The organism is Methanoculleus sp. UBA303 (assembly GCA_002501655.1).
In the GTDB taxonomy this organism is placed as follows: Archaea; Halobacteriota; Methanomicrobia; order Methanomicrobiales; family Methanoculleaceae; genus Methanoculleus.
Genome location: DANY01000028.1, coordinates 10,191 through 125,533 on the forward strand (window position 1 = coordinate 10,191; position 115,343 = coordinate 125,533).

81 protein-coding genes (1 of these 81 only partly in view) are annotated in these 115,343 nt (G+C 61.1%); 42 read left to right on the forward strand and 39 right to left on the reverse strand.

Annotated elements, in window-relative coordinates:
* The 4 genes from BP846_RS06100 to BP846_RS06115 form a co-directional block, all read right to left on the reverse strand.
* Positions 1–2,025, reverse strand: a 2,025-nt coding sequence (locus BP846_RS06100) for a carbohydrate-binding protein (RefSeq protein WP_292393454.1), incomplete at its 3' end; no start/stop codon positions are given.
* A 617-nt stretch (positions 2,026–2,642) separates the two neighbouring features.
* Complete coding sequence (locus BP846_RS06105) at positions 2,643–4,190, reverse strand: beta-ribofuranosylaminobenzene 5'-phosphate synthase (protein ID WP_292393456.1); 1,548 nt, start codon at positions 4,188–4,190, stop codon at positions 2,643–2,645.
* A 63-nt stretch (positions 4,191–4,253) separates the two neighbouring features.
* Complete coding sequence (locus tag BP846_RS06110) at positions 4,254–5,408, reverse strand: cofactor-independent phosphoglycerate mutase (RefSeq protein WP_292393458.1); 1,155 nt, start codon at positions 5,406–5,408, stop codon at positions 4,254–4,256.
* Positions 5,409–5,578: 170 nt separating this feature from the next.
* A complete protein-coding gene (locus BP846_RS06115; protein WP_292393460.1) occupies positions 5,579–6,508 on the reverse strand; it encodes an NAD-dependent epimerase/dehydratase family protein in 930 nt (309 codons plus the stop codon).
* 498 nt (positions 6,509–7,006) lie between these two features.
* Here BP846_RS06115 and BP846_RS06120 point away from each other — a divergent pair, with 498 nt between their 5' ends.
* The 17 genes from BP846_RS06120 (at position 7,007) to BP846_RS06200 (ending at position 41,113) form a co-directional block, all read left to right on the forward strand.
* Positions 7,007–7,879 carry a DUF368 domain-containing protein gene (locus BP846_RS06120; RefSeq protein WP_292393462.1) on the forward strand — a complete coding sequence of 291 codons (873 nt, stop codon included), beginning with the start codon at positions 7,007–7,009 and terminating at the stop codon, positions 7,877–7,879.
* A gap of 67 nt (positions 7,880–7,946) precedes the next feature.
* On the forward strand, positions 7,947–8,819 hold the full coding sequence (locus tag BP846_RS06125) for a methanogenesis marker 12 protein (RefSeq protein WP_292393464.1): 873 nt from the start codon (positions 7,947–7,949) through the stop codon (positions 8,817–8,819).
* A gap of 108 nt (positions 8,820–8,927) precedes the next feature.
* Positions 8,928–9,545 (forward strand): 6-phospho-3-hexuloisomerase, encoded by a 618-nt coding sequence (gene hxlB, locus BP846_RS06130; protein WP_292393466.1) that lies wholly within the window; start codon positions 8,928–8,930, stop codon positions 9,543–9,545.
* A 438-nt stretch (positions 9,546–9,983) separates the two neighbouring features.
* Entirely contained in the window at positions 9,984–12,053 is a 2,070-nt protein-coding gene (locus BP846_RS06135) for a PKD domain-containing protein (protein WP_292393468.1), read from the forward strand.
* 453 nt (positions 12,054–12,506) lie between these two features.
* Positions 12,507–13,742, forward strand: coding sequence for a hypothetical protein (locus BP846_RS06140; protein ID WP_292393470.1), 1,236 nt, complete (start codon positions 12,507–12,509; stop codon positions 13,740–13,742).
* A 319-nt stretch (positions 13,743–14,061) separates the two neighbouring features.
* Positions 14,062–17,112: a PKD domain-containing protein gene (locus BP846_RS06145; protein ID WP_394339962.1), complete on the forward strand. Its 3,051-nt coding sequence runs from the start codon at positions 14,062–14,064 to the stop codon at positions 17,110–17,112.
* Between the two features lie 727 nt (positions 17,113–17,839).
* A complete protein-coding gene (locus tag BP846_RS06150; protein WP_292393616.1) occupies positions 17,840–20,233 on the forward strand; it encodes a PKD domain-containing protein in 2,394 nt (797 codons plus the stop codon).
* A gap of 10 nt (positions 20,234–20,243) precedes the next feature.
* Positions 20,244–21,320, forward strand: a complete 1,077-nt coding sequence (locus BP846_RS06155) for a hypothetical protein (protein WP_292393472.1) — start codon at positions 20,244–20,246, stop codon at positions 21,318–21,320.
* 139 nt (positions 21,321–21,459) lie between these two features.
* Positions 21,460–24,996, forward strand: a complete 3,537-nt coding sequence (locus BP846_RS06160) for a PKD domain-containing protein (protein ID WP_292393474.1) — start codon at positions 21,460–21,462, stop codon at positions 24,994–24,996.
* 11 nt (positions 24,997–25,007) lie between these two features.
* Complete coding sequence (locus BP846_RS06165) at positions 25,008–30,749, forward strand: PKD domain-containing protein (RefSeq protein WP_292393476.1); 5,742 nt, start codon at positions 25,008–25,010, stop codon at positions 30,747–30,749.
* A 293-nt stretch (positions 30,750–31,042) separates the two neighbouring features.
* Positions 31,043–34,213 (forward strand): PKD domain-containing protein, encoded by a 3,171-nt coding sequence (locus tag BP846_RS06170; protein WP_292393478.1) that lies wholly within the window; start codon positions 31,043–31,045, stop codon positions 34,211–34,213.
* Positions 34,214–34,538: 325 nt separating this feature from the next.
* The gene (locus BP846_RS06175) at positions 34,539–35,453 is read left to right on the forward strand and encodes an argininosuccinate synthase (protein WP_292393480.1); all 915 of its coding nucleotides are present in this window, start codon (positions 34,539–34,541) and stop codon (positions 35,451–35,453) included.
* A gap of 2 nt (positions 35,454–35,455) precedes the next feature.
* The gene (locus BP846_RS06180) at positions 35,456–37,273 is read left to right on the forward strand and encodes an ABC transporter substrate-binding protein (RefSeq protein WP_292393482.1); all 1,818 of its coding nucleotides are present in this window, start codon (positions 35,456–35,458) and stop codon (positions 37,271–37,273) included.
* A gap of 258 nt (positions 37,274–37,531) precedes the next feature.
* On the forward strand, positions 37,532–38,512 hold the full coding sequence (locus tag BP846_RS06185) for an ABC transporter permease (protein ID WP_292393484.1): 981 nt from the start codon (positions 37,532–37,534) through the stop codon (positions 38,510–38,512).
* Positions 38,505–39,326 carry an ABC transporter permease gene (locus tag BP846_RS06190; RefSeq protein WP_292393486.1) on the forward strand — a complete coding sequence of 274 codons (822 nt, stop codon included), beginning with the start codon at positions 38,505–38,507 and terminating at the stop codon, positions 39,324–39,326. The genes BP846_RS06185 and BP846_RS06190 overlap by 8 nt, the downstream gene beginning before the upstream one ends.
* Before the next feature lie 4 nt (positions 39,327–39,330).
* Complete coding sequence (locus tag BP846_RS06195; protein WP_292393488.1) at positions 39,331–40,272, forward strand: ABC transporter ATP-binding protein; 942 nt, start codon at positions 39,331–39,333, stop codon at positions 40,270–40,272.
* On the forward strand, positions 40,259–41,113 hold the full coding sequence (locus tag BP846_RS06200; RefSeq protein ID WP_292393489.1) for an ATP-binding cassette domain-containing protein: 855 nt from the start codon (positions 40,259–40,261) through the stop codon (positions 41,111–41,113). Before BP846_RS06195 ends, BP846_RS06200 begins: the two co-directional genes overlap by 14 nt.
* Positions 41,114–41,140: 27 nt before the next feature.
* Here BP846_RS06200 and BP846_RS06205 read toward each other — a convergent pair whose 3' ends face one another.
* The 4 genes from BP846_RS06205 to BP846_RS06220 form a co-directional block, all read right to left on the reverse strand.
* Positions 41,141–41,341 carry a type II toxin-antitoxin system HicA family toxin gene (locus BP846_RS06205; RefSeq protein WP_292393618.1) on the reverse strand — a complete coding sequence of 67 codons (201 nt, stop codon included), beginning with the start codon at positions 41,339–41,341 and terminating at the stop codon, positions 41,141–41,143.
* A 19-nt stretch (positions 41,342–41,360) separates the two neighbouring features.
* Positions 41,361–41,585, reverse strand: a complete 225-nt coding sequence (locus BP846_RS06210; protein ID WP_292393491.1) for a type II toxin-antitoxin system HicB family antitoxin — start codon at positions 41,583–41,585, stop codon at positions 41,361–41,363.
* 59 nt (positions 41,586–41,644) lie between these two features.
* On the reverse strand, positions 41,645–41,818 hold the full coding sequence (locus BP846_RS06215; RefSeq protein WP_292393493.1) for a hypothetical protein: 174 nt from the start codon (positions 41,816–41,818) through the stop codon (positions 41,645–41,647).
* Between the two features lie 129 nt (positions 41,819–41,947).
* Positions 41,948–42,496 carry a hypothetical protein gene (locus tag BP846_RS06220; RefSeq protein WP_292393495.1) on the reverse strand — a complete coding sequence of 183 codons (549 nt, stop codon included), beginning with the start codon at positions 42,494–42,496 and terminating at the stop codon, positions 41,948–41,950.
* 240 nt (positions 42,497–42,736) lie between these two features.
* Here BP846_RS06220 and BP846_RS06225 point away from each other — a divergent pair, with 240 nt between their 5' ends.
* The 4 genes from BP846_RS06225 to BP846_RS06240 are packed head-to-tail and all read left to right on the forward strand — an operon-like array spanning position 42,737 to position 45,608.
* The gene (locus tag BP846_RS06225; RefSeq protein ID WP_292393497.1) at positions 42,737–43,282 is read left to right on the forward strand and encodes a pyruvate ferredoxin oxidoreductase subunit gamma; all 546 of its coding nucleotides are present in this window, start codon (positions 42,737–42,739) and stop codon (positions 43,280–43,282) included.
* Positions 43,282–43,542 carry a 4Fe-4S binding protein gene (locus tag BP846_RS06230; RefSeq protein ID WP_292393499.1) on the forward strand — a complete coding sequence of 87 codons (261 nt, stop codon included), beginning with the start codon at positions 43,282–43,284 and terminating at the stop codon, positions 43,540–43,542. Before BP846_RS06225 ends, BP846_RS06230 begins: the two co-directional genes overlap by 1 nt.
* Positions 43,542–44,696, forward strand: coding sequence for a pyruvate ferredoxin oxidoreductase (porA, locus tag BP846_RS06235; protein WP_292393500.1), 1,155 nt, complete (start codon positions 43,542–43,544; stop codon positions 44,694–44,696). The genes BP846_RS06230 and porA overlap by 1 nt, the downstream gene beginning before the upstream one ends.
* Positions 44,697–45,608, forward strand: a complete 912-nt coding sequence (locus BP846_RS06240) for a thiamine pyrophosphate-dependent enzyme (protein WP_292393503.1) — start codon at positions 44,697–44,699, stop codon at positions 45,606–45,608.
* Here the strand turns inward: BP846_RS06240 and BP846_RS06245 are convergent.
* The 15 genes from BP846_RS06245 to BP846_RS06315 form a co-directional block, all read right to left on the reverse strand.
* Positions 45,583–46,158 (reverse strand): LysE family translocator, encoded by a 576-nt coding sequence (locus BP846_RS06245; protein WP_292393505.1) that lies wholly within the window; start codon positions 46,156–46,158, stop codon positions 45,583–45,585. The two genes, BP846_RS06240 and BP846_RS06245, sit on opposite strands and share 26 nt — an antisense overlap.
* Complete coding sequence (locus BP846_RS06250; protein WP_292393507.1) at positions 46,155–46,769, reverse strand: DUF5803 family protein; 615 nt, start codon at positions 46,767–46,769, stop codon at positions 46,155–46,157. The genes BP846_RS06245 and BP846_RS06250 overlap by 4 nt, the downstream gene beginning before the upstream one ends.
* The gene (gene thrC, locus BP846_RS06255) at positions 46,709–47,914 is read right to left on the reverse strand and encodes a threonine synthase (protein WP_292393509.1); all 1,206 of its coding nucleotides are present in this window, start codon (positions 47,912–47,914) and stop codon (positions 46,709–46,711) included. Before thrC ends, BP846_RS06250 begins: the two co-directional genes overlap by 61 nt.
* 72 nt (positions 47,915–47,986) lie before the next feature.
* The gene (locus BP846_RS06260; protein WP_292393511.1) at positions 47,987–48,730 is read right to left on the reverse strand and encodes a metal-dependent hydrolase; all 744 of its coding nucleotides are present in this window, start codon (positions 48,728–48,730) and stop codon (positions 47,987–47,989) included.
* A 9-nt stretch (positions 48,731–48,739) separates the two neighbouring features.
* Positions 48,740–49,537 (reverse strand): nitrilase-related carbon-nitrogen hydrolase, encoded by a 798-nt coding sequence (locus BP846_RS06265; protein WP_292393513.1) that lies wholly within the window; start codon positions 49,535–49,537, stop codon positions 48,740–48,742.
* On the reverse strand, positions 49,534–49,740 hold the full coding sequence (locus BP846_RS06270; protein ID WP_292393515.1) for a hypothetical protein: 207 nt from the start codon (positions 49,738–49,740) through the stop codon (positions 49,534–49,536). The genes BP846_RS06265 and BP846_RS06270 overlap by 4 nt, the downstream gene beginning before the upstream one ends.
* A complete protein-coding gene (locus tag BP846_RS06275) occupies positions 49,737–50,390 on the reverse strand; it encodes a MarC family protein (RefSeq protein WP_292393517.1) in 654 nt (217 codons plus the stop codon). Before BP846_RS06275 ends, BP846_RS06270 begins: the two co-directional genes overlap by 4 nt.
* A 296-nt stretch (positions 50,391–50,686) precedes the next feature.
* Positions 50,687–51,136: a nucleoside-diphosphate kinase gene (ndk, locus tag BP846_RS06280; RefSeq protein ID WP_292393520.1), complete on the reverse strand. Its 450-nt coding sequence runs from the start codon at positions 51,134–51,136 to the stop codon at positions 50,687–50,689.
* A 6-nt stretch (positions 51,137–51,142) separates the two neighbouring features.
* Complete coding sequence (locus tag BP846_RS06285) at positions 51,143–51,334, reverse strand: 50S ribosomal protein L24e (RefSeq protein ID WP_292393522.1); 192 nt, start codon at positions 51,332–51,334, stop codon at positions 51,143–51,145.
* 2 nt (positions 51,335–51,336) lie between these two features.
* Positions 51,337–51,546, reverse strand: coding sequence for a 30S ribosomal protein S28e (locus tag BP846_RS06290; protein ID WP_292393524.1), 210 nt, complete (start codon positions 51,544–51,546; stop codon positions 51,337–51,339).
* Between the two features lie 10 nt (positions 51,547–51,556).
* Complete coding sequence (gene rpl7ae / locus BP846_RS06295) at positions 51,557–51,925, reverse strand: 50S ribosomal protein L7Ae (RefSeq protein WP_292393526.1); 369 nt, start codon at positions 51,923–51,925, stop codon at positions 51,557–51,559.
* Positions 51,926–52,108: 183 nt separating this feature from the next.
* Entirely contained in the window at positions 52,109–54,109 is a 2,001-nt protein-coding gene (locus BP846_RS06300; RefSeq protein WP_292393528.1) for a DUF2298 domain-containing protein, read from the reverse strand.
* Positions 54,099–55,079, reverse strand: coding sequence for a lysylphosphatidylglycerol synthase transmembrane domain-containing protein (locus tag BP846_RS06305; protein WP_292393530.1), 981 nt, complete (start codon positions 55,077–55,079; stop codon positions 54,099–54,101). The genes BP846_RS06300 and BP846_RS06305 overlap by 11 nt, the downstream gene beginning before the upstream one ends.
* A complete protein-coding gene (locus BP846_RS06310) occupies positions 55,063–55,782 on the reverse strand; it encodes a dolichyl-phosphate beta-glucosyltransferase (protein ID WP_292393532.1) in 720 nt (239 codons plus the stop codon). Before BP846_RS06310 ends, BP846_RS06305 begins: the two co-directional genes overlap by 17 nt.
* Positions 55,775–57,007 carry an NAD(P)/FAD-dependent oxidoreductase gene (locus BP846_RS06315; RefSeq protein WP_292393534.1) on the reverse strand — a complete coding sequence of 411 codons (1,233 nt, stop codon included), beginning with the start codon at positions 57,005–57,007 and terminating at the stop codon, positions 55,775–55,777. The genes BP846_RS06310 and BP846_RS06315 overlap by 8 nt, the downstream gene beginning before the upstream one ends.
* Positions 57,008–57,122: 115 nt before the next feature.
* On the opposite strand from BP846_RS06315, the gene BP846_RS06320 reads away from it, so the two are divergent.
* Complete coding sequence (locus BP846_RS06320) at positions 57,123–58,289, forward strand: tubulin/FtsZ family protein (RefSeq protein WP_292393536.1); 1,167 nt, start codon at positions 57,123–57,125, stop codon at positions 58,287–58,289.
* Positions 58,290–58,298: 9 nt separating this feature from the next.
* On the forward strand, positions 58,299–59,408 hold the full coding sequence (locus BP846_RS06325) for a hypothetical protein (RefSeq protein WP_292393538.1): 1,110 nt from the start codon (positions 58,299–58,301) through the stop codon (positions 59,406–59,408).
* A gap of 1,122 nt (positions 59,409–60,530) precedes the next feature.
* On the opposite strand, the gene BP846_RS06330 is transcribed toward BP846_RS06325, so the two are convergent.
* From BP846_RS06330 to tuf, 3 genes are read right to left on the reverse strand one after another with little or no spacing between them, the layout of a single operon-like run.
* On the reverse strand, positions 60,531–62,297 hold the full coding sequence (locus BP846_RS06330) for a flippase activity-associated protein Agl23 (RefSeq protein ID WP_292393539.1): 1,767 nt from the start codon (positions 62,295–62,297) through the stop codon (positions 60,531–60,533).
* 12 nt (positions 62,298–62,309) lie between these two features.
* A complete protein-coding gene (gene rpsJ / locus BP846_RS06335; RefSeq protein WP_292393541.1) occupies positions 62,310–62,618 on the reverse strand; it encodes a 30S ribosomal protein S10 in 309 nt (102 codons plus the stop codon).
* A 31-nt stretch (positions 62,619–62,649) separates the two neighbouring features.
* Positions 62,650–63,927 (reverse strand): translation elongation factor EF-1 subunit alpha, encoded by a 1,278-nt coding sequence (gene tuf / locus BP846_RS06340; RefSeq protein WP_292393544.1) that lies wholly within the window; start codon positions 63,925–63,927, stop codon positions 62,650–62,652.
* Positions 63,928–64,105: 178 nt separating this feature from the next.
* Between tuf and BP846_RS06345 the strand changes: the two genes are divergently transcribed.
* On the forward strand, positions 64,106–64,408 hold the full coding sequence (locus BP846_RS06345) for a hypothetical protein (protein WP_292393546.1): 303 nt from the start codon (positions 64,106–64,108) through the stop codon (positions 64,406–64,408).
* 353 nt (positions 64,409–64,761) lie between these two features.
* On the opposite strand, the gene BP846_RS06350 is transcribed toward BP846_RS06345, so the two are convergent.
* From BP846_RS06350 to BP846_RS06365, 4 genes are all read right to left on the reverse strand, one after another.
* Positions 64,762–68,067: a PEGA domain-containing protein gene (locus tag BP846_RS06350; protein ID WP_292393547.1), complete on the reverse strand. Its 3,306-nt coding sequence runs from the start codon at positions 68,065–68,067 to the stop codon at positions 64,762–64,764.
* 111 nt (positions 68,068–68,178) lie between these two features.
* A complete protein-coding gene (locus BP846_RS06355) occupies positions 68,179–75,264 on the reverse strand; it encodes a PQQ-binding-like beta-propeller repeat protein (RefSeq protein ID WP_292393549.1) in 7,086 nt (2,361 codons plus the stop codon).
* Positions 75,265–75,487: 223 nt separating this feature from the next.
* Positions 75,488–76,306: a nitroreductase gene (locus tag BP846_RS06360; RefSeq protein ID WP_292393551.1), complete on the reverse strand. Its 819-nt coding sequence runs from the start codon at positions 76,304–76,306 to the stop codon at positions 75,488–75,490.
* A gap of 444 nt (positions 76,307–76,750) precedes the next feature.
* Positions 76,751–82,414, reverse strand: a complete 5,664-nt coding sequence (locus tag BP846_RS06365) for an Ig-like domain-containing protein (protein ID WP_292393553.1) — start codon at positions 82,412–82,414, stop codon at positions 76,751–76,753.
* A 659-nt stretch (positions 82,415–83,073) separates the two neighbouring features.
* Between BP846_RS06365 and BP846_RS06370 the strand changes: the two genes are divergently transcribed.
* From BP846_RS06370 to BP846_RS06410, 9 genes are all read left to right on the forward strand, one after another.
* Positions 83,074–84,069: an AAA family ATPase gene (locus BP846_RS06370; RefSeq protein ID WP_292393556.1), complete on the forward strand. Its 996-nt coding sequence runs from the start codon at positions 83,074–83,076 to the stop codon at positions 84,067–84,069.
* 2 nt (positions 84,070–84,071) lie between these two features.
* Positions 84,072–84,953, forward strand: a complete 882-nt coding sequence (locus tag BP846_RS06375) for a DUF58 domain-containing protein (protein WP_292393558.1) — start codon at positions 84,072–84,074, stop codon at positions 84,951–84,953.
* Positions 84,954–85,901, forward strand: coding sequence for a vWA domain-containing protein (locus BP846_RS06380; RefSeq protein WP_292393559.1), 948 nt, complete (start codon positions 84,954–84,956; stop codon positions 85,899–85,901).
* Positions 85,898–87,352, forward strand: coding sequence for a hypothetical protein (locus BP846_RS06385; protein ID WP_292393561.1), 1,455 nt, complete (start codon positions 85,898–85,900; stop codon positions 87,350–87,352). Before BP846_RS06380 ends, BP846_RS06385 begins: the two co-directional genes overlap by 4 nt.
* Positions 87,353–87,490: 138 nt before the next feature.
* Entirely contained in the window at positions 87,491–88,195 is a 705-nt protein-coding gene (locus tag BP846_RS06390) for an ABC transporter substrate-binding protein (protein ID WP_292393563.1), read from the forward strand.
* Positions 88,196–88,197: 2 nt separating this feature from the next.
* On the forward strand, positions 88,198–88,992 hold the full coding sequence (locus tag BP846_RS06395; protein WP_292393565.1) for a hypothetical protein: 795 nt from the start codon (positions 88,198–88,200) through the stop codon (positions 88,990–88,992).
* Complete coding sequence (locus BP846_RS06400; protein ID WP_292393567.1) at positions 88,989–89,543, forward strand: ECF transporter S component; 555 nt, start codon at positions 88,989–88,991, stop codon at positions 89,541–89,543. Before BP846_RS06395 ends, BP846_RS06400 begins: the two co-directional genes overlap by 4 nt.
* Positions 89,533–90,975 (forward strand): ABC transporter ATP-binding protein, encoded by a 1,443-nt coding sequence (locus tag BP846_RS06405; protein WP_292393569.1) that lies wholly within the window; start codon positions 89,533–89,535, stop codon positions 90,973–90,975. Before BP846_RS06400 ends, BP846_RS06405 begins: the two co-directional genes overlap by 11 nt.
* A complete protein-coding gene (locus BP846_RS06410) occupies positions 90,972–91,787 on the forward strand; it encodes an energy-coupling factor transporter transmembrane component T family protein (protein WP_292393571.1) in 816 nt (271 codons plus the stop codon). The genes BP846_RS06405 and BP846_RS06410 overlap by 4 nt, the downstream gene beginning before the upstream one ends.
* 873 nt (positions 91,788–92,660) lie before the next feature.
* Here BP846_RS06410 and BP846_RS06415 read toward each other — a convergent pair.
* Both BP846_RS06415 and BP846_RS06420 read right to left on the reverse strand, forming a co-directional pair.
* Positions 92,661–97,748 (reverse strand): NosD domain-containing protein, encoded by a 5,088-nt coding sequence (locus BP846_RS06415; RefSeq protein WP_292393573.1) that lies wholly within the window; start codon positions 97,746–97,748, stop codon positions 92,661–92,663.
* An 862-nt stretch (positions 97,749–98,610) separates the two neighbouring features.
* Entirely contained in the window at positions 98,611–99,324 is a 714-nt protein-coding gene (locus tag BP846_RS06420; RefSeq protein WP_292393574.1) for an ABC transporter substrate-binding protein, read from the reverse strand.
* 399 nt (positions 99,325–99,723) lie between these two features.
* Here BP846_RS06420 and BP846_RS06425 point away from each other — a divergent pair, with 399 nt between their 5' ends.
* From BP846_RS06425 to BP846_RS06445, 5 genes are all read left to right on the forward strand, one after another.
* Positions 99,724–99,873: a hypothetical protein gene (locus tag BP846_RS06425; RefSeq protein ID WP_292393576.1), complete on the forward strand. Its 150-nt coding sequence runs from the start codon at positions 99,724–99,726 to the stop codon at positions 99,871–99,873.
* On the forward strand, positions 99,870–100,652 hold the full coding sequence (locus BP846_RS06430; protein WP_292393578.1) for an ATP-binding cassette domain-containing protein: 783 nt from the start codon (positions 99,870–99,872) through the stop codon (positions 100,650–100,652). Before BP846_RS06425 ends, BP846_RS06430 begins: the two co-directional genes overlap by 4 nt.
* A complete protein-coding gene (locus BP846_RS06435; protein ID WP_292393580.1) occupies positions 100,649–101,356 on the forward strand; it encodes a GTP-binding protein in 708 nt (235 codons plus the stop codon). Before BP846_RS06430 ends, BP846_RS06435 begins: the two co-directional genes overlap by 4 nt.
* A 5-nt stretch (positions 101,357–101,361) precedes the next feature.
* The gene (locus tag BP846_RS06440) at positions 101,362–102,207 is read left to right on the forward strand and encodes a (Fe-S)-binding protein (RefSeq protein ID WP_292393583.1); all 846 of its coding nucleotides are present in this window, start codon (positions 101,362–101,364) and stop codon (positions 102,205–102,207) included.
* A gap of 686 nt (positions 102,208–102,893) precedes the next feature.
* Positions 102,894–103,106 carry a hypothetical protein gene (locus BP846_RS06445; protein WP_292393585.1) on the forward strand — a complete coding sequence of 71 codons (213 nt, stop codon included), beginning with the start codon at positions 102,894–102,896 and terminating at the stop codon, positions 103,104–103,106.
* Between the two features lie 53 nt (positions 103,107–103,159).
* Here BP846_RS06445 and BP846_RS06450 read toward each other — a convergent pair whose 3' ends face one another.
* The 7 genes from BP846_RS06450 to BP846_RS06480 all read right to left on the reverse strand — a co-directional run bounded on the left by BP846_RS06450 (position 103,160) and on the right by BP846_RS06480 (position 110,971).
* Entirely contained in the window at positions 103,160–103,369 is a 210-nt protein-coding gene (locus BP846_RS06450; RefSeq protein ID WP_292393587.1) for a TOBE domain-containing protein, read from the reverse strand.
* Between the two features lie 255 nt (positions 103,370–103,624).
* Positions 103,625–106,258, reverse strand: coding sequence for a PEGA domain-containing protein (locus BP846_RS06455; RefSeq protein ID WP_292393589.1), 2,634 nt, complete (start codon positions 106,256–106,258; stop codon positions 103,625–103,627).
* A 333-nt stretch (positions 106,259–106,591) separates the two neighbouring features.
* Positions 106,592–107,416 carry an energy-coupling factor transporter transmembrane component T family protein gene (locus BP846_RS06460; RefSeq protein ID WP_292393591.1) on the reverse strand — a complete coding sequence of 275 codons (825 nt, stop codon included), beginning with the start codon at positions 107,414–107,416 and terminating at the stop codon, positions 106,592–106,594.
* The gene (locus tag BP846_RS06465; RefSeq protein WP_292393593.1) at positions 107,413–108,915 is read right to left on the reverse strand and encodes an ABC transporter ATP-binding protein; all 1,503 of its coding nucleotides are present in this window, start codon (positions 108,913–108,915) and stop codon (positions 107,413–107,415) included. Before BP846_RS06465 ends, BP846_RS06460 begins: the two co-directional genes overlap by 4 nt.
* Positions 108,884–109,450, reverse strand: a complete 567-nt coding sequence (locus tag BP846_RS06470; protein WP_292393595.1) for an ECF transporter S component — start codon at positions 109,448–109,450, stop codon at positions 108,884–108,886. The genes BP846_RS06465 and BP846_RS06470 overlap by 32 nt, the downstream gene beginning before the upstream one ends.
* Before the next feature lie 5 nt (positions 109,451–109,455).
* The gene (locus BP846_RS06475; protein WP_292393597.1) at positions 109,456–110,259 is read right to left on the reverse strand and encodes a hypothetical protein; all 804 of its coding nucleotides are present in this window, start codon (positions 110,257–110,259) and stop codon (positions 109,456–109,458) included.
* Between the two features lies 1 nt (position 110,260).
* On the reverse strand, positions 110,261–110,971 hold the full coding sequence (locus BP846_RS06480) for an ABC transporter substrate-binding protein (protein ID WP_349680759.1): 711 nt from the start codon (positions 110,969–110,971) through the stop codon (positions 110,261–110,263).
* A gap of 220 nt (positions 110,972–111,191) precedes the next feature.
* Between BP846_RS06480 and BP846_RS06485 the strand changes: the two genes are divergently transcribed.
* The 4 genes in view from BP846_RS06485 to BP846_RS06500 are tightly spaced (each overlapping or abutting the next) and all read left to right on the forward strand, a layout consistent with a single transcriptional unit that may run on beyond the window.
* On the forward strand, positions 111,192–112,169 hold the full coding sequence (locus BP846_RS06485; RefSeq protein ID WP_349680760.1) for a MoxR family ATPase: 978 nt from the start codon (positions 111,192–111,194) through the stop codon (positions 112,167–112,169).
* Positions 112,166–113,077 carry a DUF58 domain-containing protein gene (locus tag BP846_RS06490; RefSeq protein WP_292393601.1) on the forward strand — a complete coding sequence of 304 codons (912 nt, stop codon included), beginning with the start codon at positions 112,166–112,168 and terminating at the stop codon, positions 113,075–113,077. Before BP846_RS06485 ends, BP846_RS06490 begins: the two co-directional genes overlap by 4 nt.
* Positions 113,077–114,030 (forward strand): vWA domain-containing protein, encoded by a 954-nt coding sequence (locus BP846_RS06495; protein WP_292393603.1) that lies wholly within the window; start codon positions 113,077–113,079, stop codon positions 114,028–114,030. Before BP846_RS06490 ends, BP846_RS06495 begins: the two co-directional genes overlap by 1 nt.
* Positions 114,027–115,343, forward strand: the 5' portion of a protein-coding gene (locus BP846_RS06500) for a hypothetical protein (protein ID WP_292393605.1). The gene runs 183 nt beyond the window's last position; only the first 1,317 of its 1,500 coding nucleotides appear in the window; it begins with the start codon at positions 114,027–114,029; the stop codon falls past the right edge of the window. The genes BP846_RS06495 and BP846_RS06500 overlap by 4 nt, the downstream gene beginning before the upstream one ends.

The window sequence follows — 115,343 nt, forward strand, 5'->3', positions numbered from 1 at the left end:
AGTGCTCACGCCGTGCATGTCTACGACATGAGCAGTGTTGCTCATGGGGAAGTTCGGGCCAAAGATGTTATAGCACACCTCATACCCATTGTTGACGTCTCCGGTTCCAGCGATTGCATGTCTGCAATAATCAAACTTGTTCGCCTCGATCAGGCCCACACCACCCTGCCCGACCTCGACGCCGTAGCCAAGACCTCTCCACTGGCAGTGGTGGATATAGTTGTGGTGGATGTACCCGCCGATTTTCATGTCTGAAACTCCTCCAGTCCTGAAGAGAGCAACCCCTGCATAGCCCCAGCCAAAGATCTCACAATTGTCCACCTCCAGATTACGAGCAGTGGAGAAGATTGCAAATCTCTGTGGGCTTGATGTGCTGTTGTCAGGCCCCTGAAGTCGTAAGCCGGTGATCCTCACGTTCTGTCCGGTGACCTTGAACATAGTAGTGTACCAGTCAGTGTCAGGCCCGCTGCCCGTTGTGCTACTCTGGTAGATCCGCCCACCCGGGGAACCGTTTTCGCCCCGGTTACTCGCGATCGTGACTCCGTCTGGCACCAGGACGCTGAAGTGGCCATTCATGTCAATGTTTGCGTTTCCTTCGACGTAGATGACGTCTCCAGACCGTGCGTTCTGCAGGGCTGAGAGGAGTTCACTCTGTGTGTCGACGATGTACTTTACGCGGGGGTCGTCCCGGCTAATGGTATTGCTATACCCGTTCCCTCCCCCGATAGGGTTTCCGGTCGGGTTAGCATCGGCTCCATACACTTCATCGCTGGGAGTTGGTGCCGGGGTTGTCGTTGGGGTAGGCGTCGGCGTCGGTGCTACCGGAGCAAACTCGACATACGCCAAATCTACCGACCCGGTATCCATGTTGATCTGCACAGTGTGCTCACCTGCAGTGAGCGGTATCTGCACAGTGGCCGGGGCGAACGTAAACCAACTTCCAGTATTTGGAGCATTGACGGTCGCGACCTTCTGTCCGTCTACCAGCACCGAGAAGGACTTACCGTTCTCTGTAGTGCTGACATAGAACGTAGCATCATAGGTTCCTGCTGTGCTTACCTGCACCTGGGAGTACTGAAGCCACTCCCCGGCGTAAGTGTAGGCGATGACAGGCACATCTACGGAATCTCGCAAGCCGGTATCCACGTCGGCGTCGTCGGTGCGGTAAGCATAGCCACCCTGGTTGCCAGCCACGGTATCATGGTAGGCGACGCCTTCGCCTCCAAAGTCGAAGTCAACGAAGTTGATCCGACCGGGCACTGAGTGTGCCTTGTAGGGCTTCTGCACATCGGAAGGCTCTTCCGTGGGTGTTGGTTTCGGGGTTACGGTGGGCGTCGGAGTCGGCGTGACCTTCTTGACCTTGATTTGCTCGGTGCGGACGTTGTTGGTCTCGTCGCTCTCGGCGATCCGGTTGACGTCGTCCACATCGGCCTTCACGATGTGGGTGCCCTCAATTGCCTTCCAGGTTGCACCGGTCGAGCCGCCGTTCGCGGTCAGCGTAACCCATGCACCCGGAGCAATCGAACTGGTGTGGGTGTCGGACCAGACACCGGGACCGGCGGCGCCGTCATCGAACGTGAAGAGGACGCCGTGCTCCACGCCGGCAGGCGTGGGAGCGGTCCCCTGGTTCTTGACCGTGGCCCGGAGCGTCACTGCACTGCCCGGGGCCGGGGTTGCCGGGTCCCAGGAGATGTCGGTCACCACAAGGTCCGATTTCCCGGAGGGAATCGGTGTAGGAGTCGGGGTTGGAGTTGGATTGGATACCCTGACTTCGATGGAACTGCTCAGATCATAGACTCCAGCCTGAAGGACTACAGTTCCGTTACCGGCGGCCTTCACCGCGGCCTGGATGACCTTGCTGTCATCTGTTCCAGCTGTTCCGCTGATGATCGCCTGACCATTGCTGTTCTCTGCAATGATCTTCGTACCGTCGGTGTACACGACGATATCGTAGGTACCCGGTGATACTGCTTGACTTTGCGCGGCCTGTGCCGGTGCAGCCATTGCAGCTGTTGCAAATACCATGCACAGTGCCAGTGCAAGAAATAGGGGTTTTTTCATGTCTATTCTCCTAGATACGCTCAGAGAGGACCCCTTTTGGCCTCCCGGCGAGCAGGTGAGGGTGAATTCCCTCAGGATTAATTTATCATTGTAATATATAAATTGGTGTGTTTTGATATCTGGTTAGAATCTGCACAAAATGACTATTATTGTTTAAATGTTCGATTATTTGTATAATATCTTATTTCTAAAGTTTCCAATCGTTGGGTATATATTTATACTCGATACTTATTTGATTGCCGGGGCGATTCTATCCCACATTCTCGCAAAACAGCAGTTGCCAGGGGATCTCCATGCGGGCAGTCCGGGGGTCTTCTCGCTTGCCGGGACGCCGCAGACCTTTCCCGGGGATCATCGATGCAGTAATCTGCCTCTTTTGAGGCGGACAGGGGCTGGGTGGGAGTAACCTGCCGGGCACCGGTGTTGCTCAAGAAGGTTTGAGGGCCGATCAGCAAAGTTTGAGGAATTGTCTATGAAAACAGGGTGACTGAAGATCGTTTCGCTGAAATCTCCGCCCTCCCTAACAACGTCAAAGAAAGTGAATCCCGTGAAGGATGATGCGTGGGAAGGCCCCCTTCCCTTCACCCCGCCCGCATGCTCGCCCCGCAGTTCCTCGCCCGTGTCAGGGTTACCGAACCCCCGCGGTCGCCGAGCACCTCCTTCGCCGCCCGGGTCACGTCCGCCATACCCGTATCCCCGACGGCGTAGACCGTCGGCCCGAAGGAACTCAGGCCCGCGCAGGCAGCGCCGGCCTGCACCATTGCTTCGAGGAGCGAGGGAACAACCGGATGCTGCAGGGCCACTTCCACCTTCTTGAACCCGAGGCACTGGGTCCGGTTAATCGCCGAGCCGAAGAGGTCGAGGTCGTGCTCGACCAGACCCGGGATCATCCGCATCAGCACCTCGTGGCAGACTTCCCGCACCTCATCGAGCGGCACCGGGCAGTGCGCACGGAATATATCGACCTCCCTTCCCCCGTGCGCCCCCGCACCGGTGTCGGGGGTAACGAGCAGGATGCGCCAGTCCTCCGGGAACCGGTGCCGGGCGAGGACCGGCGGCGGCGCGATGCCCCTTGATGCCGCCGAGGGGCGGAAGTCCTGCTTATCTCCCGGAGAGCCGAACCGGTGCCCGCCGTCCAGGATGAACCCGCCCTGCTCGAACGCCGCCGTGCCGATGCCGGACGTCCCGCCGCGGCCGACGATCCGCGCGAGTTCGGGCACCGGGACATCCCGGTCGTAGAGCCGGCAGAGGGCGGCGGCCGTGGCGAGCGCAATCTGTGTCCCGCTCCCGAGCCCGGCATGCTGCCGGGCCACGCCATGCACCGTGATCTCCGTGCCGCCGGGGAGCCCGAGCCCCTCCGTCACCGCACGCGCTGCCTCGATGACCCGGCGGCGGGCAGCCTCGTCGCCGCCGTGCACGTCGATGCCCGGCCCTTTGCGTGCATCGATGACACATCCGGGTTCGTCGAGGGCGACCCCAACCCCGCCATCTACCCTGCCCGAGGCGCCGTTCATATCGAGCAGCGTGATGTGAATCCGGGACGGAGCGTCGACCAGCACCCTGATATCGTCCGCAAACGCCGTGCAGGGGAAGATCTCCTCGATCGCGATCAACGGCTCGTCGCGGTGGATGATCCGGTACTCCCGGGAGAGCATCGATTCGCACCGGTGGACGTTGAACGTCCGGGCGAGGTCCGTCCCGGCCTGGATGACGCGCGCGTCGGTGATCTCTCGGCGTGACTCTATCCGGTGGCGGCAGAGGATCCTCCCTATGGGGATATCCGCCCTCATGAGATCCTGCCTGAACTCCGGAGCAAGCCGGCGCAACGGTGTGCGGGAGACCGCGTAGATGAGGACTTCACCCGTAACACTGTCTTTTAATTCCACGATACGGTGGTTGACCTCGTCGTCTGGCTCGATATCAAGTGCGGCCGCGGCCTCCGGGTCGGCGGCGACAATGTCCTGCACCAGGGTGGTGATGGTGACGGGGTGACCGGTCGCCATCTCAAGGAGGTTGGTCACCGATCCGTCGGTCCCAATAAGGACCTTCTGCATCGGGGAGAGCCGTCCGACACGTTGCTCGATCTCCCGGAGTTTCTCGCTTATCCCGTCCGCTGTCAGAGGATCCATACCTGAATAAGTGTGGTGTGTACAGAGACTACAAAAAGATGGTGCCGGGGACTCCCGGCCGGTTCACCTTGAGAAGAGCAGGGAGAGGAACTCCGGCGCCTGCACGAGCCCGAACGACCCCTTTGCCGCCTCACGTTCGGAGAACGCCTGCACGTCGTCCCTCCCCTTCCCGAGTATCGCAAACGGCACCGGCTCCCGGGTGTGGGTCTTATACCGTATCGGCGTCGGGTGGTCGGGGAGGACTGCGACGGTCGTCTCCGGCCGATCCAGGACGATCCCAATCGCCTCGTCGAGTCGCTCGATCGCCCGCACCTTCTCCTCCACGCTTCCCATGTGCCCGGCCTCGTCGGGGGCCTCGACGTGCATGTAGACGAAGTCGAGGCGGTCGAGGGCATCGACTGCGTAACGGGCCTTCGCCTCGTAATCGGTGTCCAGGAACCCGGTGGCGCCCGGGACACGGATCACCTCCATCTCGGCAAGGCGGGCGATGCCGCTCAAGAGGTCAACCGCGGAGATAACCCCGCCGTGAAGACCGTATTTCTCGTGGAAGGGTGCAAGCGACGGCTTCCTCCCGCCGCTCCACGGCCAGACAACGGTAGCCGGAGTCTTTCCCTCCTTCAGCCTGCGCTGGTTGACCGGGTGGTCGGCAAAGACCTCCCGGGACCGTTCCATGCAGTCAAGGAGGATACCGGCATCCTCCCCGCGCGGGAGGAACTCCGCGACCGGCTGCCCAACGATGTCATGGGGTGCGGTGGTGACGGCGCCGCGTGCCCGGGAAACGACCATCAGGTTCCGGTAGCCAACCCCGGGGTAGACCCGGACATCCCCGAGCGCGGCGTCCAGGTCGCGGAGGAGGCCGGCACCCTCGGCATTGGAGATGTGCCCGGCGTTGAAGTCCTCCATCACCCCATCCCGGACCGTGACCAGGTTGCACCGGTAGGCCATCTCCCCGTCCTCGAGGGTGATACCCATGCTGGCGGCTTCGAGCGGACCCCTGCCGGTATAGGAGGTACGGGGATCATAGCCCAGGATGGAGAGGTTTGCAATGTCGCTCCCCGGCTCAAATTCGTCCGGGACAGTCCGTAGCATCCCGCACCGCCCCTCGCGGGCGATTCTATCCATGTTCGGTATATCTGCGTACTCGAGGGGTGTCCTGCCCCCCAGTTCGGCAAGTGGCTCATCGGCCATGCCGTCCCCGAGGATGATGATGTATTTCATGCGAACCTTTTGTGCAGTTCTGAGAATGCCAGATATTCTGACCTGGTCCCCCGGGGGCCGGCGATGAACGCCCTGCCGCCAGTGTGCCCGGGTGACCCGCTGTACTTCTCTGGAAGTTGTATCGCTTATGACCTTCGGAAGAAGCGCCGGCAGAGGGTCGTGCGGCCCTCCTATCGGAGCATGGCACGGGCCGCCGTGCGCACGCTCTCCTCCGAGGTGGTCCCGCACCGCCAGCCGAGATTCTTGAGTTTACCGACCGAGAGCTGCATCCGGGGCACATCCCCGACCCAGCCGCGCGCGCCGCCGGTGAACCGGTAGCGGACGCCGGAGAGACCCATCTCTGCCGCGACAATATCGGCTATCGTGATGACGTCGATCCAGTCTTCAGAGCCGATATTGAAGGTGTTTACCGGATCGCGCGAGTGGTCGATCCCGAACTGTACGGCACGGACGCACTCTCCAACCTCCAGGTAGGACTTTGTCTGCCTGCCGTCGCCGAGGATCTCGAGTTCCTCCGGGTTCTCGCGGAGTTTCCGGATGAAGTCGGAGATGACGCCGTGACCGCTCCGCTCGCCGATGATGTTTGCGAACCGGTAGACCCACGCCCGCATACCAAACGAGTGGCAGTACGACGATATGAGCGCCTCGCAGGCAAGTTTCGTCGCGCCGTAGACGGATATCGGCTCGAGCGGGGTATAGGTCTCCGGCGTCGGGATGACGGTGGCCTCGCCGTAGACGGTCGACGTCGATGTGAAGACCAGTTCAGGCACGCCGTGCGCCCGCATCGCCTCGAGCACCCGGTGCGTGACGACGATATTATTCCTTATCTGGGAGTCCGGGGTTACGGCGCTCTGCCTGACGTCGGGGTCTGCAGCAATGTGGTAGACCCGGTCTCCCCCCTCCAGGTGCTCCTGCCAGCCGTCGTCGAGCAGGTTCTGCCTGAGGAAGGTGACCTGACCGCTCGCCGTATGCCGCGCGAGGTTCTCTTCGGTGCCCGCGCTCTCGTCGTCGATGACCAGCACGTCATCTCCCGCCGCGACCAGAGCATCGACGACGTGCGAACCGATAAAGCCGGCACCTCCTGTTACGATACAGAACATTATAGAATAATATCCCTCCCATGCTATAGAATTACTGGATGGCGCCGGAGGAGGCCATGGGCCGGCAACCATGGGTTTTTTCATGCGGCACCATACGGGGTGGTGAGGTCTGCCCATGTTCTGGAGAAGAATCAGCAGGATATCGGGATTTCAAAGGAGATCCTTTTCTCTCTATCTCAAAGGAAATCGAGTGTCAGGCAGCACGAGAAAAGTTTATGCCCGCACCAGGCCCAGCTCATGATCTGGCAGTTAATATCCGGGTAAAATATACATAATATCCTCCCGGTTGTGAGAGTCATAAGGAGTTGTCCGATTGAGAGAGTCATGCACCCACAATAGAGACGGCCGATCCCCGGTCACCGCTGCCGAACCGACTGCCGCTAACGCACAGGCGTTCCGACAGTTCAGCGGCGATAGGGATCCCCTGCACACCCGGCCCATGGTCGCCGGCAGAGCCCCGGCGCCCGAGTCTATCGATGATTGCTGCGGGGCCGGACAATGACCCCTCGCCCAGAGATACGGGAACACGCCGGGATTTACCTGCGCGGTCTGATGATGGGGGCCTGCGACATCATCCCAGGTGTCTCGGGGGGGACGATAGCTCTCATCACCGGTATATACGAGCGGCTGGTTGGTGCTATCGGCAGCGTCGACCCTGCCTCGGCAAAACACCTCGTCAAGGGCGACTTCGGGTCTCTCCGGGCAGATCTCGGGAAGATCGATATCCCGTTCCTCGTGGTCCTCCTTGCCGGGATCGGCACCGCCTTTCTTCTGATGTCCGGGGTGATCCTCTCCCTCCTCACCGACCACGCGGTAGCGACTTACTCATTCTTCCTCGGCCTTATCCTCGCCTCTGCGGTCGCTATATTCCTTGAGATCCGCTCCCCGGGCGCGGCTACCCTCGCCTACCTCGTCATCGGCGCCGGCGCCGGTTTCCTCCTTGGAGGGCTCGGGCACCTCGACGTCGGTCACTCTCTGCCGGTCCTCTTCCTCACCGGTATGGTTGCACTCTGCGCCATGATCCTCCCCGGGATCTCTGGAGCCTATATGACCCTCGTCCTCAACCAGTACGAGTTCATGCTTGCGGCGCTCCGGGCCCTCTCCCTTCCCGAGATCTTCGCTTACATCGCCGGCGGCGTCACAGGTCTTCTCCTCTTCACGAGGGCCCTCAAATATCTCCTGAAGACCTACCCGGGAGCGATGCTCGCCTTGCTCACCGGGCTGATGCTCGGCTCGGCGCGGATGCTCTGGGAGAAGGGAGCCGCGGCCGGGGATATGGTGGCCGGCGGCTGGGTCTTCTTCCTTGCCGGTCTCGTCGTCGTCGGCGCGGTAGAGTACCTGAAGAGGCGTTCTCAGGGCAACGGGGCCTGATCCCCGCCCCCTTCCCCGATACGATCTGATAACTTACTTCTGCCAGAGTGCAAAGAGGTACGGTATCATGTTCATCGGCATCGACCACGGCACTACCGCGATGCGTTTCTCCACCGGCATAGAGGAGTTCAAGATCTCCCGCGAAGAGGCCAGACACTTCTCGGCCGGGGACCTCAGCCGTCTCTCTCCTCCCGGCGAGATCGAGGGTATTGCCGTCTGCTACTCTATGGGCGACGGCATATCGGCTATCACCGATATCAGAAAGGTTCAAGGTCGGGGCGTCATATCCCGGGAGGGGGCCGGCAAGCATATTGGCGGCGGCACCCGGGTCTACGACCAGATCAGGGAGAGCGGCCTTCCGGCCTTTGTGATCCCCGGGCTGCACCGCGCATCGCCGACCGATCCGCGGTTCAAGGCCTACTCCCACCAGGCGAGCCCCGAGAAGATCGGGATCCTGTATGAGGTCGCCCACGACCTCGGGGATGATATCGTGGTCTGCGACGCGAGCTCAAACACCGTCACCCTCCTTGTCGCCGGCGGTCGGATCACCGGTGCGTTCGACGCCTGTATCTTCGCGCCCGGCACCCGGCACGGTGCTCTCGACGTGGATGCCATCCGCCGGATCGACCGGGGCGACTCCACGGCGAACGATGCCTTCCTTCACGCGGGCGTGGACCATACGGTGCCTCCTGAACTCAGGGTAGAGACGATGGCTATGTTTGCCGCGATGGAATGCGCCTCCATGCTTCTCATAAACCCCGGCGCAAAGGTCGCCCTCGCCGGTTCCATGGCACCCGCCATCGCGCCGGGGGTGGAGGCGCTCCTCTCCCGGGAGGTCGCGGTCTATGACGAGTGGTGTGCGGCCAGGGGCTTAGCGAGGATCGCCCGCGACGTCTTCTCGGGGGCAACCGGGATCCTCGGGCTCGCGGTGGAGCGGTAGGGTGCCGGTACGGCGGTTCTCCTGCCCCCGGGGGACCGTCTTCCAGTTTCACGCTTCTTTATATGGTGTCGGGTCGTACACTGGACAGGAAAGGGAGGTAATCATAGCGTGCAGCCGGAATGTTCCAGTATCGCCGACCTCATGCTCCAGATGGCGTCAAGCATCGAGGATACGGCACGCGCCATGAACCAGGGAAATGCGGGTCGGTTTCTCAATGAGATTCTCGATGCAAAACGGATCTACCTGGCCGGTGCCGGGCGCTCGGGTCTCGTCGCGAGAGCATTCGCCCAGCGCCTGATGCACCTCGGGTTTGAGAGTTACGTCATCGGCGAGACGATCACGCCCGCGTTCGGGCCGGGGGATGTCCTCGTCGCGTTCTCGGGTTCAGGAGAGACCCGGTCCGTCGTGGACGCGTGCGAGACCGCCCGGGAGATCGGGGGGAAGATCTGTCTCATCACGTCGACTCCGGACTCGCACATCGGGCGCATGGCCGACTGCATCGTCGAGATCGGGAACAACCGGCTCAAGGATACGGATATCCCGAGTGACTTTGAGATTCGCCAGCTCACCGGGCAGTACCGGTCAGTATCCTCGTCCTTCGCCCCTCTCGGGACCCTCTTTGAGACCGCGGCGCTGGTCTTCTCCGATGCTATCATCTCTGCCCTTATGGAAGTGAAACACTGCACCATCGAGGAACTCAAGGGTCGTCTCGCGAACGTCCAGTGAGCGGGGTCCCTCGCTGCAGGGAGCCCGGCATCGGCGGTGCGGGAGGTTTTTGGCGACGATCGCAGGCGTGAGGGTTTTTTTTATCGGGGGTCGCTCTCGGGGGATGCCGTAGTGGACCACTTCATCTAATTTTCCACACCCTCTTCGCGCTTTTCGCGGTTTAGCTGCGGCCGCGTCGTCCTCTGCACATCGTTACCTCACGCGAAGACCGTGTGGTCACCGGCAGCCCGCCCGGGTGCCAAAACCACCAGAATAAGGCGACCCGGCACAGTAGCAGAAGCCGTCGCCCCCGGGTGGGTTTCCGTGAGAACGCTCCGGACGTTTCAGGATCTGTCAAAAGTAAATGAAAAGGTATTTCTTTAGATAAAAGTAAACTGGATTAGTTATACCGGCGGGCGAGCGGCTTTCAGATGCCCGAAACGAACCTGAGATGATTTCATGAAACGACCGGAGATGCTGCTGATCGCCGTCCTGGTGATTGCAGCGATACTGCTGCCTGCAACGGTGACGGCGGCTGCGGGGACCACCGAGATTCGTATCGCGAGGTACGCGAGCGACAACCGGACCGTCCTCGACGAGATGACCGTCGACTATCTCTGGATGAAGGAGAATCTTCCTATCTATGGAGATGGGCGGACTCACTACTATCATCAGGGCCCGGTGCTTGAGGAGCACTGGAACAACGCCCATCCCGACGAGGAATATGACCCCTGGGATCCGGCTGAGGACGTGCTGGGGAGCATCCTCCAGAAAGGTGACCTCGGGGCCGTGATGGGGACCGGGGTTACGGACCTCTGCGACCTTATCGGCGGAGCGAAAACCGGGGATATGATCGCGGTTAAAAGCCGGGACGGATGGAGGAAGACCTACCCCTATGAATATTTCTACCGTCCCGACCCGCGGCAGGGCCCGGCGGTGATCGCCTGGTTCAACGGGGACGAGGCGCCCGGCGACAGGCAGGGGGTCGGGTACCCGGATACCTGCTATACGTCGGGTATGCGCCTGATCTTCTTCGCGGATACTTCCAAGAACCCCTGGGGCTGGCATGTCTTCGGGGTCACCGACATGAAGGAGTGCTGGGCCGAGGAGTACTGGAACTACGGGGCGCAGTACCCGTCGGCTGTCGGGGCTTCGGGGAAGTGGGTCAGCGAGATAGGCATCTACACGAACCAGATGCCCCCGGTGCCTGTTGCAGGCTTTGAGGCGAACGTGACGTCCGATCGGATGCCGCTTGCCGTCAAGTTTAACGATACCTCCACCGCCCACCCGGGCGTCTGGGCATGGGACTTCGGTGACGGGACTTTGTCGGATGAGCAGAACCCGGAGCATGTCTACGCAAAGCCCGGCACTTACACGGTCAGGCTCGCGGTCAAGAACGTTGCCGGGACGGCGAGCGAGACCAGGACCGGTTACATCACCGTCCGGGAGGCGGTGATCCCGGCCGCTGATTTTACCGTAAACGCGACGTCTGGTGAGTCGCCGCTCGCCGTCGGGTTTACTGATACCTCCACGGGAAAGCCGATGGCGTGGGAGTGGGACTTCGGCGACGGGGCGGTCTCGACCGAACCGGACCCGGCCCATGTCTACGAGGTTCCGGGGACCTACACGGTGAAACTCACGGTGGAGAACTCGAAGGGGTCGACGACCGCCGCCCGTGACGTCACCGCGGAGGTGCCGGTGCCTGCGCCGCCGATCGCGTCGTTTGCGGTCGATGCGACGTCCGGGGAGGCGCCGTTTGCGGTTGCGTTCACTGATACCTCGCTGAAGTCGCCGACGGCATGGGCCTGGGATTTTGGGGACGGGAACGCTTCGGACGAGCAGAACCCGACCCACGTCTATGCATCGCCCGGGGTTTACACGGTCGCGCTCACGGCAACGAACGACCTCGGCACCGGCAACGTGACGAAACCCCAGTTCATCGCGGCAACCGAGAACGGGAAGACGATCATCTTCCGCGGGAACGTGCCCCTCGAGAAGGGGACGTTCTCGGTCACGGCGCCGTCGGGGAAGACCTACACCCCGGACAATTGTACCCCGATGGGTGTGCTGGATGTTGCGTCGAAGATGCAGGGGTTCACCTACGTGATCGGGGACAAGAAGTATGCGGAGAGCAAGCTCCTCTTCCTCGACGGGGTGAACGAGTTCCTGATCGAGAAGTCGACCGGGAAGACCTGGCTCTGCTACCATAACGGTGAGTTGCTCGACGATTTCGGCAGGCCCTCAACCGACGCCTTCAACCGGCGGCCGGTCGCGGACGGGGATACGGTGCTCTTCTGCTACGGGGACTTCTTCATCTTCAGCTCGGGGAAGATGGAACCCAAGAAGGGGTTGAGTCCTGACAATGCGTGTGCGATCGTAGAGATGACGATCGGCGCCGCGGGTTCCGCGGCTGCGGCGGCGGCGCCGGCCGGGAACGCAAGCGCGCCGGCCGCGGTGCAGCAGTCGCCCCCGGGGATATGGCTCCCGTTCTTTGCGATCGGGCTCCTGCTGGTGCTGCGAAGGACCTGATTTTCTCTTTTTATCCGGTCTTTGGGGATGCGGCGCATGCCGACCGGATACCGTTCCTTGTTCGCCGGCGGGCGAGACGTCGGCGTTCTCGCGGTAACGCCGCTGCGGAAGGACGTCCCGCGCGCGCCGGGTGTCCCGGCGTCCGGTTTTGCCGTGGGTTCAACCGCCCGGCGTTCTCCGGCGGTGCGGGGCCGCATATGGTCTTGAGCGGATCGCGGGATCGTCGGGGAGTTGCGCAACCACAACGGCGAAAACGGCGATCGGGGAGCATGTGTACCATCCCGGATGTGGCGCCCCGGTTTCTTGTTCCGGGTGCTGTGCAGAACCCTTATTGTATGTCACGTGCCGTAAACGAGAAATATTTAACAAAAGGCTTAAGTTCAGGTAATGTGATTGATCTCTTGTCAAGCCGGCCTGCTGGTATGCTGTATGGATCGGCTTGCGGGAGCAGTCATGAGACGAGATGTATTCCCAAAAGTGAGGGCGATTCCGGCAGCCTGCTGCCTGGTCATCGCCCTGATGCTCCTCGCGGCGCCGGCAATGGCGGCGACGACGCAGGTGAACGTAACGAAGTACTGTGACAACAACTACTCGACTGCCGTGAAGACGGCGAACTTGACCGTTGCCAACCTCATGGCCAATTACACACAGGTCTACAGCAACGGCCCACTGTATATGCAAAAAGGCACCTTCGACCTGAATGATACCTGGGGCGATGCCAACCAGGGTATGGTCTACTATGGTGAGCACAACGGCACCTACGTCAGCAACATCACCGGCGAGGTCGGTGGGATGAGCGACGGCGACGAGCTCTGGGTTCTCGGGATCGATAAGCCGATCACCCGGTACTTCGGGTACGACAACGTCTACACGCCGAACAGCAGGCAGGGCGATATGATTCTTGCCTGGTGGGACAACGAGACCGGCCTTGCGGGCAACACCTGGAACAGTGGCCTCTGTCTCTTCTTCTACACGCCGCCCTCGGTCTACGGCTTTGCAGACTCCCTGAACCTGACCAACCGTGACATGGAGGCCTCGTTCGATTCCTGGTACCAGCGGTTTGTTCCTGATAAATACAACGTCAGCGCTCTCTACCCTGCGGCAAATGGACTCTCGGTGAAGAACGTTACCGACCTGCTGATCTACCCGCCGCACCGATATGACTTCAACACCACTGGTGACACAGACGAGTGGGCGTATGAGGGAGGCGTGAGCGGTGTGCCGACCAGCGCAACCGTGCCGAGCACAGCGTTCAGCAGCACGTCAGAGATTGCTGATAATGACAGCAGTGTTTACTGGACGAACACCACAGATGACGGCAAGTATGCCGCCCAGCGCTTTGTCTTCACATTGAAAGAGAGCGCTGCGAACGTCGAGAGACTCAACGTTACCTGGAAGGGGAGTGGCACTCACGACAACGTATCTGCGACGCAGGGTGCCGACCTCTACATCTGGAACGGCGGCAGCAGCAGCTACGAGAAGCTCGCTGATACGAGCAGCAACAGCACAACGACGCTCACCGGCGGCAACGCCTCGGTAGCCACGAACTATGTTGTCGACGGCAATGTGACGGTGCTTGTGATGCAGAAGAGTGCGCAACAGCCTGTTGGTGAGGATGGAAAGTATTATTCGCATCTTGCAACCGATCACGTGAAACTCGTGGTGACCCATCACCACTCTAACTCTTAACCCTTTTTTCCCTATTTCTGGTGATATGATGAAAACATACCTACCTCTTGCCGTTGTACTTGGCTTGTTCTGTATTATGGTCCCCGTATCGGCGGAGCCAACGATATGGCACGTCGCCGCCGAGGAGGCGGATTTCACTACTATCCAGGCGGCGGTTGATGCCGCTTCGCCGGGCGATACGATCTATGTCCTGCCCGGGACGTATTCGCGGTTCAGTGTGGGAAAACCGCACCTGACCATTCAGGCCCTTACAGGTGATGGACCTGTCATCGTGGATGGTGGAGGCGGCTGTCTCAGAGTATCGTCTGATGCAACGGGAATGATCCTTGACGGATTTACACTCGTCAACACAGAAATTGGTATTGAACTTGGTCCTGCACCGGATTCCATTATCCGGAACTGTAATTTCCTTGGATTAATCTGTGAGGGATTGATTCTCACTCACTCGAACGTCACTATTATTGATAATACTATCACAAATGCAGTAGGAGGGGCGGCATTAACTGTACGGGGTCCATCGTGCAGAATTATCAACAATACATTTGTTGACAATACGAACGAATGGAGTACAGTGTATATCCGGGCTGGAAGCCAGAATGCAACAGTTACAGGTAATCTCTTCGAAAACTGCACCGGAATACGCGTCCTCACTCTTAGTGAAGTAAGCGGATGCACCGTTGCAAATAATACCTTCAAGAATGACATCGATCCCATCAGAATCCGGAAAACAACGGCAACCGACAACACCATCGTCGGGAACCTGTTCAATGGAAAGGGGATTCAATTTGAGAGCGCCGGCGAGAACAACCGGATCTACCAGAACAACAACGTCTCCGGCGTCACTCTGGTATCCGGCACCGCCCCGGCCACCACTCACTGGAACTCCACCGCCCCCGTCACCTACACCTACGACGGCGTTGAGCACACCGGCTTCGTCGGCAACTTCTGGTCGAGCTACGCCGCATCCGACGCGGACGGCGACGGCATCCTCGACACACCCCACGTCCTCCCGGACGGCCTCGGCACCGACCACGCACCCCTGGCGGGAGCGTGGGAGAACGGCGTCATCGCCAGCCCGGCTCCCGAACCGAAGACCTGGTACGTCGGTGAGGGCGGGGACTACGCCGCCATCCAGGCGGCGGTCGACGCCGCCGCTGCGGGCGACACCATCGTCGTGAAGGACGGCGCCTACACCGAGAACGTGCTCGTCGACAGGGCTCTGACCCTCATGACCGAGAACGGCCCGGCGAACGTCACCGTCACCGCCGCCGTGCCCACGAAGCCGGTCTTCGACCTCAGGGCAGACGGCATCACCATCAGGGGCTTTACGACCCGCGGCCCGACCAATGAACACGTCGCCTCGATCGAGAGCGTCGGCTACGACGACTGCCTGATCATCGGCAACGACTGCGGCGGCGAGTGCTACAACGGCATCCACCTCGGCGGCAACGCCACTAACTGCACGATCACCGAGAACTCCTGCCACGGCAACACCAAGCGCGGCATCAGCCTCAGGGACGACGCCTGCGGCAACTTTGTCTACAACAACACCTGCACCGGCAACGCCGACCAGATCTGCGCGAAAGACAACTCCCACGACAACTACATCTGGGCCAACACCTTCGCCGGCAGCGTCCAGTGCCTCGGCGAAGACACCTGTCACTCGCCCGAAGAGGTCGCCTACACCTACAACGGTGTCGGGTACACCGGCTACGTCGGCAACTACTACAGCGGCTACACCGGCATCGACGCCGACGGCAACGGCATCGGCGACACCCCCGTGTTCATAGGCCACGACAAGTACACGAACACCGACCGCTACGACAACTACCCCATGATGGGTCCGTGGACGGGCCCGTGGCGGAACGGAACCATCGTCTTCGTTGAGCCCGCTCCGGCGACTCCGTCCGATGTGACGATCACCTCCCCGGCCCCGGGCAGCACCTACGCGACCGGCGTTCAGGTGCACCTTGCGGCAACCGCAACCGGCACCGGCCTCACCTACACCTGGGACCTCGGCAACGGCGACAACGTCACCGGGCAGACTGCCGACTACACCTACGCGACCGTTGGCAACTACACCATCACCCTGACCGTGGCAAACAGTGCAGGCTCGGCGAGCGCATCGACCAGCATCGTCATCCAGGATTCGGCACCCTCGTACACCATCCTGTACCAGGATACGGTCACCATCACGAACGGCAGCACGATCCGGGCCGCCATCTCCTCGCGCTCCGGGGGCTACAAGCCCGGTGAGGACTCCATCGAGATCCCGGCAAACAGCGTCGGCGGCATGCTGAACGCCGGCGGCTTTGTCTTCGACATGTGGAAGAGCAAAAAGCCGGTCCCGACCTACTCGCTGATGGACATCACCACCCCCGAGGGGGTCTGCTACCCGAACGTCCAGAACGCGACGGCGGATCTCGCCTGGCGGTCCTTCGACGGCATGACCTCTGCCGCAACGAGGTACGACCCGGACGTCGCCCTCGCCAACGGCACCACCATCTACACGGTCTACGGCGACTACAATGTCGTAAAGTCCGACCCGAGCGGCGCCCGGTACGTGATCGTCACCACGCTCAACATCGTTGAGCCCGGCCCGGCGATTACACCGGTCGCCGGCTTCGCCGCGAGCACCACGTCCGGCGACGCCCCGCTCGCGGTCGCGTTCACCGATCGGTCGACCAACACCCCGACCTCCTGGTCCTGGGCCTTCGGCGACGGGGCGACCTCCGCCGAACAGAACCCGGTCCACACCTACACGACCGCGGGCACCTACACCGTGACCCTCACGGTCGCGAACACGGCCGGGAGCGACAGCGCGACGAAGACCATCACCGTGACCGAATCCAGCGGCGAGGAGGCGAGCGTCCTCACCCTTCATTCGGGCTGGAACTTCGTCTCGACCCCGAAACGCCTCGCTGACGGTGCGAACACCTTCGCCATCTTCAACGGCGTCGATACCGCCGGCCACACGATCCTGCTCTACGACGGGCTGGACTACGACTGGAAGATGATGAGCCCGACGGACACCTTCCGGCCGCTTGACGCGGTCTGGATCTACGCGAACACATCGTACACGATCCCGCTCACCTTCGCCGCTGGCGCACCTGAGCTCCCGCCCGCAAAGGACCTCGGCAAAGGCTGGAACGCGATCGGCTTCACCGGCACCGCCCCCCAGTCCGCGGCACCCACCCTGCTGTCGCTCGGCGACCGGTGGGCCACCCTGATCGGCTACGATGCAAAAGAGCAGAAGTATGAGAACGCGATCATCCGCAGCCCGGAGAGCGCAACGCAGAAGATGCAGCCCATGCAGGGCTACTGGATCTACATGACCCAGGCGGAGACGCTTGCCGCCATCAGCGGCTAGAGCGTGAAGTGCGACAGGGTACATGCACGGTCCTCCTCTCCGGCCTCGCCGCCGGTGCGGCGGCGGCCGGGGGAGGCCCCCCCTCCCCCGGCGTTCTATGGGGGCGCAGCCGTGCACGTTTACCCCGGAAAGGAAAAATCAGGTTTTTACATTTTTCGTCGATCCGCTTCGTGATCGGCAGCGCCCGCAGCGGCTTTTGTTGAGCGAAACGTCGATCGTGGACGAGTGACGCCTGTCGTCGCCGTCCAGGGGTCCGCGCGTACCGGGAGCCCCGGCGTCCGGCGTTCTCCGGCGGTGCGGAACTGTTTCCGGTCCCCGTACGGATCCGGGATCGCAGGGGAGTTGCGCAACCACGAAGGCGAATGCGGCGATCGGGGAGCATGTGTACCATCCCGAATATGGCGCCCCGGTTTCTTGTTCCGGGTGCTGTGCAGAACCCTTATCGTATATGACGTTCCGTAAACTAAAAATATTTAACAAAAGGCTTAAGTTTAGCCAATATAATTGATCTTTAACCAGGCCGCCTGCCGTAAGGATCGGCTTCTGGGGGTTATTGCATAAGACGCGACGTATTCCCAAAAGCGAGGGCGATTCCGGCAGCCTGCTGCCCGGCCATCGCCCCGGTGTTCCTTGCGGCGGTGACGGCCGGGGTAACGGCGACGAAGCACGATGACGACGCCGTGGCGATCAGTTACCTCACTGACTCCTGCACATTACAGGTGATATGATGAAAACATACCTACCTCTTGCCATTCTACTTGGTTTACTCTGTATAGCGATCCCCGTATCGGCGGAGCCGACGACATGGTACGTCGACGACGACGGGGAGGCGGACTTTAGCAGCATTCTTGATGCTGTGAACAATGCTTCATCCGGGGATACGATCATAGTCTTGCCGGGGAGTTACTCCTGGTTTAGGGTAACGAAGCCATATCTAACCATTCAGGCTTCTACTGATGACGGATCCGTCATCGTGGATTGCATAAATTCAGGTGGTCTTGAAATACCATCAGGAAGCAATGAAAATGCGACAGGTACGATCCTTGACGGGTTGACGATCGTTAATCCCGGAGCTGGCGTTCGACTTGGAGAATATGGTCCTGCATCGGATTCCGTTATCCGGAACTGTACTTTCCTTGACTTAAGCGCAGGTGAGGGATTGCAGATCAAGGCATCAAATGTCACTTTTGCCGATAACATTATCTCTAATGCGACTTGCCAGTATTCAGCGCTAACTCTGACAGGCAACGACTGTCTGGTTTCGAAAAACATTATAACCAGCAGTGCAGGGGCAGCCATCTCGTGTTCAGGCGCAGGTAGCACGGGTAATCTTATCACGAACAATACGTTAAGCAACAACAGGTATGGGATTGAATTCTACAAGTCCGGCGGGGACAATGCTGTCTACCAGAACAACTTTGTCGGCAGTATCAACGGAGATGTTCTCTATACCAGCCCCATTAACGTCCAGGTCTGGAACACCACCGCCCCCGTCACCTACACCTATAAGGACACCGAGCACACCGGCTTCGTCGGCAACTTCTGGTCGAACTACACCGCATCCGACGTGGACGGCGACGGCATCCTCGACACACCCCACGTCCTCCCGGACGGCCTCGGCACCGACCATGCACCCTTAGCGGGAGCGTGGGAGGACGGGGTCATCGTTGCCGGGCCCGCTCCAGCGACTCCATCCGACGTAACGATCACCTTCCCGGCCCCGGGCAGCACTTATGAGATCGGAATTCCGGTTCGGTTCTCGGCCACCGCCACCGGCGCCGACCTGACCTACACCTGGGAGACCGGCGACGGCGGCAACGCCACCGGCCAGGACGTCAATTACACCTACAGCAAGCCCGGCACCTACACCGTCAACCTGACGGTGAGTAACGAGCACGGGAGCGCCTCGGCAGAGACCGGTATCGTCGTCACGAAACCGGACCCGATCATCTTCAACACCTCCGTCACGGTCTACGCCGATGAGCCGATCGTCGTCGACAACACCACCTACGGCGGCAACACGTTCTTCAACATCCTCGCCGCCGCTGGCTACACCTACACCTACGGCGACAGCGAGTCGGGTTACAGCGACCGAAAACCGCTCCTGACCCTCACCATCGACGACGTCACCTACCCGACCCGGGCCTTCGGTGCGGACTACAAGTGGAAGTTCTACGAGACCATCGGGACTGGTGATGACAAGAAGTTCAAGAAGAGCCTGAACGGCTACATCGACAAATCAGGGATCTACTACATCTGGTACGGCGACATGAGCCAGTTCGGCGACTGGGACCTCCCGTCGGTCAACAACTCGATCTACGTCGTCGAACTGACCGTCGACCTCCAGCCGACCCGGCCCGGGATCCCGGTCGCCGGCTTCACCACGGACGTCACGTCCGGCGACGCGCCGCTCGCGGTCGCGTTCACCGATACATCCACCGGTGCATCCTCCTGGTCCTGGACCTTCGGCGACGGCGCGACCTCCGCTGAGCAGAACCCGGTCCACACCTACACGACCGCGGGCACCTACACCGTGACCCTCACCGTGACGAACACGGCCGGGAGCGCCAGCACGACGCAGACCATCACCGTGACCGGGTCCGGCGGCGAGGAGGCGAGTGTCCTCACCCTCCACCGGGGCTGGAACTTCGTCTCGACCCCGAAACGCCTTGCTGCGGGTGCGAACACCTTTGCGATCTTCAACGGCGTCGATACCGCCGGCCGGACAATCCTGCTCTACGACGGGCTGGACTACGACTGGAAGGCGATGAGCCCGACCGACACCTTCCGGCCGCTTGACGGTGTCTGGATCTACGCAAACACCTCGTATACGATCCCGCTCACCTTCGCGGCCGGCGCACCTGAGCTCCCGCCCTCAAAGGACCTCGGCAAGGGCTGGAACGCGATCGGCTTCACCGGCACCGCCCCTGAAGCCGCGGCACCCACCCTGCTCTCACTCGGGGACCGGTGGGCCACCCTGATCGGCTACGACGCGAAAGAGCAGAAGTACGAGGACGCGATCATCCGCAGCCCGGATAGCACAACGCAGAAGATGCAGCCCATGCAGGGCTACTGGATCTACATGACCCAGGCGGAGACGCTTGCTGCTATCAGCGCCTGAAGGTGAGAGGGTGAAGATGCGACTGGGCATAACACTGATCCTCCTCCTCGGCCTCGTCGCCGGTGCGGCGGCGGCCGGGGGAGGCACCCCCACGTTACCCCATCAGTTCTCCGGCGACATAACGATCGGCGGCTCCCCGGCACCCACCGGGACCGTGATCACGGCAATGATCGGGGGTACGGAGTACGGCTCGATCCGGACGACGGAAGCCGGAAAATATGGCGATCCCGGCCGGTCCGTGGGGGACCGCCTGCTCGTGAAGGCGACCCCTGACCAGACCGGTGAGACGATCACGTTCCTCGTCGACGGAGTCCCCGCAAAAGAGACAGCGGTCTTTGAGGTCGGCGGAGGAACGGTCCTCGACCTGAGCGTCCCCGGGAGCGGGGGCACCGGTAACACCGGAGATCCCGGTAATACCGGTGGTTCCGGCACTACCGCGGATCCGGGCGCCACCGTGAACCCCCGCGAATCGGCCGCCCCCACCGCCGCCCCTGAGGTGCAGACCGGGCACGCCTCCCTTGCCACGTCTGCGGCCGGAGTGGTCCAGAAGACCGTGACGGTCAGGACCGCCGACGAAACCTGCGCCGTGGCGATACGGGAGGGCACCACCGCCCGCGACGCCGGCGGCAGCCCGCTCGGCGAGGTGACCGTGGCCAGGGCCGACCCTGCCGCGGTCCCGGCGGCCCCGCCGGGAACGGGGGTTGCGATCGTCCTCAACTGCGGCCCTGCGGGCGCCACCTTCGACCCGCCGGTCACCCTCACCTACACCCTCTCCGGGGAAGAGTGGGCGAAGATCGGCAGTGCCACACCGAAGGTGATCTGGTACAACCCCGCATCGAAGGCGTGGCAGGATGTGCCCGCAACCGTGGACCCCGCCACGCGGACGGTCACCGCCAGGGTCTCGCATTTCAGCATCTATGCCCTGGCGTGGACCGTCCCCGGGACGGCGGAAGCACAGCAGACCATCTCCCCCGGCGGGACGCCGCCGGCCGATGATGAGCCACCCTGGCCGTTCATCGGTATCGGGGCGGTACTCCTGGCCGGCGCCATGATCGGAGGCCTTGTGTATCTTGGGAAGAAGAACTGACGCCCCTCTTTTCCCGGTCGTGCGGTCCCGGTCGCTCCGGGACGCCGCGACCGGACGGATCCCCCCGGGGCAGGGATCCCCGCAAAGATCGTAGGGCCATCGAAAACCCAGAGATGATTTAAGAAACGAGTTGAATCGCATGAAACAATCAAGACTGGTAATTATCACTCTCGTGGTGCTGCTACTGGCAGCCGCCGTGCTTTCGGCGCCGGTAATGGCTGCAGAGGCCGGGACCACCGAGGTACGTATCGCAAAGTATGCAAACGACCGATGGACCGTCCTGAACGAGACGACCGTCGACTACCGCTGGCTGGAGGCAAACCTCCCGGTCCAGGGCGACGGCGTCACCCGCTACTATCACCAGGGTCCTGTCTTCGAAGGGGATTGGGAGAAGGCCCACCCCGGTGAGACCTACGACGGCTGGAACCCGGGCGAGGACGTCTTAAAGAGCATGTTGGTCAAGGCTGACCTGGGAGCGGTGATGGGGACCGACATCAAAGACATCTGCAACCACATCGGCGGCGCCGAAGAGGGCGACGATATCGCCATCTGCAGCAGCGACGGGTGGCGGAAGGCCTTCCCCTACTCGTTCATCTACAAACCCGACCCGCGGCAGGGCCCGGCCGTCCTCTGCTGGTACAGCGGCAACGGCTCCGGCCCCGACGCGCAGGAGGCGCAGGGCCAGGGCTACCCGGACACCGGGTATGTCATCGGGATGCGCATGATCTTCTTCGCCGACAACACCACGAACCCCTGGGGCTGGCACATCTTCGGGAACAACGACATGAAGGAGTGCTGGGACGAGAAGTACTGGTGCAAAGGCGGGGACTACTGGTCCGCCGCCGGCACCTCAGGCAAGTGGGTCAACGAGATCCGGATCTACAGCCAGGACGACCCCGAACCCCCGATTGCAAACTTCATCGCCAACGTGACGAGCGGTGCGGTGCCGCTCGCCGTCCAGTTCAACGACACCTCCCTCCGGACCCCGACTACGTGGGAATGGGACTTCGGTGACGGCGCGACCTCGACCGAGAAAAACCCGGTCCACACCTACATGACCCCCGGCACCTACACCGTCACCCTCAACGCGACGAACAAGGCCGGGAGCGACATAAAAGAGATGAGCGGTATTGAGGCGGCCGCGTCCGGAGGAGGAGGCGACGACGCCACCGAACTCCGCATCATAAAGTATGCAAACGACGGAATAACCATCCTGAACGAAAAGACGGTCGACCGCAGCTGGCTGGAGGCAAACCTCCCAATCCAGGGCGACGGCGTCACCCGCTACTACCACCAGGGCCCGGTCACCGAGGCAGCCTGGAAGGAGAGGTATCCGTATAAACAGTACAACCCCTGGAACCCCGAAGAGACCGTCAACTTCATCGACATCGGTGCGGTCAGGGGCACCGATCTTGCCGATATCTGTGATTACGTCGGCGGCGCGAGCGCAGGCGACACCATCACCGTCAACACCTCCGGCGGCGCCGCGATCGCCTACCCGTACGCAACGATTTATAACCCCAACCCCCGGCAGGGTCCGGCAGTCCTCCGCTGGTACGACGGTGACGCGGCAGACTATACCTCCAGCCTGCGCCTCGTCTTCTTCGCCGACACCTCCACGAACCCCGACGGCCGGCATGTCTTCGGCAACACCGACATGAAGGTCTGCTGGGGAGAAGCAAACGCCGTCTACAACGGCACCCTCCCTTCGAGCGCCGACGCCGCGCCCGACCGGGTCGTCGAGGTGCGGATCGACGGCAGCGATCCCCCCGCATCCCCGGTCGTATCCTTCAGCGCCAACGTGACCTCGGGCTCACCCCCGCTCACCGTCCAGTTCACCGACACCTCGTCGGGGTCCCCCGACACCTGGGCGTGGGACTTTGGTGACGGCGCGACCTCGACCGAGAAAAACCCGGTCCACACCTACACAGAACCCGAGATCTACCCCGGGAAGTATACCGTCACCCTCACCGCCACGAACACCATCGGCACCAACAGCACGACCGTGGCCGACTGCATCACGCTGAACGCCAAGGTAGCAAGTTTCACTGCAAGCACGACCGGCGGGCTGCCGCCGCTTGCCGTCCGGTTCACCGACACCTCCGGCGGCAACCCGACTGCATGGGCGTGGGACTTCGGCGACGGCAACACCTCGACCGAGCAGAACCCGGTCCACATCTACACCCGCGTCGGCACCTACCCGGTCACCCTCACCGTCACCGGCCCCTTCGGGAGCGACACGGTTGTGAAGACCGAGCCGATCGACCAGATCCGGGTGCTCGAGCCCAGGGATATCGGGACCACCACCCTGCGCGTTGCAAAGGTGGCCAGAAACGGCACCGTCCTGAACAAGACAACCGTCGACTACCACTGGCTTGAGGAGAACCTCCCCGTGCAGGGCGACGGCGTAACGAACTACTACCACCAGTGGTGGATCTTCGATGACACCTACCCGGACCCGGAGGAGAAGCACTGGGGCAGTGTCTTCGACGGCAAAGGAATATTCGGCGCCGTCAAGGGCACCGACGTCAAAGACATCTGCGACCTCGTCGGAGGCGCTTCCGAAAGGGACTATATCCGCCTGGACAGCAGGGACGGCTATAAAACAGGGCTCAGGCAGGAATGGGTCTACAACCCCCACCCGCGCCAGGGGCCGGCTGTCCTCTGCTGGTACAACGCAGGCGGCGGTGACGGCCAGGGCGTCGGCTACACCGATACCGGTTACTTCCCCGCCATGCGCCTGATCTTCTTTGCCGACAACTCCACGAACCCCTGGGGCCTGCATATCTTCGGCACCTACGACGCCTACGTGGCCTGGGGCGTCAAAGTAGACGCTACCACTGGCTGGTCGGCAAAGTGGATCGACGGGGTCGTCATCGAGGTAGACAAGTTCACCCCCGCCCCGGTTGCGGACTTCACCGCGAACACCACGTCCGGCGACGCGCCGCTCACCGTCGCGTTCACCGACAACTCGACCGGTGCTGACTCCTGGTCCTGGGACTTCGGCGACGGCGCAACCTCTGCCGACCGGAACACGACCCACACCTACACGGCCCCCGGCACCTACTCCGTGAACCTCACGGTCACGAACGTCGTCGGGAGCAACAGCGCGACACAGACCATCACCGTGACCGGAACCGGCGATACCGAGCCGGGCGAGACGGGCACCCTCACCCTTCATCCGGGCTGGAACTTCGTCTCGACCCCGAAACGTCTCGCTAGCGGCGCGAACACCTTTGCCGTCTTTGATGCGGTCGATACCGCCGGTCACACGGTCCTGCTCTACGACGGCATAGACGGCTGGAAGACGGCGAACTCGACGGTAGCCTTCCGGCCGCTCGACGGGGTCTGGATCTACGCGAACACCTCGTACACGATCCCGCTCACCTACGCTGCCGACGGACCCAACCTCCCGCCCGAAAAAAGCCTCGTCAAAGGCTGGAACGCCATCGGCTTCACTGCCACCACCTCCAGGTCCGCCGCCGCAACCCTCCGTTCGGTTGAGGACCACTGGACCACGCTCATCGGCTTTGACGCACAGAAACAGGAATACCAGAACTCGATCCTCCACGGCGCCGGCGACGGCCGCCACAGTGAAGAGCGCCCGATGTACCCCATGCAGGGCTACTGGCTCTACATGACCGGCGCGGAGACGCTTGGTGCCATCGGCGCCTGAAGGTGAGACGGGTGAAACCACAGCACGGTATAGCGGTGGTCCTCCTCATCGCCCTCGTCGCCGGTGCGGCGGCGGCCGGGGGGACACCCCCCACCCTTCCCCATGTGTTCTACGGAAACGTGACGATCGGCGGAGCGCCCGCACCCGCCGGGACCGTCATCACCGCGATGTTCGGGGATACGAACTGCGGCTCGATCATGGTGACAGACGCCGGAAGATACGGCGATCCCGATTGGCGCCTGGGGAACCGCCTGCTCGTGACCGGGACCGCGGACCAGAACGGTGAGACGATCACGTTCCTCGTCGGCGGAGCGGCGGCAAAAGAGACCGCCCTGTTCACCCCCGGCGTGGTGACCCGTCTCGACCTCTCCTTCGAAGAGACCATGACAGTGCCGGTCGCGAGGTTCACTGCGAACATAACCTCCGGCCCGGCGCCGCTCACCGTCGCGTTCACCGATACCTCGACCGGTGCCGACTCCAGGTCCTGGGACTTCGGTGACGGAACTACCTCCGCCGACCAGAGCCCGACCCATACCTACACGACGCCCGGCACCTACACTGCGAACCTCACGGTCGCGAACGCAGCCGGGAGCAGCAGCACGACCGCCACCATCACCGTACTCGATGAAGGGGCGGTAGAGATTATCCGCGGCCCGTACCTCACCGGCACCACGACGACGGCGACCGTCGTCAACTGGATGGCGCAGGAGCCCGTCGCCGGCACCGTCGAGTACGCCGACGACACCTACTACACGGTAAACGGCGGATACGAGAAATCCGTCGCCGGCACGGCAGAGACCGCGTTCCACCACATCACGCTCGAAGGCCTCGCCCCCGACACCCTCTACCACTACCGGGTCGCCGCGGGCAGCACGACCACGGGCGACCACACATTCCGGACGTTCCCCGGGGACGGCGGCTTCACCTTCGTCGTCTACGGCGACACCCAGAGGCCGGCGAACATCAACCTCGTCGCCGACCGGATCGCCGATGAGAACCCGCTCTTTGTCCTGCACACCGGCGACCAGGTCAACGGTGTCGAGAGCGCGGGCGAGTGGAACGACTTCTTCAGGTACAGCGGGCGGATGCTCGGGAACACCACCATCTACACCACGATGGGCAACCACGAGAAGAACCATACCGCCTACTACGAGAATTTCGGGTTGCCCCAGCGGTACTCCTTCACCTGCTCGGACGCCCAATTTGCCGTCCTCGACGACAACAACTGGGTCGATCTCAACCGGGAATCTGCCTGGCTCAAAGACGACCTGGATTCAGACGCGGCCTGGAAGTTCGTCGCCCATCACCACCCGCCCTACTCCTCCACCCCCGAACGCTCAGGGGGCTGGATCCTCCTGCGCGTGTGGGGCGAGACCATGAAGAATGCCGGCGTCTCCGCTGTCTTCAACGGCCACGTCCACGCCTACGAGCGCTACGTCGTCGGCGGCATCAACTACGTCGTCGCCGGCACCGGCGCAGGCCCGCTCTACCAGCTCGGCGACGAGAGGCCCGAAGGCTACCAGACCAGCCTCGAGGATACCCTCGGCTACACGAAGGTCACCCTGTATCCCAACGGAACCGCCGTTGCCGGGTTCGTCAAGGTCGCCCGGCTCTCCGACGACGCCAACGTCCTCGAGGTCTATCCCCCGGGCAGCGTCTTTGAGACCTACACCATGACCCGCCCGCCCCGGGCCGACCTTGCGGCCGTCGGCCTGGCCGTCCCCGGCGGCGCGACCGCCGGGACCGCCTGCACCGTCACCGGGACCATTAAGAACGTCGGAGACGCCGCCTCCCGCGCCTGCTCCGCGACCCTCACCGCCGGCGATCGCGGGATCGGCACCGCCGCCGTAGACGCGCTTGGCCCCGGCGAGACCGCGGAGGTCTCCTTCACCTGGACCCCGGCAGCCGCCGGCGAGGCGACCCTCACCCTTGCGGTCGACCCGGCTGCGGAGATCCCGGACGTCGACCGCACGAACAACGCCCGGACCGTCACCGTGACCGTCGCGGGTTCCGGCCCGGGCCCCGCCCCGGTTGCAAACTTCAGCACAAACGTGACTGAGGGCGATGCCCCGCTCACGGTTGCGTTCACCGATGAATCCACCGGTGCGGCAACCTGGTCCTGGGACTTCGGGGACGGGAACACCTCGACCGAGCAGCACCCGGCCCACACCTACGCGACCGCGGGCACCTACACGGTCACCCTCACGGTCGCGAATGCGGCCGGGAGCAGCAGCGCGACGAAGACCGTCACCGTGACGGTCCCGGTCGGGAGCATCGCCGTGACCTCGGCACCCGCCGGAGCGGCGATCTGGCTTGACGGTGAGAACACCGGCAAGTTCACCAGCGCCACCCTCACCGAAATCCCGGCCGGCGAGCACGTCGTCACCCTGAAACTCGACGGGTACGCCGATGCTTCGATGCCGGTGACCGTCAAACCGGGGAAGACCGCATCGGTCCACCTCACCCTGACCACCCGGACCGGGAGCCTCGCCGTCACCTCGACGCCCGCCGGCGCCGGAGTCTTCATCGACGGCGCCGACACCGGAGCAGTGACGAACACCACGATCAACGGGATCGGGGTCGGGAGTCATACCGTCACCCTCCGGAAGGACGGCTACGTCGATGCTTCCGCTGAGGTCGCGATCGTCGAGAATGAGGCCGCAACCCTCCACCTCAACCTCGATGAGGTCGTCGCAGCGCCGGTTGCCGCCTTCACGGCAAACGTCACGAGCGGTGACGCCCCGCTCACGGTTGCGTTCACCGATACCTCTGCGGGGAACCCGACCGCCTGGTTCTGGACCTTCGGGGACGGCAACACCTCGACCGACCGGAACCCGGTCCACACCTACGCGACCGCGGGCACCTACACGGTCACCCTCGCGGTCGCGAATGCGGCCGGGAGCAGCAGTGCGACGAAGACCGTCACCGTGACCGCCGCGGGCGGGGGGGAGGTCCCCCCGACCCTCCCCCATGAGTTCTACGGGAACGTGACGATCGGCGGAGCGCCCGCACCTGCCGGGACCGTCATCGCCGCGATGATCGGGGATACGAACTGCGGCTCGATCCGGGTGGTGGATGCCGGAAGATACGGCGATCCTGACTGGCACCTGGGGCACCGCCTGCTCGTGAAGGGGACCTCTGACCAGAAAGGAGCGACGATCGCGTTCTTCGCCAACGGAGCGGCGGCAAAAGAGACCGCGGCATTCACGCCGGGCGCGGCGACCCGCCTCGATCTCACCTTCGACGAGGTCGTGACGGCCCCGGTTGCAGCCTTCACCGCGAACGTCACAAGCGGCGATGCCCCGCTCACGGTTGCGTTCACCGATGAATCCACCGGTGCGGCAACCTGGTCCTGGGACTTCGGGGACGGGAACACCTCGACCGACCGAAACCCGGTCCACACCTACGAGGACCCCGGCACCTACACGGTGACCCTCACCGTCACGAATGCGGCCGGGAGCAGCAGCGCGACGAAGACCGTCACCGTGACGGTCCCGGTCGGGAGCATCGCCGTGACCTCGGCACCCGCCGGCGCGGCGATCTGGCTTGACGGTGAGAACACCGGCAAGTTCACCAGCGCCACCCTCACCAGCATCCCGGCTGGCGAGCACGTCGTCACCCTGAAACTCGACGGGTACGCCGATGCCTCGATGCCGGTGATCGTGGAGGCGGGGAAGACCGCATCGGTCCACCTCGACCTGACCACCCTGACCGGGAGCCTGTCCGTCACCTCAGTGCCCGCCGGCGCCAGAGTCTTCATCGACGGCGCCGACACCGGAGCAGTGACGAACACCACGATCGACGGGATCGGGATCGGCACCCACACCGTCACCCTCCGGAAGGACGGCTACGTCGATGCCGCGGCAGAGGTCACCATCGAGGAGGCTAAGACCGCAACCCTCCACCTCGACCTCGTAGAAGTCGTCGCGGCCCCGGTTGCAGTCTTCACCGCAAACGTCACAAGCGGCGATGCACCGCTCATCATTGCGTTCACCGACGCCTCGACCGGTGCTGACTCCTGGTCCTGGGCCTTCGGGGACGGCAACACGTCGACCGACCGAAACCCGGTCCACACCTACGTGACCCCGGGCACCTACACCGTGAACCTGACGGTCACGAACACCGCCGGGAGCAGCAGTGCGACGAAGACCGTCACCGTGACCGAACCCTCCGGGCCAGCCCCGGTTGCCGGCTTTACGGCAGACGTGACGAGCGGTAACGTGCCGCTCGCCGTCCGGTTCACCGATACGTCGACCGGTGCCGACTCCTGGTCCTGGTCCTTCGGGGACGGCGCCACATCGACTGAACAGAACCCGGTCCACACCTACACTCAGGTCGGCCGGTTCACCGTCACCCTGACGGTCGCGAACACCGGCGGGAGCAGCAGCGCGACTGGCGTCGTCACCACCCGGGACGTCCCGCCGGCTCCGAAGGCGGAGGAGAACTTCACCCTCAACAGTGATGCAGTCAACGTCACCACCGGGGCCGGCGGCCAGCAGGTGACCATCAACGCCACCGCCGGGCTCAATGTCACCGGCAACGACATCCACCTCCAGACCGGCGGCCTCACCGTCACCATCAAGACCGAAGGGCTCATCGACAACGCCTCGACCGGCAACGTCACCGGCAACGTCACCGGCGTCCACCTGGAGTCCACCCCCGTCAACGCCACGGTCGGCAGCGCCGGCAACATCTCGGTCTCCTTTACGGCCGAGATGGACAACTACGACCCCGCCCTCGGGATAACGACGACGATCTACGACCAGCCGGGCGACGCGACGAAGACCGCGTTCGCCCTCGCAGCACAGGACGAGGGCTCCGAGATCGCCGGTATCGCCTACGCGGTCTACTTCAACAAGAGCACCCCCACGGATACCATCCGCGACGCCGTCCTGCGGCTGACGGTCTCGCCCGGCTGGGTGGCCGCAAACGGCGGCATCAAAGCCATCAAGATCTTCCGGCTGGGCGACGACGGCAACCGCTCGGTGCTGGAGACAACCTACGAAGGGATGGAGAACGGCATGATGGTCTTTACGGCCGTCTCGCCGGAGGGCTTCTCCGCGTTCGCGCTCGGTGCCGTAGCCGCCCCCGCGCCGGCCCCCGCCCCATCTAGGAGCAGCGGCGGCAGTTCCCAGGCATCGGTCGGTGCGGCAAGCAACCTCAAGCTCGGCGATCGCGTCACCTTCCCGATGGACAGGACGGCAATCACGGCGATCACCCTCACCGCGGACGGTGACGTCAAAGAAGTCGTGGTGACCGTGGAAAAGGGCTCGCTCCCGCGGGATACCGAAGCCCCGGCAGGCACGGTCTACCAGTACATCGAGACCAACCTCCACAAAGCGGCAGCCGGGAACTTCAGCGCCCTCCAGATCCAGTTCGCAGTGCCGACTGCCTGGCTCGCGGCGCAGGGATGCACCGGAAGCCAGGTCGGGCTCTTCAGGCACACCACTGATGGGTGGCGGGAGATCCAGGTCGAGGTGCTCGGCGAAGAGGGCGGCGACGCAATCTTCTCTGCCGGCGCCGACGCGTTCGGTCTCTTCGCCATCACGGTAACCGGGAAGGCCACCGGCGAACCAACCTCCGGACCTACCGGGACGACGACAACGCCCGTGGCGGGCATGACGACCCCGCCGGCAGAACCGCCGGTCGAAGGGCCGCCCGCCGAAGGCCTCCCCGTGACGACGCTGGCCTTCGTCGCCGTTGCTATCGTCATCATCGCGGCGGCAGGATACGTCTTCTTCACGAGGAAGTAACCTCACGACGCTGGGTGACGGCGTGCGGGAGCCCCCTCCGGCAGGGGGCTCCCGGTTAACCGGCGTTCAGGGCTCCTCCTCCCGGGGTTACCGGCAGGAGGCCGTCACCCTGTCTCCGATCCTCTCCGGGGGTAAAGAGCGCCGTAGACGCAGCGTACGAAGTTCCTGATGAGTTATTTAACCTAATATAGTTTATAAATCAATCAAGTAAAAACAAACATATTTACTTCCCGGGCAACGTATCCCGGCATCGCTTGAAGATCCCATCTACCCGAAGGCGTGAGTTGAATCCCATGAAACAACCAGATCAGATAATCATCGCTCTCGTGGTGCTGCTACTGGCAGCCGCCGTGCTGTCGGCGCCGGTAATGGCGGCTGCGGGGACCACCGAGCTTCGTATCGCAAAGTACGCAAACGACAGGACAACCGTCCTGAACGAGACGACCGTCGACTACCACTGGCTGAAGGCAAACCTCCCGGTCCAGGGCGACGGCGTCACCCGGTACTATCACCAGGGTCCGGTCTTCGAAGGGGATTGGGAGAAGACCCACCCCGGTGAGCCCTACGACGGCTGGAACCCGGGCGAGGATGTCCTGCGGAGCATGCTGGTCAAGGCCGACCTGGGGGCGGTGATGGGGACCGACCTCGTCGACATCTGCAACCACATCGGCGGCGCCGAAGAGGGCGACGATATCGCCATCTGCAGCAGCGACGGGTGGCGGAAGGCTTTCCCCTACCCGATCATCTACGAACCCGACCCGCGCCAGGGCCCGGCGGTCATCTGCTGGTACAGCGGCAGCGGCTCCGGCCCCGACGCGCAGGAGGCGCAGGGCCAGGGCTACCCGGACACCGGGTATGTCATCGGGATGCGCATGATCTTCTTCGCCGACGACTCCACGAACCCCTGGGGCTGGCACATCTTCGGGAACAACGACATGAAGGAGTGCTGGGATGAGGATTACTGGAACAAGGGCGGGGACTACTGGTCCGCCGCCGGCACCTCCGGCAAATGGGTCAACGAGATCCGGATCTACAGCCAGGAGGATCCCCCGGAAGAGCCGGTTGCCGGCTTCACCGCGAACGTGACCTCAGGCGCGATCCCGCTCGTCGTCAGGTTCACCGACACCTCCGAAAACGGCCCGACCGCATGGGAGTGGGACTTCGGTGACGGCGCTACGTCGACCGAGCAGAACCCGGTCCACACCTACAAGAAAGTGGGCACCTACGACGTCACCCTCACCGTGACGAACGTCGCCGGGAGCGACAGCACGGAGACCACGGTGACCGCCGGCATCATAGACTTCACAGCCAGCGTCACCTCAGGCGCCGTTCCGCTCGCCGTCAAATTTACCGACACCTCCGACGGGAAACCGACTGCATGGGAGTGGGACTTCGGCGACGGCGAGGCCTCCGACGAACAGAACCCGGACCACACCTACGAGACAGCGGGCACCTACACCGTCACCCTGACGGTCACCTACCCCGCCGGCGGCAGCAACAGCATAACCAGGGAGAAATACATCACGGCGGGTTCGGGTAGTGTATCGGGCAGCGGCGGGGGTTCCGATTCATCCGAGACCACCACGCCGGTTCCCGAGAACACCACCGCAACACCTGATGAATTCAGCGAGGAAATCCTTGAGAACCGAACCTTCCGGCCCGGGGTGCCCGACATCGAAGAGATCGTCGTCTCCGCGCCGGAGATCCCGGAGAACCTGACTATCTCCTGCGAACCAACCGGCCTGCCCGAAGAGATCCCCAAACCGCCGGGAGAGGTCTATCGGTACTATACCTTCACCCCCGGCGACGGAAACGCCACCATCGACGAGGCTGTGATCCGGTTCAGCGTCCCCGACACCTGGATACGGGAGAACCGGATCGATATCAATGACCTCACCCTGTACCGGTACAACAAGACCTGGACCCCCCTTAAAACCCGGTGGACCGGCACCGCTAACGAGACCCACACCTACGAGGCCACTTCCCCTGGCTTCTCCCTCTTTGCAATCTCCGGGAAGAAGGCCGAACCCACCCCCGCCGCGGCGACCCCGGTGAAGACCGGCACCCCGGCAGTCTCGGGTGCGCCGGGAAAAACTGACGGAACCACGGAAAACCCGCTCATGCTCGCCTTCGGGCATATCGCGGCGGCGTCTGCCCCGTTCACAGGGCTGCTCGACGCCGTCATGGCGTTCTTTGTGTTGGTCGGGATCATCCCCGCCGGTTCTCCCCCGGTGCCGGAGCCCGTGTTCACCCCCGACCCGGTGCCGGCAGCACCCGCGCCGGTACCAACCGTCGATATCACCCGGATGCAGTTTGCCCTCTCGGTCCTCTCCGACCCGCCGGGCGCACTCGTCGACATCGACGGAGAGTATACCGGAAAGACGACACCGGCAGCCTTTGCGTCGCTTTCGGGCGGCAACCATACCGTCCGGGTGTACACGGACAGCGGCGGACCTGAGGAACGGGTGATCGCGCTCGTTCGCGACGACAAGATCCTGTTCGAACTTCCGGGGGCCGCCTCACCGGGTCCGCTCCCCGACTGGGACCAGAACCACTACGGCGGCGTCTACGTCGAATCGTTCCCGGACGGCGTGGAGATCCGCGTCGACAACTACAAGGCGAACCAGAAGACTCCTGTGGTCATCTACGGGCTGAAGGAGGGGCGGCATACCATCAAGGTGCAGGAGACGAAGATCGCGTTCAAGTCCGCTAGAGAGCAGGCCTGGGTTGAGAAGAACAGCATAACCCCGGTGACGTTCACGAGCGGCAACGCGGATCTGGTGCGCTCGATCCGTCTCGAGTCGGATGAGTATGCGAAGAAACCCTTCTCGATCAACGGCAGGTACCTGGGCGACCGGCTCCCGAAGAAGGTCGATATCAGGGGGGTCGGGGGATCGTACATCACCATCCGCGACGACGCCGGAAGTTACCGGAGTTACAGGATACCCGCCACCGTCGAGTCGAACGATACCGTGAACGCCGCGTTCTCGGATGCACCCTGCAGCGTTCTCGTGACATCGGTGCCGTCGGGTGCGGCGATAGCTATCGACGGGTTCCAGACAGGCTTTGCCACGCCGTACGTCATCAAGAACATATCGGAAGGAAAGCACCTGGCCCTTGTCTCAAAGCCGGGGTATATCCCGGCAGAACAGGAGTTCCACCTGACAGACGACCGTGGGGACGCCTGCGACGCCACGGTGAAGGTCATCCTCAAACCCTACACCTGGGGATCGCTTAATGTCTCGAGCACGCCGCCGGGTGCCGAGATACACCTCTACGGCCGGGACACCGGGGAGAAGACGCCCCACACCTTCCACTACCTCGACATCGGCAGTTACACGGTGAAGGTGGTGGGGGAATACGGGTCAAGGACGATCGGGGACGTGACCGTCTTGCCGTATGCGATCGCCGAATGTCATGCAGACCTCCCCAGGGGTGGACTGAAAGATCCGGGGGCTCCGTGAGGAAGCCGCCCGGGAGAAATCCGTATGGTTCAGACCCCTCTTACGCACGTTTGGGGAGAGTCGAACCATACCTCGTGTCGGATCGCGAACGCGGCTCTCCTCCAGGTATCACACCCCGGGAGGGGGACACCCCTCCCGGCAGAGACGTCCTGGAGGTGTGCCGCAGATCGCCGTCGCCGGAAACTGAACGCGGTTTACTTTAAATTAACATAATTTATATCTTTGCAAAGTAAATGGGTAAATATTTACTCGGGAATAACGCATTCCAGTATATTCATCGAACGCATCAAAAATTCCGAAAGCCTGACAAACGTGAGTTGACCCTATGAGACGATTGGAAAAAGTTATCATACCCCTTGTGGCGCTGATGCTGGCAGCCGCCGTGCTGGCAGCGCCGGTGCTGGCGGCGGAGTCGGGGACCACCGAGCTCCGCATCGTAAAGTATGCAAACGACAGAACAACCATCTTAAACGAGATGACCGTCGACTACCACTGGCTGGAGAAGAACCTCCCGGTCCAGGGTGACGGCGTCACCCGCTACTATCACCAGGGCCCGGTCTTCGAGGGGGAATGGGAGAAGGTCCACCCCGATAAACCCTACGACGGCTGGAATCCGGGCGAGGATGTCAGGATGAGCGTCCTCTACAAGGCGGACTTCGGGGCGGTCAAGGGGACCGACCTCAAAGATATCTGCAACCACATCGGCGGAGCCGTAGAAGGCGACGAGATCAAACTCCTCAGCAGGGACGGTTACACAAAGACGTTCCCCTACTCGATCATCTACGAGCCCGACCCGCGCCAGGGCCCGGCCGTCATCTGCTGGTACAGCGGCGAAGGTTCCGGCCCTGATACCGAGGAAGGAAAGGAGCAGGGCCAGGGCTACCCCGATACCGGGTATGTCGCCGGCATGCGTCTGATCTTCTTTGCCGACACCTCCACAAACCCCTGGGGCTGGCACGTCTTCGGGAACAACGACATGAAAGAATGCTGGGATAAGAAATACTGGAGTTTCGGCGGCAGTTATCCCTCGACCGCCGGCACTTCCCCCAAATGGGTGAGTGAAGTCAGGATCTACAGCCAGGAGCCCCCGGGGTCCGCCGCCGCAGAGGCGCAGCCCGCCGCCGGAGCCTCGCCGGCACAGGAGACCGCAACGCAGCCGCTCGCCCCCGGAGGTAGTATGGGCCCGCTCGCCCTGCTCGGTGTCGTGCTCTGGTCAATCCGATATAAGAAGCAGGGATAAGCATGACGGGACGCTACATACAAAAGATCCTGGTCTGCTGTGCCGTCCTCCTCCTCGTCTGCTGCGTGCCGGTTACGGCGGGCATCCCGGGCGACACGGACGGTGACACCATCGTCTCAGAGAAAGAACTCTCGACGGCGATCCTGGACTACCTGGGTACCGCCGATCGTCTCAATGCGGACGAACTCTCCCTCGCCGCCCACAACTGCCTGCACCTGCCCTACGGACAGCTGGTCGTCGCTGTCGCGGGGGATAGATACCTCATCCCGGCTACAAGTTATATCGACCAGAAAGGGGTACCCGCCGACTCTCTCATCTACGAGGGGCTCGTGACCAAACTCCGCCCGAAGGAGGGCGGGCCCAAGGAGTGCCTTGGCTGGCTTGCAGAGAGATGGGAGTGTTCGGACGACGCCATGACCTGGACATTCCACCTCGTAAAGGACGCCACCTGGCACGACGGCACCCCCTTCACCTCGGCGGACGTGCAGTTCACCTACGAGTACTTCCGGGATCACGGGAACGCCGACGCTCCGGAGGCCGGTGCGTACCTGGTGAACTCGGCGATCCTGAAAGGTGTCGCATCGGTCGAGTGCCCTGACGATCATACGGTCATCTTCCACATGAAATCCTGCGCACCGCTCTTCCCGGAGACCCTCGCAACCGGCCCGGGCATCGCGGTCTTCCCCGCACACATCTGGAAAGATATCAATCTCCCTTCCACCTACATTGACACGGCGCATATCGGCACCGGCCCCTTCGCCTACGGATCGACCATCCCCGGCACCCTCTCAAAGGTGACTGCGTATGAGGGTTACCACGGCGAGAAGCCCTACGTACGCGATATCGTCACAAGGAACTACGAAGACGAAGACGCGCAGATCCTTGCCCTCAAGAGAGGGGACGTGGATTTTATCAGCGGAGAGTTCGGGCTATCCCCGAGAAAGGCTGAATCTCTCAAGAACGCCCCCGGCATCGGTATATCCCGGATCCCCTCGGGCGGGCAGGCATTCGAGGTGGCGTTTACGTCCGATGTCTACCCGGTAAACATCCCCGGATTCCGTCACGCCCTGAGTCATGCTGTAAACCGGGAGAGGATATGCTGGCTTGTCGGTGAGGGAGCGCGTCCGACGGAGACGGTCTTCCTCATACCGGCGCTTGCCGGCGACCAGATCAACCCCGCTACGAACAACAGGTTCAACTACGATATCGCGGAGGCGAAGAGGCAGCTCGCCGGATCTGGTTTTAACCTGACCGAGAAGGACGGAAGGCCGGTTCTCCTCGGCCCCGATGGAAAACCGGTCGAGATCACGATCCCGCTCGCCGGCAAGGCGTCCATGAACGCCGTCGACCAGAAGGTCGTGGCCGTGCTCAAAGAGGACTGGGAAGGGAAACTCGGCATAAAGATCGCCGACACCCCCCAGGTGGACGACTCGGTCTACCTGGACTGGATTGCAAAGACAGCCGTCCACTTCGACGGCATGCCCGGACGCTGGCATGAAGACATCGACCGCCTGGACAACTTCCAGAGAAGCCCGCTCGGCGAGAATTTCTACCACTTCGACAACGCCACGTTCAACAGCCTCATCGCGCAACTGAAGAGCACGGCCGATCCCGGGAAGAGAAAGGAGATCGGTTTCCAGCTGCAGGAGATCCTTGCCGAAGAAGTACCCTGTATCCCGGTCTTCTCCCAGGACGCCTTTATGGCTTACCGGTCGGACCGGTTCGTCGGGTGGGACTCCGCCCTGCTCGGCGGCGGTGGAAACATCCGCCTCTTCAGCGACGTCAAACCGGCGAGTGCGGACGTGGGGCGGAGGGCATGATCCCCCGCCATTGCGGCGGGGCCCCGGCCCCCCGGCCCCTGCAGGGGCCGAGCCCCGGGGAAGAGAATCGCATAGATACGATGCGCTTCGGCCTTTCCTCCCCCGAAGGCCGCCCGTTGAGACGGGCGGCCTTCCGCTCTCCCCGGGAATGGGCGCGTAAAGCACTCTTTGAGATACCGAATCTCTCAACAGGTGCGCCTCTGGCGATAAGACCCTCGCGTAAGGGTTGAAACCTGTTCTCTCCTGAAGAGCCCGATCATGAACGGCGTATACATCATCAAACGGCTATTCACTTCGGTTGCAGCCTTCTGCATCAGCGTCACCATCATGTTCATCCTCCTCCGCCTCATGCCCGGCGACTACATCACCATGTACTTAGAAACGATCTATCGCTACGCCCCCCCGGATGTCGTTGAAGCATTCAATCATGTATACGGTCTGGACAGGCCTATTCTCGAGCAGTACGTCCTTTACCTCCTCGACGCCTTCCGGGGGAACTGGGGATACTCGCTCATCTACAAGGTCCCGGTTCTCACCGTGATCGGTGAGAAACTTGTCTGGACGATGGTGATCCTCGTACCCGCGACGGCCCTTGCCACCCTTGCCGGGATCGGCATAGGCGCGTATTCGGGCTGGAAGCGCGGGTCGAAGACCGACATCGCGCTTCTGAACGGGATGATCTTCATCCGGGCGATCCCCTCATACTGGCTCGCCCTCATGATCCTCATCATATTCGCCTACTACCTCAACCTCTTCCCGCTCGGCGGGTATGTCGACACCGGCGCCCTCATCACCGGGATCGATCCGCTTGACGTGGCAAACCACGCCGTCCTCCCGATCCTGACGCTCTTCCTCTTCTCGGTGACCGGGACTTATTACCTCATGCGGAGCTCCATGCTCATGACCGCCGGAGAAGACTACATCGTCACCGCCCGGGCAAAGGGGCTTGACGAACTGACGATCCTCAGGAAACATGCTCTGAAGAACGCCATGCTCCCGATGGTGACGATGATCACGCTCGAGTGCGCGGGCATGATCACCGGGAGCATCTTCGTCGAGACGATCTTCTCCTGGCCCGGCCTCGGGATGCTCACCTACAAAGCCCTCGCCGTCCGGGATCTACCCCTGCTCCAGGGGATCCTGCTCGTCGATACGCTCCTCGTCATCGCGGCGAACATCGCCGCCGACCTGATCTACCCCCTCGTCGATCCGCGCGTGCAGGTGGGCGACAATGGCTAAGAGGACCGTCCTTGCCGCCAGCATCGGCATCATCCTCGCCTACTGTGCGGTCGCTCTCCTGGCCCCCGTGATCGCGCCCTACGACCCTCACGCAATCACGGGCGCGCCGCTCTGCCCCCCTGACCCGGAACACCTGCTCGGGACGAACGATCTCGCCCAGGACATCTTCAGCAGGCTCATATGGGGCACGCGGGCGACGCTCCTCCTCGGGTTTATCGGAGCCGCCGTCACGGTCGTCATCGGCACGGCCGTCGGCATCGTCTCGGGGTATTACGGGGGAATGGTCGACGAAGCCGTCATGCGTCTCATCGACGTAGCGATGACCATCCCGATCTTTCCGCTCCTTCTCATCCTCACGACGTTCTTCAGGCCGGGGATCTACATCACCGCAGTCCTCATGGGCCTCCTCGGCAGTTTTCAGGGAGTGCGGGTGATCCGGTCGCAGGTTCTCTCCCTCGCGGTCGCCGACTTCGTCACCGGGACAAAAGCACTCGGCGCCGGTGACGGCTATATCATGGCACGGCACATCCTCCCGAACGTTCTCCCCCTGGCAGGCGTCAAATTTGTGATTTCAGCCCAGCACTTCATGCTGATCGGTATCGGCCTCGGGTTCCTCGGTATAGGAGACCCGAGCGTTGTGGACTGGGGTCAGATGATCAACCGGGCAAGCCAGAATGGAGCGATGATCCTCGGCCTCTGGTGGTGGCTGATACCGCCGGGCCTGGCGGTGACGCTCATCTCCCTTGCCCTTGCGTGGCTTGGGTATGCCTGTGAAGACGAGATCAACCCGAGGCTCCGGTTAATGAGGGTGTGACGGCATGAACGCGGCACTGCTTGAAGTCAGGGGACTCAAGGTCGGGTTTCCAACCCCGGATGGGCTTGTCAGGGCTTCCGATACCGTGGACCTTGAGCTATACCACCGGGAGATCCTCGGCCTCATCGGTGAGACCGGGTCCGGGAAGACCGTGCTCGGCATGGCGATCCTCCGTCTCCTCCAGCCGAACACCGTCATCGAGGGGGAGATCCGCTACCGCGGCCGCGACCTCCTCTCCCTGCCGGAAGACGAGATGCGGAAAGTACGGGGGCGGGAGATCGGTGTTGTCCTCCAGAACTCAGGCACCTCCTTAAACCCTGTGTATACGGTCGGCGACCAGATCGCAGAGGCGGCCACCCTTCATCAGGGGTTGAAAGGGTCAGAAGCCCGGCACCGGGCGGTGGAGCTGCTCGATGCCGTCAGGATCCCCGACCCGGCCGTGATGGCCCGCGAATATCCCCACCGGTTCAGCGGGGGGATGCGGGAACGGGCGCTCATCGCCATGGCGCTCGCGTGCAGCCCCTCCCTGCTCATCGCGGACGAACCCACGAAAGGGCTGGATGCCGTGACCAAACGGGAGATCATCGATCTCTTCGCGGAGGTCAACCGGGACCGCTCCGTGCTCTTCATCACCCACGACATCGAGGCCGCGGCAACCCTCGCCACGCGGGTTGCGGTGATGTACGCGGGAGAGATCGTCGAGATTGGGGCGGCGGGAGAGGTCCTCTCGGATCCGGCACACCCGTACACCCGTGGCCTCCTTGCCTCTCTCCCGGAACGGGGAATGCGGCCGATCCCGGGTTCGGCGCCCTCGCTCATCACCCCGCCGCCCGGCTGCCGGTTCTCACCCCGGTGCGCGACGAAAGACTGTAAATCAGAACATCCCGGGCTCGTCGAGGTCGGGCCCGGGCATTATGCACGGTGTATGCTTTATGATCGAGGTTAACAATATCAGGACCAGTTTCTCGACAGGCTTCATCCGCCGGAGGGTAGTCAGGGCGGTGGACGGCGTGTCGTTCCAGGTTGAGGAGGACGAGACCCTCGGTCTCGTCGGCGAGAGCGGGTGCGGGAAGACGACGCTCGGCCGTTCGATCCTTCGCCTCATCGAGCCGGACGAGGGTCGTGTCGTGGTCAACGGGACCGACATCACCGCCCTCTCCAGGAGCGATCTCAGGCGGTTCAGGCCGCGGATGCAGATGATCTTCCAGGACGCCTATGCCTCCCTCAACCCGCGTATGCGTGTCCGTGAGAGCGTTGCGGAACCCCTGAAGATTCACCGGATGGGGGACCGGGCCGCTATCGACCGGAGGGTACGGGAACTGGTCGAGGAGGTTGGGCTGAACGAGGAGCACCTGAACCGCCGGCCCTACGAACTCTCCGGCGGCCAGAACCAGCGGGTGGTCCTTGCCCGCGTCCTCGCGCTCAGGCCGGAGTTTATCGTTGCCGACGAACCCACATCGGCCCTGGATGTCTCGGTTCAGGCCCAGATCCTCAACCTCATCCGCGACCTCGGGCAGGAGTACCATATGTCCTGCCTCTACATATCGCACGACCTCGGGGTCATCAGGGCGATAAGCAACCGCGTCGCCGTCATGCTCGAAGGGAGGATCGTGGAGATCGGGAAGACCGCCGATGTCCTCGATCGCCCCTCGCACCCCTACACCCGGAGGCTCGTTGCCGTCCCGGTCCGGGAAACCCCCGAGCCCCTGGAGAGCCCGGTCTTCCCCGCGGCGCCGGCGATGGTCGAGGAGCGGCCGGGCCACTGGGTGGAAGAGACGACGGCGTGACAAAAAGAACATTCAGAAGAGAGAATATTATCGAAGCATTTCAACAAGTTTTTCTTTTGGGATATTATTCCTTTTTGATACTCGATCCAGTATGTCGTTTAAGACCCCAATTTTAAGGCTTTCGTGGAGTGGTACAGTTACGGAATGATTTCCATCCCCTGTTTGTTTGGTCATTGTTACATGGCTGCTTCGTTGTCTTGAAAATTGATACCCAAGGGTTCTGAGCATTTTTATGACTTTGAGGCCATTAACAACCGGAGACTTCGGCAACGGAACCCGCTCGGAAGGTTATGTGTGATAAGACTGTGATTTGCTCTCCGGCATTGATTTCATCTTCAAAATGCAAGGAGACTGCTTCATCGATGTTTTTGATCAGTTCTTCGATGGTTCTACCTTGAGTGAAGATATCGGCTTCTATGCCGCAGGCACACCAACATCCGTCTTCGTAGAACGTTTTGAATGTAATTTGCATTTCGATTCACTTCTCTTAATTGGGGTATGGGGTGTTTATAAAGATAAATTTGATGGTGTTCACCGGGTGGTCGCGGCCTGCAGGATCGTGTGGTTCTCGTTGGTCTTGCAGAGACGATAGTTCTGGTACTTAAGAAACGTACCGTTCTCGAAGAACCATTGACCGGTGGCGTACAGGTTTTTCGAGCACCTGCGCAGGTACCGGGCATCCGATACTGCCGCTTGGACGAGCATCGGACGTGGTTGGTCTGCGTAATCATAGATTGCATCGTGGGTTATGGTGAACAACCCCCCGCTTGCGCAGGGGGTCTTCCCGCTCGCGCCGCCGATGAGCCCCGCAAAGATAAAATAAGGGGAACGCAGTCACCGCCTCTTCCCTGCGACGACGATGGCCGCGGCTGCAAGGGTCAGGACGGTCCATGCCCACGCGTCGGATCCCGCGCGGGTTGGGGCCGGTGCCGCCTGTTGGGTGTCCGCGGGTGCGGCGCCGGCCGCCGCTCCGGACCCGACGTTTATCGTAGTCGGGGGAATCGTTCCTTCCTTCTTACCGACGGCATCGTTCCATGTTCCGGTAAACGTCCGGGAGCCTCCGGTCTCTGCCCGGACCCGGTAGGTGATCTCAGGCTCATTAATCACCGCGAACGTCAGTTTCTGCCCGGAGATACGATACTCATCCGCCGGGCAGGAGGCCTTGAGAAACGTAAAACCTTCCGGTATCGTCTCGACGATCCCCCCGGCACCCATGCCGCCGATCGATAGCGTCACCAGAACCTCGCCGCCGACGGGGACCGAAGATGGGTCGACCTTGCGGGAGACGGCGACGTCGCCCGCCCAGGCGGGCACAACACAGAGCACGGCAAAGATGCAGATCAGGCAGACCAGCATCCTGCCGCTGGATACAAAACTCTTCATGGCACAGACCTCTTTTGTTAACTTTCTGCTTTTGTTGAATGGATCTAGTTTACTCAACCTGATTTGCACCCCGTCCGATAAGAGACTATTGTTTTGACCCGTGGCGGAGCGGAGGTCCGCAGACTCCCGGGTGCAGTATGATCTTGTGCTGCTCCGGGCAGGTTCGCGCCATGTGCCGGCGGCGGGTAAAGTGCCGGTGTATTTATATTATTAATCATTAAGATTAAAAGGGGTTTTTGTTTGAGAGAGTTACGCATTCATGGCAGGGGCGGTCAGGGCTCCGTGACCGCCGCCGAGCTCATTGCTTTCGCAGCATTTGAGGGTGGCGCGTATGCCCAGGCATTCCCGGCCTTCGGCGTGGAGCGGCGGGGCGCCCCGGTGCAGGCGTTTGTCCGCTTCAGTGATGCGAAGATCCGGCTCCGGAGCCAGGTGTACGAGCCTGACTACATCATCGTGCAGGACCCGACCCTGATCGGGGATGTAGATGTCTTTATGGGCATGAAAGCAGGCGGCATCGCCATCGTTAACACTGAGAAACCCGACTTCGAAGCCAGCGTCCCGGAGGGCGTGAAGGTCTACGCCATCGATGCGACCACTATTGCGCTCGAAGAACTGGGTGTGCCCATCACCAATACGACCCTGATGGGCGCTTTCGCCGCAGCCACCGGCGAGATCCAGCTGGAACCTCTGGAACACGCACTGCGGAACCGATTCTCCGGGAGCATGGCCGATAAGAACGTCAGGGCAGCCGAGCGCGCATACAACCTGATCGGGGGTGCCGTATAATGGCACTGCGGGTCGGCTGCGCCGCGCCTCCGGGGAGAGCGCTCGATAATAAAACAGGCGCCTGGCGGGTCTTCAAACCGGTCTTTGATCCTGAGACATGCAGCCGGTGCGGCATGTGTGCTATGGTCTGTCCGGAAGGGTGCGTCCATGAGACAGAGGAGGGCACGTTCGAGCCCGACCTCGACTACTGCAAGGGCTGCGGCATCTGCGAAGAAGTCTGCCCGAAGAAATCAATCCGGATGGAGAAGGAGGAGAAATAATGCTGGAGTTTATGGAAGGGTCACATGCGGTGGCCGAGATCGTGAAACGCTGCCGCCCGCAGGTGATTGCCGCCTATCCGATCACGCCGCAGACACACATCGTCGAAGATCTTGCCCAGATGGTGGCGAACTGCGAACTCGATGCCGAATACATCACGGTCGAGAGTGAATTCTCGGCCCTCTCCGCCTGCCTCGGCGCGAGCGCGGCAGGCTCCCGGGTCTACTCGGCAACGACTTCCCAGGGCCTCGCCCTGATGTTTGAGGTCTGCTTCAACGTGGCGGGGATGCGCCAGCCGATTGTGATGACGATCGCGAACCGCTCGCTCGGCGCGCCGCTCTCGATCTGGAACGATCAGCAGGACTCGATATCCCTGCGTGACTCGGGATGGCTGCAGTTCTACGCGGAGGATAACCAGGAGGCTGTGGACCTCCACATGATCGCCTATAAGGTCTGCGAAGACCACGATATCCTCCTGCCGGCGTTTGTCTGTTTCGACGGGTTCATCCTCTCGCACACCTACGAGCCGGTCGCCCTCCCCGGTCAGGAGGAGGTGGACGCCTATCTGCCTGCCTTTACGCCCTACCAGCGGTTGGATGCCGAAAAGCCGCTGAGCTTTGGGATGTACGCGACGCCCGAGTACTACACGGAGTTCCGGTACGAGACCGACCGGGCACTGTACCGCGCCAAAGAGTCGTTCATCAAGGCAGGACGCGAATTCGGCGAGCAGTTCGGCAGGGACTACTCCGCTCTCGTGGAGGGCTACCGCCTCGAGGATGCCGATACCGCGCTCGTCGCCATGGGCTCCATCTGCGGCACGGCAAAGGATGCCATCGACGAGATGCGCGATGCCGGGAAGAAGGTGGGACTCTTAAAGATCCGGACGTACCGGCCGTTCCCGGGCCCTGAGATCGCGGATGCGCTCAGTGGGGTCTCGACGGTAGCGGTGCTCGACAAGAATATATCGCTCGGCGGCGGCGGAGCAGTTGGCACCGAGGTTAAAGCGGCGCTCTATGGTTCCGGTGCGGCCGTCTACGATTACATCATCGCTCTTGGCGGCCGCGACGTGCGGAAGCGAGATGTCGCCGCGGTCGTCGATCTTGCCGAGAAGGGGAAAGGAGATATGTTTTACGGATTACGGACGGAGGTGCTCTGAATGGCTGAAGTAGAGCAGGGATGCGAACTCTTCTCGGCCGGGCACCGGGCGTGCGGAGGGTGCGGACCCGCGCTTGCGGCCCGTCTTCTCCTCAAGGCGACCGGGAAGAATGTCATCATTGCCTCCGCGACGGGGTGCATGGAGGTCTTCTCCACGCCCTATCCGGAGACCGCATGGGGGGTCCCCTGGATCCACTCGCTCTTCGAGAACGTTGCGGCGGTTGCTTCGGGCATCGAGGCGTCGCTGAAACGGCAGGGACGCAGCGAGAAGGTTGTCTGTATCGGCGGCGATGGAGCCACGTTCGATATCGGCGTGCTCTGCATCAGCGGCGCCTTCGAGCGGGGCCATGATATCACCTACATCTGCTACGACAACGAGGCCTACATGAACACGGGTATCCAGCGGTCGGGTGCCACGCCGTATGGCGCAAGCACCACCACGAGCCCGCCGGGGGCGTGCGCTCCCGGTGGCAACCCGCTCCCGAAGAAGGATATGCCCGCTATCCTCGCTGCTCACGGTGCGCCCTACGTGGCAACCGCCTCGATCGCCTACCCAAACGACTTCGTCCAGAAAGTCGAGCGTGCGATCAACACCCCCGGACCCTGTTACATCCAGGTGCATACCCCCTGCTGCACGGGGTGGGGCTTTGAGTCCGGCGAGACGCTTGCCATGGCCAAGCTCGCCATCGATACCGGCCTCTGGGTGAACTACGAGATGGTCGACGGCAAGGTGGTGAAGGCGAAGAAGGTGAGGCGAAAACCGGTCGAGGAGTACCTCGCGAAGCAGAAGCGTTTCCGGCACCTCTTCAAGCCCGCCCGGCGGGATGATGTCATCGCAAATATTCAGGCGATCGCTGATGCCAACGCCGAGCGGTTCGGGATCGACATCAAGCGAAAAGAATCGTCAGAATAAAGTACAGCCCGAAGATTACCATGGCGAGTCCGCTCGCCTGCACCACTTTTTTGTAATGATGTCCGAGCACATTTGCTCCCCGTGAGACTGCAAAGGCAAGGAGCCCGAGCCAGGCGATATCCGCACCGATGTGCCCGACGTAGAACGCGGCAAACGAGGGGTGGAGCGCGAGAAATCCGACGCCGAACGTGAGCCACCAGACCCACCAGTAGGGATTGCCGAGGGTGCAGGCCACCCCGAAGGCGACCGGCACCCCCGCTTCCTCGTTCACGGCGACGGCGTCTCCCGCGCGGAGGAACTGCCCGATGCCGAGCACGATCAGGACACCCGACCCAAGGAGCGCGACGAGATTGATGTACGGGACGTCGCGCACGCCAAAGGCTATGGCCGCGACCATGGCGGCCTCGGGGATGCCGTGCCCCGCGACCAGCCCTGCAACGAACGGCCCCGGCCGCCGCGACCCGATACCGAGGATCGAGGCTGTCATGGGACCGGGGGACACGGCCCCGGAGAGCCCGATAAGGAACGATGCGGCGACGATATCGATCATCCGCCCCCCTTCCTCCGTGAGATGATGAGGGGAAGGATCAGGACAAGCGCGACCGCGAGCCATATGATGCCGAAGGTGGTGAGCAGGATCTCACGTTCGGGGGTGTAGAAGCGGACCTCCACGACTGCCGTCTGGTCCCAGGTGACTTCCGTGGTCCCGTTCGGCCCGGGGGATGTGAGCCCACCGGGGCTGACCATCCCGATGAGCGGATTCTTGACGTCAAGCCCCTCGGGGAGGGCGAGCGTTACAGAATACGGTTCATCGAAGACCGCCACGAAGTGGTTATCCCGCACGGGGGCCCGGTAGGTGATTGTGTAGTTGCCCTCCGGGAAGGTGATGGTGCCTCTGCCCATATCCCGGTACTCGATCGGGCCTGAAGGGCCGAGCACCTTGATCTCCTTGACCTGGAGCGGGACTCGTTCTCCCATAAGGCCCGGGCTCCAGAACGCATGCTCGCTCCCCGTGACCTGGACCGAGGCCTCGTAGGCGGTGCTGTCCGGCAGTACCCGGAAGGCGGCCTCCGCGGCCGCTGCCGGAGTGCAGGTCAGTATCAGCGCAAGGCAGAGAGCAACGATTGCAGGTCCGCGTCGATCTCGATGGGGGGAACGCATTGTCGTATCACTGTCTCAGGATCTTTTAAGAGATGACCGGTCACCACACAGACGATCCGCTCATCCTTATCGATCAGGCCGAGTTCGGCAAGTTTCCGTATTCCGGCGACCGAGGCTGCTGAGGCGGGTTCGACCCCGATACCCTCTTTCCTCGCGAGATCCCGCTGCATGGCAAGGATCTCATCGTCGGTCACCGCCGCCGCCGTCCCGCCGGTCGCGCGGATGGCGACGAGCGCCTTCTCTGCGTTCACCGGGGCGCCGATCCGGATAGCGGTCGCAACCGTCTCGGGCGCGGCCTCCGGGACCAGTTCCTCAAGGTTCTGTGCTATCGCCTTCACGAGCGGCTGCGAGCCGGCCGCCTGGATGCCGGTCATCATCGGCAGCCGGTCGATGAACCCGAGGGCTTGGAGTTCCCGGAGCCCCTTGTAGACCGCTGAGATGTTGCCCGCGTTTCCGACAGGGAGAACAATCCGGTCCGGCACCTCGCCGCCGAGCTGGTCGATCGCCTCAAACCCGATGGTCTTCTGCCCCTCCAGACGGTAGGGGTTGACCGAGTTCAAGAGGTAGAGGCCCTGGCTGATGCAGAGTTCGTGCACCATCTCAAGCGCCTGATCAAAGTTGCCGCGGATGGATATGACCCGGGCACCGTGCATCAGCGCCTGGGCGACCTTACCGAGTGCAACCTTTCCCGCAGGCAGGAGGACGACGCAGGGGATGCCGGCCTTCGCTGCGTAGGCAGCGAGGCTTGCGGATGTGTTCCCGGTGCTCGCGCAGGCGACGGTCGTCATACCGAGTTCCCGGGCCATGCTGACGCCCACGGTCATGCCGCGATCCTTGAACGAGCCGGTCGGGTTCATCCCCTCGTGCTTGGCGTAGAGTTCGGGGAGGCCCAGTTCTTTCCCTATGTTTTTTAAGTGGTAGAGTGGGGTGCCCCCTTCCTGGAGGGTGACCGGTTCGCCCTGGACCGGGAGGATCTCGCGGTAGCGCCAGACCGAGAGGGGGCGCCGGTTCCATTCGTCCCGGGAGACATCGATGCCGTCCAGGTCGTATTCGACGGCCAGCAGGTGTCCACAGCGGTTGCACGTATAGATGATCTGGTCCGGTGTGTAGGTTGCACCACAGTGAACGCAGACGAGACGGTACATGGAAAAATGGTTGATCGCCCGGATACGTATAGATATGGTATCCGGGATCGGGGCCGGGCAGGACAGGGCCGATCACCGGTTCCGCTCGCGCCGGACGCGGCAGACGAGCATGAAGAGCAGCCAGAGGAGCGGTGTGCCGATGAGCGCGAGGCGCCCGAGTTCCCCTGGTGTCGTGGCGATCACGAATGGCGCTATGAGCATCCCACCCGCCGCTGCCGCAAGCACGATAGTGAATGCTGTCGGGCGCACCTCGAAGTCCCCCTGCGTCCTGACGCGGCCTGCCATCCGCCGCCGGGAGAAGGGGTAGAGCCAGGCGATGCCGGCCGGGGTGCAGGTGTCCTCCACGAGGTGGAGAACGCACCCTGCAAAGAATGCGCACCCAAACGCGGGAAGGAGCGAGAGAGGCCACTCGAGCCAGGTGAGTATGAGGGCCAGGTAACCGGAGAGGATCAGGGAGGTCAGCCCGACGCCCGCGAACGAGTGGAGCAGCCCCCGGTGCCGGTGCCGGTAACTCTTCCGGAGGAGCAGCGAGAATATGAGGGAGAGCGGGTAGTAGATGAGATACCTGATGGTATAGCCGAAGACTGGAAGCACCACGGCAAGGCCGTTCAAGACCTGTCCTCTCTTCCCCTTCGCCCCGCCGATCCGGCCGTTGAAGATCGCCGCATCGACGGCATCTGCGTCCGGCGCAAGCGACCCGACGAAGGTGCCGAAGAGGAGGACAGCGATCAGGGTCGGGTCGAGGACGGGAGCCCAGGGGGCGATGAGGAGTCCTGCCGTGGCGAGACTGAGCGATACGTGCTGGTCACCCCGCATGGAATATCTCTACAGTTTAGAGAGTAGTCTGTGATAAAGGTCGCTTCTGCGGTCTGAAAGTGAAGGGAGACTTTTTTGGGCCTCACGAACTGCTGCCGGGTTGAGTTCGATGAAGAGAACTTCTTCCCCGGCCCCGCACCGGGCGATGATGGCACCGTCCGGGTCTGCGGCGAGCGACCCGCCGCAGTAAACCTCGCCTGGTCCGCTGGCTGTGTTGACTCCGGCAACATAGTACCGGTTCTCGAGAGCCCGTGCGGGGAGCAGGGTCTTCCAGTGGTGCAGTCGGCAGCAGGGCCATGCGGCCGGAACCAGCACGCAATCCACACCGGCAAGCGCGTATATGCGGAAAAGTTCCGGGAACCGGAGGTCGTAGCAGACCGCAAGCCCGAATGTCGTCCCGTCGATGACGAAGGTGGCGATTCGGTCGCCTGCCGTGTAGTTGCAGTCCTCCCCATCGGGAGAGAAGAGGTGAACTTTCGCGTAGGCGGCGAGGAGTTCACCGCCTGCGCCGAGCACCACGGTGGTGTTTTTGGGGCGGCGCCCCTGTCCCTCTTCGACGATCGATCCCACGACCGCGATGCCGTACTTCTTCGCCATCCGCCTAAATGCGGCAGTGTGTGGGCCGCCCAGGGGCTCCCCGGACCCTGGCGGGACTCTCGGGGACCACCCGGTCACAAACTGCTCGGGAAAACAGATGAGCGACGCTCCGGCCGCGGCGGCCTCCTCAGCCATCCGGCCGGCCGCATCGAGCACTCCGGCAGGGTCATCTCGGCCCCCTGCAACCTGGGCAAGCGCTATCTTTGTCATCGCCGGGATGGAACTCTCTCCTGAGCCCTTGAGGAGAGAACGAGCACGGCGGCGCCGAGGACGACGAGAGCGGCGAGTGCCACCATGATGTAGGAGGCGAACGGGACAACGACCGCGAATATCTGCGCTCCGATGAGGATCCCGCCGGCAATGATGCAGGTGCTGATCAGGACAACTCCGGGAAGCGTAAGATCAGGCGTCATGCAGGGCCTCCGGTGAGTATGGGGAACGCCGCCCTGATCCCGATGAGGATGAACTGTACTGCAATCGCAATGAGAAGCATACCCATCAGCCGGTTGACGGCCCGGTACTCTCGCTGGCCGATGCGCCGGACGATGATATCTGAATGTTGCATCATGTAGTAGGTGATCCCGATGGCCGTGCCGGCAGCGAGCGGCACGACGATGATTGCGGCGATACTCATGCTCATCGCCTCGTTCATAAGCACGATCGTGGAGGTGATGGCGCCGGGCCCCGCGATCATCGGGATCGCAAGCGGCATGACGGCGACGTCGTCCGCGTCCTGCCCTTCATACTTCTCGGTCGCGGTCATCTGCGTCCGCGAGGTTTTTGCGTAGACCATGTCCATACCTATGCCGAAGAGGAGGAGGCCGCCTGCGATACGGAACGCCTCAATCGAGATACCGAAGAGTTGCAGGATCCAGCCGCCGGCAATGGTGAATATCAGCAGGACAACCAGGGCGAACTCGCTTGAATCGCGTGCGACCTTGAGTTTTGCTGCCCTGTCCATCGTGCCGGTGAGAGAGACGAAGAGCAGGGTGGCTGCGAGCGGGTTCACTACGATAATGATCGAAGAGAAACTCAGCAACGCAAAACTCAGGAGATCTACCATTCGTGATCAGATATGCGATAGGTTCGATATTAGCACTTGTGGTTTGCCGGCAGGACAAACGATCCGTTTTTCCGGATATCCGACTCGAAGGGGGCATTCCCCGCCGAAAGGTCCCGACAGCGCACGGCCTGATAGTTCCTCCCCACATGTGTGCTCGTGGCGGTCTGTGAGCAAAGGTCCGGACTTTTGCGTCCTGCACCCCTTTTTTCCGGGCGAGAAGTCAAGCACCGCTGCGCAGTTAGAAACTCGAGGGAAAAATAAGTGGTTTTTCGCCGCTATCCGGCGGTCCCCGGCGTTCACTCGTAGAGGACGGGCTCGTCGATCTTCGAGTATTCAAGAAGTTCGCCGGGCGGGAAGTGGATGCCAAGTTCACGTGCGGCGCTTTCGGGTGAGTCGGATCCGTGGATAACGTTCCTCCCGATGTCGAGAGCGAAGTCGCCGCGGATGGAGCCCGGTGCAGCCTCGGCAGGGTTTGTGGCGCCGATCATCCTGCGGGCGACTGCGACGGCACCTTTTCCTTCCCAGGCCATCAGGAAGCAGGGGCCGCTCATGATGTAGGTCTTCAGGCCAGGGAAGAAGGGCTTCTCCAGGTGTTCACGGTACTGCTCAATAACCCGCTCCTCGGGGAGAATCTCGATTTTTGCCCCTGCGAGTTTGAGTCCCTTCGCCTCAAACCGGGAGACGATCTCCCCGACGAGTCCGCGCTGGACGCCGTCGGGCTTGATCATCACAAAGGTGCGATCCATGCTGGATCACTCTTTGCCGCGGGCCTTCCGTCCGGCCGCGGTCCACTCGACCCGGCGCGGCACCCGGCCGAGTTTATAGTTGTTCTGGCACTTGCTGCTGCAGAAGTAGTAGACAGTCCCGTCCCTCTTGACGAACATCTTGCCGGTGCCGGGCTCCAGGGGTTCTCCACAGAAAGTGCAGACGTATCTATCGACCATGGTTACCGCCTCGAGAGTTTCTTGGCTTCACGTTCGGTCTCGAGCAGCGAGAGGATGTCGCCCTCCCTGATGGGGCCCACGGTGTTGCGGGTGATGATCCGCCCCTTGTTCGGACCATCGAGGACCCGGCACTTCACCTGCTGGGCTTCGCCATGCATACCGGTCATGCCGATGACCTCGATGACTTCTGCGGGCGTTCCGTCGTTTGCCATGTCTAACTCCTCACGCTCTCAGTGCAGCTATCTGCTTCACGATCTCATCGACGAGGTCCTTTGCCTTGCCGGACTTGACGATAGCGGCGGCTGCCGAGCCGACCTCGAGGCCGCTCGCGGAACCGATATCGTTCTGCTTCGTGATGTAGACAAAAGGAATCTGCTTCTCTTCGCAGAGAGGCGGCAGATGCATTACAATTTCTTCGGGCTCAACGTCCGAACCTATGAGAACCAGCTGGGCGATGTTTCGCTCGACTGCTTTTGTTGCCTCGTTGGACCCTTTCTTCACCTTACCAGTGTCTCTGGCTATTTCAAGGGCTTCAAGGGCCTTATTCTGGATCTCTTCCGGAATCTCGAATTTTACATATGCCTTTGCCATAACTCACCTCTTTCGGGAACAGCTCTTTCTGCTCCGTCATCATTCATCAGTAGCGTAGCTGATCGAATGCGCTCTATTATGTCAATAGGAGGAGTGATAAAGGTTTGTCATTTGGCCCCGCCACGGGAGGATGCGGTTCGATCATTTTTGCGCCTGGCCGCATGAGCGTGGCCTCTGGTGGTATTATGCAGGTATCCGGTAGATCTGGACTCCCCGGGCATCGTATATGAGCTCGAGCGCATCCGCCGGGATCGATACCCGGTAGCGGTCGCGCTCTTCGACACCTACGTACAGGAGCGTGGCGTTGTACGCCCGCGCAAGGTCGACGGTTCGCGACGGCTGCTCGTATATCGTTCGCACATCGGCGCTCCGCTCGCTTATACGCCCTCCGTCTCCCCGCCACATGTATTCGTGGAACGGCATCCCGATGATGCCCGGGATCCCGGAAAACGATGATATCCGGGAGTAGTAGGTGTAATCTCCGCCTTCTGCCTCGATGATGATATGGTTCCCCGGGAGATCCCGGAGGAACGCTATCGCTGCCGCATCCCCCGGGTGCGATCCTTCCAGGTATGCCGCCCCGTCGAGGGTATGGCTCCCGTAACCGAAGCCGACGTTGATCGCGAAGGGTGCGGCGAGGAGCAGCGCTACGGCCAGGGCCGGCAATACCTTCTCCATCCCGGCGGGCATGCGTCGGCCTACCCTGACGCTCTGGAGCCACTCCCCGACGATGGCAAGGCTTGCCGTCCCCATCAGGATCCAGGCGGGGAGGTAGAACTTGAAGACCGTATTCATCCGGAAATAGGTCTCCCCCATGTTGTCCTTGAGGTAAATGATCTCGGTAATGAGGACGATCAGGAGCCCGAGGATGGCGAGCGTATCGGTGGCCGCAAAGCGGCGGCGGGCAAGAAGATAGACCAGCGGGATGGCGACGACGGCCGCGGCAGGGTAGCCGGCGAGCATGAACGGCACCGCGGCGAGCAGGAGGTAGGGGCGCTTCCTGATATCGCGAGCGCAGGAGGCCACGAGAACCGCGAGGAAGAACCCGTGGACCAGCAGGAACTCCACCGGCTCCGAAGGTGTCGGGACGATCCCGATCCCCCCGATGCCGGGGCTGTCAAGCTGCAGGTAGAACGGGAGGTAGGCCGCTATCGCGAGCGGCGGCACCACTGCAAGCATCATCCAGGACCGCTTTTTGTCCAGCGCAAGGTTCCCATAGCGCCACCAGATCAGGAGGCCGAAGACCAGCGTGACCGGTGCGTAGACAAGCACATCCCAGGAGTTGATCCCGGGCATGGACCCGAGGGCGAGGGCGGCAAGCCCGCAGAGGATCGCCCGTCCCCGCATCGAGAGCGTCCCCCACCGCATGTAGGCAAAGACAAGGAGAAAGAGCAGGAACCCCTGGTTGAAGAAACTCATGACGTGCGGATGCACATCGCCCCAGAGCATCGAGAAGAGGGGATACTCGTTGATGGTGTTCGCGATCGTCCGGGTGCTCCCCCAGAGGACGTCAAACCACGAGTCCCCGATAGCGATATGGTAGATCGCCGATGGGTTCGGTATGAAGAGCAGAAGCACCGGTAGCCACCTGTAGCGGTCGAGGAGGAGGTGCCCGAGGGCGTAGAGCGAGACGACGGCAAGGCCGAGCACGGTCGGGAGGACGAGGTTGAACGTGACTGTCGAAGACACCCCCGACGCAAGCCCGAGCACCCCGCTCATCCAGTAGCCGATGTAGTAATAGACGTCCAGCGTCCCCCCCGCGTACCAGGGGTCGAGCGGCGGGACGATAGGCTGCCGCATAATCGACGCGATGAACGCGTGGTCCATGAACTTCTCGGCGTAGGAGATGGTCGGGTTGATCCAGCGCACCTCGAGCATGAAGAGGAAGGGGACCAGGAAGGCGAGGTCCCAGGGAAGTGCAGGCCGCAGGCGCTCCCTCGTGTAGAATCCCCGCGACCCGGCGAGGACGATCGCGGCGAGAAACGGTAGAAGCGCGAGCCAGATGGGAAGGCCCAGAAGCCCGCAGTACCAGGACAGAAGCGTGAAGAGGAGGACCGATGCCGGGTATGCGGCCGCCGCCGCAAGGCTGCCGAGGGTGCGGTCGAGCGCCGGCCATGTGCCGAGCTGGAGCGCTTTGATGACGGCAAGCCAGAGCAGCACGGGGCCGATGAATTCACCCGCCAAACGTCTCCTCCTTCTCGATCTCCCTCTTAAAGACTCTCTTCAGGAGGTCCATCGACCAGTCGCCGAAGTAGTAGATCGACCCGACGCCCCCGACGAGCGTGACCATGTTCTTAACCAGGTGGTCGATGACCGCGATCAGCGTCGCCGTGGCTGCCGGCGTTCCCGCGAGCCCGAAGGTCAACGCGAGCGCGAGTTCGTAGGTCCCCACTCCACCGGGGGTGAGGGGCACCGCCTTGACGAGGTTGCCGATGACGATAGCGAGGACGACAATACCGAACGGGACCGGCTCCTGGAACATCAGGACGACCGCGAAGCAGACCAGCACGTCGACGAGCCATATGAGGAGCGATGATCCGCTGAGCACAACGAGTGCCCGGGGGTTGAGGGAGGCCCGTTTCACTTCGTCGAGCATCCTCTGGACGGCAACGACGATCCGGTTCTCGGACTTCATCCTGCCCGACCAGAGGAGCATGGCAAAGAAGATGCCTCCTGCGGCGAGGGGAACGATGATGACCGTGATGAACCAGTCGGGGACGGCGAGGACAGCGAGGACGAACGGGAGCGCCACGGCACCGAGCATCGCGATCATCAGGATATCGAAGACGCGCTCGACGATGAGGGACGAGAATCCCTGCGAGTAAGTGGCGTCGTCCTCGTGTTTGAGGATGAGCATCCGCACGAAGTCGCCGAGACGTGCGGGAACGATGAGGTTTGCTGTCTGGGATATGAAGATGCAGGCGGTCGAGAACCAGAGGTTCTTATAGATGCCAAGTCCCCGCAGGATGAACCGGTATCTGAATCCCCGAAGGATCCAGGCAACAACGCAGATTCCGACGGCGGCAAAGAGGAAGGGTATCACGGCATGCTCGAGCGTCAGCAGGAGGTCGTCCCATACGCGATAGAGCATGTAGGTGATGATCCCGACCGCGATCAGGGTGGGGATGACGACCGCGCTAACCTTTTTCCACATGGAGCCGCCACCAGAGATGCACAACCGCCGAGCCCATCTCGACGACGTCTTTCCTGCGCACAGTCGTCCCCTCTCCCTGCCGCCATCGCACGGGAAACTCCTGTATACGGTACCCGTTCTTCTGTGCCCGCACGAGCACCTCGGTGTCCCAGAACCAGTGGTCCGCGGTGACCGACGGGAGCAGATCGAGAAGGCGGTCACGCCGAAACGCCTTGAACCCGCACTGGTGGTCGTAAAACGAGCTCCCGAGGATCGTCCGGACGAGCATGTTGTAGCCGCGGCTCGCAATCTCCCTCCCGCCGCTCCGGTTGATGTCGCTCTCGGGGAGGAGGCGGGAGCCTGTTGCGATATCGTAGCCGTCCCGGATGGCGCCGATCAACTCATCGAGGTGCTGCATATCGGTGGCGAGGTCGACGTCGTAGTAGCAGACGATCGACCCTTTCGCTCCGGCAAACGCGCGGTTGAGTGCCCGGCCCCGCCCGAGCCGCTCGTCGGAATGGAACAGGCGAACCCGGGGATCTTTTGCCTCATATTCCCTGACAAACTCCATGCTCCCGTCGGTGCTCCCGTCCTCGGCGACGATCAGCTCGAACCTCCCGGGTGCGATTGCATCGAGTGTCTCAAGCGACCCTGGTATGGCGGTCTCGAGTGCCGTCCGGTCGTTGTAGACCGGCAGGACGGCACTCACCTCGATATCACGCATCCGGAAACCTCGCGAGAACCCGCTTTGCCACTTCCTGCCCGGCGAGGACCGAACCGTTCATGCTCCGCTCCGGGTAGTTTGGGGGGCTGAACATCCCGGCAAGGAAGAGCCCGTGCTCTTCGTAGGCGGGCAGGCGGTCCCGGAGCCCGGTCGTGTAGACGGGGCCTGCATACCGGTCGACGGCGAGCCTGTGCCAGTGCACCTCGCTTGCGCTGACGGAGAACCGCCTGCAGAAGTCGCTGAGCATCGACTGCTCGAAGCCCTCCGGAAGCCGGTCGGTGAAGTACGATGCAAGGTAGACGATATGCTCGCCGTACCATGCGAGCGGGGCGAAGTTGGTGTGTGAGACCACTGCGCCGTAAGGGGCTGCATCCTTCATGTTCAGCCAGTATATACCGTCGGTCACGTCCCGGTCGAGTGCGAGAGTCATGCAGGCGGCGCCCTGGTAGGGCACCGGGGTGATATCCAGATCGGCGAGCTCCGCGGTCACCTGCGGGGGGAGTGTCGATACGACACAGTCGTAAGCCTCACCGTTGACGAGCCAGCCACTGCCCTCCCGCCGAATCTCCTCGACGGGGGAGTCGAGCCTGATTGAGGCACCCCGCCCCGCCACCTCTTCCTCGAGCCGCGCGATGAAGTGCCGGAAGCCCCCTTTCAGGTAGCCCAGGCGTTCGCCCCCGGCGCCCCGGTCTGACCGGATCGCGATCCTGGATATGAGCCAGGCTGCGGAGACCTCGCTCCTGCGGTCCCCGAACTTGCTCTTTAAGAGTGGTTCGAAGAACGAGGCGTATATGCCGGGGCCGAGGGTATCCAGGATGAAATCCTTCGCGGTGACCCCATCGAGCGCGGAGACGTCGAGCCGCCGGGAACGCAGGGTCAGCAGGCCGAGGCGGGCCTTCTCGGTGAATGTGAGGTGAGGGTAGCGCAGGATCTCGGTTGGGGTGGTGAGCGGGTGGATGGTCCCGTCGACGTAGTAGCCGGTGGATCCCTGGAGCCATTCTAACCGGTCGGTCACTTGCAGCGCATCAAAGAGGCTGAGCAGGCTGGTATCGCCGGCAAAACAATGGTGGTAGTACTCCTCGATCCAGTAATCGCCGATCCGGTACGAACCGAGGCAGCCTCCCGGAATCGGCCTTCGTTCGAAGAGATCTACCTGGTGTGCTCCGGCAAGCTCAAGAGCCGAGACCAGACCGCATAAACCTCCCCCCACAATGCAGACCTTCATCGATTACCACTACGTATGAAAATTATAAGAACACTTTTGGGTTATAAGAGTATACAACGTCTTTATACATAAACGTCGATATTATTGATTAGTCAATATGAGGGTGTGGAACTGAATGAGGGTCTTCTTCATAGGATTCGGTCAGGCGGGGGGCAAAGTTGTCGATATGTTCATCGAACAGGACAAACGAATGCAGACTCAGAGTTTCAGGGGAATTGCTGTAAACACGGCACGCACTGACCTGATGGGGCTCAAAAATATCGAACTGAAGGACCGGCTCCTGATCGGACAGACGGTGGTAAAAGGCCACGGTGTCGGGACAGATAACGTAACCGGGGCCCGGGTGACCGCCGACGAGATCGACGCCATCATCAACGCCATTGACTCACGAGGCACACACGATGTCGATGCTTTCGTCATCATCGCCGGTCTCGGCGGCGGAACAGGTTCCGGGGGTTCGCCGGTACTCGCCCGGCACTTAAAGCGTATCTACCGGGAACCGGTCTACGCGATTGGTATTCTGCCTGCCCCTGAGGAGGGCCGGCTCTATTCATACAATGCAGCCCGTTCTCTGAGCACCCTGGTGAACGAGGCGGATAATACCTTCATCTTTGACAACAGCGCCTGGAAGAACGAGGGAGAGAGCGTCAAGGATGCCTACACCCGGCTGAATGACGAGATTGTTCGACGGTTCGGTGTGCTCTTCCGTGCAGGCGAGGTCAGCAAGGCGGGCGTCGGCGAGATGGTCGTTGACTCAAGCGAGGTTATCAACACCCTGCGTGGCGGCGGTATCAGCACCGTCGGATATGCCATCAGCGAGAAGGTCAGCCCCCGTACGAAGCAGACGCAGGGGCTCCTCTCCGGCTTCTTGCGGAAGAAGGAGAAGACGGAGGAGGTGCTGACAGGGGAGGACAAGTCGGCGAAGATCATTGCTCTCGTCAGGCGTGCCATGCTTGGGCGTCTCACCCTGCCGTGCGACTACTCGACGGCGGAGCGGGGTCTTGTTCTCCTCGCGGGCCCACCGGACGAGATGGACCGGAAGGGTGTAGAGAAGTCGAAGAGCTGGGTTGAGGAGAACATCGCCGGCGTCGAGGTGCGTGGCGGGGATTACCCGGTGCAGAGCGACTACATCGCTGCGGTGGTGGTTCTTGCGACGATCGGAAACGCTCCCCGGATCACCGAGCTCCTTGAGATCGCAAAGTCCACGAAGGAAGATGTCCTTAAATCGAAGGAAAAGCGCTCGACTATGTTTGATGATGGCATAGAGCCATTGTTCGAGTGAGGAGATGTTATGAAGGCAAACATCAGCAGATGGATCATTCTCCTGCTGGCACTGGTCTGTGTTGTGCAGGTGGCGTCGGCGGCGGATACCATTCACATCAAGAAAGAGGATGTCAACCCGGCAAGCGGCGCTCTCGAACCCGGCCAGCAGGTGACCGCGCATTATGTGCTCACTTATGATCTGGATCAAAGATCAGGATATTCTATCACAATGAACGACGAGATGCTTGAGTTCAGCACTGGTTTGCAAAACCCTTCCTGGGATTTCATTGTCTACCGTGATGGAGTCAAGGTCTACACCTCCCCTACGAGGGGTGGAAATTACCCGTCCCTTTCAGAGTTTGAGATCTACTATGGTGCTGGTGCCGAACTGGACGTCCAGTTACGCGGCACCGTGCCCGCGAGCACGAGCGGGAAGGTCGAGGTGATCAAGATCCAGCACCTGTGGGAAAAAGACGTGAAAGACACCTACTCCAAGACCCGCGACGTCGTGAACCCGGATCAGGTCGTGTCCTCTCTCTCCGTCCAGCAGCAGAACCTCAAGGACCTGAAGGCCGACATCGATGACAAGGCAGCAAAGGGCGTCGACGTCTCTGCTGCCCAGGGCAAGTACAACGCCGCGAATCAGGCGCTCACGAGCGCCGCATCCGTAGGGCCGTCACAGGCGGCGGGATACCTTGCCACTGCTACGAAAACTATGGACGAGGCGAAGGCGCTCCTCGACAAGGCATGGGCCGAGAAGGAGGTCTCCAATACCGCCGCGACGCTTGAGACCCTCGACGGCATGATCACCTACTTCGTCGAGAACCGCTCCATGGGGAGCGACCCGCAGGTGGTCGCCATCATGACCAAGCGCGAGAGCGCCGTCCAGTACTATACGCAGGCGAAGGACAACCTGAACGCGAACAACTACCCGCTGGCGCGTTCGAAGGCGGCTGATGGCCTGAAGAAGGCAAACGAGGCCCTGGGCGATGCGAATGCGCTCCGCGAGAAGATCGGCGAGGGGTTCAACCTCGGCGGTAATCTCCTCCTCTATGTCGGCATCGGGGTCGTCATCATTCTGGTCGTCGCGGGTATCGTCATCTATCGGAAGAAGACCGGCTGGGACGAACTCGGGTAACATCCGGCGAAAACCCCTCTTTTCACACTCCGGTTTTCGTCTATACTCGCGGGATCTGATTGCAGGAACTTTCTCTTCCGCTGTTAGGAGCCGTATGAAAATACGTCAATCGTTCCCCTCGCTCCGGGCGAGAGGAATGTGCTAAAAGCCTCCTCGATCCTGGAGCGGGACCCTTTCTTGAGTTATCGGATCCTATCTGAAGAGCGCCGGCGCTGGTTCTTCCCGGGTTTGCCGGCATAGCACCGGGGCGGGGAGATCCCCTGCAAGATGGCATTCGGAACCCTCACTCCACAGGAGATATCCATACGCCCCTTTCCGGCGTCCCCCACCTCCTTCGCGAGGATCGGGAGCGGTCATGGCGATACCCGGGAAGGGCCGTGCCCGAGAGCGGTCCTCGCACCTGTTTCCCGGTCTAACGCCGGTTTCGTAGAAAAGGTGGGGAGAGCTGGCCAGGTAGCCGGTTCTTCTCCGGGATCTCCCCATACACTGGATCGTGGTGGGTATCGCACTGGGGAGAGGGGACCGGGGAGGGGATCTCCCCTTCTCCCGGACAGAATGTCAACCAGAAGTCCCTCGCCGGCATCCCCCACTCCGCTGGCCTCCCTAGCGAATACTCATACACATTCTCTGGCATCCCCCACCCCTCCCGCGTTCGCGCTCCTCCCCCGCCCCCTCCCGGGGGCAGGGGCAGTCATGGCGATACCCACCACGGTCCAGTGCCGGGGATAGTGCCACCAGCGGTTTCCCGGAAGGATAGGCCGGGTGAGAACTGGCCCGGGCCCGGTTCTCCCCGGCCCTGCCCCCGTACGGAGCGAATCGTGGCGGGTATCGCGCCGGGAGGCGGATGCCGGACGTACCCCGGGATACAACCTCCCTGGGAGTGCGAAAACCGATCGGGACAGGCTGGGGCACAATCAGAAAAAAGGGGGTGGTTGTTTATAAAATCGGGGGGAACTAACCTCTCATTGGAGTTCTTTTGCGGAGTTCATGGGGTTGTGCCCCAGCCTGGGGAATCTCATCCTTTGATGGTGCTGGTTACCGCGGGCCGACGTACTGGTTCCTTCGCGGGGTGCGAAAGTAACCGGGGAGGACAGGAATCTCCGGGGCCGGCGCCTGGAGGGGTCAGGCCGTCGTCCCCGCGGGTGCCCTCGAGAAGACCTCGAGGTTTCTGCTCCCCATCTTCCCGTCCCGCAGGACGTAGTACTCGAGCAGCCTGTTCTTGTTCTCCTCGTAGGAGAACCAGTAGTTTAGCCGGAACGTCTCCTTCGTGTAGCCTTCAAGGGTCGGGTAGGTGTCGGCGTCGTGGGTGATCACGAGGTCGAAGTCCCCTCCGTATATCGTCGGCTCGCTCACTTTCTGACTGTAGTAAGAGAGTTTCGAACCCCGGTCTCCCCGGTAATACCAGGGCAGCGGCCAGTAGGTGTCGGTCGCGACCGCCACGCGGTCTGCGGCATCGATCTTCGCGAAGACCTCCCGCAGGTCTTCGGAGTTCTGCACCTGCACGATAGGCTCGTTGATGTCTGCAGGGGTGAACGCCACATGGAGTGTCATGGCGATCAGGAAGATGCTTGCCACGGCGGCGATGGTCGCCTTCTTCGTGGTCATAGCATAGACCGCGACGAAGATCATGGGCAGGAGCTGGTGGAGGATCAGCCACGGCACCTTCTCGCCGATGTAAGCATAGGCTACAATCGAGACAATCATCCAGAATATAGCGAACCGTGCAAGTTCTTCCTGCCGGTCGATCTGCCGGACCTCCCCGCTGCCTGAAAGGATATCACGGAGACGGTCTTTCCAGCCCTGCACCTTCGGAGCCTCCCCACTCTCTATGAACTGGGCTGCAACCTCGGGGACCTCCTCTACCGCCAGCGCCTCCCCACTCTCTATGGGCAGGGCTGCAGCCTCCGGGACCTCCTCTACCGCCAGCGCCTCCCCGCTCTCTATGGGCAGGGCTGCAGCCTCCGGGACCTCCTTGTGTCGCGCCCTCCGCTCCCTCCAGCGGGAGACGGCGCCGGAGATGTCGATGAACTGCAGGGTCCCGACGACGGCGAGGATCAGGATCGGCACCTCGTAGAGGAGGAAGAGCAGGATGTAGAAGTACGGCGGCCCCCCGAGACGCTGCATCTGGTGCATGGCGGTCCAGTGCTCGATGGCCTTGAGCCACCAGGTCGTGATCAGATCAGGGTGGGCGCCGAGCGACGAGTAGAGGACCGCCATGATCCCGACCGCGACGAGGCCGCCGAGCACAAGGTCCCGGACCCAGCGGGCTGGCAGCCGCACCCTCCGTGTCCAGACCAGGTAGAGGAGGTATACCCCGAAGGTCAGGACGATGATCGGCATGTTCTCCTTCGCGGACATCCCGAGACCGATCGCCGCCCCGGCGATGAGCGCATACCGCATCTTGTGCTGCTCGAAGTAGTAGAGGAGAGCGACGAGCATCACCATCGAAAAGAAGGCGATGAAGATGTCGTTCCTGAGGAACCGCGAGAAGTAGACCATGTTCGGTGATACGGCAAGAAAGAGCGCCGCTACCAGAGTCTGCTTCTTATCGAGATAGCCAAGTTTGTAGATAGGGTAGAGCAGCGGGACGAGCAAGGTGCCGAGCAGTGCCGGAAGGAGCCGGCCCACAAGGTCGGAGTCCCCGAGGAGTGAGAAGATACCGGCCGTGGTGTAGAAGAGGAACGGCCCGTGGTACATGGGGTCGTAGATGTAGGTCCCCTCGGTCAGGAGCCGATACGAGAACCACGCGTGGATAGCCTCGTCGTGGTGGAATAACTTCAGGTCCAGAAAGTAAAAACGGAGGGCAATTGTGGCCAGAAGTATGAGGAGGAAAAGCCCCTCGAATGAGAGACGCTCTCGGACCCGTGTCGTGAGCACGGCGGCCTTCACGCCGCTCTCACCTCAACTCTCCAGCACAATCTCAATGCCGATATCTTTCGGGACCTGGATGCGCATCAGCTGGCGCAGCGCGCGCTCATCAGCATCCATGTCAATGAGCCTCTTGTGCACCCGCATCTGCCAGCGATCCCAGGTTGCGGTACCTTCGCCGTCAGGGCTCTTCCTGGTGGGCACCACGAGTTTCTTCGTGGGTAGCGGGATCGGACCTGCCAGATTGACGCCGGTTCGCTCTGCTATCTCTTTGATCCTATCACAGACCATCTCGATTTTTTCAAAGTCAGTTCCGGAAAGACGTATTCTGGCCTTCTGCATAATCTACCACCAAAAAATTATAGATACCTTATTATCTCATCTGCTTCGGCGTGATGTTGATGCACATGCCTGCCGCAATAGTGGAACCCATATCGCGGACAGCAAACCGTCCGAGCTGGGGGATCTCCTTGACCTTCTCGATGACCATGGGCCGGGTGGGCTTGATCTTGACGATCGCGGCATCGCCGGTCTTGAGGAACGTGGGGTTCTCTTCCTTGACCTGACCGGTGCGGGGGTCAAGTTTCTTCTGGAGTTCGATGAAGGTGCACGCGACCTGGGCGGTGTGGCAGTGGAAGACCGGGGTGTAGCCGACGGTCAGGGCGCTGGGGTGGTGAAGCACGACGACCTGCGCGATGAACTCGTCTGCAACGGTCGGCGGCACGTCGGCGGGGCCGCAGACGTCACCGCGGCGGATGTCACCCTTGCCGATACCACGGACGTTGAACCCGACGTTGTCGCCCGGGAGCGCCTGCGGGATCTCCTCGTGGTGCATCTCGATGGACTTGATCTCGCCCTCCTTGTTGGAAGGCATGAAGCTAACCTTCATTCCCTTCTTCATGATGCCGGTCTCGACACGGCCGACAGGCACGGTCCCGATACCGGAGATGGAGTAGACGTCCTGGATGGGGAGGCGCATGGGAAGGTTCGTGGGTTTATCGGGTTCAACGAGCGCATTGAGCGCTTCGAGCACCGTCGGGCCCTTGTACCAGGGGGTGTTCTCGCTACGCTTGCCGATGTTGTCGCCGACGAACGAGCTCATCGGGATGAAGCTGATGGCGTCGGGCTTGTAGCCGACCATCTTGATCAACTGAGAGAGCTGGTCCTTGACCTCATTATAGCGTTTTTCGTCGTACTTGACGACGTCCATCTTGTTGATGCCGATGATCAGCTGGTTGATGCCGAGGGTACGGGACAGGAAGACGTGCTCCTTGGTCTGCTCCATCACGCCATCGGGTGCGGCGACGACCAGCAGTGCGGCGTCGGCCTGGGATGCGCCCGTGATCATGTTCTTGACGAAGTCACGGTGGCCGGGGCAGTCCACGACCGTGAAGTAGTACTTGTCGGTGTCGAACCGCTTGTGGGCGATATCGATGGTGATACCACGCTCACGCTCTTCCTTGAGGCTGTCCATAACCCAGGCGAACTCAAACGAGCCCTTACCCTTGGATTCGGCCTCCTTCCTGAACGACTCGATGATGTGGGGCGGTACCGCTCCGGTCTCAAAGAGCAACCGACCGACGGTAGTAGACTTCCCGTGGTCGATATGTCCGATTACTGCTAAATTCATGTGGGGCTTTTCAACTGCCATAGATAGTATCCTCCACTCAAATAGGCCTGTCAGCTCGAACAGCCTGCTTATGCGAGTAACTTATACGTATGATCTTCTCTGTATAAAGCATTTCCATCCACGTCAAAAGCGTGCATTCTCTCAAAACCCCGGGTAATCGACAGAATCTTATTCTCCGGAAATCTACGTTCTTCGTACCATGAAGATACTTGAGTTTCACCGCGATGATACAAAGGACCGGGTGACGGTTGCATGCGCAGATCGTGAGGTGTCGGTCCATTCCCACTGCGGTTACTGTCGGCACTGTGCGGGTGTCCGGGTGGGCAGGCGGACGATCCCGACACCGCAGCGCCAGGCTCTCTCCGGCGTCCGGCAGGGGGCAAATGCTGACGAGAACCTGCTCAACGCCGCTGTCATGTTCAACACTCTTGTCCGGGACGGCGCTGCAATCGAGTGCGAGGACGACGCGGGCGAAGGATTCAGTTCGATGTACCGACACTGAATACCGGTCCTTTTTCTCCGGCCGGGGTGCTCGCCTTCCTGCGGCTCCCGGCCGTGCCGCCATCGGCTCAACGATATGAGGTTGGGGCGGCCCGGCGCGGGTCCGGGTGATCGGCCTTCAGGTACCGCTGAAAGATGCTGACGGCAGGGTAGTGGGACTATTTCACCTTAGTTTGAGGGTCCTGGCGTGGGGAAGACCGCCGGCCGCTCGCGTTGCCGCGAAAGCGATATGAACTATCCGGTGCAATGGTCCAGCAGAGTCCCCCGTTTTTCTCCCGCGCGGGGGGTTGTCGTCCGTATCGTTCGACCTGATCCCCCACGGACCCTATAGCGCAAAAAAGGTATGCGTTCCGTTCAAACCAGGTCGAACGCGCGTCCGGTCACCTCATACGGCCGGACGGTGACGTCGTCCGCCGTCCGGAACGTGGCGTTCCCGACGACCTTGACCTCGTACGTCCCGATTGGCATGTGCCGGAACGTATGCGGCGTCATCTCGCCGGTGTTCTTGTTGTAGAGGTAGATCTGGGCGCCGGCAGGCTCACTCGTCACGTTCAGGCTGCCGTAGGAGTAGGGTTCGAGGCGGAACGTGAGGCGTTTATCGATATCGGCGTTCCGGTCGTCGGTGAGCAGGATCTCCTGCTCGGCCGGCAGGTACCCGGGGCGGGTGACGGTGACGACGTGCGGCCCGTCCGAGACGTTCCTGATGAGGTAGGGCGTGCAGAAACCGGTCCTGAAGCCGTCGATCAGGATCTCGGCGCCCGCCGGGCTCGACTCCACGAGCAGGCCGCAGAAGGAGTATTCACGGGGCGCGATCCCGACCGTTTCCCCTGCCTCGGTCACGGTGATCCGGTGGGAGAGGTAGCGGTCGCCGTCATCGACCGTGATGAACGCGTTCCCGCCGGCCACCTCGATCGTCCGGGGCAGCCGGAAGACCGGCCCCCTGCCGTTCAAGGTGCACCCCTGACCCTTGTAGGGATCAGATACGAGCGATACCTTCCGGACGATGGCACGGTCCTGCGCGTCGATCAGGACGGGAGTGATGCAGTCCCTCTCCACCCAGACCGTCTTCGTCGGGGTGTTGAACGACTGGCCCTCCTTGACCACCTGCACAGAATGGCTCCCTTCCCGGATGCCCTGGACAACACGGGGTGTCGTGAACGTCATCCGCTTCCCGTCGATAGAGATGGAGGCTCCCTGGGGCCGGGACATGACGTAGACGCCGCCAGTCCGGTCGGAACCGGGCTCCAGCAGGGGTTCGCCGAACTTCAGGCGGGCAAGACCCGGGAAGCCGTCGTGGTTGAGGTCCGCGAAGATTGCCGTGTCGTTCGGGACCCTGACCCCTGTTTCGTATGGGATAAACTGTTCCAGTTCCAGCCGGAGGGTGTGGTTCCCGGGCTCTATGGGGCTGATGGTAGCCGGGGTTACTTTCCCGAGGTACACGCCGTCGAGGAGTATCCGCGCGCCGGCCGGATTCGAACCGACCGTGAGGCTCGCCGGCAGCGGTGTGGCCACGCCGTAGACGCCGAACGTCTTCGGGAAGGCCGTCACTGTTCCGTTGATGAGGTCGAGGGTGGTGGTAACCGGCTGCCAGGACGATCCGTTGGCATCGTAGCGGTACCACGTCGCGTTTCGGGCCGCCCCGAGGTTCGCCGCCGTCAGGGAGAACGGGACCTGCGCCGCCGCATCTTCAGGGGCGATCCGGTACACCCGCTCCATCGCCGTCCCCGGGGGTGGGAGGAGGTCCCGCACCGCGTGGACCGTCACCGCCGTCACGGCGGCACCCGTGCCGTTCGTCACCCGGCACCCGGCCGGGAGTGTGAGGGTCAGGCCCCCGTCCCCGGTGGCGTAGCGGAGTTCCTCCGCCGGCACGAGGGCAAACGACCCGATCTCCTCCTCGGGGGCCATCTGGCCTCCTGAGGATATCTCGATGCCGGCGGATGTATCCTCCGCTTCATACCGGACGATCAGGATGGCGTTCCGGTTCTGGAGGTGGTCGCCGGCGGCGCCGACCGGATAACTCTGCACCTCTACGGTGTTCCCTGCTTCCTGGATGAAGGGGAGGACGTCGAGGGCCGCGGTCCAGAACCCGGTCGGCCCTTCCTGCAAGGGGTTAAGCCAGTCCCAGGCGTTCATCGTCACCCGGCTGCCGGTGCCGCCCTGGTCGGGTGCCGCCGTGCTCACGACATAGAGCCGGGCCGCGGACGCCCGGTCGCGATCCACGGTTCCGTCGAACTTCACCGCGGTGGCGGCATCCTCAGCGGTCGTCCCTTCCCAGAGGTCCGCGAGGACGTCGTCGCAGCCTTCTGCTATCCAGTAGTCGGTCCGGGGCTGCGTGGGGTCGCTGGCGACGAGCACCAGGAGCGCGCCGGGCACCCGGCAGGTCGCGTCCTCCGTCGTCCGCACCGTCAGGGTGTGGTCGCCGGCGGCGAGCATCTCCGGCGGGATCGGGAGAGTGAACGTTCCCGCCAGCGGGGACGACGGTTCGGTTCCCTGCCGGTCCCAGGCTACGGTTGCGGGTTCGACCGGCTTTCCATCAAATTTGAACGCCGGCCTGACCTCGGTCCCGGTGCCGGTCTCTGTCTCTTTCGCATCGCTCACGTAGACGTACAACAGACCCCGGTCGACCGTGGCGCCTTCAGGGATAGTGACCGGGAACCGGATGTTGGACGAAGTGCCTGCCGCCAGGGGTTCTGCCGGCCCGGCTGCGGTGAAGGCGTGGAGCGTGCCGTTGATGGAGCCCGTCACCGGCGTCTTCAGCGTGCTGCCCCGGATCCCGGACCCGCCGGACGATCCGGAGCCGTCGCCGGAACCGGCCGTGTCACCGCCCTTCCGGGTTCCCAGGACTGAGTAGCCGCTTATGCCGGTTTCTGCGAAGCCGGTGAGGTCATTCGACCATGATATCCCCATTCCCTGGTTGGACTGGTTGCACCAGCCGTATGCGTTGATGGCTGCAAATGTCTCCAGGTTCTCGAAGGAGTACTCGATCTTCGCGCACCCACCGTCGGTCAGTTCGACATCTGCGTATGCCTCCGCCTCTTTTGCAGGGGTGTTCGGGCCGATTGCGCCGACCCCGAGGTCGATGAACATGATGTAAAATCGGTCTTCCGGATTGTTCCTGCCCATATCCTGGCCGTAGTAGACTGGATAGTCTGCCTCCCGGCAGGGTCTCCAGATCTGGGGCTCGTAGACAAAGTCGGATCGGGTGAAGGTCCGGTCGGTGACGCCCTCGTTATACTGGATCTCGTCCGGTTTTGGGGGCTGATTCAGTTCGGGGGTCGGTGTCCACTGGTAGCCGCTTGCCCTGACATGGACCTTGAAGTCCTCGGGGACCTGTCCCTGCACCGCCACCATGAGGATGAGGTCGTCAAAGAAGCCCCGCCCTCCTGTGTCGGAGAAGTAAAAGGTGCCCGACTGGGCGTTTGTCTCCGTCACCTGTCCGTAGCGTTCTGACGGGTCGGTCGTTATATGGAGGGCGTTGAGCCCCCCGCCGTCGAACTTGATGTACTTCTCTCCACCGTTTGACATCTGGATGTCGATGTGCTTGTAGTCGGGGAGGGTGATCCCGCCGATGTCGGCTGCTGCGGCCGGTGCGGCGATGAGCGCGACGAGGAGAACGAGGATAGCGATCATCTCCCGCCACCCGGCCGGGTGTATCTTCAAACATGTTTCCATCGCAACTATCTCCTGTATGTTCCCGGCCGTCCGGGCCGGGTTTATCTAATCCATGTTCGGTTCTCTCCCGGCACCTCGCCGGGAGGTAAAAAGGGTGGTTCAGGTTCTCCTCACGAGGAGGAGAACTCCGAATGCCAGGACCGCCGCCCAGACGGGGAGCGGCGTTGCCTGCGGCGTCGCCGGGGTCGTATCGGCCGGCGGGGTCGTCATGTCTGCCGTAGGTGTTGCCTCCGTCCCGGTAGGTTCGGGGGTCGCGTCGCCGGGGACCTCCCCGGTTGCCGCGATGGCAAAGAGGCCGAACGCGTCGGGGCTGGCGGCGAAGACGGCGTTGCCGTTCTCGTCGCCGTGCGCCTCGACCGGGACGTTCTGCCAGCCGTCGGCGGTGTGCCGGAGGAGGGCGATCTGTCCTGCGGTGCAGCCGTGCTCTGTGAGCCAGGCGGCCGGGACGGCGAACCGGAGCCCGACGCTGCTGAAGTTATCAGCCGCCGCCCGGTAGAGGGTGGCCTGGACGTACTGGTAGACGGTGTCTGCCGGGGGTTCGGCCGCCCGCGGGAGCGCTCCCGGCGCCACGGTCACCATGACGTCCTTGACCGCATGGTTCGTCGTCACGGTGATTGCCGAGACCGCCGTCGTCCGCATCGGGAGGGTGGCGCTCTCGCCAGCCTTGAGGTTGCTTGCCGCCCCGACCGCTGTCGAGGTGCCGCTGCTGCTGCTCCCGGAGGAGGTCTGCGGCATTGCCGAGACCGCGGCCAGCCCAAAGACCGAGAGGCCGTTCGGGGATGCGGCCTCAAAGACCAGGTTGCCGCTGGCGTCGGTGTCGACGAGCCTCGTCGCGAGCACTTCCCTGGTGCCGTCCTCGGCGAACCGGATGATCCGGATCGCATCCGCGCCGCCGTGGGCATCGACCCAGGCGGGGCTGACCGCCATCCGGATGGTGGCGCCGGCGATGTCCCGGTCGTTCGTCAGGTTCGCCTTCACGATGTTCAGCGTGTAGGCGACATCGCCGAGGGCGAGCCCGTTGCCGCCGGCGGCGAGCTGGAAGGCATTCTGCGCATCAGAGGAGACGTTCTGCGAGACGGTCGTCGTGAGGCCGGCTCCCGCCGGGATGCCGGTCAGGTTCAGCGAGACGGAGGCGCTGACCGTGCCGAGCGAAGCGAGATCCGTGGCGATCGGCTGCGTGTCGAGCCTGATGTTCGCGACCGTCCCGCTCACCGTGCCGTTGTCGAGCGCGGGGGCATCTTCCGTCTCAATGGTCAGGGTGTAGGTCTCCTGCGTGATCGTGATCGTGTTTGTGTTGTTCTCAACCGTGACACCGGTTCCGGAGGAGGTGTTGATGCTGACCTGCGGTTTGCCGTCGTTGCCCGTGGTCACGTTGCAACCGGGGATCTCCAGGGGGGTGTCCTGGGTCCGGTCGCCCTGCGGCGGGGTCACGGTGACCGTGGCGGTGCCCGTCGCGCTACCGCACGCGGCGGTGACGGTCGTCGTGCCCGGGGCAACGGCGGTGAAGAGCCCCGCCTGGCTCAAGCTACCTACCGACATGTTCGACGAACTCCAGGTGAACGAGATATCAGGAACCTCGGTGCCTTTGGCATCGTAGGCGACCGCAGTGAACTGTTGCGTCGCACCGGCGGTCAGGTTCACCGAGGAGGGCGTGACCGTGATCGAGGCAACGTCGGGCGTGACCGCGGAGGCGTTAACTCTCATCTCGATCTGGTCGAGGTAGAACCCGAGGCCTGTGTTGGAATATCCGGCCGGGTTACTGTAGAGCGTCTTTACCGCAAACGTATGGTTCCCGGCCTCGTAGCCGGAAATGTCGACGGCGTAGGTTATCCACCTGTTCAAGTTTGTAACCACTGCTACCTCTTCACCGTCGATGAACGCTTTGATCCAGCTTGATCCTTGCCGGACTCCATACAACTGGAACCGCATCTGTGCGGCACCTTCAGGGAAAGTGAGGACCTTTTCGGCAGATGCATTGGCGGCTATCTTCGGGGTGCCGATACTGTACGACCCCTCGTAGACGACATCGTCCCGGAGCCCTGCGTTTGAGAAGGTCCAGCCGTCGGTCGACTCGCAGGGATCGATCCAGACCGTCTCGAGAACGGTCTTGTTCACGAATACGTCGGTCGTGTCCCGAAGGATGTAGCACTGTCCCGTGATTGTCGTGTTTCCTGCGTACACTGCGGTGAACAGGCCGCCGCTCGTGATGGGGCCGACCTTCTCGTCGCTGCTGCTCCACGCGAACCCGGCACCCGTCATGACGCGGCCGTTCTGGTCGTAGACCGTGCCGGTGAACTGCTGCTGGGTCTCACCGATCATGACGACCGAAGACGGACTGACCTCCATCGTCGTCGGGATCGGAATGCTGTCGTAAGGCTCGCCGAAGTAGGCCCCGGCCGGCAGGACGAGGGGGTAGTTGTCCACATTATTCGTGTACAAGGTGATACCCGCATCGCCGATGCCGTTGTCGTCCATATCGTCGATGGGGTACGAGGCTCCCCAGTAGTTGCCGATCGGTCCGGTATACGTAACACCGTTGTAGGTGTAGGTCACCGGATCGGGAGAACTCCAGGTGTTCGCCTGCCCGGAGGGGTAATCCAAAGTGTTTGAATTATTTACGACGGTATTTGCGAACAGCGTGTTGGACGGACCGGACTGCATATAGATTCCATAGGTATTGCCCGTGACGATGTTGTGGTCAAAACGGCTGTTCTCGACGCCGTCCAGGTATAACCCATAATTGTTACTCGTGATGACGTTTCCGGTAACGGTAATGTTACTGGGTGCCGAACTCTGGAAAACTGTTTGTATAACGAGCCCCTGCGCGCTGTCCCAGCAGGTATTGTTGCTGATGACGCTGTCGCATATCGATGCACACATCAAAGCAATAGAGAGCGTTGTACTGCCGTTGATAACGTTGCCGTCAACGAGTATGTTGTTCGCACCCTGGACATAGATACCTGTTTTAGAAACGGCGATGATGTTGTCGGTTAAGGTGCACCCTGAGTAATAGCGACAGTTTATGCCGCTTGTCCCACTGATGCCGAATCCGGACACCGTCGAGTTATCGGCCAAAACTGTGACGCCGTATGTCGATGTTGGCGCGATCTTCGTCTTCTCCGGTCCGTTCTCCGACCTGAGGGTCAGGGGCTTTGTGACGGTGACGGACTCGTTGTACGTCCCGTCCCCGACGACGATCGTGTCGCCGTCGAACGCGGCGTCCACGGCCGCCTGGATCGAGGTGAAGTTCGCTCCGCCCGAATCGTCGACGGACCAGGTCAGGGGCGATGGCGGGAGTACGGTCACGGGCACCGTGGCATTGACGGCGCCGATGGCCGCGGTGACGTTCGCACGGCCGTAGGTGAGCGAGGTGAAGTAGCCGGTCTCGTTCACCGTGCCGACCGAGGTGTCGGAGCAGGTCCAGGTGAAGGTGAGGCCATCGATGGTGGTGTTATACTGGTTGACGGCCGTTGCGTTGAGCTGAAGCCCCTCGCCTACTGTTATTGATGCAGGGGAGGGCGAGATCGTGATCGTCGTCAGCATCGCCGGGTCCAGCACCGTGACGACCGCGTTCCCGCTCACCGTCCCGTTGGCGGCGACGAGGGTCGTCGTGCCTGCAGTAAGGGCGGTGAAGTTGCCGGTCTCGTCGACCGTGCCGACGGTTGCGTTCGAACTGGTCCAGGTGCAGAGGACTCCGTCCATCGGTTCGTCGTACTGGTCGAGGGGGGTGGCGGTGAACGTCCAGTTGTCACCGACGAATACGCTTTTTTCGGCCGGTGAAACCGCGATTGCTTTCAGGACCGGCACCGCCGGGATGACAGTGATATTCGTCGTCCCGGTCACGCCGCCGTAGGTGGCGGAGAGGTTCGTCGTGCCCGATGCGAGGGCGGTGAAGACACCGGTCTTGTCGACCGTGCCGACGGTCTCGTTCGAGCTCGACCAGTCGACGGCGAGGTTCGCGAGTATGGTTCCCGAGATATCCGTGGCCAGGGCGAGGAACTGCTGCACGAGGCCGCGGGAGAGTTCAACCTCTGCCGGGTCGATCGCAATGGACGAGATCGTCGGGGTATCGGTTGCGCCGATGGCATACACGTTGCTGTCGCTCGACCCGATGTAGATGGTGCCGTCCGCACCGATGGAGGGCGTGTCGAAGAAGCGCGGGCTGACCGGGTCGAGGAACTTCCACTTCAGGGTGCCATCGGACCGGATTGCATAGAGATACCGGTCGTTCCGGTCGCTCGAGGCGATATAGATGGTGCCGGCGGCATCGACTGCTGGGGCCGTCGTGAGAGTGCCGGTGGTGTTATAGAACCACTTCAACGTGCCGTCGGGGTTGACGGCGTTGATGGCTTTACTGGCCGAGCCGGCATAGATCGTGCCGTCTGGCCCGATCGCCGGGGTCGCAACGGCGCCGCCGGTGGCGTAGGACCACTTCAGGCTGCCGTCGGGGTTGATTGCATACAGGCTGCCGTCAGCCGAGCCGGCGTAGATCGTGCCATCGGCACCGATTGCCGGGGCGGAGTTGACTGCACCGCCGGTGGCATAGGACCACTTCAGGGTGCCGTCGGGGCTGATGGCATAGAGGTTCATGTCAGCCGATCCGGCGTAGATCGTGCCATCGGCGCCGATTGCCGGGGCGGAGTTGACCGCACCGCCGGTGGTGTACGACCATTTCTCCGTGCCGTCGGGGTTGACGGCGTAGAGTTTCATGTCGCCGGAGCCGGCATAGATCGTGCCGTCGGCACCGATCGCCGGGGCCGAGGAGACGGCACTACCGGTTGTAAACGTCCACTTCAGCGTCCCGTTCGAGTTCACGGCGTAGATTTTCGCATCCCGGCTACCGAAGTAAGCGGTGCCCTCGCTGTCGATCGCCGCTGCCGTGTAGATCTGGTTGGGCGTGGTGTAGGACCACTTCAGCGTGCCGTTCGAGTTAATGGCATAGAACACCTTGTTTCTCGAACCGGCATAAACCGTGCCGTCGGCATCGAGGACCGGCTGGACGTAGAAGAAACTGCTGGCCTTGTACGACCAGAGTTTTACCGGGAACTCGGGGCCCGTGTACGGGCTCAGCCCGGTGTGCCGCAGGTCGTGCCCATACATCGGCCATGCCGAGCCGGCAGGAGTGTCGGAATCTGTGCCGATGACTGAGTAGCCGCTCATCGCCTTGTCGGAGGTGAGGGCGTTCCCCCAGGCGACCATGTCGTTGCCGTTGTTCGAGTTCTTACAGTAGGCGTAGACGTTGAAGGCCGCAAACGAATCCAGGTTCTCGAAGGCGTAGTTGATCCTGACCGCGCCCCGGTTTTCGAGGGCTTCGTTCGGCCGGAGGACACCTGCATTGAGGTCGATGAACATGATCCTGAAGGTGTTCTCCGCGTCGGTCATGTCCTGGCTTGCGTAGATGGGGTAGTCGACCTCGTTGCCGGTCGGCTTCCAGATCTGGGGGCCGTAGATGAAGTCCTCCTTCGTGAAGACCTCGTCGAGAGAACCGGCCTGGTAGGTCACGTTGTCGAGAGACGGGGGCTGGTTGCTTGCCGGGTTCGGCGTCCAGGTATACCCGTCCGCCCTGATGCGAAGCCTGAAGTCGTCGGGGATCGTTCCGTTGACGGCGACCATCAGGATGATCTCGTCTTCGTAGCCCTTGCCGCCCGAGTCGGTGGCATAGAAGGTGCCGCTCTGGTTTTCAGAGACCGTCACCTGGCCGAAGTTCACGGCCGGGTCGGTGGATATGTGGAGGGCGTTGAGGCCGCGACCGATACCCTCGAACCTGATGTTGTAGGTGTTGTTGTCGAATGAATTGTACTTCGCGCCGAGATCGTTTGCAACCTTCACGAAGATGTTGTTGTACCCGGGCAGGACAAACGGCCCGGTCGGTTCGGTCACGGTGATGTAATTGGTCTTGATCTCGCTGTCCGATCCGCCGGCGTTGGCGACCGTGAGGTTGACCGTGTAGGTGCTGGCGGTTTCGTAGATGTGGGCCGGGTTCTGCTCGGTGGAATCAACGACGCCGTCGTTCTCGAAGTCCCAGGCCCACGATGTGGCCGTGCCCGTGGAGGCGTCGGTGAACAGGACGGCGAGCGGGGCTTCTCCACTGGTGACGTTAGCCGTGAAGCCCGCGGTGGGGGCCTCCGGGAGCGGCTGGCCTATGACGGCGTATCCGGACGACCCGGCGGCGCTCAGGCGGTTGGTCCAGCGGATGCCCTGGCCCTGGTTCGAGGAGACCGTGTAGGCGTATGCATCGAAGGCCGCGAACGTCGGCAGGTTTTCAAAGGCATACTCGACCTTGATCGCACCGTTGTCGGTGACGGACTGGCCCGAGAAACTCGGCTGGCTGAGTGCGCCCCCGCCGAGGATACCTGCATTCAGGTCGATGAACAGGATCGAGAAGGTGTTCTCGGTATCCGTCATGTCCTGCCCGTCGAAGATCGGGAAGTTCGTCGCCGCGCAGGGTCTCCAGATCTGTGGGCCGTAGAGGAAGTCGTCCCTGGTGAACGTCTCGTTCAGGGCTTCCGGAACATAGGTAATGTCATCGAACGTCGGATAGGTGCCTGTGAGTACCGGCGCCCACTGATAGCCGCTTGCCTTGATCTTGACCCGGAAACTGTCGGGAATCGTGCCGTTGACTGCGAGCATCAGGATGCCGTTGTCGTCCCAGCCGCGGCCGCCGGTGTCAGAGAGGTAGAAGACGCCCGACTGGTCGTTACTGAACGTGACCTGGCCCGAAGATTCCGCCGGACTGGTCGTAATATGAAGGGCGTTCATGCCCTGTGTGCTGCTCTGGGTCGGGCTGAAGAAGTGATAGGTGTTGTTGCCGTAGTTGTTAAACCGGGCGTCACCCTCGTTCGAGATTTGCAGCAGTACGTCTTTGTTCGACGGTATCACCGTGCTGGCGCCGAGATTGGCGATGTCTGCATCGGTGCCGGCGTACTGCGGCAACTGCCATGCCGCTGTCGGCGTCACCTCGTCCTCGGCCGTGTCGGTCGGTGTCGGTTCGGGTGTACCGCTATCCCCCGCACCGATGCTCGGAGGTATCTCGTCGGGAACCCCGACGGTCGGTTCGGTCGTGTTCAATGGCAGGTCGGTGCCTCCCAGCGCCACCGTCGGTACGGCGATGAGCGCGAGGATCAGCAGCAGGACGGCTATCCGCCCCTGCCACGGGCTGGTTAGAAGAAATCTATCCCCTATCATAATATCTTCCTTTCAAAGCAAGGATTCTCGAAGAAGCTCCTGCGAAACCGGCATTCCGGATGTCCGCTTCGGCATAACCGCTCTCAGAGAATGTGTAAAATCTTAGCTGTGTAGTATAAGGCCGTTCCTAAATCGGGCCAATTTAACCGAATTTGGTTAACATTTTTCGGTCATTGTTAAATGTACCGCATACGATTGCCCAAAAAAGATTGGGCCCGGTGGATCACGAGATGCTCACCGTGTAGCCGCTGGACCCGGTGCCCTCGACCCGGTTGGTCCAGGAGATCCCCTGACCCTGGTTCGAGTGCAGGCACCACGCATTGGCATCGAAGGCGCCGAACCCGGTGAAGTTGCCGATCTTGTAATCGACCTGCGCCATGCCGTTACCTTCGAGGGTGCTGTTGAGTCCGAGCACGCCCACGTTCAGGTCGATGAACATGATCTGGAAGGTGTTCTCCGTGTCAGCCATATTCTGGCCGTAGAAGATCGGGTAATTCGAGACGTTGCATGGTTTATAGATCTGCGGGCCGTAGACGAAGTCACCCTGCCAGAAAGTCTCCTGCAGTGCCCCTGCCTGGTAAGCGTGTGAGGTCGGCTCCTCGGTGGTTGCTTCCCACTGATAGCCGCTTGCGTTGATTTCGATCGAGAAGTCGCTGCTCAGGGTGGCGTTGGTCGCGAACATCAGGATGATATCATCGTCGTAGCCCCGACCACCCGTGTCGGACACGTAGAACGTCCCGGTGGCTAAGGTTGAGTTGGTTACCTGTCCGTTGGGGACACCTGTGTCCGTCGTGATGTGGAGGGCGTTGAGGCCGCCGCCGTCGAACTTCATGTAGTAGGTGTTGTTCGGACCGCCATACTCAGTGCTGTCGAGGTTGTACTTCACCCCGGCGTCGTTTGCCACCGAGGCAAAACTGTGCCAGTGCGGCAATACGGTCAACGCCGATACGGGTATCACGCAGAGCACCATCATCACGACGAGACCTGTAGCGATCAGGCGCGAGGCTCTCCTCGCGGAACGTGTTATTTCTACTGCTTTCATTCTTTCACCTCTAGTTCCTGCCGCAAACTCGGGGTTTGCGACTTTCTAAGATCCGTTGATTACCTCTTGCGGATAATCAACCACATGCTCATAACCGCTATCTCATTAAAAACATTCTTATTTTGTAGTTAAGTCAATGACTTGATGTTAACAATTCCGTCTCATGTCGTCGGAGCGAACAGCCCGCAGCCTCCTGTACTTCTTCCGTAGTCTCCTCAAAACTCATCGCACCTGTAGGAGTTGCGCTTCGTTGACTCAATTTTGCTTGTGATATAGGGCTAAGGCGTGAGTCTGACTTCTGCTGGCTGTTCCTTCGGGAGAGACAGGGTGTACGTGAAGTGACGGATATTATCCCCAAATGTCTGGTGTAGGGGGGTTGGCTGCCCCCCTCCATGGCATCCGGTATTGTTCCCCGGCATCGTACCGGGGAGTAAAAAGAGGTGTTCAGGTCCTCCTCACGAAGAGGAGGAACCCGAATGCCAGGATCGCCGCCCAGACCGGGAGCGGGGACGCCTGCGGCGTGGGGGTGCTTCCGGCTGCCTGGGCCGCTGCCGTCGCGGCCGGCGTCGCCGTTGCCGTGGGCTGCAGCGTCGCTTCGCCGGTCGCGCCGGTAACCTCTCCGGTCACCGCGATGGCAAAGAGGCCGAACCCGTTGGCGGCGGCGGAGAAGACGGCGTTGCCGTTCTCCTCGCCGAGCGCCTCGACCGGGACCGCCTGCCACGCGCCGTCGGCGTAGCGGAACAGGGTCACCTGCTCTGCCGTCCGGCCCTGCTCCGCGAGCCATTTGCTCGGGACGGCGAACCGGAGCTGAACGGCGGCGAGGTCGTCTTCAGCCGCCTTGTAGAGGGTCGCCTGGACGTACTGGTAGAGGGTGCCTGCCGGCGGTTCGGCAGCCCGCGGGAGCGAGCCCGTCGCCACGGTCACCATGACGTCCTTGACTGCGTTGTTCGTCGTCACGGTGATTGCCGAGACCGCCGTCGTCCGCATCGGGAGGGTGGCGCTCTCGCCGGCCTTGAGGTTGCTTGCCGCCCCGACCGCTGTCGAGGAGCCGCTGCTGCTGCTCCCGGAGGAGGTCTGCGGCACTGCCGAGACCGCGGCCAGCCCGAAGACCGAGAGGCCGTTCGGGGATGCGGCCTCAAAGACCAGGTTGCCGCTGGCGTCGGTGTCGACGAGCCTCGTCGCGAGCACTTCCCTGGTGCCGTCCTCGGCGAACCGGATGATCTGGATCGTATCCGCGCCGCCGTGGGCGTCGACCCAGGCGGGGCTGACCGCCATCTGGATGGTGGCGCCGGCGATGTCCCGGTCGTTCGTCAGGTTCGTCTTCACGATATTCATCGTGAAGGCGACCGCGTCCACGTTCAGGCCGGCGCCGCCGGCGGCGAGCTGGAAGGCCGTCATGGCCTCGGCCGTGATGTTCTGGTTGAGGGTGGTCGTGATGCTCGCCCCTGCCGGCAGGCCGGTGAGGTTGGCCCGGATGCTGCCCGAGACGGTGCCGGGCAGGGGGAGGTCGGCAACGAGGGGATCGGTCTCCAGGACCATGCCGTCATAGGTGGCGTTGACCCGCCCGTCCGCCGTGACGGCGAGGTCGGACGTCGCCTGGACGGTCAGGGTGAAGCCGTTGCCCGGCAGGGTGATGCGGCTACCATTGATGCTGGCGGCGCTCGCGTTGACGGAGATGGAGTGTCCGCTGCCGGTGTCGGTAAAGGTGCAGTTGGGGATGGCGAAGGAGGTTGTCTCCGTCTTCTTTGTCGCGGGGACCACGGTGACGACCGCAGACGCCGTACACCCGTCGCACGCGGCGGTGACCGTCACGCTACCGGGGGAGAGCGCTTCAAAGCGGCCGGTGGTGGCGTTCACGACACCGAAGGTCGTGTTGCTGCTCGACCACACCGGCACGGCGTGGGACATCGTCTCCCCACGCTGGTCGAAGACCTCCGCGGTGAAGTCCACGCTCTCGGCGACCTCCAGGGTCGCGGCGGTCGGGGAGACGGTCACGGCCGTCGGGGTGAGGACGAGATAGTTGTCGATCGGGGAGACGAGGGGGTAGCTGTCGGTGATTTTTGTCCCGGTATAGGGGGTGTCACCGATACCGTCGCCGTCGGCGTCCTCGCCGGTGTAGTCGCTGTAATGATTCCCGATAATCCCCGTATAGGTATTGTTATTGTACACATACGTGACAGGGGCGACAGAGTTCAGAGTCGTGGTAGACTTCGCATAAATGAGTTTCCCGGCCGTTCCGGAGATTTCATTCTGATAAAATGGGTCTGAAGACAGTGAGTCACAGGCATATATGGTATCGGTTGTACCACCAGATATCTTATTGTTGCAGAATTTACATCCGGTTAAGGAGGATAGGTACATCACATACTTGCCATTGCCTATGAAGGTATTATTAACGACGATTATATTCTGGCAACTAGACCCACCATATGGGTAGCACCTTGCAGAGGTCTCGATTATGGTATTATTCTCTACAATACTGTCTGATACAGAGAGCATAGATAACATGCCCCGGATATCATTGTCTTTAACTATATTCCTTTTCGATCCCGAGATAATGGTCCCAAAAGCAGATTCATCACTGTTATTAACGATCAGGTTGTCAGACGAGGTGAACACTCGTATGCCATAACTACCTCCTGTGTTAATCACGGTATTGTTGGCGATAGTGCAGTTTGACGATCCCGATTGTAAGTAAAGCACCGCGTTGTGTTTATTATAACCATCGACGACACAATGATCAATAACGCAGTCCCTAAACCCACTGTTCACATTAACAAGGTTGTTGACGGTCAATCCTTCGAGAGAAACGTTATCCGCGTTAATATTGACCGCTGCCGGAATAATTACGCCGCTCGCTCCGTTCTCCGAACGTATCGTGACTGCTTTGTCAATGGTGAGAGCCCCGGTGTAGGTCCCATTTTTCACAACAATGACGTCTCCATCCTGTGCGAACTCCAGGGCTTCCGTGATTGTTTTAAACCCTGTCGCACCGGTCTCGTCCACAGAGAACAGATGCGAGTTCTCTGCAGACGCGTAGACGACTGCATCGATCGTTGTCGTTTTATCTCCGAGTTGTGCGGTAATCTGTGTCCTTCCCGCCCCTTTTACCGAGAAATTGCCGTATTCGTCCACGACACCCACACTTTCGTTCGAACTCGTCCAGACATAGTTCAGGATATATTTCGTATCTGAAAGAACGGCCCCGGAGTCATCGTATGCATGGATGGGGATCGAAATCGGTGCTGAATCAGTGTCCCATGCCTGAATCATTTCAGAAATGTTGATCTTGCTGACATGAGGCCGGATCGCAGCCTCGATCTTCGTTACCTGGTTGAGAGATCTGCTCGTCACCGCACAGCCGCTGCCATGCAGTTTGAGCGGCCAGTAGATACTTATGTCAGGGATCTCTTCGCCGTTTAAGATATACGCGACAACAAACGTCTCGTCCCCGACCAGTTCATCACTGGTTACAACGGAGCAGTTGTCTTCCCCGAACTGACTGCTGGTAACAAAGATCCTGTACAGGTCGTTGGCCAGCACCTGGTTCAACGTCGCCGGATCGGTGTCGTCGACGAGCCCGATCAGAACCGAGAGGTCTACCCCTTCCCATACGTTTCCTTTATTGTCGGTATACGTTGCAGGATGCGCCTTTGCAAGATCGATGAATTCGGTTCTGTTTAACGTCTGGTTGAATGCGCCGATCAGATCGAGCGTCCAGTCGGGCCGGTCGGAAATGGTCACCGGAGCCGTACCCGAGACGGTCCCGTTGGTTGCGGAAATTGTGGCGTTGCCCGCTCCGATGAGGCTTACGAACCCGGTTGCATTGACCGTGCAGACCGTTTCATTCGTACTGTTCCAGGTGTACGCATCGACAGGGTAGACATCTCCGAACTGATCGTACCCGGTCGCAGTCAGTCTGTACGTTCTGGTATCGTCGGTATAGAGGTAAAGGCTGGACGGACTCAGTCCGATAGTGTCAAGGACGATAGACACCGCCGGCACAACGGTAACATGGACCGAATCAGATGCGCCGCCCGTGCAGGTCACGTTGATTTCCGTCTCGCCAAGTGCTTTTGGGGTAAAGAAGCCGTTTTGATCGATCGTGCCGACCGTGGTGTTCGAACTCGTCCAGGAGAGCACCGCTCCGTCGACCACCTTGTCGTAGGCATCGTATGCCGTTGCAGTGAAGGTCTTTTTGCCGTTTATCGGCAGTTCAATGTCTGAAGATGAGATATTCACCCGTGCAGGGGGTTCGAGGGGCACACCTAACACATACCATCCGCTGATATCCGAGTCACTGGTCAGGCAGTTTGTCCATGAAGTGACGTTAGTCGGTTTAGTTGCAAGGACATCGGGGTGCTGGGCATACCCATACACGTTGAAAGAGGCTGAGGTATTCAGATTCTGGAACTCATACTGGACTTTCAGAGGATACTCGGAAAGTATGCCGCCGTTCAGGTCGATGAACATCATGCTAAACTGGTTCGAGGTGTCGCCGACATTCTGACCTAAGTAGAGCGGATACTTTGTCTTTACTGCCGGGCGCCAGGTCTGGGGACCATAGATCAGGTCGTCCTTGGTAAACCACTCGTCCAGCGTTGTTGCATTATAGGTGATGGCATCGGATGGAGGTGCGGTGTGAGGCGTCGTACTCGGGGTCCACTGGCAACCTTCGGCCACGAGGTGCAGGCGGAATTCGTCGGGGATGGTGCCGTTTACCGCAACACACAGGTAAATATCGTCCTGATAGCCCCGGCCGCCGGTCGTGGTGACGTAGAACGTCCCCGACTGATCGCTGGTGGTCGTTGCCTCGCCGAACGCAGTACCCCTGCCGTTGGAGATATGCAGGGAGTTCAGACCGCCGCCGGTCCAGAGAATGTGGAACGTATTATTCCCGAAAACGTTGAAAAGGACGCCGGCGTCATTTGCAACCGTGAGAAAGACGTCATCGGTTGCGGTGATGACTCCGCCCGTCGAGGAGAGACCGGTCGAAGCTCCGGTGAACGCGACCGCGAGCGGAGTTTCCCCGCTGCTGACGTTTGCCGTGAAGTCTGCGGTGGGCGGCTCCGGGAGCGGCTGGCCTATGACGGCGTACCCGGACGCGTCGGCGGCGCTCAGGCTGTTGGTCCAGCGGATACCCTGATCCTGGTTCGAGGAGACCGTGTAGGCGTATGCATCGAAGGCCGCAAACGTCGGCAGGTTTTCAAAGGCATACTCGACCTTGATCGCCCCGTTGTCGGTGACGGACTGGCCCGAGAAACTCGGCTGGCTGAGCGTGTTCGCGCCGAGGATGCCCGCGTTCAGGTCGATGAACAGGATCGAGAAGGTGTTCTCGGTATCCGTCATGTCCTGCCCGTCGAAGATCGGGTAGTTCGTCGCCGCGCAGGGTCTCCAGATCTGCGGCCCGTAGAGGAAGTCGTCTTTGGTGAACGTCTCGTTCAGGACTTCGGGAACGTAGGTGACATCATCGAACGCTGGCTTGGTGTCCGTGAGCACCGGCGTCCACTGGTAGCCGCTCGCCTTGACGGTGACCCGGAAGTTATCAGGAATCGTGCCGTTGACGGCGAGCATCAGGATGCCGTTGTCGTCGCAGCCGCGGTCGCCGGTATCGGTGATGTAGAAGACGCCCGACTGGTCGTTACTGAACGTGACCTGGCCCGAAGATTCAGCCGGACTGGTCGTAATGTGAAGAGCGTTTATGCCCTGGGTCAGGCCGAAGAAGTGGTAGGTGTTGTTGCCGTAGTCGTTGAACCGGGCGGTCCCGTCGTTCGAGATCTGCAGCAGCACGTTGCTGTTCGACGGTATCACCGTGGTGGCGCCGAGGTTGGTGGTGTCCGCAGCGATGTCGACAGACTCCGGCAACGGTTCGGTTGCTGCCGGTGTTACACCGGCCGCTTCGGTCGGAGTCTGTTCCGGTGTGGTGGTGCTCGCCGGACCGGCGCTCAGGGGTAGTTCCAGCGGAACCCCGGCGGTCGGTTCGGTTGCGTTCAACGTTAGATCGGTCCCCAGCGCCACCGCCGGTACGGCGATGATCGCGAGGATCAGCAGGACGACGGCCATCCGTCCCTGCGATATTTTGCTTCGATTGCGGTTATCTTCTCTCATACGACTCCTCCTTCCGATGCACGGATGCTCGAATAAGCCTCTATGGAACCGGCACCCGGGGTGCCCGCATTTGCATAGATGTCACCAGGAGAATGAAATAATTCTGATCGGAGAAGTATAAGCCTGTTTTCAATATCGGCCAGTTTAAATATGTTAGTTTAACAATGTCGGAAACTCGGGTAAGTTAATCAGAGATGCCTCATAACCCCCGGTGGACGTGCAGCGAATCCGGGCGTGAGCGGGACCCCGGCCCGGGCGTGCGGATGGGATCTTTCCCGGCCGCCCTTGCGGGCGCGGGGGTGCTCCCGTCGCCGCGAGGATCGCCCTGTCGACCGGCTGCAGGCCGATGGGGGCGATCCCGAACCGCCGAAGAGGGGATGGGTGCTCGCAGACGTCTCATCAATCATGGTCGCCGGAAACCGGCTCATCCCCGCTCCGCTCATGCTTATTCCTGCACTGCGTCCGGCAGGCATCGCCGCTCGCGAACCCGTGCGCTCCACCGGACCGGCGAGGCGCCGGGAAGAACCGTCCGCCCCGGAAAATACGTTGCGTGGGCCTTTCTCGCGTCCATGTGGTGTTATTAACCGCATCCGATTAACCCATCCCCAACTGGCAAGCGTCATATAGCATCTTAACCCACCTCTTTTCCAGGAATCAGCATGGCAGGCACGGATACAGAGATTTCAGCGCTCAATCGCCAGGCACGGGAGCATGCAGCCGCTCTCGATGAGGTTCGTTCCAGCATGGGGACAGTAATCGTCGGACAGCAGGCGGTTGTCGATCAGGTGCTCACGGCGGTGCTCGCCGGCGGGCACGCCCTCCTCGAAGGCGTTCCCGGGATAGCAAAGACGCTCACGATCAGCACCCTCGCGCACTGCCTCGACTGCACATTCGCCCGCCTCCAGTTCACCCCCGACCTCCTCCCCGCCGATATCACCGGGACCCGGATCTACGACCGGCACAGCGCCGCCTTCCGGACGATCCAGGGGCCGATCTTCCACCAGATCATCCTTGCCGATGAGGTCAACCGTGCCCCCCCGAAGGTGCAGTCCGCCCTCCTCGAGGCGATGCAGGAGCGGCAGGTCACCATCCAGGGCGAGACATACCCGCTGCCGCGCCCGTTCTTCGTCCTCGCCACCCAGAACCCGCTCGAATCGGAGGGCACCTACCCGCTCCCCGAGGCGCAGCTCGACCGGTTTATGCTCAAGATCCAGATGGACTACCCGAGCCTCGACGAGGAGGTCGCCATCCTTGACCGGTTCACGGCGGACCAGCCCGACCCTCCGGCGCCGGTGCTTGATGCCGCCAATGTAGCCTCTCTTCAGTCGTTTGTGCGGTCGGTATACGTCGATCCGGGCGTGAAACGCTATGCTGCGCAGCTGGTCGACGCCACCCGGCACCCGGCAGCCTATGGTCTCGATCTTGGGCCCATGATCGCTTTCGGGGCCTCTCCCCGCGCATCGCTCGCCCTCCTCCTCTGCGGCAAGGCGCATGCGGTGCTCGCCGGGCGAGGCTATGTTGCCCCCGACGACATCCGGGCCCTGGCCCCCGCTGTCCTCAGGCACCGGGTCCTCCTCACCTTCGAGGCGGAGGCAGACGATATCTTCCCGGAAGAGGTTGTTCGTGAGATCCTGGCGGTCGTGGAGGTGCCCTGACGGTGAGCGACGCCGGGGCAGACCTGATCGGGCAGATCCGGCGGATCGAGCTTAAGACCGCCGCTCTCGCCGACGGCTCCTGTGCCGGACCCAACCGGTCGCTGCTCAGGGGGAGCGGGATGGCGCTTGCAAACCTCCGGGAGTACCTCCCCGGCGACGACGCCCGGGCGATCGACTGGAAGGCCTCAGCGCGCCTGGACCGGCTCGTCGTCAGGGAGTACGAGGAAGAGCGGAACCAGACCTACTACCTCGTCCTGGACCGGTCGGGGTCCGCGGCGTTCGGGTCGTCGATCAGCAAGGACCGCCGGATACTCGAGGTGGCCGCCAGCCTGATCTTTGCCGCCCACCGGCAGAACGGGCGAGTGGGCCTCTGCATCGTCACCGATAGCGTCGAGCGGTTCATCCCGGCCCGGCCGGGCAGAAGCCAGGTCATCAGGCTCGTGCAGGCCCTTGTTTCGCACCGACCTTCGGGGACGGGCACCGACCTCTCCGCCGCGTTTCGGTTCCTCTGCACGAGGGTCAGGCGCAGGTGCTCGGTCATCGTCCTCTCCGATTTCGAAGATCCAGGTTTTGCCCGGGATCTCGCACACCTGCGGCGGCGGCACGAGACCACCGCCATCCGGGTGACCGATCCCGCAGAGGACTCTCTCCCGGACGTGGGGCCGGTGATCCTCGAAGACCCCGAGACCGGCGAGCAGGTGCTCGTGGACACCTCGGATCCCGCCTTCCGGAGAGCCTATGCCGACGCCGTGGTCGTTGAGGACCGCCGTATCGGAGGGTCCCTGCGCTCATGCCGGGTGCCGGAAGTCCGGGTCTCCACCGAAGAGCCCTATGATCTCCCCCTGCGCCGCCTCTACGCGCACCCGCGCTACCGGGGTGGGTAGATGGCCGGGTTTGCAGAACCTCTCTGGCTCATCGGCCTCGCGGGCATCCCGGTCCTCTGCCTCCTCTACCGGCGCGCCGTCAAGGAGCGGTCGTATGCCGCGCTCACCTTCTCCCGGGTCGCGGTTGCCGCGCAGGCACAGGGTCCGGACCGCCTGCGGCGCCCACATACCCTCTTCGCCCTTGTCCTCATCGCCCTCGCCCTCATCCTGGTGGGCCTTGCCGACCCGCACATCCCGCTCGAAGGGACGGACGAGGGTGTCAGCGTAGTGCTGGTGCTCGATACCTCCGGGAGCATGCAGGCGACCGACTACCGCCCGACCCGCCTGGAGGCCGCAAAAGCCGCCGCGGAGATCCTGCTCTCCCGGCTCAACCCCGACGACTACGCGGGGGTCGTCGTATTCGAGTCCGGCGCAACGAGTGCCGCCTACCTCTCTCCCGACCGGGACCGTGTGATCGAGAGACTCCATGGCGTCCGGGGACGGGACGGGCAGACGGCTCTCGGCGACGGGCTGGCCCTCGGCGTCGATATGGCCGATTCCATCCCCAACCGGCACCGGGTGGTGATCCTCCTCTCCGACGGCGCAGGAAACGCCGGCACCTTCTCGCCGGCAGAGGCCGCCGGCTACGCCCGTGAGCGGAACGTGCCGGTCTACACCGTGGGCATCGGCTCCCCGGAGCCGGTGGTGGCGGGGTATGACCCGGCGGGTGCGCCAGAGTATGCCGTGCTCGACGAAGAGACACTCCGGGCGATCGCCCGCACAACCGGAGGGAAATACTACGCGGCCGTCGACGAAGGGACGCTTGCAGCGATCTATGCCGGGCTGACCGACGAGATCCCGCGCGAGCCGAAGGATACGAGCATCAGTGTGGTCTTCTTCGCCGGGGCGCTCACTGTTCTCCTTCTGGAGATGTATATCCGCTACGGCCGGGGGAGGATCCTGCCGTGAGGCGGTTCCTCCTCCTGATCCTCCTGGTCGCTTTTGGGTGCGTGGCAACCGTTGCGGCCGGGGGCATCACCCTCTCGACCGGGCAGTCCGACTACACCGTCCAGGTCGGGGAAGAGGTTACAATCCCGATAGCCGTCGAGAACCGACTCGGGGGCGATATCACGGGGGTGCTCACCCAGAGTGTGCGGTTTGTGCCGGAGGGCGGCGATCCGGCCACCCGGACCCAGTCCCGGCCGCTCACGCTCTTCTGGGATACGCGGGAGGTAGCCGTCAGTGCCGGGACGGCGGCGGAGCCCGGAACCTTCTTCTTTGAGATTGCGTTCGAGTACGGGGACGGGCCGCGCACCCGCGTCGCTCTCCCGGAGATCCGGGTCCACGTCGTCCAATCTCCAACGGAGCAGACGGACCAGCCGAACCGGCAGGTGAGCTCCGTCTCGTCGGTCTCGACCTCCTCCGGGCCCGGCGGACCGCAGCAGGGAGCGTCTGCATCGTCACCCGGAAAACTGCCCAGCCAGATGCCGCAGGACATGGGCTCGCTCCAGGACCAGGCGGCACGGGAGCATGACCGCATGCAGGCCCTGCGGTCGGCACTGCTCGCCGGGCTTGAGGAGGACCCGGTTGTTCGGGAGATCCACGCCATCCTCACATCGCACGGTTACGCCAGGGCGGCGACGACCATCGATCCCACCGGTGAGGACACCGGAACGTTTGTTTTCGGTTACCGGGGAGGATCCGGGGAGACGATACGCGTCGGCGGTCTGGTGGCGAACGGCACTGCAGCGTATGCGGCGTACGCCACCGACCGGTCGCTTGTTGTGCCTGCCGCCCTGCCGGCGAACGAGACCTACCGCCGATTTGCCGGCGACCTTGCGGACGATGGTTTCTTCCCGGTATCGGCGGCGGTGAACGCGACAGTTGGCGCCACGTTCGTCAGCGTGGGGTTTGCCGACAGCCAGAACCGGACGGCGAGGATCATCGCAACCCTCGCCGGGGGGGAGGTGCAGGCGGTAGATATCGAAGAGCCGCCGGACCTCTTTCCTCTCGCCGGTGCGGGCGCACTCTGCATCGTCCTCTTAATCGCCTACCTCGTCCGGCGGGGAGCGCCAAAAACCCTGGAGCCGCCAGTCTCCCTGGTCCCCGGCGACCCCCGCGGTGAAGCCCTCCGTCTCCTCGATGATGCGCGCCGGGAGTTTGACCGTGGCGACCGGAAGGAAGCGTATGGAACGGCCGGCAGGGCGTTGCGGTCGTACGTGTCGTCCGCGTACGGGACCGGCGCGGAACTTGCGGACGGAGATGTTCTGCGCCTGCTCGAGGAGAGCGGCCGTGAGACCGTGGTAGCAACTTCAATCCTTGGGCAGTGTGCGGCCGTCTCTTATGCCGGATCCCTGCCCCTGGATGAAGGATTCCGGGCTGTCATCCAGGAGATTGAGGCCTTTATCCGGCAGAATTAATTCAGCAGCACCCCTGGAGGGGGTTAATCAGATGTCATTATTTGAGAGCGGGTTAACAAAACCAGGTTGGTACTGGTCCGTTTTCAGCACCTTTTTCATCTTCATTTTCCCAGTCTATTCAATAAAAAAAGGCGTATCATGACCATACTTCTTGCTCTTGACGATACTGACAGCCTGGAATCACGGGGGACGGGCCGCCTGGCCCGTGCGGTCGCCGACGCGATCGCAAAACACTATCCCATATGGGGTGTCACCCGGCACCAGCTCTATGTCCACCCATCGATACCATACACGTCCCACAACAGCTGCGCCGTCATTCACATTGATGCCGACGGCGGTGAGCCGCTCAATACCGCTCTCTCCATAGCCGAGAAGACGATGCTCGACGACTTCGTGGAGGGGAGCGATCCGGGCCTTGCCGGAGCGACCCTCGACCAGGTGGCCCCGGCCGTGATAGCGTTCGGCCGCGATGCCCAGCAGATGGTGCTCACCCAGGAACGCGCCCGGACGCTGGCGGCGAACCTCGGCATATGGCTGAAAGGCCTCGGCGGCACACAAGACGGCGTGATCGGCGCGATGGCCGGCCTCGGGCTTGCAGCGACACGGAACGACGGCAGGTTCCTCCAGAAAGGCACCATACGCAGCCTCACCGGCCCGACACCGGCGGAGCTCCTCCTCGGCGCAGGGGTCGACGAGATCATGACGCTTGACGGTCGGAGGGTTACCGAAGGGACCATCATACTCAAAGAGGGCAAAGCCGCCAAAGCCTGCCCAATCAACGGCAGGGTGGTCCTCTTCGTGGACGAGCAGGATGGGAAACTCGTCGCGGTAAAAAGGAACTGAGTATGGAGTTCAGGAGGAGGGTCATGCTGGCGGTCGGCGTGCTCGTGGTGATCACCGCCGTATCGTTCCTGATCGATACCGCCGTCTGGGAGGCCTACCTCCAGAACAACGATCCCGCCGCCCCTCTCCTGCATACGGCGACCGTCGATCGGGAGGATCTCCGCCACGGCCCCCAGTCCTGGCGTCCCTACGCCACACCGCTTGCCATCGGCCCGGGCGACATCCCCTCCGGGGGCTGGTACCTCGCCTTCGTGGAACTGGGAGCGGTGCCCGTCGCCGGGAACCCGGCCCTCTCCCGGACCGGATCGGTCCGGGTCGACTACCGGTTCACGGATCTTGCCGGAACGGCATCGTTCAGCGTCTACGGGCTCCGTGTCGGCGACGGCAGGACGTGGACGAACCGGCAATCCGGCTACGGAACCTCAGGATACTACGTCTCCGGGACCGCCGCGCCCGGCGAACCGCCGCGATGGGCTTCCCCTCTCCAGGAGGGCGACCGGTATACCATCGAGATGGCAGGTTCCCCCCGCTCCGTGGACGACGACGTGGTCCGGGATACCCGCACGTTCTGGTTTGAGCGGGTCGGCTCAGGCCTGGACGCTCTTCATATAACCGCCGACCAGGCAGCCCGGGCCGGGCAGGTGACCGAGACCGCCGACCTCGAAGGGTCGTTCTACATCACCCATACCGGTGGAAACGTGATCGGCGACCTCCTCCTCATGGTCGCCGTGGACCGGCCGCAGCCGGAGGGCTTCGAACTCCTGCTCGAATCGACGTTCGTGGAGGATCGCAGATGAAACGTTCCTCATACTTCAGCCTGTACGAGATCGCCCTGCTCTCGCTCTTCGGAGCCCTCGTCTTCGTCGCACGAATGGCGATCAAGATCCCGCTCCACATCCCGGGGAACTCCGGGGTCCTCTGGGTCCTGCCGCTCATCGTCGGCACCGCTCTTGTGCGCAAACCGGGTGCCGGCACATATATCGGTATCGTGTCCGGTCTCCTTGCGTCATTCTTCGGCCTGGAGGCGCTTCACGTCTTCGACATCTTCAAGTACACAGCAATGGGAATCACCGTCGACCTCGTCTCGATGGCGTTCGGCTACCGCCTTGACCACCCGGCGGTCGGATTCATTGCCGGCGCCGCCGGAAACCTGGTCAAGATGGTGGTGAACTATGCCGTGCACCTGCTCCTCGGTGTCCAGGGCACCTTCATCCTCATCGGTATCGGGGTCTCGTCGGTCACGCACCTGGTCTTCGGGGGCATCGGGGGTATCCTTGCCGCTCTGATCATTGGGCGGCTCTGCAGGGCGGGTGTCGTGCACCAGGGCGATGTGCCGGATGACGGCTGACGCGGCGATCGAGTTCCGGTCGGTCTCGTTCCGGCACCCGGCTTCCCGGTCGGCACGGCCACGGAAGGTGCTTGCCGGGATCGACTGTGTCATCCGGGAGGGCGAACGCGTGCTGCTGACCGGCCCGAGCGGCTCCGGGAAGACGACGTTCCTTTTGTGCTGCAACGGCCTGATCCCGCATGCCCGACCGGGAACCTTTGAGGGCGACGTCCTTGTCCGGGGGCAAAACACCCGTGACTGCACGGTCAGCGACCTTGCCACCACGGTCGGCATGGTCTTCCAGGACCCGGACCACCAGATCTTCTCGACCGATGTGGTGGGCGAGATCGCGTTTGGTCCCGAACAGCTTGGCTGGCCCTCATCGCGGATTGACCGGGCGGTCACCGGGATACTGCACCAGTTCCGGCTTGATCACCTCGCGGACCGGCAGACAACCGAACTCTCCTGGGGGGAGCGCCAGCGGCTGGCGATTGCCTCCATAGTCGTCGTGCACCCTGCTATCCTCATCCTTGACGAACCCCTCTCCGGGCTTGATGCCGCGAGTGCGGCCGGGCTCCTCGACCTCCTCGATACGCTGAACCGTGAGTCCGGCATGACGATCGTCCTCTCCGAGCACCGGGCGGAGCTGGTCGCCCCGTGGGCTTCCCGCCGTATATCTCTTGTCGGCGGAACGTTGGTCGAGCCTCCTGCACCGTGTGCTCCCCCGCAGAGCACCCCTCCCCGCCGGGCGGCAAAAGCCGCATTCCCGGGCATCGTCACCCTGCAGGACGTCACGTTCCGCCACCCGGGCAGAGAGACCCCGGCGCTGGACGGCGTCTCACTCACCATCTACCCGGGCGAGACGACGGTGCTCGCCGGCCCGAACGGCTCCGGGAAGAGCACGTTACTGAAACACTTAAACGGCCTTCTCCGGCCGGAATCCGGCCGGATCGCTGTGGATGGAAAAGACACCCGGGATGGCACAGTCGCGGAGATCGCCCGCACCGTTGGCCTGGTCTGCCAGCATGCCGACTACCAGCTCTTCGGGGAGACCATCGCCGAAGAACTTGCCTTCGCCCCCGCGAACCTCGGCGTTCCACCGGGCGTGATCGCGGAGAGGATCGCGTCCGTGCGCGAGCGCCTCGGTATCGGGCACCTGGGGATCGAGGTCTCCCCGCTTGCCCTCTCGGTCGGAGAGAAGCAGCGGGTGAGCATCGCGTCGGTCCTGACGATGGATACATCTGTCCTCGCGCTCGACGAGCCGACGCTCGGTCTGGACCCCGGGGCCAAACAGAGGCTGGCCGGGGTCATCACAACACTCTGTACCCAGGGAAAGGCAGTCGTCGTCGCGACCCACGACGCTGAGTTCTCCAGCATGGTCGCGGACCGGCTCGTCAGGATCGAGCGGGGCCGCATCGTGGGCGACCGCAGGGTGCCGGAGGAGGGGGCATGATGGCCGGGGACGGGCGGTCCCATCGCCGTCGTGCCCACCGGGCGGTGGGCTACATCTCCCGGGATTCGTTTCTCCACCAGTTGGACCCGAGGACAAAACTCCTCACCCTGATCGCGATCAGCATAGCCGCATTCGCCACGACATCGCCGGTCCGCACCGCGCTCCTCTTTGCCTTCGTTGTCGGCCTTGCAGCTGCCGCCGGCCTCGGGAGGCCGTTCTCCCGGTCGCTTCTCCTCCTCCTGCCGCTCCTTATCTTCATCCTCGTCATCGACGGCCTCTTTCCGAGAGAGGCCTGGGGTCCTGTTTACTTCTCAGCGCAGATCGGTCCGTTCACCCCGGAGGTAACCCTCGGAGGGTTGCTCTTTGCTGCAGCGATGGGGATCAGGGTAATTGTTATCGGCGGTATATCGTTCCTCTTCGTTATGACCACTTCCTACACCGATCTCGTCGCCAGCCTCCGCACCAGTCGGTTGCCTCCGACCATCGCTTTCTCTTTAGGGTATGCGTTGAAGTCGATGACAGCGCTCACCGAGGATCTCAGGAACATCATGGATGCCCAGCGTTCCCGGGCGCTTGAGTTCGACCGGGGAACGCTCATTAAAAACAGGAGAAAACTCATGGCGCTCGGCATCCCCATGACGGTATCAGTCCTCAACCGGGCCCGGTACGTGACCGAAGCGATGCAGAGCAGGGGGTTCGCCTCGACCCCGAGGCCCACCTGCTATCGCCCCCCCCGTCCCGGGAAGCGCGACGTTCTGCTGCTCATTGTGCTTTGCGCCTTCTGTCTCTGGACGGCGACGATTCCCGTGTAGGGCAACCTCTGTTCTCTGGCTGAGCCGGTCGCTCATGAGTATCGTCAGGAAATTGACTGTCGATGTCCGTCATCTCGACCAAGAGGGTCCGGATGGAGGGAGAGCATCGATCTCCGGCACCTCATGCGGGGTGAAAAGGGCGTATTAGGTCCTCTCACGAAGGGTAAGGACCGCGGATGCCAAAACCGCCTGGGTCTTGTCGGCCTGCGACTTCGTCGCATATTGCCATGGGGGAGGGGCGTGAGGGATAATCCCGCCTCCCTGTAAGCTCCCATCTCAAGTCGTAGCGATATGCGACGTTCCGGAGGGCGGGAGTTCGAGCACCGGAGGTGCGCAGGGGTTCTCCCCGCCCCGGGTAAGCCGTACCCGGACGTGCCCCTGGATGCGCCCTTCTGATGATCGCGAAATCCGGTCGATATCTCTTTCCTTTAATGTGCGGGTTATTGAGAATCGATGCACGAGGCGATACCCGCGGGAAGCCGTATTCACCGTTCTGACCTCCCCGAACTTGCGTAAGAGTGCTCCGATCCGTGTGGATCTTCAATCGCCGGATACTTGCGGTATGACCTCATGCATGCCGGAACCATCGTCATTCTACCTCCGTTAGCGGGATTAGGTCCTGATCTGACTTTCCGCAGTAAGAGTTCTGGATCGGCATTTTTCTCACAACCTTTGTGAGATCAGTCACCAATGTGAAGGGAGTACAACTCTTACACCGTCAATTGAGTGCAAAATTACACCATCAGTGTCATTAACTCGGCTTCGTTAGTTATTTCAGGAGTTGATCGTCTTACTGCGGAAGGTGGCTGATTATAGTGATTTAAGAAATGCTCGTTGAAACTGTTTACCCTGACCTGGCCGCAAAAAAGGAGTTTATTTCCTCTTCAGGAAGAAGAGGACCACGAAGGCTATGAGGGGGAGCGTCAGGGGAAGAGGCGACTGTTGTGTCGTCGGGGCAGTTGTCGGGACGGTCGTCTCCGCGACTATCGTCGCCGTCGCGACAGGGGCGACCGCCTCCCCACCCTGCTGGCCTGAAGAAGCGGTCGTATCGGCGGCGATCGCAAAATACGAGAAGCCTTGGGCATGGGCCGAATAGAGTGCCCGGTCGTTCTCCTCCCTCATGAACTTCGTCGGGAGCGGCTCCCACCCGTCATCCCCATACCTGAGGAGGATGATGCCGGCGGTGGAGAGGCCGTGGTCCCCGAGCCAAGAGGAGGGGACCGCAAACTCGAGGGTCACGGTATCGATCGCAGACGGGTCTGCTCGATACAGGGTGGTCTCGATAACCTCAAAGGTCGTCTGTTTGGGGGCTTCCATGTCTTTCGGCAGGGACGCCTTCTTCACCGTCACCAGCAGGTCGGAGATCCGATCTTTCGCGCCGACCGCGATCCTGTTGACTGCCGTCTTCGCCACCACAAAGGACCTCGTCTCCCCGGCAGGGACGGAACCGGAGATTGCGGCGACGTCGGAACCGGAGCCGCCGCCGCTGGAGGAAGACGATGCAGACGGTGCTGCCACCTTTGTAACCGCAACAAGTCCAAAGTCACAGAGACCTTCTGGTGAATTGGCAAGGAACCCATATCCGTACTGTTCATTGAAATCAGCACAGACAATCTCAAGGACCTCACACCTACCTTTGTCGTCAAGACGCAGGATTCTGACCCATTCGGGGCCTCCGACTGCATCGACCCAGGCCTTGCTCACATTCATGACGATCGTGGCATCGACGATATCTACACCATCCTCAAGTCCTTCCTTCTCGACATGGAGAACAGAAGCGATGCCCTGGACCATCAATCCCCGGTCGCGGAGAGCCGCATGGAATGCCGACTCGACCCCTGCAAAGGGGCTGATACTCAGAGTGGGGACGATTACGGCATCATCAGGAAGAACGGTGAGGTTTACCATCATCGACCCGCTGAGCCGACCTGCGCTATCTGACTCGAGGACGAGCTGCCGTGGGGTCAGTGAAAAGCCGGTGACGTTCCAGGTAGTCTGGTCTCCTTCCCCGGGCGCATTGCCGTCGGTCCGGATTACCAGGTCATAGGCGCTCCTGGAGATAGTGATCATACTTCCGTCTTCGGAGACGGTGCTGTTCACAAGGGAAGTGTCGATAGCGATCTTCTTCCCGCCTTCATCGGCGAAGAACGTGCATCCCGGCACCTTCAGCGAGACCCTTCCGGACATTGTGCCGTCCTCGGGCTGTGAAAGACGATAGTTCTCCTTCGGCTTTATCAGCGGGCTGTATTGGTCGTTCGCGCCGTCGATCTGATATACGGCATCCCCGATCCCATCGCCTTCCCTATCGATGCCGGTGTAGTTGTCCCAATAGTTGCCGAGCCGGGCGGTGTAGGTGTTCCCCTCATAGGTGTAGGTGATCGGGTCGGGGGACAGCCAGATGTGCTTGCCCTCATCAGAGGTCGGGGTGGGGACGTTTACAAAATCATTTAGATAGAAGACATTGACATTCGTCAAGGACCTACTCATATAGATCGCGCGATATGTCGGATTCGAAAAGACGTTCTCGGTAAATACGTTGTTACTACTGCTGCCGATCAGACCCACCGCTCTGCTGGTCGCATCGATCACGTTGCCGGTAAGGAGATTGTCGCCGGCGTTCGAGAGATAGAACCCATAGAGGCTGACATCCTCGATAGTATTGTTTGTAAACAGGTTCCCTGCACCCTCGACCCTGATCCCTGTGGTCGAGAAGTTGTAGAGGGTGTTCTCGGTAACAACGTTGTCGGTACACTTGCTCCCGATGCTGACACCGGTATCTCCGTCCGAGAACGTGTTCCCGCCCACGGTGATGCAAGTGCATCCGTTCTGGATATAGGCACCGTGGTTGTTGTCGGCGCCTTCGTTGCCTGCGATGGTACAGTCGGAGGTTCTCTCACAGCGAACTGCAAAGGCGTTCCCGGAAAAGGCGTTATCGCGGACGGTGCAGCCAGAACAACCGTCAAAGAAGAGACCATTCCAGTTATCGCGGATGATATTCCCGGAGAACGTGACCCCTTCAACGTCTTTCACCAGGACCGCAAGGCCACTGTAGGACTCCGAACTGCCGGTGATGGTGAGACCGGAGATGGTGACATCATTTGCGGTGATCAGAAGAGCCTTTGCAGTGGTATCAGGCGCATTGAGAATGGCCCCTTCAGGGCCGTGCTCAGACCGGATCGTCAGGACCTTGTCGACGGTCACACTCTCGGTGTAGGTCCCGTTTCGCACGACGATGGTATCATAATCGTACACCCCGTCCACTGCCGCCTGGATGGCGGTGAAGTCGCCGTTCCCTGAGGGATCGACATACCAGACCGCCGGTTCGTGGGAGGCCGGTCTGACGCGGACGGTCGCCGTAGCGTTCGCGCCTTTGTCTGACCCCGTGACGATCGTCGTCCCCTCCTTCAGAGCGGTGAAGGTGCCGTTCTCATCCACCGTACCGACGGTTTCGTTGCTGCACGTCCAGGTGTAGGCAGAGGTCGGCAGTTCATTGCCGTACTGGTCGAGGGTTGCGGCGCTGAACATACCGGTCTGGCCTTCCTTCAGCGCGAGCGACGATGGGGCGATCGTGACCGCTGCCGGCCTGGGGAGGTCGAGCTGGATCTTCTTCACGACAGCGTACTGGGCGTATCCGTCCTGGACGACGAGCGGCCAATACGTGCCGGGGCGGATCTCCTTTCCGTCGAGTTTGTTTGCAACGACCGGAACGGAGTCTCCGCAGAGTTTGTCGCTGGTAATGTCGACGGTGCGGTCCCGTCCTTTCTTCTCGTAGGTGACGGTGATCTTATAGTTCTTTGATGCGAGCGTCGTGTTCAGCGTGGTCGGGTCATCGTCGTCGACCAGGCCGACCAGCGCGGAGAGAGACATCCCTTCCCAGAGTTTTCCGGATAAGTCGATGCATGATGCCGGGCTTTCGGCCGAGATGGTGATGAACCCTGACCTGTTGATCGTCTCGGTACCGGCGCCGGCGAGCATGAGGGTCCAGTCGGGTGCTGTCTGGACAGTGACGTTCGCTGAGTCCGAAACTCCGCCAAACGCTGCTTTTACAGTGGTTTGACCTTCGGCCAGAGCCGTGAAGTGTCCGTTCCCGTCGAAAATCCCGACGGTCTCGTTGCTGCTCGTCCATTTGAGTCTGATACCGTCCATCTCTGCGCCGGAGGCATCTAAGGCGGTTGCGGCGAACTGCACGGTCTCACAGGGGTAGAGGGGCGAGAGTTCCCGGGGCTTGATCGTAATCGAAGCCGGTGGGCTCCCCGTCGCCACGCTGACAAGAGTTTCTGCAACGGCATCGCCGTTCTTCGCGGAGACTGTAGTCTCACCTTCGGCACGAGCTATAAAAAGCCCTGTGGCATCGATAGTGCCGACGGTCTCATTGCTGCTCGACCAGGCGATCGCAGCACCCGGGATCAATCTGCCGCCGGCATCGGAAGCGCTTGCACTGAACCGCAGGCCCCTCTCGATGACGACCGTCGGGAACTGTGGGGTGATTGCGATCGATGCCGCTTCTGGTGTATCTTCGGTGACGATGACCTCGGCGGTGGCGGCTGTCTCCCCGCCTGCGACGGTGACGGTCGTCGTCCCCGCAGCCTTTGCGGTGAAGAGGCCCGTGTCGACATCGACAACCCCGACAGCCTCGTTGCTGCTCGACCAGAGGAGCGACGCATCGGGCATCACTCGGTTGTTCTGATCGAAGGCTGTGGCGTTGAACTGCAGGGTTTCGCCGATCCCGAGGGCTACCTCGGCGGGGGTGAGCGTCAGGGCGGTCACAACCCGCGGGATGCCCTGCACCGTATACCCGCTGCTCCCCGCCCCGACTACGGGGTTCGTCCATCCGGCGGAGTTCGCGCTGTGCGAGTAGCCGTAGACGTCGAATGCCGCGAAGGTCTCCAGGTTCTCAAAGGAGTAGTCGACCCTAGTTGCACCACGGTAGGTCATATCTGCTTTGCCCTTAATGTGTCCGACATTAAGGTCGATGAACATGAACTGGAAGATGTTCTCGGTATCGCTCATATCCTGTCCGTAGAAGAAAGGGTAATCCGCGGAAGGGGCCGGCCTCCAGATCTGTGGGCCGTAGATGAATTTATCTCTGGTGAAGGTCTCATCAAGTGCTCCTTCAACGAACTCAGCGTTCTCGATGGAGTCGGGCTCCCAGCGGTAGCCGCTTGACTTTATGTGAACAGCAAAGTCGTCCGGGATCGTCCCGTTCACCGCGAGCAGGAGGATAACTCCGTCATTGCTCCCCCTGCCTCCAGTGGTGGTAAGATAAATAGTCCCTGACTGGTCGGGTGAGTCCGTGACCTGACCATACGCTTCTTCGGGGTCGGTAGTGACGTGCATGGCTTTGAGGCCGGCGGATCCAATGAAGTACGTGCCGTTCCCGAAGTTGTCGAATCGTGCACCTTTGCTGTTCGCTACCTGCACATGGACGTTCCGGTGGTTGGGGAGAATCCCTCCGATACTGTCGGCCATGACGTATCCGGTCTTCTCGATGTCGGATCCCGACGGAGCAGCGAAGTTCGCGGCCGGAGCCCCGGTGACGGGAACGATATCCGACTGCAACGTGCTGTTGCCGCCTGCTACGTTCGTCGCCGTCAGGTTCACCGTGTAGGTGTGGATCGGGTTCTGCTCGGTGCTGCCGATGACGCCGTCGCCCTCGAAGTCCCAAGCGGCCGGCGAGCCGGCGGATGTGTCGCTGAACTGTACGGAGAATGGATCAATTCCGTTCGTCGGGGTCGCGATGAAGTTTGCTGCCGGGGCGTCCGCAGTTGGCGTGGGTAATCCGGAACTCACACCCATGTCTGCACTGAGGGGTTCCGCGGCATCATTGCCGCCGCAGTCGGGGGCTGTAGCTGTCGATTGCCCGACCTTGCCGGAGATATTCGTAGAGGCTGTGCTGTTCTCACCTATCGGCACAGCCATGGCTGTGCCGATGATCATCAACATGACGAACAGAATGGGCATAGCACGTACAAACCGCGCCTTCCCCCTGTTGTTTTTATGGGATCTTACTTTCATCCGCATCTCTCTGATTTTGTCTGGAGCAGAAGGTTGCGCCGATATTTCATCCAATTAAACTGTTCTGATTTACAAATTTTGTGTGTTAATGAGATATTGGTTTAATCCAGACCTTCAAATATGTTACTTTTACAAATCCAATTTGTTAACTATGTAAAGATGACTTTTGATCCTATCTTGCCTCCACGTTAACTCCCGTCGTCCTCCGAATTATCAGCCGCAAGTCGGCTGAAGTCAGCGGAGGAGGGTATTCGCGGAAATATCTGGAGGAAAGGGATCGGTGCCGGGTGCAATCGGGGGGAAGCCCTTCAAGCCCATAAGCGGGCGCAGATCAAAGGTGGTTAACTCACGGCAGAGATAGATGGTGAACTATCCCGCCCTTTAGGGCGGGGCTTCCCGCTATGCCCCATCCGCCCCCGCAAGACGGATGGTCATCACCCGGCGGCTCCCACATACCCAAATTGCCGGAGATCTCCCAATGAGCGAAGATATCCGGGGTTACCGGCTCACCTGCCGCTGATCAGAAGGAGGACGAGGAAGAGACACGCAAGCGCAACTCCCATGAGAAGGTCGGGACGGCCCGGCTCCGGCGGTACACCGCACTGCATGGCATCCGATACCTGTGTCGACCGGTTGAGCAGGGAGACCGTCGCCGGGATGAAGAGCGCGGAGAGGTTCTTCTAGTTCCGGGTGAAGGGGACGTCGTCGAACTCAAGCCCCCGGGAGCGCCGTCGTCGACCTGACGGCGTATCCAGGGGCGAAACGAGCGTTGCCCGGCATCCGGGCCACGTGGCCCCCGAACTCCATACTAGTCCCGTCTGACTTCCGTCAGCGTTCCGTCCCGTTCTTCCACGAAGAGGATGCTTCGCCCGTCGATCGGGCACGGCCGCGCGGGTTTATCGGGGCGGGCCACCACCGTGCCTTCCGAGACTCTCCGCCCGTCAAGGGTCCAGGCCGCGTCGACCCCGGCAAGCAGGAGTTTGTCGATGGGGCAGAGTCCCCGGATATCCCGTATCGAACCTAACTGGAGGAACCGTCCGTCGTTCCGTGTCGCTGCGAGCCCGAGGCCCGCCATGGCCCCGATCACGCCGTCTTGTGTGCCGCCGAGACCTTTGAGCCGGATCTTTAAGTTCTTCGCGAGCGTGCGTGCCCGTTTCTGGGTGAGGACGATGCATTTCGCATCCTGCCCGAAGATGATGAGCGGAGGTGCTATCTGCCCGGAGGAGGCGACGGCTAAACCGGGATCGCTTCCCTCGAAAAAATCCCCGAGCATAACTCCCTCCGAAACCTCAAAGATATGGTCCATTGCGTCGCCTCCTTCGGCTTCCACGTGAATGACCGCGTTGCTGTTATGCGACGTGTAGGGGATGTCCGGGTGGACATACAGCTGGTGACGGGTCACGCCGAAGACGGGGTAGTCCTCTGCGAGGGTATCGGCGATAGAACGTGCAAGGCGCCCGGTTCCCCGCGGACCGGCCTTGATGTCGGTATCATCGATGCTGACGTAGATCGTCTGGATCAACTCCCTGATAGCGTTGGATTTTGGGGATTTAAAAACCTGTTTGAATTTCTGCGGGATTAGCGGAGTTAGATTGATCTCTGGGGTTACGGATTTGATAGAGGTCTTAGGAACCAGTTCATATCCTCCAATTCCCCCGGGTCCGCCGTCACGCAGCCGGGGAGTTCCTCTTCGGTCATCCGTGCCCGGTTGCTCTCTTCCGCCGGGCGGGATATCCACGGGCATCCGCTCCGGGGCTGCCGGTTTTGGGCGGTCCCGCGTAAGGGTTCGCCGTCCTCCGGAGCAATCGTCCCGCAGCGCCTATAGGGCATGGTTCCTCATTATTATTATAAAAATCGTTGTAAGGCGTGGATTGTTAAATAAGAAAATTTAATTGCCCCGGGTACGACCTACGTATGATGAATGAAAAACCAGCGTACCGTCGCCGGGAACGGCAGATCGCTGCAGGGCTGCTGCCCCGTCGCCCTGGCGGCCGACGATATCCCGCCGGGCCAGAGCCCGGGAAAGAGCGATATCAATCTCATACTGCAGGGGGCCGGTGATCCCGCATGACGTCCGATTCGATAACTTCGATCACCGTCCTGCCCGGGCGGGCAAAAGACGGCGGACAGGAGACGTTTGACGAGATCGCCATCCGTCCCGGAGACACCATATCCATCGTGGGGCCGACGGGGTCGGGGAAGACCGCGTTCATCAACGACATCGAGGTCTTTGCCCGGGGCGACACGATCACCGGGAGAACCATCCTCCTCAACGGCGAGCTCCCACCGGACGATACGGTCCGCGACCCCGCCCAGAAGCCGATCGCGTTGATCACCCAGAATACGAAATGTTTTGCCGATCTCACGGTCCGCGAGTTCCTAGAGATGCACGCCAGGGCACGCAGGATCGGGGACGATTCGCGGGTGAAGAGCACGATCTCACTCGCCAATGAGTTCACCGGCGAGAAGATCGGCGGTTCCATGCGGATCACCGCCCTCTCCGGCGGCCAGACCCGGTCGCTTCTCATCGCCGACGCCATCGTGATCAGCAGCGCCCCGATCATCCTCCTCGACGAGGTGGAGAGCGGTGGCATATTCAAGGAGAAGGTGACGGCATCCCTGAGGGATCACCGGAAAGCGGTTCTTTTCGTCACCCATGACCCGGTCCTCGCGCTTCTCGCCGACAGGAGGATCGTCATGACAAACGGCGCCGTCGAAAAGGTCCTGGTGCCGAACGGGCGGGAGAAGGAGGTCCTTTTGCGCATCTCCACGATGGACAGGGAACTTTCGGCGTTTCGCGAGAGGATCCGGGCAGGAGAACTCCTCACCATACAGGAGGGAACCCGGTGAGGCTTTTGATATTTGCCGGTCCTCCCAGCGCGGGTAAGACCACGGTGGTGCGCCAGGTCATCCGCCAGCTTGGGGACTCCGGCGGGATTGCGTTTTTGAAGATCGATGTGGTCAGGGCGTTCGAAGACGAGGAGATCGCCGCCGAGTTCGGCATCCCTGCCCGGAAAGTCTACTCGGGAGACGTCTGCCCGGACCATACCGCGATACTGGTCCTTCGCGATGCGATATCCTGGGCCGAAGACCTGGGGGCCGAGTACCTGATCGTGGAGAGCGCCGGGCTCTGCCTCCGGTGCACGCCCTACACCACGCAATCTCTCGGGGTCGTCGTTCTCTCCGCGGTCGGCGGGACGAACAGCCCGCTCAAGATGGCCCCGATGATCGCACTTGCCGATATCGCCGTAGTAGCCAAGGTCGACCTGATATCGCAGGCGGAGAAAGAGGTCTTCAGGGAGCGGATCCGGGAGGTGGCACCTGCCGTCGACATCATCGAGACCAACGCGGTGCACGGTACCGGGCTCCGGTACCTGATGCATGCCATCCGCGATACTCCGGCGATCGTGTCCCCGGACGAGATTGTCCTCCGGGGGGTTCCCCCGCTCGGTGTATGCACGGTCTGTGCCGGTAAGAAGGAGATCGGGTGGCAGAACCATTTCGGTATCCTGAAGACGCTCGATAACGCCGACGACCTGTACCGGGGGGAGTGAGCCGAATGGTCTGGATCCCTCCCGGCCGGAACTGCGGGGCGTGCGGGGTGAAGGATTGCAACGAGTTCATCGGTTACGCGAGGCTCGGGAAGAAAGACCTCAGGGACTGCCCGTACTACACGGGCCGTGCGCCTGTTCCCGAACGGTATGCGGGACGGGATATCCGTGGATTCGATTACGACTTCGCGGTGGAGCCGTTCCCTGGGGAGCCGTCCGCGCGGCGGCACATCCAGCCGCTCCGCCCCGATATCATCGACCGGTGGGGCATAGGCCCCGGCGAGATCGTCATGGGGCGCCCGATCGAACCAAGCTGCCCTATCCAGCATGTCCTCCGCGTCATCTCGGCGGACCCGGTGACGGGTATCCTTACCTGCCACACGGTCGGCCCGGTTGTGGCCCGGAAGAGCGAAAACGTCCACGAGATCCGTGCATACCACGAGATCGGGTTTGAGGGAGTCGCCGTCACCGTCAAGCACGAACCGGTTGTCGGTTACAGGCAGCGGTTCCTGCCCTCAGGCTGCATGCGCCAGATGGTCCACTCGGGCGTCATCCAGATGGTGTTGAAGAAGTCTTTCGGGACGCATGTCCGGATCGAAGACCTCCAGATGCACGGCAAACGGGAGAAATTAAAAGACGTCACGATCCGTCCCGGCGACGCGGTATCCATACTGGGGGCGGCCGGCTCCAAGAAGACGGTCGTGATCGACGGCATCGAGGTCCGTAATACGGACGGCACGTTCATCGAACGCAACCTCTCCGATGAGACGGAGGACCACGGGCACGGGTGCGGGGGGCACAACCGGCGCGGCCGCCGGGCACGAGAGGAGCCCGACGACGAGGAGGCTCTTTGAGAAGATATTGCGGCACTCACCGGTATGCCCGTGAAGAAGGTCATCGTCGGCCAGCAGGGAGTCCTGGATCGGCTCCTTGCTCTGCGTCGACGGGCACGTCCTCTTGGAGGGGGTGCAGTTGCCGGAAGGTCCTGTGCGGTGACCGATGGAGACCGGTCGACCCCCTGTTACTCTACGCAGGTGTGCCGCTCATCCCGGCAGCGGTGGTCCCCGGGGGTCTTCGGCTGCGACCCGGTTACCCGGACTGCCGCCCCGGTGTACGGCTACCGTCATCAGGCGCGGCGGCCAGGCCCCTGTCGGACTGTCTGCGACAGATCGGTGTCAGGATCGAGCTCCGGGAAATTGCGGCCGACACCTCCCGGCATTCCGCCGGGTCATCTGCTACCGGAAGACAAAAGAGAAGCCCCCTTCCTTCCGGGAGATCAGGGCATCCGTTCACCCGGGCGAAGGGACGGCTGACCGGTGCAATGCATCCAGAAATCTTCCGGATACGACTGACTTCCCCGCAACACGGGCCGTGAACTGCGATACCTTGTTATCCTCTGGACGACCATACCGATCACAGTAGTCCCGGTTTGTTCCGCCTTTGACACTACACAGGAGAATGTAGGTTGTCCACCCCATATGTCGACCCGGTATCACCGTATCCCCACTGGCGGCGGATGATATATCACCTCCCGCGTCCGATGACCGAAGAGGACGTCGCCGCTTTTGTCCGGAATCAGGACCTGTATCGCAGGGAGACCGATGCGGGAGAGGTCCAGATCATCCACAAATTCGGCATCGTCGAGATCAACTGCCTTACTGGTGAACGGACGATAGAGGTCTGGTTCGCTCCCGAGAAAAGTGCCGTCGCAGCAGCGTACGTCGACGCTCTCCTGGGCACGCGGTTCCCTTGAGGCCCTGCCGACGTAAAAAGAGAGAGGGTTGCCCTGCCTGCGGTATGAACCGCTCAGTCCTTACCGATCACGACCTCGGAGGCTTTTATCAGGGCATAAACCTCCGATCCTTCTTTCAGGTTCATCTTTTCGGCCGAGTAGGTCGTGATGACCGAGACGATCTCGATTCCTCCGGGGAGGACGACCGTCACCTCGCTGTTCACGGGGCCTTTCTTGATCATCTTGAGAGTACCTTTCAGCTGGTTTCTCGAGCTCACTTCCATACAATCACCGATTTGAACGGTCTCAATACGGACATAATAACCTTGTGGTGACTTTGCTGCGTCGCACAGCCCTCCCGGGGCCTCCTTCCGAACTACAGGTGCGCATCCAGCCGTCCGGGATCCGGGGGTCTTTGAACATTCCCTGCCGGTGCAGCCTGCGGCTCCCGCATGCCCCGGACCGCTGGCCGGCTCCACCCTCAACCGGGATCACGAGAATGGACTGAAGTCCGCCCGTAATCACAGAGGGATCGTTTCTCAAGACCTTCCTTCCAGCTGGAAATCGACGGCTGTATCGCCGTATACATCCCCGGCAAGCACAGTCACATCCCTATTCTCGGAAAGAGTCCTGTTAAACATAACTCCGACGTCATAGGTTCCTATCGGGATATCCTCGAAAGTGTAGGGCGTCGCCTGGCCCGTATAGACATCCCTCAAATAAATCATGCAGCCGGAAGGGTTACTGGTAACCGCCAGTCTTCCTGTAGCGATTTCCTCGAGAACGAAGTGTTGAGCCATGTTGATTTCACGCCCGTCATCGATGAGGCGGACCTCCCTCTTCACAGGCAGGCAGCCGGGCTTCGTAACCGTGAGTTTATGATAGCCGTAACCGACATTGTCAAGTATGCAGGGCGTTTTGCAGCCGGTCCTGACGCCGTCGATGGAGATATCCGCATCACCCGGTACGCTTGTGACGTTGATCGTTCCGAATGCATCGGCCTTTTCAAGGACGATAGACTCTCCTCCGTTGAGCGCGGGGAGCGTCCTGGAATAGTAGTGGTCCCCGTCGGTGTAGGTGAGATACCCCCCGGATAACCTGACCGTCACCTGCGAGGGCAGGCTGATATAGGGGGGCTCGCCGTTCAGACTGAAATTTCCGCCCCTGAACGCTTTTGAAGTGACGGACACAGACGCCTTAGGGCCGTCGACCTCCACCAGGCTGAGATCGACGACGGTACTGCCTCCTGCGGGCACCAGGACGGTTCGCGACGCCGAACCTACCTTTTCTCGCCTTACCGTGATGGAATGGGTACCCGCGTTCAGACCGTATATCAGGCGCGGTGTAGTATAGCCCGTATCTCTGCCGTCAACGGAGATACTCGAGCCCGACGGATTGGAGGTCACATAAACACTGCCAATCCTGGCTGCCTGGAGTGTATCCGGCTCCGGTGCGCCCTCACCATTGCTTTCGGCACGTACATCGGGAAGATCGGCAGCCGCTTCAGGAACGGGAGCAGAACCACCCGGGGAGCCGTTTTCATATCCCGGCGCTTCTTTCACCGGCTGCGGGGCGGAAGTGTCTGCACCCAGGAAGCCGGTAATCAGGGAGATGAGGAATTCCAGAAATCCCGCGTTTTGAGCCTGTGTTTTCTCCTCCGGGCATGCTCCGGCGCTTTCTACAGATAACTGGCCATTACCGCCGGCAGATAACTGACCATTATCCCCGGCAGATGGCTGGCTGTTACCGCCGGCAGATAACTGACCATTACCCCCGGCAGGTTCATCGACGGCATCAATCTCCCCGCTCCCGGATCCGGACAGTGCGAAGAAAACAACCGTTGCATTCGTATCGTCGACGACCACCTCACGTGAAACGGGATCATATCCGTCCCTGTCAAGAGAGATCGTATGGTTCCCCACTTCGATATCGTCGAACGTCCAGTTTGCATAGCATAACGTCTCATTGCCGTCGATCAAGATCCTGGCGCCCCGGACGTCAGAGAGGACTGTACACGAGCCCTTCGCAAGAGTCATATTGAAATGCCGGGTGGTCACTTGCCTGCTCATCACGCGGATACCGGTACGTTCCAGAGGATCATACCCTGGTAGTTCCAGCCGGACGGTGTACTCCCCTTCCGGGATATCTACGAAAGAAGCATTTGTTACCTTACCGGTATTGACGTTGTCAAGGTAGACCGTTGCTCCAGCAGGATCGCTCGTAACATTCAGGTTGCCGATTGCCGGAGCCCACGCATTGGTGTTTGCAGCGGTTCCGCTATCGCCATAATCGATGGCGGTCGACCCCCCGAATTCACTGTTGCCGCCGGAAGAGCCGAGCAGTACCGAGTAGCCGCTCGCGCCGGTCCGCGCATTCTTGTCCGTCACCGTCCCGTCGATCTTGTTCGTCCATGCAATGCCGTCCTTCACGGCATCCGCCCAGAGGGCATACCCGTACACGTTGAAGACCACGGTCTCGCCGTTGTAGCCCTCGATAGTGTAGTCGATTTTTGCCATGCCGTTGTTGGTAAGGCCGGTAATCCCGCTGTTTCCGCCTAAGATGCCGACCCCCGTATCGACAAAGAAGATATAAAATTCATCCGAGGCGCTCTGCCCGCTCATTATGGAGTGCGCCTCCTCACCGGCGGGCTTCCAGCTCTGGGGGCCGTACTCCACGGAAGAAAGCCCGAACTTACTGTTTATCGAATCGGTAACGTATGTGATGTTTTCCTCATTCGGGGGCTGGTCTTTTAACCCTTCGGAGACCCACTGGTAACCGCTTGCCCGGAGATGCACCGTTAAATTCTCACTGATCGCCTTCTCCCCCCCATCGGGAACTTTGATAGCCACCATGAGAATTGCGCGGTCGAAATATCCTCTCCCGCCGGTGTCGGCGAGATAGAATGTCCCGGAACCGCTGGAAACAGACGTCACCTGTCCGTACGGATCGGAAGTGGTCGTCGTGATGTGCAACGCGTTGAGCCCTCCCCCCGCGTTCCTGAATCCCACATAGTACCCTCCGCCGTTCGAAGTGGAGATGTCCATGTAATTATTGGTGCTGATGGGATTGGCGCTAAAATCCCATGCAGAAACCGGGTAAGGCATGCACAGCACTGCAACCGTGAGTACGATACAAAAATAAACAAAATTCGGATTCTTCGATTTTCCCTTCATCTCATCTCCTCATAGTCTCATGCGCCGGTAATCCTCTTCCCATATTTCTCACCACACCCATGAATTCGCAATCAATCAACATATAAACTTTAACAAATCTTAATTGTAAAGTATTGGTACTAATTCACGTCCCATATAATAAATCGTTTGGTTCTGTTGACTCCTTGTACGGCGATCACACCTGAATAGGCCGATCCAGATCGCCCCAAACCGGTAATCCCAGCGGGTTACAGGCTCAACCGATGAAGATCCATTCTACCTCCGCGGCAGGGTGCCGGGAAAGGAGCCTCAACAGGAAGGGACCTCAACGGAGTTCGAACACGTGCCTTCTCCTCACAACCCCGGGCCGGTGAAATAATACGCATACAGAAGGTCGGCAACCACGACAGCGACGATGATCGAAAGTGCCGCGTAATCCCGCCGTCCCATCTCTGGTGCCCTGTACATCGTCGGACTCCGGGAAAGGCCGTATCCCCTGCATTGCATCGCATCGGAGACCTGGTCCGCCCTGTTCATAACCGAAACAACCATCGGCACAAAAACCGCCAGGAGTTTCAGCGGACGCTTCAGAACGAGGTCCCGATCAAAGACAAGCCCCCGCGAGCTCTGTGCATCGACGATGTTTGCCGCATCCTGCGATAGGGAGGTAACGGATCTCAGTGCGTATCCCAGAGAGAATGTGAAATCCCTTGGGACGCCAAGAAGCGTGACGCTTTTCACAAACGAATTGTAAGGAGTCGTCATCACGAACAGGAAGGAAAGTCCTCCGATAGCAATGATCCGGAGGGTCATGGATGCGGCAAAAAGGATGGTCCCCCACGTGGCCTCGAGGTGCAGAAACCAGACGTCTCCCGAATAAAGAGTTCCTCCGGAGGGGTACCGTGCAGCGGTAAAAAAGGCATCTATCACGATGGTAATCAGGAGTACCGGAACCAGGATCCGCATGGCATGCACCCATTCCCGTAAAACCCCGGAAACCGCAACGGATCCGAGAACGAGGGCGATCATGACCCCGAGGGCATACAGATCGCTTGCTACCAGCGAGCCGAAACTTACGGCAACCAGGGCAAACAGTTTCGTTCGCGGGTCAAGCCCGTGAACGATGGACTCTTTTGGGATATAGACGACCCCCCGCTTCTTCTTCGTATGCATCCTCATCGTTCGGCTTCGCGGTTCTGGGAATCGTATCCGATCTTGCCGTCGTCCATCAACAGAATCCTATCGGCACAGGACGATGCAAACTCGAGATCGTGCGTCATAACAACAACGCTGTGCCGTTCCCGGCACAGTCTCTTCAGCGTATCCGCAAGGTTGCGTTTCAACCCCTCATCGAGGCCGAGGGTGGGTTCGTCGAGGATGACCGCCGGCGTCTTCATCATCAGGACACTGCCGATGGCGATCCTCTGTCTCTCACCTGCCGAAAGCCTGAGCGGGGGAGTTTTCGGATCGATGTGGCCGAGGTCGAACAAGGCTATCATTCCCGGGATGCGGCTTTTGACATCCTCATCGGACATGCCCACGTTCTCGGGCCCAAAGGAGAACTCTTTGATGATGTTCTCCTCGAACAACTGGTAATCTGCGTGCTGGGAAACCAGACCCACGAGATGCGTTATGTTTTTCACATGCTTTCCGGAGGTGTCTTCCCCGAACAGGATGACTCTCCCGGAGTCCGGTTTCAAGGTCCCGTTCAGGTGCCGGGCAAGCGTGCTCTTCCCCGAGCCGTTCGACCCGAGGATGGCGGTGATCTGCGAGTCGTATATCTTCAACGAAACGTTATCGAGCGCCGGAGCAGGCGAACAGGGATACGTAAAACCGACATCGATCAGTTCGATGACCGGGGTTCGGTGGTCGAAACCATTTCCCGGAAGAGAACGGATGAGCGAGGTATCGTCCGACATCCTGCAACCGGACTCCGGAAGGACGATGCCGTGCGCTTTGATGACAACGGACAGGTTCTCGCCGGGAGGACCGTCGTACAGTATCGTCCCTTCCTTCAGGACAACAATCCTGTCCATCAGGTCCGCAAGGTGTCCGACCCGGTGTTCGGCTATGATGAGCGTTCGATTCAGTTCGTCCAGAACGCTTACAAGATTCGAAGATGCCTGCGGGTCGAGGCCGGAGAACGGTTCATCCATCACGACGACTTCCGGCTGCACGACAAGGACCGAGGCTATTGCAACCCTCTGTTTCTCCCCCCATGAAAGATCGGAAGTCTCCCTGGAGAGGAGGTGCTCAATTCCGAGAAGTTCTGCAGTCTCTCTGATTCTCACCTCGATCTCGTCCGGCAAAACCCCCCTGTTTTCAAGACCGAAGGCGATCTCGGAGTCGACGCAGTTTGTGACAATCTGCTGGTCGGGGTTCTGAAACACGGTGCCGACTACCCTTGAGATCTCCGCTACGGAATGCATCGCGGTGTCCATCCCGGCAACCGTCACCTCCCCTGAGAATTTTCCACCTTTCCTATCCGAATGGGGAATAAGGCCGTTTATGCACCGCAGAAGGCTCGTCTTTCCCGAACCCGAGGGTCCGGTGAGTACAATCTTCTCACCGCCTGCAACGTCGAGATTGACGGAACGCAGAGCCGTTACCGGTGCCGTATTGTACCCGGGATAGGTGTAGGTCAGATCACGAATCGTTACAATCGGCCCCGGTTGCATCCCTCGAAATCACCCCTGTCTTGATCAGCCTTGCCACAAGATACGCGGATATGAGCCCTCCCAGAGCGCCGAAGAGGACGTGGCTTATCGAGGAGATCCCCGCACCTACCGCAACCACGACGAGAGGTACCCCGATTGCCAGATTGACTGCAAAGTTTACCACCATCTTTGCAAGGTTCCCGGCAATCCCTGCAAGAACACCGAACGGGACACTCTCCATCCGGTACCGGAAAACGTACCCGGCAGCATCTATCGAAGCCCCGAGTGCCGTATACAGGAACACGTCGAACACGTGCATCCCGCTGATCCCGAAAAACGAGAGCAAGACGCCGGATACAAGCCCGATATAGGTTCCGCTGCCCGGCTTTCGGATTATGGCAACCCCGATGATTACCGGGATTACCAGAAAAATTCCCGTGTGGCCCGGAATGCCCAGGGGCATCCTGAGCGCCGTCTTCATCACAAAGACCAGCCCTCCCATGAGAGACATCAGGGCGATCTCGTTTAAGGTGAAATACTTCTCCGCAGAGGGCACTGCGATCACCCCTCGCTCCTGATGAACTGCATATCGAGGGAGAGGGAGAAGGTGTCGGGCTGCATCTCATCGACCGCAACCAGCAGCAGGAGAGCATCGATGGCAGGCCCCCCCGAACTGGTCAGGTTGAACGAGCCGGACTGATCGGTCGTATCAATAATCTCTCCTTTCACTCTGGACAGGTCCCGAGTGATGTGAAGGGAATTGAGCCCGCCGCTCGCCGGATCGAAATGGATATAGTACGAATACGGTGCAGTATCTTCCGGGTTCTCCCTGACGCCTGCCGGCAGGACCTGGATGTTGTTGTAGTCGGTCATCTCCGTCGTCGGTCCCATCGAGGTCCCCGGTTCCGCATCCCCGCGCACGAAGAGCGCGGAGGATCCGAATCCTTCGATCCGGTTTGTCCTCCAGGAACTCCCCGTCAGGGCAAGGACATGAAACGCCGCCGTTCCGGCAAGGTCGTGAAGATCGTAATCGACCCTCACGTAGCCTGTCCGTCCAAGTTTCGGGTTGCCGCCGTACGGAGGGGTCACGTTGGTATTTACGAACATCAGGTACCAGGGGGAATCCTTCTGGTCGCCACCCGTTGCGATGAGGAGGGGTTCTTTGTACGGGCGATATTTCCACGAGAGGTAATTAAAATCACTCTTCCCGAAACTCACGGTCTCTCTGCTGTCGATAACAGGCGTCATGCGATCGGGGGGATTGAGCGTCAGCCATTCTTCCGCTGTAATCTGAACGGCAAAGAAGCCTCCCAACAGGAGAACAACCAGTGCAAATCCTAGAGCAGCCCGCTTTGACAGGTCCATATTACCGTCTCATGTATGCGAGATACTCTCCCGGCCCTCTCTCCTTGACAAATAAGACGGCACGACCTGCAACAGCGCTGGGTTTGGGATACTGGTTTTCCCGGATCTTGATCCTGCCCGATGTGACTTCTTTCCCGTCGGGGAGGTATATCGAGTCCACGCCGTTTGCAAGGAGTGTCTCAACATCCGTCTCGTCCCTGATAGTGCGGAGGTTGCCCCGAAGGAGGTATCGCCCGTCGTCGTTGGTGACGGCAAGTCCGAGTCCCGCCATTGCCCCGATAACGCCTTCTTCTGTGCCGCCGAGCCCTTCCAGGAGTATTCCGAGATTTTTTGCAAGCGTACGGACAGGGTCTTGATCCAGCAGTTTGATCTTTGCATCCTGGCCCATGACGATGAGCGGGGGGAGTATCTGTCCTGCATCCGCAACGGCAAGACCCGGATCGCTGCCTTCGAGAAACTGCTCCAGCATGACCCCTTTTGCAATATCGAAGATCTCCCTGCATGCCTCAACTCCAGAGGCGTTCACGTGGACTACGGCATTGCTGTTATGAGACGTATACGCGATCGAAGGATGGAAGAAGAGCTGGTGCCTCGTGATGGCGTACGCATGGTATGTGTCGAGTGCTTTTGCTATGTCATGAGCAAGTTTCCCGGTCCCGCGGGAGCCGGGGATGTCGGTGTCGTCTATTCCGATATATACTGTAATTTTCATCACCTTTGACGGAGTCCGGAGACGTTGTTAATAGATAGTTATTAACAAGCATTTAAGGAGATCCAGTACACCTTTTCAGTTTTTTACAATAAATGCGTTGTCTTTTTTATTTCATTAAATAGGAAATATTAACACTGACTATAAGAATAATCTATTGTTACCGGCGAGATAGAGATCGTATTCCTCTAACATTAGTTAACATGACGGGCGGGTACTCTACGTGAAAGCGGATCGGGCTGATATCATATACGACTGTGCAGGAACTGTATCGGAGATTCGAACAGAGATAATGAAGTGTATCGTCGGGCAGGAAGCGGCGATAGATTCGATACTCATAACCATGATAGCCGGAGGGCACGTCCTCCTGGAAGGGGTACCCGGAATTGCCAAAACGCTTCTCGTCACTACGGTTGCCCGGTGCATGGACTGCTCTTTTGCAAGAATACAGTTTACGCCCGATCTTCTGCCTGCCGACATTACGGGGACCAAAATCTACAATATGCAAAAAGGATCGTTTGAGACGCTAAAGGGTCCGGTCTTCCATAACATTGTTCTTGCGGATGAGATAAATCGTGCCCCTCCCAGGGTGCAGTCGGCACTTCTCGAAGCGATGCAGGAGTACCAGGTGACGATTCACGGTGAGACCTGGCCGATCAGCAGGCCGTTTTTTGTCCTTGCAACGCAGAACCCGATCGAGTCGGAGGGCACGTATCCGTTGCCGAACGCCCAGACCGATCGGTTCATGCAGAAAATCCTGATGGATTACCCCTCGAAAAGCGATGAAAAGGAGATCATGGTGAGGTTCACCGCGGAGAAACTGCCCGAAGCATCGAAGGTCGTTACCCGGGAGAGGATCGGTGAGATCCACGCGTGCCTGCACCATGTCTACGCAGACGAGACGGTGATGGACTACGTATCGGGAATCACCGACTCTACACGAAATCCGGGCGAGTACGTGCCCGACATCGCCTGCTACATTCGCGGGGGGGCGTCACCGAGGGCATCGCTGGCACTGATCCTGTGCGCAAAAGCAGCGGCACTCGTCGGCGCGAGGGAATACATAACTCCCGATGATGTCAGGTCCGTCGCACTGCCGGTGCTCAGGCACAGGATTCTTCTATCGTACCAGGCGGAGGCTGCCGGAATCACACCGGATGAACTGGTATCACGGCTCATCGATTCGGTAGAAGTCCCATGAACCTCGATTCTGCCCCATCCGCGGTATGCCCGCTCACCATACGCGAGGCCCTGCAGAGGATCACAGAGATTGAAATACGGATAAAAAAACTCTCCGAAGAGACCGGAACCGGCCGTCATCGCTCCTTATTTTCAGGGACGGGATCCGAGTTTCAGGAGATACGGGAGTACCATTTCGGGGATGACGTCAGGGCGATCGACTGGAACTGTACTGCACGGTTCTGCGAGACGTATCTCCGGGTGTTCACCGAAGAGCATGATACTGCACTCTACCTTGTCGTCGACAGGTCCGCATCCGGGACGTTCGGAAGGGAGAAGTCTAAAGACGAAGTGATCTTTGAGATTGCAGTCTCCCTCGTGTTTTCGGCGCAGGCCATGGGGGACTCCACGGGGATCTGCCTGTTCACGGATGATATCGAGCAGTTTATTCCGCCGGGGAAAGGGAGGCGGCATACCGCTCTTTTGCTGAACACGCTGATGACCCACAGGCCGAAGTCCAACAAAACCGATATCGGGAAGACGATCTTCCGGTTATTCTCGAAGGTGCCGAAGAGAGCCCTGATCGTGCTCTTATCGGATTTCGATTCCGGGGATTTCGGAGATGAGATACTGCTCCTGAGCCGCAGGCACGAGGTGAGGGCGATACGGGTAAAAGACCGATCTGAATGTGAGATCCCCGATGCAGGATACCTGCTCGTCTGTGACCCGGAGACCGGAGAGGAACTCATGGTCAACGCCTCGGATCCGGCGTTTCGGAGGGATTTTCGGGAGGTAGCCGCCGCACAAGACGCTGCGGTGGCCGGAATGTTTACCGGTGCGGGGATACGGCCTCTCGAGGTCTTCACGGATGAGGACTACGGGGCATCGCTGAAGACTTACTTCAGGCTCGGCGGGAGAGTGGCGGAATAATGTTTCTGTCGTTTGAGGACCCCGCGTGGCTGGCGGGTCTCTGCATCATCCCCGTGATCATCGTCTACAACCGCCGTTATTCAAGGAGAAAATACCTTCAGGTTCTTGAGTTCTCAAAACTATCGGCGGCAAAAGCCGCCGTGAAGGGTACAAAGGCCGGGAGGATTCATCGTATCGCATTCACGCTCGGGCTTCTTGCAATCGCCCTGATCTTTGCAGGTCTTGCGAATCCCCAGATTCCCCTCGAACAGACCCGGGACGGGGTAAACGTTGTTCTTGCACTGGATGTCTCCGGGAGTATGCAGGCAACGGACTATCGGCCCGACAGGATAACCGCTGCAAAGACTGCATCTGAAAATCTGGTACGCCAGCTCGACCCGAAGGACTACGTCGGCATTGTTATCTTCGATTCCGGTGCGACGACCGCCGCCTATCTCACCCCCGACAGGCAGAGAGTTATTGAAAAACTGCAGTATATCAACGCAAAAGACGGTTCAACCGCAATCGGAGACGGGCTTGCCCTTGCCGTCGATATGGCGCAGTCCATACCCAATAGAAAGTGCGTCGTTATCCTCCTCTCCGACGGGGATTCGAATTCCGGGTACGTCTCTGTGGCTGCGGCATCAGAATTCGCAAAAGAACGGGGCGTTCGGGTATTTACCGTGGCAATGGGTTCCGACGAGCTCGTGCTCGTCGGCTACGACTGGGCAAACAACCCCGAATACGCAACCGTGAACGAGGAGGCCCTGCAGGAGATCGCCCGAAATACCGGCGGCGCGTGTTTCAGGTCGGTGGACGAGGGAACGCTCCAAGAGGTCTATGCGAAACTCGACGACGCGATCGTTCGCGAGAAGGAAAAGACGCCGGTCGGGTGGATATTCTTCCTGGTATCGGCAGGTCTTCTGACGGCGGAGTACGGTATCCGGTATGGCAGGTGGCGGTTCCTCCCATGAGGAAAACCCGGTTCATAGTCCTGGCAGTAGTTATCTGGGCCGTTGTGCAGCCCGCTTTTGCAGGCGAGATTCTCTTCTCGGCCGGGAGCCCTCTCTCCTACGGTCCACAGGACGAAGAAGTTATTATCCGGGTAGATGTGAAAAATACCCTCGGCGAAGACATTTTCGGGTCTTTTACCTGGACTGTGCGCGATCAGAGCGATCCGGGGAACACGCAAAGTTTTACCGACCGACGCGTGCTGTTCAGCGACCAGGAGTACACGGAGTTCGGGATACATCCCGGTGGGGGGCACGACTACCTGGTGGACGTGACGTTCGACTATGTCGACGGCGATGACCCCGATGCAGTCTATCACGTGGCGCTTGAGAGGATACATCTCCGCTTCGGGGATGACGCTGTTGGCGGCGATCCATCCGGTGAGATCCTCGAGAGCGCCCAGATAAAGATTACGAAGGGTTTGAGTCAGGGGCAGGCCGGTGCGCTGCAGAGCGGCGGGAGCGGCCGGGTACCTCAGGTCCGGAGCGGTCCGGACAACATCGAATCGCTCTCGCAACTCTTAGAGAAGGAAACTCTCGAACTTTCGGAGAGGAGAGAACTCCTGAAGGACCGTGTGCTGCAGTCGGCGATGTACGGATCGGTTGATGAAGTCCTTGAAAATGCCGGATTCACCCCACACGATCTTGGTGTAACGCTCGGCCAGGGGGTCTACCATGACGAGTTCGGGATGAACTTCATCAATGAGAGTGGTACGGAGATCCGGGTCCTGGGTGAGATAGCGGGAGATACGATCCTCTTTATCACCGCCGAAGCTCCCGGCAGGCTTCCCCCGGTTTACGGCCTCGAAAGGAACGGAACGTATCTGTCGCTGGATTCGGAGCTCCGGAATGAGGGTTATACGGTCTCGAAATCCCTCATGAACGTCACACCGGAAGGGGCTGCAATAATTATCGATTATGAAAAGGGGGGCACGACGAGAGTCATGAACGTAACCGTCCGGAATGGAGAACCGGTCGACGTGGTCCTGGAAGACCCGGACGCCGGATTTCATTTCATCCTTCCTTTCGTGGTCCTTGTGGTAACGGCACTCTCCGCGTTCCTGCTGTATCGATGCTACCTGAAATACTGCTGCAGAACCGGGCAGAGCGAAGGAGCGGAGATGAGCATCTCTGTTTCTCCCCTGGCGCTGCTCGAAGAAAGTTATGGCAATTATGTAAACGGGGAGTTGAAAGAAGCGTTCAGTACGGCAGGGCGCGCGTTGCGACTGCACATAGCCCTTCGGTACAACGGCGGGGAAAACAGTACGAACCTGCAG

Bases quoted from the DNA above. Each gene is read 5' to 3' on its own strand.
- BP846_RS06425 (WP_292393576.1), top strand. From the start codon at position 99,724: ATGAAAAACCAGCGTACCGTCGCCGGGAACGGCAGATCGCTGCAGGGC.
- porA (WP_292393500.1), top strand. From the start codon at position 43,542: ATGCTGGAGTTTATGGAAGGGTCACATGCGGTGGCCGAGATCGTGAAA.
- BP846_RS06285 (WP_292393522.1), bottom strand. From the start codon at position 51,334: ATGGTCGATAGATACGTCTGCACTTTCTGTGGAGAACCCCTGGAGCCC.
- BP846_RS06250 (WP_292393507.1), bottom strand. From the start codon at position 46,769: ATGCGTTCCCCCCATCGAGATCGACGCGGACCTGCAATCGTTGCTCTC.
- BP846_RS06110 (WP_292393458.1), bottom strand. From the start codon at position 5,408: ATGAAATACATCATCATCCTCGGGGACGGCATGGCCGATGAGCCACTT.
- BP846_RS06145 (WP_394339962.1), top strand. From the start codon at position 14,062: ATGATCCTTGACGGATTTACACTCGTCAACACAGAAATTGGTATTGAA.
- BP846_RS06135 (WP_292393468.1), top strand. From the start codon at position 9,984: ATGAAACGACCGGAGATGCTGCTGATCGCCGTCCTGGTGATTGCAGCG.
- BP846_RS06275 (WP_292393517.1), bottom strand. From the start codon at position 50,390: ATGGTAGATCTCCTGAGTTTTGCGTTGCTGAGTTTCTCTTCGATCATT.
- BP846_RS06140 (WP_292393470.1), top strand. From the start codon at position 12,507: ATGAGACGAGATGTATTCCCAAAAGTGAGGGCGATTCCGGCAGCCTGC.
- BP846_RS06150 (WP_292393616.1), top strand. From the start codon at position 17,840: ATGAAAACATACCTACCTCTTGCCATTCTACTTGGTTTACTCTGTATA.
- BP846_RS06160 (WP_292393474.1), top strand. From the start codon at position 21,460: ATGAAACAATCAAGACTGGTAATTATCACTCTCGTGGTGCTGCTACTG.
- thrC (WP_292393509.1), bottom strand. From the start codon at position 47,914: ATGTACCGTCTCGTCTGCGTTCACTGTGGTGCAACCTACACACCGGAC.
- BP846_RS06265 (WP_292393513.1), bottom strand. From the start codon at position 49,537: ATGACAAAGATAGCGCTTGCCCAGGTTGCAGGGGGCCGAGATGACCCT.
- BP846_RS06360 (WP_292393551.1), bottom strand. From the start codon at position 76,306: ATGAAAGCAGTAGAAATAACACGTTCCGCGAGGAGAGCCTCGCGCCTG.
- BP846_RS06480 (WP_349680759.1), bottom strand. From the start codon at position 110,971: ATGAAAATTACAGTATATATCGGAATAGACGACACCGACATCCCCGGC.
- BP846_RS06240 (WP_292393503.1), top strand. From the start codon at position 44,697: ATGGCTGAAGTAGAGCAGGGATGCGAACTCTTCTCGGCCGGGCACCGG.
- BP846_RS06195 (WP_292393488.1), top strand. From the start codon at position 39,331: ATGAACGCGGCACTGCTTGAAGTCAGGGGACTCAAGGTCGGGTTTCCA.
- BP846_RS06115 (WP_292393460.1), bottom strand. From the start codon at position 6,508: ATGTTCTGTATCGTAACAGGAGGTGCCGGCTTTATCGGTTCGCACGTC.
- BP846_RS06365 (WP_292393553.1), bottom strand. From the start codon at position 82,414: ATGAGAGAAGATAACCGCAATCGAAGCAAAATATCGCAGGGACGGATG.
- BP846_RS06260 (WP_292393511.1), bottom strand. From the start codon at position 48,730: ATGCGGGGTGACCAGCACGTATCGCTCAGTCTCGCCACGGCAGGACTC.
- BP846_RS06450 (WP_292393587.1), bottom strand. From the start codon at position 103,369: ATGGAAGTGAGCTCGAGAAACCAGCTGAAAGGTACTCTCAAGATGATC.
- BP846_RS06185 (WP_292393484.1), top strand. From the start codon at position 37,532: ATGAACGGCGTATACATCATCAAACGGCTATTCACTTCGGTTGCAGCC.
- tuf (WP_292393544.1), bottom strand. From the start codon at position 63,927: ATGGCAGTTGAAAAGCCCCACATGAATTTAGCAGTAATCGGACATATC.
- BP846_RS06310 (WP_292393532.1), bottom strand. From the start codon at position 55,782: ATGCGTGATATCGAGGTGAGTGCCGTCCTGCCGGTCTACAACGACCGG.
- rpl7ae (WP_292393526.1), bottom strand. From the start codon at position 51,925: ATGGCAAAGGCATATGTAAAATTCGAGATTCCGGAAGAGATCCAGAAT.
- BP846_RS06170 (WP_292393478.1), top strand. From the start codon at position 31,043: ATGAAACAACCAGATCAGATAATCATCGCTCTCGTGGTGCTGCTACTG.
- BP846_RS06125 (WP_292393464.1), top strand. From the start codon at position 7,947: ATGTTCATCGGCATCGACCACGGCACTACCGCGATGCGTTTCTCCACC.
- BP846_RS06205 (WP_292393618.1), bottom strand. From the start codon at position 41,341: ATGCTCAGAACCCTTGGGTATCAATTTTCAAGACAACGAAGCAGCCAT.
- BP846_RS06455 (WP_292393589.1), bottom strand. From the start codon at position 106,258: ATGAAGGGAAAATCGAAGAATCCGAATTTTGTTTATTTTTGTATCGTA.
- BP846_RS06465 (WP_292393593.1), bottom strand. From the start codon at position 108,915: ATGCAACCGGGGCCGATTGTAACGATTCGTGATCTGACCTACACCTAT.
- BP846_RS06230 (WP_292393499.1), top strand. From the start codon at position 43,282: ATGGCACTGCGGGTCGGCTGCGCCGCGCCTCCGGGGAGAGCGCTCGAT.
- BP846_RS06220 (WP_292393495.1), bottom strand. From the start codon at position 42,496: ATGAAGAGTTTTGTATCCAGCGGCAGGATGCTGGTCTGCCTGATCTGC.
- BP846_RS06440 (WP_292393583.1), top strand. From the start codon at position 101,362: ATGGTCTGGATCCCTCCCGGCCGGAACTGCGGGGCGTGCGGGGTGAAG.
- BP846_RS06245 (WP_292393505.1), bottom strand. From the start codon at position 46,158: ATGATCGATATCGTCGCCGCATCGTTCCTTATCGGGCTCTCCGGGGCC.
- BP846_RS06395 (WP_292393565.1), top strand. From the start codon at position 88,198: ATGGAGTTCAGGAGGAGGGTCATGCTGGCGGTCGGCGTGCTCGTGGTG.
- BP846_RS06405 (WP_292393569.1), top strand. From the start codon at position 89,533: ATGACGGCTGACGCGGCGATCGAGTTCCGGTCGGTCTCGTTCCGGCAC.
- BP846_RS06370 (WP_292393556.1), top strand. From the start codon at position 83,074: ATGGCAGGCACGGATACAGAGATTTCAGCGCTCAATCGCCAGGCACGG.
- ndk (WP_292393520.1), bottom strand. From the start codon at position 51,136: ATGGATCGCACCTTTGTGATGATCAAGCCCGACGGCGTCCAGCGCGGA.
- BP846_RS06190 (WP_292393486.1), top strand. From the start codon at position 38,505: ATGGCTAAGAGGACCGTCCTTGCCGCCAGCATCGGCATCATCCTCGCC.
- BP846_RS06355 (WP_292393549.1), bottom strand. From the start codon at position 75,264: ATGATAGGGGATAGATTTCTTCTAACCAGCCCGTGGCAGGGGCGGATA.
- BP846_RS06180 (WP_292393482.1), top strand. From the start codon at position 35,456: ATGACGGGACGCTACATACAAAAGATCCTGGTCTGCTGTGCCGTCCTC.
- BP846_RS06215 (WP_292393493.1), bottom strand. From the start codon at position 41,818: ATGCTCGTCCAAGCGGCAGTATCGGATGCCCGGTACCTGCGCAGGTGC.
- BP846_RS06105 (WP_292393456.1), bottom strand. From the start codon at position 4,190: ATGGATCCTCTGACAGCGGACGGGATAAGCGAGAAACTCCGGGAGATC.
- BP846_RS06345 (WP_292393546.1), top strand. From the start codon at position 64,106: ATGAAGATACTTGAGTTTCACCGCGATGATACAAAGGACCGGGTGACG.
- BP846_RS06120 (WP_292393462.1), top strand. From the start codon at position 7,007: ATGACCCCTCGCCCAGAGATACGGGAACACGCCGGGATTTACCTGCGC.
- BP846_RS06460 (WP_292393591.1), bottom strand. From the start codon at position 107,416: ATGAGGATGCATACGAAGAAGAAGCGGGGGGTCGTCTATATCCCAAAA.
- BP846_RS06210 (WP_292393491.1), bottom strand. From the start codon at position 41,585: ATGCAAATTACATTCAAAACGTTCTACGAAGACGGATGTTGGTGTGCC.
- BP846_RS06390 (WP_292393563.1), top strand. From the start codon at position 87,491: ATGACCATACTTCTTGCTCTTGACGATACTGACAGCCTGGAATCACGG.
- BP846_RS06325 (WP_292393538.1), top strand. From the start codon at position 58,299: ATGAAGGCAAACATCAGCAGATGGATCATTCTCCTGCTGGCACTGGTC.
- BP846_RS06445 (WP_292393585.1), top strand. From the start codon at position 102,894: ATGACCGAAGAGGACGTCGCCGCTTTTGTCCGGAATCAGGACCTGTAT.
- BP846_RS06315 (WP_292393534.1), bottom strand. From the start codon at position 57,007: ATGAAGGTCTGCATTGTGGGGGGAGGTTTATGCGGTCTGGTCTCGGCT.
- BP846_RS06415 (WP_292393573.1), bottom strand. From the start codon at position 97,748: ATGCCCATTCTGTTCGTCATGTTGATGATCATCGGCACAGCCATGGCT.
- BP846_RS06490 (WP_292393601.1), top strand. From the start codon at position 112,166: ATGAACCTCGATTCTGCCCCATCCGCGGTATGCCCGCTCACCATACGC.
- BP846_RS06380 (WP_292393559.1), top strand. From the start codon at position 84,954: ATGGCCGGGTTTGCAGAACCTCTCTGGCTCATCGGCCTCGCGGGCATC.
- BP846_RS06320 (WP_292393536.1), top strand. From the start codon at position 57,123: ATGAGGGTCTTCTTCATAGGATTCGGTCAGGCGGGGGGCAAAGTTGTC.
- BP846_RS06400 (WP_292393567.1), top strand. From the start codon at position 88,989: ATGAAACGTTCCTCATACTTCAGCCTGTACGAGATCGCCCTGCTCTCG.
- BP846_RS06410 (WP_292393571.1), top strand. From the start codon at position 90,972: ATGATGGCCGGGGACGGGCGGTCCCATCGCCGTCGTGCCCACCGGGCG.
- BP846_RS06475 (WP_292393597.1), bottom strand. From the start codon at position 110,259: ATGGACCTGTCAAAGCGGGCTGCTCTAGGATTTGCACTGGTTGTTCTC.
- BP846_RS06430 (WP_292393578.1), top strand. From the start codon at position 99,870: ATGACGTCCGATTCGATAACTTCGATCACCGTCCTGCCCGGGCGGGCA.
- BP846_RS06200 (WP_292393489.1), top strand. From the start codon at position 40,259: ATGATCGAGGTTAACAATATCAGGACCAGTTTCTCGACAGGCTTCATC.
- BP846_RS06270 (WP_292393515.1), bottom strand. From the start codon at position 49,740: ATGACGCCTGATCTTACGCTTCCCGGAGTTGTCCTGATCAGCACCTGC.
- BP846_RS06305 (WP_292393530.1), bottom strand. From the start codon at position 55,079: ATGTGGAAAAAGGTTAGCGCGGTCGTCATCCCCACCCTGATCGCGGTC.
- BP846_RS06175 (WP_292393480.1), top strand. From the start codon at position 34,539: ATGAGACGATTGGAAAAAGTTATCATACCCCTTGTGGCGCTGATGCTG.
- rpsJ (WP_292393541.1), bottom strand. From the start codon at position 62,618: ATGCAGAAGGCCAGAATACGTCTTTCCGGAACTGACTTTGAAAAAATC.
- BP846_RS06495 (WP_292393603.1), top strand. From the start codon at position 113,077: ATGTTTCTGTCGTTTGAGGACCCCGCGTGGCTGGCGGGTCTCTGCATC.
- BP846_RS06290 (WP_292393524.1), bottom strand. From the start codon at position 51,546: ATGGCAAACGACGGAACGCCCGCAGAAGTCATCGAGGTCATCGGCATG.